Origin of the sequence: Aequorivita sp. CIP111184 (assembly GCF_900489465.1) — a bacterium.
In the GTDB taxonomy this organism is placed as follows: Bacteria; Bacteroidota; Bacteroidia; order Flavobacteriales; family Flavobacteriaceae; genus Aequorivita.
In genome coordinates, this window is the sequence record NZ_UEFQ01000016.1 from 230,686 (window position 1) to 330,434 (window position 99,749).

The window sequence follows — 99,749 nt, forward strand, 5'->3', positions numbered from 1 at the left end:
GTATGTTCTCAATTCTTTTATTGTTTCAACATCGCTGATTCCGCTTTCGGATATTTTTACGAAATCGGCTGGAATTTCTTGAGAGAGCTTTTTACTGGTTTCGATATTCACTTTGAAGTTTTTCAGATTTCGATTGTTTACGCCAATTATATCTACGTTCGGCAACAAAGATTTTTGAAGCTCTTCAAGATTGTGGACTTCCAACAAAACATCCAGTTTTAGCCTTTTTGCCAAATGTGAAAATTGCTTAAGCTCTTCCGCAGAAAGGCAGGCGGCAATCAATAAAATGGCGTCGGCGCCGTATGCTTTTGCCTCGTAAATTTGATAGGGATCAATGATGAATTCTTTCCGAAGAATTGGAATAGAAACCGTTTTCTCCGCCACTAATAAATCGTCCAACGAGCCACCAAAAAAGTTGGAATCCGTTAATACCGAAATTCCTTTGGCGCCAGCAAGTTCATAGCCAGAAACCACTTCGTGCAACAAAACCTTATCGTTTATTACCGATTTGCTGGGCGAACGGCGTTTGTGCTCTGCTATAATTCCCGTGGTTGAAATGCGTAAAGCTTCCGCCAAAGATTTTGTTTCTTTCGCAAACAGCGAAAACTTTTCAAGCAAGCGTACTGGAATCGCTTCTTTTTTTGCCGCAACTTCCTTGATTTTGTAAGCTGTTATGTTATCTAAAATTGTCATTTACTCAGTTTTTGTAATTGTTTTAAAGAATTTAATGCTTTTCCGGATTGCAACGATTCTTGCGCTTTTTCAAAACCTTCTTTTATCGTACAATTTTCAACTACTGAAATTGCCATTCCCGCATTTGCGCAGACTACGTTATTTTGGGCTTCTTTACCTTTTCCGTTTAAAATATCCATAAAAATTTCTGCAGAATCTTTTACCGTTTCGCCACCAAATATTTCAGATTCCTCAATTTTCTTCACACCGAAATTTTCCGCATTTAAAATATTTTCTGAACTTTTAGAAATGACTTTTACGGGACCAGTCAGCGATATTTCGTCATAACCGTCAATTGCGTGCAGGATCGCGTAATTTTTTTCGCTTTTTTGATAGAGATAGCCGTACATTCTGGCTAATTCCAAATCGAAAACCCCAACTAATTGGTTTTTTGGAAATGCTGGATTTACCATCGGCCCAAGCATATTGAAGAAGGTTTTTACGCCTAATTCTTTTCGGATGGGAGCTACATTTTTCATCGCGGGGTGGAAGAGTGGCGCGTGCAAAACGCAGATTCCTGCTTCATCCAAACAGCGTTTTAAAAAATCTTCTTTGTTGCTGAATTTTATGCCCAAAGCTTCCATCACGTTGCTACTTCCGCTAACAGAAGAAACACCGTAGTTACCGTGTTTTGTAACCTGCAAACCTGCGCCAGCCGTAACAAAAGATGCCAAGGTTGAAATATTAAAAGTGTTTTTTCCATCTCCGCCTGTTCCGCATAAATCAATGGTGTTGTATTCATTGAAATCTACCGCTAAACATAGGTCTAGCAAGGCATCGCGAAAACCTTCCAGTTCTTCTAAACTTACGTTTCGCATCATAAAAACCGTCAAAAAAGCGGCAATCTGGTTTTGGTTGTATTTTCCCTCGGAAATATTCACCAAAACAGTTCTTGCTTCTTCTTTTGAAAGTTGCTCGTGATTTATTAATCTGTTTAAAATCTGTTTCATTTAGCTTTCAATCCAATTTTTAATAATCTGTTTTCCCATTGGCGTCAGCACACTTTCGGGGTGAAATTGTACGCCACAAACATCATAAAATTTGTGACGAACGGACATAATTTGTCCGTTTTCATCTACGGAAGTAATTTCTAAAACCTCCGGAAAATCTTCTTTTGAAATCACCCAACTGTGATATCGGCCAATTTCAATTTCTTTCTCAAGTCCTTTAAAAAGCGGTTCTTCCTCTGAGATAATAATTGCTTTTGTAGCAACGCCGTGAAAAACTTTACTCAAGTTTTCCAGTTTTCCACCAAAAACTTCGCCGATTGCCTGTTGCCCCAAGCACACGCCCAAAATAGGTTTTGAAGTTGCGTATTTTTGAATCACTGCTTTTAGCAAACCCGCTTCATCAGGAATTCCTGGACCTGGTGAAAGCAGAATTTTGTCGTAGTTTTCAACTTCTTCCAAATAAAATTTATCGTTTCGTTTTACGGTTACCTCACAATCTAATTCCTCTAAATAGTGAACTAGATTGTACACAAAACTGTCGTAATTATCTATTACCAATATTTTCATATTTATATACTTTCAGCTAATTCCAGCGCTTTAGTGAGTGCGCCCAATTTGTTATAAACTTCCTGTAATTCGTTATCCTCATTGCTTTCAGAAACTACGCCAGCACCTGCTTGATAATGTAATGTATGGTTTTTACTCACAAACGAACGAATGATAATCGCGTGATTAAAATTACCGCTGAAATCCATAAAACCAATGGCGCCACCGTAAAACTCCCGACTTCTATTTTCATATTTTTCGAGTAATTGCAGCGCTTTGTGTTTTGGCGCACCGCTCAAAGTTCCTGCGGGGAAAGTGTCCGCAACTATCTGCATTGTTATAGTTTGTGGATTTTTGGTTGCTGTAACCTTGCTCACCAAATGAATAACGTGCGAGAAAAACTGAACTTCCCGATAGGTTTCCACTTTCACATTCGTTCCGTGGCGACTTAAATCATTTCGAGCCAAATCAACCAGCATAACGTGTTCGCTGTTTTCTTTTCTGTCTTCGGAAAGTTTTTTGGCGAGTTCTGCATCCTGTTCGTCATTTCCGGTGCGTTTAAAAGTTCCGGCTATTGGATGGATTTCGGCGCGATTTCCTTTTACTATCAATTGCGCTTCGGGTGAACTTCCAAAGATTTTAAAATTTCCATAATCAAAATAGAAAAGATAGGGTGAAGGATTCACACTTCGTAAAGCTCTATAAACGTTGAATTCATCTCCTGTGAATTTTTGTGAAAAGCGTTTGCTGGGAACAATTTGAAAAACATCACCACGCTGGCAGTGTTCTTTGCATTTTCGAACCAAAGTTTTAAAATCTTCGTCGTTTAAATTTGTTGTTCGCTCGCCGTTTCTTTTAAAAGAATATTCGGCAAAACTCTTCGATTTTAAGATTTGTTCAATCTGCGGAATGTTGTTTTCAGAATTATAACAGTGCGCAAAAATATAGGCTTCGTTGTTGAAATGGTTTATCGCGATTATATTTTGATAAACTGCATAATACAGATCGGGTATTTCTAAATTCTCTTCTTTTTTGTGAAGTTCAATATCTTCAAAATACCGCACTGCATCAAAAGCCATAAAGCCGAAAAGACCGTTGTTGATGAACTTAAAATTACTTTCTTCCGAAGAAAATGAAGCCGCAAATTCATCTAAAACTTTTGGGACATTTGTGCTTTCAGTAATTCTAGTTTCAAGACTTTTTCCATCCGGGAAACGCTGAAAAATGATGTCGTTTTCAACTTTTATGGAAGCAATTGGGTTGAAACAGATATAGCTGAAACTATTGTCGTTGGCGTGATAGTCGCTACTTTCCAGCAAAAGACTATTTGGAAATTTGTCGCGCAAACGTAAATACACGGAAACGGGCGTTAGCGTATCTGCCAATAGTTTTTTTGAATGTGTTTTTAAGTTGTATTTCATTTTAAAATTTCAATTTATGCAATAAAAAAAGGCTTGTCGTGATTGACAAGCCTTTTCGTATATGTTTAATACCATAGGTGTTCAGTTCACGACGTTTTTCGTAAAGTAGACCACCACCAAGTATTTGTTCTGATTGTTTTCATTGTGGGCTCAAAGATATATTATTTTTACAATAATAATTTTTTTTAAAGAAAATTTTAAGATTTTGGAAAGACTTAAATTCTTTTAGTCTTATTAATGATTCGTTAATTTAAGTTGCAAATAGATGGGATTTCAATATTTTTAGAGGATGAAATTACTTCCAGTTTTTATTTTTTTTATAATACTTCAAAGCTGCTCTGATAAAAAAGGTAAAACTAAAATTAGTGGGATAACTTCTGAAGTTGCGTTGACAGAAAATCTTCAAGTGAAAAAACAAGATTTTAATGCTAAAAAAATTATTTCCATCAATTTTGAAGAATTTGAAAAGAATTATTTTCAGAAAGAAAATGATTCAGTTTATATTATAAATTTTTGGGCTACGTGGTGCAAACCTTGTGTTGAAGAGCTTCCCGCTTTTGAAAAAATAGCTTCAGATTATGCTGGTGAAAAAGTAAAAGTATTATTGGTAAGTCTTGATTTTCCTGATAAAATTAAAGGTCAAGTAATTCCTTTTATCAAAAAAAATAAAATCCAATCTGAAGTTGTTTTACTTGATGATGCCGATGCCAATGGTTGGATTCCAAAAGTTTCTCCTGAATGGAGCGGTGCAATTCCCGCAACGGTTATTTACAAAAAAGACAAACGGAAATTTTACGAACAATCATTTACCTTTGAAAAACTTGAAACCGAATTAAAAACATTTCTTTAAAAATATATTTTATGAAAACAATAAAAATACTCTCCAGTTTAGCGTTTGCGCTTATTGCAATAACGGCATTTAATAGCTGTAAAAATGAACAGAAAAAGAACTTAGAAGAAGTTGCAATCAATGAAAATGATGATGCAAATAATATAAGTCCAGATTCAGAAATTAGTGTGATTGGATATAAAATTGGTGACGAAGCAACAGATTTTAAGTTGAAAGATGTAAATGGAAAAATGGTTTCACTTTCAGATTACCCAGATGCTAAAGGATTTATTGTGATTTTTACTTGTAATACCTGTCCATTTGCTGTTGCAAGTGAAGAAAGGATTGTTGCGTTAGACAAGGAATTTAAATCAAAGGGCTATCCAGTAATTGCCATCAATCCGAATAATCCAGAGGTTCAAGAGGATGACACCTATGAATTGATGCAACAAAAGGCGAAAGAGGCTGGATTTACATTTCCGTACTTGTATGATGAAAGCCAATCGATTTATGCAAAGTACGGTGCCACGAAAACGCCTCATGTTTATTTGTTGCAAAAAGAAGATGGAAGTAATATTGTGAAATACATTGGTGCTATTGATGATAATGTACGTAATGCCTCTGCGGTGAAGGAACAGTTTTTGGCTAATGCTGTAAATGAGCTTTTAGAAGGGAAACAAATATCTGTGAAAGAAACCAAAGCAATTGGATGTTCTGTGAAGCAATAGATTTTTAAACCTTATACATTTAGTACTTTTACAAAAAAAATAATTATGGCAGATTTAACCCAACAGCAATGGAGCGAACAACTAGAAAATGATGACAATGCAGTAATTCTGGACGTACGCACAGATGCGGAGTTTGCGGAGGCCTATATTCCTGGAGCGATTCAAATGGATATCTTTAATGGCGCTGAATTTCTTCAGCGTGCCAAACAATTGGATCCGCAGAAAAATTACTATGTTTATTGCCGCTCCGGAGGAAGAAGTGGCCAAGCCTGTATGTTGCTTAATTCCGTAGGAGTAAAAAATGCATATAATTTAAAAGGCGGGATTATGGAATGGAAAGGGAAATTAAATAATTAAATAATTTGATGATGAAAAAAGCAGCATTCCTTTTTGGATTTACTGTAATACTTTTTTTTACAGCTTGTAAAGACCACAGTATTGCTCAAGATATAAAGATTTTAACACCACAGGAGTTTCACGATTCAATTATTAAAAACAAAGATATTCAACTTGTTGATGCTCGCACCGAGGCAGAGTTTGAAGAAGGACATCTTCAAGATGCTTTAAATATTGATGTTCTAGAAACAAATTTTAATACCGAAGCTGAAAAATTGAATTTGGAGAAACCTGTATATGTTTATTGCCGCAGTGGAAAAAGAAGTGCTAAAGCAGCCCTAATTTTAAAAGATCTCGGTTTTAAGGAAATTTACGATATGCAAGGCGGTTATTTGAATTGGGAAAGCGAAGGATTTCAAGAGAAATAATGATTTTCTTCTTAATTTTTTAACGAATTGAAAACCTCCAAGTTAAACTGACGCTAAATTATAGTTTTAAAAAGTTTTTCATTACAACACTCCGTATATTCCGTATGTAAAACAGGGGATATGGAAAATAGAGAAGAAATAGTATTCGATCAAATAAAAAATCTTATAACCATTAGTTGCAAATTTGACAGATTTCCTGCCAAAGAATTTAGCAATTTTCATAAAATGTTTTTAAAGTTTTTCTTTAACGCAATTGATATTAATATTGATTACGAAGATAAATTGATTTCCATTTGGAATTCCAAACCTTTAACTACAAACCCTGTCAGACTTTTTGATTTAAATGAAGCGATAGCAGATAAAGTATCGTATTCAAATTTGGAAGAAACACTTACAGGATGTGTTGAAGAAGGAAAACTTCAACACAGTTTTTATAAAAAGATGCTTTTTGAGTTTGGAGATTATCCCCAAAAAGATGGAGATGTTTTAAGTGCTTAGCCTAAATTAATTTCCTATTAATTTAAACCCTATCGAAATTAGACTGTAGTTCAACCCACTGTCGCGCTTGTAATAATCGTACTTTAAGTCTACACTTTTCAGTCCAAATTTTAATACTCTCAGCTTCGTGAAAATATCTGTATAGCCAATTCCAAAACCATATTGATTTGCTGAAAATTCAGATAAGTCGTAATCTGAAGTGTAAAATTCATCTGTTGATAGCGCTGCTTCATACGGATAAAAATAATCTGCCGCGGTCTGATTGTAATATCGGTAACTTGGATAAAGAGTAAATTTATCAGTAATTTTTATAGGAACTTCAATACTCGCAGTGTTTGACGTTATTCCCCAATCATCAAAATAGTAGCGATAATAGGTTCTTACTACAAACATTTCATTAATAAAATAATTCAATCTTCCGCCAATTGCCGTTTTAAAACGCGTGTCAGGCAGCCTTTCTATGTCATCCGCCAACTGGAAATTTTCGCGAAAACGGTCTGCAAGATCGCTAAAATATACCCTTTGGAAAGGAGTGGATAGTAAGCCTTGTTGCTGCACTAAGTCTAAAGAAAGAGAACCTTGAAGGCTTTTTGATAGTATCTGTGAAAACCCAAAACCTACAGAGTATGAATTTCTATTTTTCTTGTCTAAACCATTAAAAGAAGTTTGTCGTAATTCAATTGGATATAATAATTTCCAAGTATCTAAATAAACGTTTGCGTGCACACTTAATTCTGTGTTCTTTTCATTGAAAAGCTTGGTGTAGCTTCCTCCAAAACCGAATGAAAAATAATCGAATTCTGAAGAAACGGAAACTTTAGCGCTTATAATATCATTTCTGTCATCGCTGCTGTGCGAATAGGTTACATTTCCACCAGCCCAAAGATCGCTTGCCGAAGCTCCCGAAGAAGCCACATAAGGATCGGCAGGTTCACTACCATCAAAAGGGTCAATATTACTCGATGAAGCCGAAGTGTAAGCAGAAACGCCGGCGTCAATTGTTAAAACATCGTCGTCATTTAAAGGAACGGCAACTACGATTGTTGGAGTAAAATCCGTAAGTTTTTCTGAGCCTATACCACCACTTACTGCGGCATTATCGCCATCTTGGGTGTAATAACTTGCAAGAAAATCTACTTCGGTGGCTTCAAGTACACGTTTTTTATATGTTGAAGTAGAGTCTTGGGCAAAAACTGTTGCTGAAAACAGAATGATAAATAAACTAATTATGTGTTTCATCTGTAAAATATATTTGAGTAATAGGAAAATGGAATGGCTAAAGTGAGTTTTGGTAATTGATATTGTATTAATTACAGCCGCAACCGCCGCCTGTTTTACCTCCATTGGCGCCCGAAGCAGCTTCGCGATAGGCTTGCGCATTGATCCCAAACCTATCCACAGGTTTGTCACCCAAAACCATATCAGGGTCATTGATTTTTACTTTTTCATATTCCTTAACAACAGTGCAGGAACTAAAAGTTCCCAATGTTATGATAGCTGATAGCAGTAGTAACTTTTTCATGTTTTTTGAAGACTTCTTATTTTTTTAAAGTTTCTATTTCAATATTTTTTGAGGTGAAAATCTCACCTTTTTCATCTATAACGATGCATTCTATTTTTGGCAATTGATTTACAAAATCAATCCCAACATCCTTTCCCATCACAAAAATTGAGGTGGCTAATGCATCGGCAATTTCGGCTTTTGGAGCAAATACTGTGGCGCTGATAATTCCTGTGGCAGGATAGCCCGTACGCGGATCAATTATATGCGTGTAACGCACGCCATTAAAAGTAACATATTTTTCATAATTTCCAGAGGTAACCACGGCATTATCTTTTAAAGGCAGTAGTGCAAAAGCTTTATTTTTGTCCATAGGGTTGGTGATAGCAACTTTCCAAAATTCACCGTCGGGTTGTCTTCCCCAGGTGTTCATATCACCCGAAGCATTTATTATTCCTGCGCTAACACCTTTTTCCATCAAAAGTTTTTTTGCTTTATCAGCAGCATATCCTTTGCCTATAGCTCCAAAGCCTATTTTCATTCCCTCCAATTTCAAAAAAACAGTAAAATTTTCAGGATCAAGAATAATATTTTTATACCCAACTTTTGCTACGGATTCTTTTATTGCTTCCTTAGAAGGCATTACAGTCATACTACCATCAAATTTCCAAATTTTATCCATGGAAGCAAAACTGACGTCGAAAGCGCCCTCGGTCAATTTCGAAATCTCAATGGCGCGCCCAATTAAATTGTAGAGTTCTTCATCAACTTTTATGGGTTTAATGCTGGCATTTCTATTTATTTCTGAAGTTTGCGAAGCTGGATCCCATGAAGAAATGAGTTTTTCAATACGGGTTATTTCACCTACCGCCATATCTATATAATTATTAGCTTCGGTTGAATCATTTGCAACCACTGTAATTTCAAAACGGCTGCCCATTAATTTTAGGGTACGTTTAAAAATTTCCTGTGAAAAAATAGTATTAGCACAAAGAAGTGCGACACATATTAGGACTGTTCTTTTCAAATTATTTTACAAAAGATTCAAGTTTATCAATGTATGCTGTAGGCGTGGTTTTTTCATAACCTGCCTCTCCTAAAACGTGGCCATCTTTATCAAGAACCACTACAAATGGGAAATAACCTTGTGTGTTGTATTTTTCAGCAAGTTGATTGTTTTTTTCTTGTTGCTCATCACTGAGTGCGTTAGCTTTTCTGCGTGGAAAATCTGCCTGTAGCATTACGAAATGTTCTTTAGCGTAAGATTTAAATTCATCTGAACTCCATATTTCCCGATCTAATTTTATACAGGGTGCACACCAATCGCTTCCCTGAAAAACAAGGATTATGGGGCGGTTTTCTTCTGAAGCTAATTTTTCTGCAGTTTTAAAATCAGTTTGCCATTCTTGAGCGTTGACAAAAGAAAATGAAAATAGCAGTATCGATACTATAAAAAAAGTTTTTTTCATTGGATATTAATATTTTTAATAACGTAGCAGTTTCAAAATTAGTGCCGAGATGCTAATTAACTTCCCAATTTTCAAAATATATTTTTAGATTGCAATAATTCATCCTTTTGTTTCATCTGCAGATGGACCGTAACTTCCCGGAACCGGAATATCCAATAATCTATAATAAATGCCTAATTGCGCTCTGTGGTGCGTAATTTGGTTAAGCCCATGGCGAATGGCGCCATACTTGCTCCATTCCATTATTTTTTGACCATTCATTTGTATGCTTCAACTAGGTTTTAAGTCATCTTCTTTTACAGTATTTAAAGCCGTTAATGCTGCTTTATACTGCTTCTCCAATTGGGTTTGCAAACTTTCTTTACCATCCATTTTTTCTGGGATATTACTATCAGCGAAATCTAGCTTTTCGCTACTTAAAATTATATTTGGCCAACCAAAAATATCAACAATATGTGTTGTTAAATCCATCATTTTCATGCTTTTGTCGTGTGGTGCATAATCATTTTGGTCTTATGGAAAATTATTTAAAAATTTTCTAGTAATGTTGAACTCTTCGGTTAGTTTGTCCTTTAAATTTTTTAGTGTATCCATAATTTTTCATATTTGCAATTTATTAAAAGTAGTTGCAATATTTTTCATTGGAAATTTCAATATTTTAGAGCGTATTGAAATATAGTTTCTAAAACTAATTTACTTCTTTAAAAGTATTTTTTCAAGAGTAAATTCCTTTAAATTTACACCTTAAAATTTCTTCAATTGACAAAACAAATCACAGATACAATCGTAATGATTCGCCCCGTAGCGTTTCGAATGAACGAGCAAACGGCAGTAAATAATTTTTTTCAGGAAGACATAGCGCTTAAGAATGCTGAAATTAATAAAAAAGCTCAGTTAGAGTTTGATGCTTTTGTTCAGAAGCTTCGAAAGGTGGGCGTAAATGTAATCGTTGAAGACGATGATTTGCGATTGGATACGCCAGATTCTATTTTCCCGAACAATTGGATCAGTTTTCATGAAAATGGCGATATAGGATTGTACCCAATGTTTGCTGAAAATCGCCGTCGTGAAAGACGTGAGGAAATTTTAATACGTTTAGAAACCGAAGGTTTTATAATCAATAATGTATATGACTATACAACAGCAGAAGATGAAGGGTTGTTTTTAGAAGGAACTGGAAGTCTACTGTTGGACCGTGTAAACAAAAAAGCTTATTGCGCACTTTCGCCTAGAGCAGACGAAGAGTTACTTATTGAATTCTGTGAAGATTTTGAATACTTGCCAGTAATTTTTACAGCAAACCAAACCGTGGATGGCAAACGTTTACCCATCTATCATACCAATGTAATGATGTGCCTTGCGGAAAAATTTTGCGTGATTTGCTTAGACTCTATAGACGATGTGGCTGAAAAGAAAAATGTTACTCAGCATTTAAAAAAAGATGGAAAAGAAATCATTAAAATAACGGAAGCGCAGATGCATCATTTTGCCGGAAATATGCTCCAACTGCAGGGAAAAGATAAAAAATATTTGGTGATGAGCGCCGCAGCTCATAACAGCCTAAATAAAGAACAAATTGCAGCCATCGAAAAACATTGCGAAATCCTGAGCAGCGATCTTACAACAATTGAAACATGTGGTGGCGGAAGTGCACGCTGTATGATGGCTGAAGTTTTTCTTCCGAGAGAATAAATTTTAGGACAAAACTTCTTTTTTGGTAATATTTCGAATCATTCCACCGAAAATAAAATAGTGAAACGGAAGCATTAAATACCAATACAACCTTCCCCATAAACCTTTTGGGCGGAACGTGGCAGTTTGTACTAATTCATTTTTATCGTTAATGCAGAATTCCAGCCAAGCTTCGCCTGGCAATTTCATTTCAGCAAAAAGTAAGAGTCTTTTACTTTCCCTGTCAGCATAAAGTACACGCCAAAAATCCAACACATCGCCCGTGTAAATTTGATCAGGATGGGTTCTGCCGCGACGTAAACCAACCCCACCAAAAATTTTATCTATAAAACCCCGGATTTTCCAAAGTGAATTTCCGTAATACCAACCACGATTTCCGCCAATAGTCCAAATGTTGTTCAAAACCTTTTCAGGATTGTCAATTTTCAACACTTTTCTGTCTTTTAAGCATCCAAATGTTGGTACTTGAATGTATTCTTTCAAATTCGAAATTCGGCCCGCCACTAACGAATCTTTCCAGCTTGAAATAACAAGATTTTGCTCAATCTTAATGAAGGCTAACTTAATGGCTTCTTCATACGAAATGGGTTGAATATTTAAAATTTCCTGCAGTTTGTTGTCTCTTGCAACAACTTCCATTTTCATACTGTCCACAAGGTTTACGGCAAGTTTATAGGAAGTTGAAGTAACAAAATAAAGCCAATAGGAAGATAGTCGAGGCGACATAATAGGCACGGAAATTATCCAAAGTTTTAAGCCGCGAATTTTAGAATACTTCAACAGCATTTCCTTATAAGTCAGAACATCGGGTCCGCCAATATCAAACGATTGATCGAAACATTTTTCATTGTTTAAGACGCCATAAAGAAATGCAATCACATCGCGAATCGCTATGGGCTGAATCTTGGTTTTTAACCATTTTGGAGCGACCATTACAGGTAGTTTTTCACATAAATCCCTGATTATTTCAAATGAAGAGCTACCGCTGCCCACCACAATTCCCGCTCGCAATGCTGTTAAATGATAGTTTCCCTTAAATAAAATATCTTCTACTTTTTTTCGTGAAGCCAAGTGTTTAGAAAGTTGTTCTTCATTTACAATTCCGCTTAAATATATAACCTGCTTCACGGAAGTTACCGCCATATATTTATTGAAATTTTCTGCTGCGCGCGCTTCAATTTCGTCAAAATTATTGTCGGCACCGCTCATGGAATGAATCAAATAATACGCAGCATCAATATCTTTCGGAAAAGATTCGGTGTTCACTTCTTCCGCAAAATCAACCTCAAATACGGTTATTTTTTTTATAGTTTCTGGATTTAGTGGAAGTCGATTTTTATCACGAACCGCACAGATTATTTCATGTCCGTTCTCTAAAAGCTGGGGAAGCAATCGCATTCCTATATATCCGTTGGCACCTGTGAGTAGAATTTTCAATTTTTTTAGTTTTGTTTAAAGATAATTTATAATAATTACACAGTAGTTAAAAACCCGTTAACTTATGGCTTTCATTATTTTTCAAAACGGTATCTTTAAATCTTTAACTAATCAATTCCAAAATCCATGAAAATCTTAAAAATCGTTTTGCTTATTGTTGGAGTAATTCTAATTGTTTTTGGACTTTACAACGCTTTCGTACCCCAACAAATTTTGGATATCGGCCCTTTGGAAGTTAATGCAAAAGAAGGCCTGACTAACCAAACTTTAGGAATGATTGGTATTGGCGTTTTGGCGCTTATTGCTGGCGCACTTCTTAAAAACCGTCGCTAATTTTTAAAGATTTATTGTTTTAAAAATAGAAATAACAGCTGCGCTGATGTATTCTACACCTATGGAAATCACTATAAATCCAACAATGCGCGAAATAGCATTAATGCCGGAAGCACCTAAAAATTTGCTGATGTAATGCGAGCTTCTCAAAATGATAAAAGTTGCCAAACCAACTGCTAATACTGCTAAAACAATCCATAAAATATCATTAGTATTCTGATACTTTTGATTAAAGGTAATTAACAATGAAATAGAGCCTGGACCAGCAAGCATTGGGATTGCAAGTGGGGTCAATGAAAATTTTTCCCGCTTGTCCAAATCTTTCTGTACCCGCTTGTTCTTCATCCCCTTGTGTTTTGAAAAAGTTCCCGTTAACAGCGCAAAACCAGAAGTAACGATGATCATTCCGCCCGCAATGCGCAGCGCATTCAAACTTATTCCGAAAAAGGCCAATAAATAGGTTCCGGCAAAGAAGGAAATGATTAAAATGACAATCACATTTATCGTGGTCAGAAGCGAAGTTTTATTTCGCTCCTGCGGAGTCTCATCGCTTGTTAAACCTACAAATACGGGTACAGTTCCCAAAGGGTTTATCACCGAAAATAGCGCTGCAAAAACATATAAAAAAATGTCCATAGTTTTTTCGGCAAAGGACGTTTGCTTTTTCTACTTCAAGTTTACTTAAGTGTTACCAAAAGATTACAATTGAGTTCTCTAAATATCTTCCAATCTGTCTGGCGTAGCGGCAATTTTTGCTTCCATCAATTTCTTCATAAAGTTGTGAACCGATTTATTCTCAGCGTGCGCTTCAAATTTGAAAAAATAATTGTCTTTATAAATAGAATATTCTTCTGCTTTGCCTTTATAAAGCACCAATTTATAATAAGGAATAATTAGTGCGTAAGAGTTCAATCTGCTTCGGAAACCCACTATAATGCCTTTTGGCCGTAGCTCAATATTGCAAACGTTTCTGTTGTTGTCCAAATTCATCAAATTGCTTATTTGAATGCTGGTCTCATTTAAGATCAGTTTCGGGGAACCAATACCGCCCATTTTAAAACGTTCGTGTATGGTGAATGGTTTGCCAAGTTCGGCGTCTATTTTTCTAGTAATTTCTTTGTCATTATATGAAACTTGAAGTAGCATTTTTTTCCTTTAAAGATAAGATTTTCACAAATACTTCAAATTTAAAAACGTGTATCTTTGTTCCCAAAATCTGGAGCTACGGCAACGGATTTCGTTTACTCTTTAAATATTATATTGATGACATTTCAACAGATACTGGAAACCCAAATTAAAAATGCAGTCGAAAATCTGTACGGCGCAAAACTTGAATCAGTAGAATTACAGCCTACCCGCAAAGATTTTGAGGGTGATATTACTGCCGTTGTTTTTCCGATGCTCCGCGTTGTTAAAGGAAATCCGGTACAGATTGGTGAGGCCATTGGTAATTATTTGGTTGAAAATGTTTCAGAAATTGAAAAATTCAACGTAGTTCAAGGGTTTTTGAATATTGTTTTGAGTGATTCCTATTATTTGAATTTCTTTAATTCAGTAACCGATTTTTCTTCCTTCGGAAAAGGGGATCAAAACGGAAAAGCTGTGATGGTAGAATACTCTTCTCCTAACACAAACAAACCTCTGCATTTGGGTCACGTTCGAAATGTTTTGCTCGGATATTCCGTTGCGGAAATCGAAAAAGCCGCTGGGAAAAAAGTCTATAAAACACAAATCATCAACGACCGTGGAATTCATATTTGTAAAAGTATGCTAGCCTGGGAAAAGTTCGGAAATGGCGAAACACCAGATTCAACTGATTTAAAAGGCGATAAACTCGTTGGGAATTATTATGTAAAATTTGACAAAGAATATAAGAAGCAAATAGAAGCGCTAAAAGCGGAAGGAAAAACAGAAGAAGAAGCTAAGGCACAAGCCCCGCTTTTAAAGGAAGCACAGCAAATGCTTCTTAAATGGGAGGCTGGCGATGAAGAAACTGTTGCGCTTTGGAACAAAATGAACGGCTGGGTTTATAAAGGTTTTGAGGAAACTTATAAGTCTATCGGCGTAGATTTTGACTTTTATTATTATGAAAGTGATACCTATCTTTTAGGAAAGGATATTATTGAAGAAGGCATCAAAAAAGATGTTTTCTTTATGAAAGACGACGGTTCCGTATGGTGCGATTTAACCGAGGACGGTCTTGACGAAAAACTGGTTTTACGTAGTGATGGCACCGCGGTTTATATGACGCAGGATATTGGCACTGCCGTACAACGAGTGAAAGACCATCCAGATGTTGGCGGAATGATTTATACCGTGGGTAATGAGCAGGATTACCATTTTAAAGTGTTGTTTTTAATTCTGAAGAAACTGGGCTACAATTGGGCTGAAAACTTATATCATTTAAGTTATGGAATGGTAGATTTACCTTCCGGAAAAATGAAAAGTCGTGAGGGCACTGTGGTTGATGCAGATGATTTGATTGCGCAAATGACAGATACCGCTCGATCTATTTCTGAGGAGCTTGGAAAGATTGATAATTTTTCAAAAGAAGAAAAAGAAGTGCTTTACAGAATGATCGGTTTGGGCGCTTTGAAATATTATATTTTAAAAGTAGATCCTAAAAAACGAATTCTTTTCAATCCTGAAGAGAGTGTCGATTTTCAAGGAAATACGGGGCCGTTCATTCAATATACCTATGCGCGGATACAATCTATTCTTCGAAAAGCTAATGAAAATGAAAATGTCATGCTGAGCCTGTCGAAGCAGATTACTTCTGATATTATCTTACAGCCTAAAGAAAAAGAACTTATTAAAATAATCCAACAATTCCCCGAAACCATTCAATTGGCTGCAGAAAATTATAGCCCGGCTTTAATTGCTAACTATACTTATGATTTGGTGAAAGAATTTAATAGCTTCTATCAAAACGTGCCAATCTTAGCAACGGATAACGAAGCTGAAAAAATATTTCGTGTAAAAATTTCAAGAGCTGTTGGCGAAGTTATCAAAAGTGCTTTTGCGCTTTTGGGAATCGAAGTTCCGGAGCGTATGTAATTTTTAAAATAAAACCTGAAACGAAAAATTTGGAGTAATACCCAAAGAAACTTCCTCGACTTGGTTTACGGTTATTTCATTGTTTTCGTCTCTTGCAACAGCATAGCGGATGTTAATCGTGTTCTCAGTATTCAAAAGGTTCAAAAGCGCAATGTTTATTTTGGCATCAATAGAAGGGGAGAGTTTCCAAAGATATTCCGCAGAAAGATCTGCGCGAAAATAATCTGGCAATCGCCGGTTATTAGGAGTGTCAAATTGGACAGTTGCTATGCCACCTTCTGTGGTTGTTTCGAAATTTTCCAAAGGAATTGTATAGGGTTTTCCACTGTGCCAATTAAGCCCTAAAGCTATTTTTAAAGCATTCCACGAATAACTACCTGCAAGTGTCGCGGAATGCTGAATATCAAGATTGTTTGGAAACGTTGATGTTTCGAGTCTTTCAAATTCATAATCGTTTTTACTGTACATATAACTTAGCCAAGTGCTGAATGACTTTGTTTTTTTATTCACTACAAATTCAGCACCTTTTACAGTATAACTTCCAATGGCTTTAGAAAATTGAAATTGATTTTGTAGTCCTTGATTTGCACTATTTATATCATCAACTATTTTATAAAATCCTTCCACATTTATAAAAAGTCCCTTCTTACTGTAAACAAAACCCGCAGAAGCTTGTTTACTTTTAATTATAGGTGTGTTTTCTTCGTCAGCCAAAATCCATCTTTTTTTTTCGATACCGAGAAAATCACTTTCAAAGTCAATTCTTTGGGTAGTACTTTGGCTTTTGAATTCTCCCAAAACCTCAACGGCAAAACCATTTCCAAACTTTTGATGTAAACTCAATCGCGGCTCAATCAAAATTTCTTCAAACTTCGAAAAATAATTTCCTCTCACTCCTCCAAAAATGGAGGTTTTTTGATTGGTGGACATATAATTCAATCCCGCAAAAAGCGCGTGTGTTCGCAAAACATTTTTTTCGTAATTGCGAAACCGCGGTAGATTTACATCTTGGGTGTTAGCAATGCCTACTTCAGAAAAATGATAGCCCGACTGAAATTTTAAAGTTTGCGAAAGCCTAATATTCACGTCTAGTTTAACGCCAGTTTCTAAAACCTCGTTTTTTTGTATTTGTTCTTGGGTAGTGAAAATATCTTTATTGGTAGCATCTAGCAGATAATAGGTTCCGTAAAGCAAAGCAGTAGTTTCAATATTTTCACTCCATCTGTGATTCCATGAAACGCCTCCCAACAAACTGCTTTGGTTCAGTTCACTGGTTTTGGATTGGGAATTGGTTTCCAAAGTTTCAGTAAAATCCAGTGAATTGTCAATCGTCAAAAAATTGATGCGTACTTTGTCTTTTTCTGAAATATCCCACAACAATTTGGTGCTGAAATCATAAAAGCTGAAAGTTTCATCGGTAGCGATTGAAACATTATTCTCCGTGTTTTCAATATTCGAAATTTCACTATCCTGAAAAATACGTTTAGTGTAATTTTTATAAATGGGTGATTCCCAAAGATGGTTGATTGATTTTCGTGCAGCAACTTGAATACCGAGTTTTTTTGAAATGGGAAAATCTAAAAATCCATTTCCGTTAATCAAATTGAAACCAATTCCAGCTTCGATTTCCGAGGAAATGGTATTTTTTGAATGCATATCGATTACACCCGAAACTGCTTCGCCAAAACGGGCGTTAGTTCCGTTTTTATAGATAGTTATATTCTTGGTGATGTCTGGGTTTAGGGCCGAAATGAGCCCAAAAAAATGTCCGCTTTGATACATCTTTATATTGTCCCAAAGCAATAGGTTTTCATCGTGAGTTCCGCCACGAATGTTTATGTTTGAAATGGTTTCATCTACACTTTCCACGCCTGGAAGAGCTTGTGCAATTTGCAGTACATCGTTTTCTACTTGTCCGGGAAGCAACCCAAAATGTTCTGTTGAAAGCAAAATGGACCCGTCCAGATTTTTATCGATTCCTTTAGTGAAAATATTTTGAATCATAACAGTTTCCAATTCAGCCACCGATGGAACTAAAAGTAGGGCAGAACATTCATTGGATAATTTGGAAGTGTTTTTTTTAATTGAAGAATAACCAACATACGAAATCGTATAGTTTATATTTTTGGTTTGCTCAGGAATATAAAAAAAACCTTCCGCATTTGAGATGGTGTTGAACGAGTTGTTTTCCGAAATAATTGTCGCACCTTCCAATGGCAGCTGCGTTTCAATATCAATAATTCGTCCACAAAGACTGCCTTTATTTTCTTTGGAAGTAATGGTAATATAGCGTTCGTTGATACGATTGTATAGCAGAGGAGTATTTTCAAGAAGATAGGAAAGAATAATTTCTATGGATTTTTCAGTTTTTGAAAATGGCTTTAATACAATAAGTTCTACTTCTTCCTTTACGAATGAAAATCGAACATTATATTCCTTTTCCAACGATTTTAAATAGGGCAAAAGTGTAGTTTCATCAGTTTCTTGAGCAACGGATTTAGTTCCGAAAGCACAGAAAACTAATAGGAAAAAGAGTATTTTGTAGCTACTTGCTATTTTTGGCATAAATGCTTACAACTCCGTTTTTATTTATATTATAGTTTAACTGAAGGGGCTCACAAATGGCTTTTAAGGCAAGGTCAAGATTTTCGTGGGTAAAACTCCCCGTGAATCTTTTTTCGGAATCAATATCTTCCAAAATGACTTTAATAGGATATTGTCTTTCAACTTCATTCAGCACAATTGGCAAAAGTGTGTTTTCAAAATTACTTTCGTTTGAAAGCCACACAGGCGAAGGGTTTTTGGTAGCTTCGTTAATTGCTAACTTTCCGTTTTTAATTTGTATTTTGCTTCCCGCGGGCACTTTTACAAGTGTATCATTGAAAGCTACACTAACCAAACCTTCGTAACAAGCGACCTCAAAAAATCCATCTCTCGCAAAAACATTGAACTGCGTTCCTAAAACACTTACAATACCTTCAACGGTTTTTACACTAAATTTATTTCCTTTTTTCACTTTGAAGTATGCCTCGCCATCCAAAGAGAGCGCGCGGGAATCAGACCAGTTTTTTTTGTTGTAGATGATTTTTGAACCTGCGTTTAGTACAACTTCTGAATTATCGGGCAATGAAAAAGTCTCGGTTTGCGCGATTTCAGTTTTTACCGAAGTGTCAAAAGTTGTTGTGTAATAATAGCCAGCCAGTAAAAACGCAAACACTGCAGCCACTTTCCAAACAACTGAAAATATGTTCGGCTTATTAAGTTGGTGAACAGGTTTTAGTTGTTTTGAAATAGCTTCAAAGTTTGCTTCGCTGTTCATTTCAGGAACTTCAAAATTAGAACTGGCAGCCGCAATCTGAACATAGGAAGTATATTCTGGATCGGCTTTTAACAGTTCAAATTCTTCGGGAGTGGCTTCGTTGTTGAGCCATTTGTGCAATAAGTAATTTTTCTCCATATTCTTTGTATTCATAAGTGAAACAGCTGAAGTGTTGCTTACCCTACCTTTAAAATTTTAAATATTTCCAATTTCTTTCCGAAGCTTTGCTAAAGCTTGGCTCATACGCTTTTCCACTGCTTTTACAGAAATATTCAACATTTCCGCGATTTCAGCATATTTTTTTCCTTCTATTCTATTTAGAAGAAAAGCGGTACGTTGGGCTTCGGTAAGATTTTCAAGTGAATTTTTAAGCTTGTTGTGAAATTCTGTTTCTTCCATTAAAAATTCTGGAGACTGGAAATTGGTGTGGTCGGTTTGAGTTTTGGCATGTTTTAAAACCACTTTTTTGTGCGCCACTTCATTTAAAAAAGCATTGTTGCAAACGGTGTATAAAAATGATCTTGCTTTTTCTTTCGTTATCTTAGCACAGTTTTGCCACAATTTTATAAAAGCCTCCTGCACCAAATCATCAGCTTGCGCGCCATCGCCACATTTAAAATAAATAAAACGCCAAACCGGCTTTCCATGAGTTTCATAAAGACGGTTGAATGTGTTTTCATTACAAACATTTTCAGGCTCTTTCATAAATGAGTTTGATTGAATTCAAATATATTTAAAACTTTTTCAAGTTGATGGGTAGGGTATATTTTAATTTGTCTGTTATTAATAGAAACCACTCAATATAGATGGTATGAAAAAAATATACTTTATCCATTTTTTCGTTTTGCTTTTAATGAGCATTACTTTTTTTTCCTGCCAAAAAGAGGAAAAAGAATATATAGATGAAATTCCGGCAGATACAATAAAAGCAAGTTCACCATTAACGAGTCTACTTTTACGAACCTCTCAAAATCCAGGCAGTTACGATGATATAATTGATGACAATGGTTGTGCTTCTGTACTTTTGCCAATTACTGTTTTTGCAAACGGACAACAGCTAGCGATAAATACTTCCGAAGATATTCTTTTGATCCAACAAATTTTCAATCAGTTTCCAAATGATACTGACACCTTAGAGATAGCCTTTCCAATCAGCTTACAGTTGTTTGATTTTACACAAGTAATAGTTAACAACCAAAGTGAACTAGATGCACTTGCCGCCACTTGTGGTGTAAATGATATTGAAATTGGATGTTTGGATTTTGTATATCCTATTTCTTTTTTCACCTATAATTCAGATCAGCAACAAACGGGTTCTGTTGTTGTTACTACTGATTTAGAACTTTTTATATTTCTGCAAGGCTTGGGACCTGATGATTTTATTAGTCTAGATTTCCCAATTTCGGTAATTCTCGCCGATGGTTCCACTACGGAAGTGAACAGCAACCAACAATTGCAAAACTTGATTGCAGATTGTGTGGCAAATACAAATAATGACCCGATAGATATTTCACAATTTGAAGAAAATCTGACCACGGGAATTTGGTATGTGGAATACTTTTTTAATGATTATGATGAAACAGATAATTATGCTGGCTTTGAGTTTAGTTTCACTTTAAACGGAACGGCTCAAGCAGTAAATTCTGGAACAAATGTTCCTGGAACTTGGGCACTTGTTGATAATTTTAAATTCAATCTTTTCTTCGGAACAAATTCACCTTTGGATGAGCTTGATGAAGATTGGGAAATACTAGAAGCAACCGCAGATATCATTAAGCTGAAACACATCAGCGGAAGTGATGGTAGCACAGATTATTTAACCTTTGGCCGCAATCCTAATATTGGCGGAAACAATACAGAATTAAATCTTTTTATAGAAAACCTGATAACGGGAAGCTGGTTTGTGAACTTGTTGGAAGAAAATGGAACAGACCACACTGCAAATTTCAATGAATATGAATTTACATTTTTAAGAAATGGTGCTGCAACTGTTATAAGCAACAACAATACAATTAATGGTTTTTGGACTGCGGAAGTTGATAGTGGCAATTTGGATTTCATTCTAAATTTTGAAACAACCACTAACGGTAGTTTTGGCGAACTGAACGACGATTGGGATGTGTTGGAAGCCACGCAAAGTATTATTCGCCTTTCTGACGTAAGTGGAGGCGGTGGCGGAACAGATAATCTTACTTTCGGCCGGGAGCCAAATGGTGGGGGCGGAGGTGGTCCCGATCCACAAGAACTTCGTGATATTCTGCAATCGGGAACTTGGTATGTTGAAAAGTATTTGGACGATGGTGATGATGAGACTTCAGATTATTCCGGCTATGATTTTACATTCTTTAGCAATCAAAATATTTTTGCCACAAATGGGTCGCAAAATGTGAATGGAATTTGGATTGTAACAGTGACAGGGCAAGAATTAAATTTTGAATTGGATATGGACAGTCCCATAAATGGCGCTAATGATGATGAGTACAAAGCATTGCAATATTCATCAACTTCGGTAACCTTCGTTACAAAAAATAGTGACGGTAATATTGAAGACACTTTAATTTTTAAAAAGAACTAATAAAATCAAAACCCTAATAATTTAAACAATCAAATTAATTTTAATAACTATGAAAACTATGAAAACTATGAAAACAAAAATAGCCAGTATGTTTGTAATCATTATGTACATTGTCACTGTTGCGGCTTGTAACAAAGACGACAATAATAATTCGGAACAAAATACAACGTTGCAACAGACCGAAACCACTGCCCAGTCGGGCTCTTGGAAGGTTACTTACTTCTTTGATACAGATCAAGATGAAACGAACCATTTTACGGGTTATACATTTACTTTCAATGAAAACGGCTCCTTAGTAGCTGTAAATGGAAGTACTACAATTACAGGAACTTGGTCAGTAACTGATAGCAATTCTAGTGACGATGATGGTGGTTCGACTAGTCCAGATTTCAATATTTTCTTTGCTTCTCCCCCAGATTTTGAAGACCTATCAGATGATTGGGATATTATTTCAGTGAGCAATTCAAAAATTGAACTGACTGATGTAAGCGGCGGCAACGGAGGTACAGACTTTTTAACTTTTGAAAAAATCTAAAAATTAATTTTCATCTATTATTTAAGACCATCCCACTTAAGGATGGTTTTTTTATTTAAATAATTAAAATTTAAGGTAGGGTTTTATAAGAGTTGCCTGTCTTATTTATATAAAACATAAAAAGAAACAATCATGAATAAATTAACCAACTTCACCTTTTTAGCTTTCTTATTAATTTTTTTGGTAAGCTCTTGTACAAAAGAAGATTCACAACCTTTTGATGATTCAAACACAGATATAGTAGCAGTAAATTCTGAATTGGGAGATTTATTGCTTCGTACTTCAGATAGCAATAGTTCAACTTCAATAGATTGTATAGACCTTGTTTATCCACTTACATTTTTTATCTACAATTCAGATCAGCAACAAACCGGATCACAGACGGTTGGTAACGATGGAGAACTACTCGCCTTATTGCTTTCCTTAAACCCAGGAACTTATATTGCCTTGCAGTTTCCAGTTTCTGTGATATTACAAGATGGTTCTACCGCACAAGTTAATAGCAATGCCGAATTGGTAACATTAATTTCGGGTTGCTCATCCAATGGAGGAGGTTTTCCTTCAGATTTTGAAACTATACTAACCACTGGCTCTTGGTTTGTTACATATTTTTTCGATGACACCGATGAAACAAGTGATTTTGCGGGTTATGAATTTACATTCACAACGGACAATACCGCACAAGCAATAAATACTTCCAATACGGTTGCTGGCACGTGGAGCCTTACAAATAGTAATACACCTGATCTAAATCTTTTCTTCGGAACCAATACTCCTTTTGATGAGCTTGATGAAGATTGGGATATTATTGAAGCAACCCAAGATATAATTAAATTAAAACACATTAGTGGTGGCGACGGTAGTGTTGACTTTTTAACTTACGAACGCACTCCGAACGGCGGTGGAGGCGGTGGAAACACTTCTGAATTTACTGATAATTTGACAAATAGTGTGTGGTATGTAAACCTATTGGAAGACGATGGGAATAATGAAACTTGTGATTATGTTGCTTATGAATTCAAATTCAACGTAAATGAAACAGTTACTGCAACCAGCACGAACAACGCGGTTAACGGTACTTGGGCAGTTACTACTAGCAGTAGTGGAATAGACCTTGTTCTAAATTTTGAAATAGCCGGAAGTAATGATCCTTTTGAAGATTTAAATGATGATTGGGATGTAACCAGTTTTGATGCCCAAAACGTAAAATTAATTGATGTTAGTGGTGGTAATGGCGGTACAGATTACCTAAATTTTGGAAGAAACCCTTACGAAGATTGTAATGGTGGAGGAAACACTACAGAGCTTACCAATATTTTAAAAGATGGGCAATGGTTCGTGCAGAGCTATATAGATGATGGCAATGACGAAACAAACGATTATAATGGTTATAAACTTACCTTTAACACAGATGGAAGTGTGATTGCAGAAAACAGCAACAATACAATTACGGGAACTTGGAGTGTTGTTAACAGTAGCAACAGTCTTGACGTAATATTAGATTTTGGAAGTGCAATTCCTTTTGACGAATTTAATGATGATTGGGATGTTGTTACTTACACTAGTACAAGAGTTGAACTATTTGATATTAGTGGTGGCAACGGTGGTACTGATTACTTGACCTTTCAAAAATTATAATAGCCTTTTTTATCCCTAAAATTAAGTCACGGTTTTCCGTGACTTTTTGTTTTTTTAAAATATTTAATTTCCATATAATGACTTCCCTGCTTCTTCATATTTATCACCAGCTGTCCATGTTGGTGTTTTTGGTTCGTTGGCAATTAACCTTCCAGCTAGAACATAACTTTGAAAAAATTTCAGCAGATAGTCATAATCCAATGTATCCGCTTCATCTCCCGCTTGATGATAATATTTTGTTACATCGCCATCAAACGATCTAAAGCCTAACGAAAAAGTTGGTGCTGGAATTCCTTTTTCAGCAAAATGAAAATTGTCACTTTGATTAAAAAGACCCATTTCTGGATTTGGGTCATCTATTGCATTTAACCCAAAAGCTGTGGCAGCATCTTTTATGTTTTTTTCGGCTGAGGTTCTTCCCAAACCAATAATAGTTGCTATGGATGTATCATTATAACCACCATTATCACTATTAAAACAATAAACCATTTTATTGAGTGGAAGTAAAGGATTTTCTACATAATATTGGCTTCCTAATAAACCTTTTTCTTCGCCGGTAAAAAAAATGAAAAGTGCCGAACGTTTGGTGGGATATTTCGTCATGTTTTCAGCCATGCTCAAGACTGTGGTCGTTCCAACAGCATTGTCGCGTGCACCATTGTAGATTTCATCGCCAGTTGCATCTTGTTTGCCAATACCTATGTGGTCGTAATGGGCTGAATAGATTATGAATTCATTTTTTAATTGTGGATCCGTTCCTTCAACCATTCCAATTACATTCTGGGAAATGACAGTCTCGATTTCTTCACCTTCCATCATCAATTTTGAATTTAATTTATCTTTAGATTCAAGCTTTTTTGCCTGAATGTTATTTTCATCATAAACCCATAGATAGGCTAGCTCTTTTTTTCCCTCTTTTTTTTCTTTATCCGTTGCAATTTCAATACGGGAAGTATTAAAATTATGATCAATAAATCCCCAAGTGGTTTCATTGGTATCCACAAATTCAATTACAGCAACGGCTCCATGTTCTTTTGCTAGTTGTTCCTTTTGTTCAATTAAACCAAATGCAGCTCGGGCATCAGGAATGTTAGGTCCGCCAGATCTTACAATTACAATTTTTTCAGTTACATCTTTTCCTTTATAATCGTTTTCAAGACCGTAACCTAAATAAATAGCTTCGCCTCTAAACTCCATTTTATTTGGTTTTATAACTACTTTTTTCTTAAACTCTTCACCGTCTATTGCTAATAATAAACGTTTTACAGGACTGATTTTATTCAATTTAATTTCTTGAAAATAACTTTCAGTATTAGAACCTTTTAAGACGTTCTGTGTAACAGGTTTTACTCCATACCCTCTAAGAGAATTGGCAAGATAGGAAGCTGCAATTTTGTTTTCAGGCGTTCCAGTTTCTCTTCCTTTTAAAAGGTCATCAGCCAAAAAATATATGTGACCTTCAATCTTATTTTTTGTGATGGTAGCTTCTACTTTCTCTTTATCAGATTGGGAATAGAGGGTAATAGTGCTTAGCAGTAACGAGATAAATAAAAGGATATATTTCATGATAGATTTAAGAAAGATTAATTGATGTATAAAGATAGTTTTTGAACTGATATTGCAAAATTACTTTTCTATAATTATTGTTTAACTTTTAACACAAAAAGATAAACAAAAGTTAAAGTTCTTTTAGTAGGGGGATCCATGCGATAGATTTGCGACTTATAAAACCTTAATAAACAAAACAATAAAACGATGAAAAATTTCTTTAAAATTTCTTTAATCCTTTTCATTACTTTGGGTATAGTCTCTTGTAGTGATGACGACGATTCAAACACAGATCCGCAAACGAACACGATTGCAGATTTTGTAGTTTCCAATGATGATTACTCTTCCTTAAAAGCAGCCTTAGATAAAGCTGGTCTTACAGCAACGCTTGCAGGCCAAGGAGAGTTTACTGTTTTTGCTCCAAATAATGCTGCCTTTGCAACTTTTTTAAGTGCGAATGGCTTTGCCAGTTTAGATGAAGTTCCAACAGCTTTGCTAACCAATGTGCTATTAAACCATGTTGTGAGTGGTAAAGTAATGGCAGCAGATTTGAGTACTGGATATATTAACTCTTTGGCAACCGAAGCTTCTTCAGGTGCTAACTTGAGTATGTATGTAAACACTTCCTCTGGTGTAAAATTAAATGGAATCTCCACTGTAACTGCAGCAGACATTGATGCAGATAATGGAGTGATTCATGCAGTAAACACTGTAATTGCATTACCATCAGTGGTTACATTCGCAACTGCTGATCCAACTTTTTCTACATTGGTGGCTGCTTTAACACGTGGAGATCAACCTGACTTTGTAGGTGTCTTATCTACTCCTGCGGGAACTGCTCCAGCACCTTTTACAGTTTTTGCTCCAACAAATGGTGCTTTTGTAGCACTCTTGGCTGAATTGGGAGCAAGTAGTTTAAACGATATTGATGGTCCTACACTAACTGCCGCTTTAAATACACACGTTATTGCGGGTGCAAATGTACGTGCAGCAGATTTGGTAGACGGAACGGTAACAACACTTGGTGCAGACTTAGTGGTTGACGCCTCAAATGCTACACTTACTGATGTAAACGAAAGAGTAAGTAATATTATAGTTGTGGATGTTCAAGCCGTAAATGGAGTTGTTCATGCTATCGATAAAGTGCTTCTTCCCCAATTATAAAAAGGGTGCTTTATCAGAAAAATGCTGTTTTCTTTTATAGAAAGCAGCATTTTTAATTATAAGAAATTTTAATCTAGGTGATATATCTCCATTATCCCTTTCAGCACTTTGTCAAAATCAATTTTTAAGTCAATCAACTTTCCGGTTTCCATATCCATTACCCAGCCGTGTACTGTTAGGTTTCGGTTTCGATAAGCTATTTGTACATCTGCGGTTTTAATAACGTTAACGCACTGTTCCTGTACGTTAAGTTCTACAAGCCGACGGTATTTTTCTTCTTCGGTTTTTAATTGGTTGAGTTCTTGATTGTGCAACCTATAAACATCGCGAATGTTTCGTAACCAAGGATTTAAAATTCCCAAATCCTGACTTTGCATTGCTGCTTTTACGCCGCCGCAACCGTAATGGCCACAAACAATTATATGGCTTACTTTTAAATGGCTTACCGCATAATTGACTACGCTCATCGCGCTGAGGTCTAAATTGGAAACCATGTTTGCTATATTTCGCATCACGAAAGCTTCTCCTGGTTTAGCACCCATAATTTCTTCGGCAGTAACGCGGCTGTCACTGCACCCAATGTAAAGCACGTCGGGATTTTGGCCTTCGGAAAGATTTTTGAAATAATCAGGATCTGTGCCTAATTTTTCGTTTACCCAGGCTTCATTGTTTTTGAAAATTTGATCGATATTCATGGTTTTTTCTGAAGTTTTTTTCAGAATTTAAAGATAAGTAAAAGCCTTTGCGCCTACACTGTGAAAATTGAAAATTTAAGTTATATTCTTCCTCAGGCAAGCTGGTTAGATTACTTGTCTTGTGTTTTCAATTCCTTCTAAGATCCGTAATCTGCCAGGACCATTTTTTAGGGCAAGTTCATACTGTTTTACAGCATCTTCTTTTCTTTTTTGTGAAAGTAACCAATCTGCATAAAGTTCATGCGTAGGTTTTTGAATGGAAGGAGGGCCATAACTATAGCTTATGCTGTTTTCAATATCGATGGATTTTATAAAATGTTCCTCTGCCAGTTTTACATTATTATTTAGTACAGCACGAAGCGCCATTAATTGGTTTTGCCTGATTTCAGATTCTTTTAAATCCATTTCCGTAGCTTCATCTCGTGTAACTGCAGAACAAAGTTTGGAACTACCTTCCTTTACAACAAAAGATTCCCTTTTTTGGTCTTGGTCAATAATGCTAAGGACACTATCTAATTTTGAAATATTCCCTTCTTTAAAAGCTTTCATCCCTTCCAAGAAATGATATTGGGAACGAATGGAAATATTTAAATCGGTCACGTTTACGGGGATATCTGCTATTGCATCGTCCCATTTATCGGTCTCGGTAAGATAACTTCCTTTTAAAAATACCAAATGTACCCTTGCCTTTTTGGATGGTTTTTCGGTAGCATATTTTTTCATGTCAAGAACCATTTTTTTTGCTTCTTCCTGATTTCCTTTTTGAAGATAGCCATATTCCAACCAATGAAAAGCGTGATATCCACGCGCATCGTTGTCCAATCCTTTATACTCCATTCTATTAATACTTGCTTGGTATGAATCAATATTTGAAGAAATTACATCATCCCACATGCCCATTGCTACATAGATGTGTGAAGGCATATGTAATGCGTGGCTGGCATCTGGCGCTACTTTTGAATAGGCATTGGCGGCACCCAAAGCAAGCGATGCATGGTTTGGATCGTCATAAGAATGTATTAAATAATGCAATGCACCCGGATGGTTTGGATTTTCTTTTAGAATTCCTTGAGCAATTTTTGCGCCTTTCCCGTAAAGAATATCGTCCCTTCCTTCAGGCACAGAACCTAGTAATGACAATGCATAAAACGCTGCTACTTCTTGATTGGCAGGATATTTTTTATATAAACTTTCCATAAACTCGGAGTAGGCAATATCTCGCTCCTTCTTCTCTATTTTTGGTTGGTAAAGTATATGGACTGCTTCAATTAAATCATTTTCAAGTTCCGTTGTTTCTTGCTTAGAGTTAATTTTATCAAGCTGCTCCAAAACAATAACTGCATCTTCATAATCCTGTTCCTGCCATAAACTGTGATTATAGGTCATGGCTTCACCCCAATATGCCATGGCCATTTCTGGGTCTTCGGTTTTTGCCTTTTGAAATGCTTCACGAGCATCTTCATATTCAAAGGAATGCAGAAGCAATAATCCTTTTTCAAAGTGGGGTTGGGCACTTTCCTTTCCTGTGATTGTAATATTTACTACACCCAGATAATTTTTTTTCGTTTCTGGTTGTTTACAGGAAATTATAAAAAGCAATATAAAAAAGGATGTTATGAATCTCATAATTAATAATTTAGATAGGTGCTTAAAGGTAACAATTTCAATTCAATTTTAATTTTAACCTTTTCTTATTTGGCTATTAGCCACTTAAGTTATTTGATTGTGGTTTATTTTTTTACTGCTTTTTTTCCAATTCCACATCCAACGAATATAAAAGTTGTGAGGCCATTTCTTTTAAAAGAGCAACACGCTTTTTGCTGTAATTGGCAAGAATACTTCGGTATTTTATTCGATTTAGGAGTTTTAATTGGTTTTCCGGTTTTGCCAATAGGTTTTCAGCTGTAGTTTTTACCATATCATTTTCGAAAGGTTGAAGACCAAGTTCTGAAACTAAAATTAATAACTCATCTGAATAGGCAGCAGACGAGAAAGCAGTTAGGTTCATAATATCTGGAATCATCAAATTGTCAATAAGGTTGGTGTTATTGTTTTGAATATTATCAGAAGCACGCTCGGTGATTTGATAAAATGCCACGATTTCCTTTTTAAGGTTTGGGTTGCGAAAAATATTGATCTGCCCGGTATTGTTGAGTTCTTGAAAGGTTGTATTATTTATCCGAAGTGTGTATCTAATAGTTAAATCGTTGATTTTAGAATTGATACTGTCCAGGTTTTTGAAACCCCCGTTGGATTTAATGTGTTGTAAAATATCATCAACGTCTCTAATAATAATAGATTCAATTTTTAAGTTGAGGTTAAATGTTATTATTTGTGAAGCAACATCTTCACGCAGGTTTTTTAAATAGGCAATTTCTTTGGTGTTTTGTTTGCGTTGGTCATTCCAATTATTGATGCTCAAAGCAATCAAAATCCCAATCACTACGAGGATTATTTCGCCTATGGCGTATTTGAAATATTTGGTTGTTTTGCCTTCGTTGAGAAGGTTTTGTCTAATATGTCTAAAAAACTTTATCATATAGTTTTCTTTTTTAGAAATTTAATAGCGAAAAATATAAGCGTTAATACACCTAAAACTATTGCTGTTCCAATCATTTCATTTGCCGAAAGACTTGATAAAAAGTAAAGGATTGTTGCAATAGCTATGATAGGGACAGTCCAACCCCCTGGAATTTTAAATCCTCCAGTATATTTTTCCTCAGAATTACGCAACTTAATTACAGATAACGCTACACCTAAATAAAGCATTAACATTGCGCTACTGGCTATAACAGCCAATTGTTCAAAACTGCCAGTAACAGCCAAAATAAAACCGATGGTTGCATATATAATAATGGCGATGTGCGGAGTAGCAAATGATTTGTGAATTTTTGAAAAAGCATTTATTGGGATTACCTTATCTCTGGCAAGCGCATAAACTATTCTTGGACTATTCAGAATAGTACCGCTCATATAGCCAAACATGGAAATAACTGCGCCAACAATTAAAAGCATATATCCAAAAGGACCAAAAACAACTCTGGCAGTTTCAGCAAGTGGAGCCGCCTTAAAACTTGGTAAAGCATCGCCTAAAACACCTTGAGAAACTGTTTGAATTAGTATATAAACAACCACAACGGTAACAATACTTATTAAAATAGCTCTAGGAATATTGCGTTTTGGGTTAATAACTTCACCGCCTACAATGATGCCAGTTTCACAACCTTGAAAGGCAAAAAATAAAATAAGTGAGGTTTCACCTAATGTTTTAACACTTGGAAAATGGTCAAAATATAAATTGCTCATCGAGACATCCTTAAAACCAATAAAGACTAATAAAAGCAATGGTATAAGTTTAACTATGGTATTGAACTTCACTAAACCCATACCTTGTTTTAAGCCAATTACATTGATATAAACCAAACCGGAAAAAAGAATAAATAAAAATAAAAATCGAGGCCATCCATTTTCAAATATGGGATATGCTGAAGCAACAACATTTACTAAAGCATTAGAAACAGCCGCATCTGCAAACAAATTACTGCCAACAGCAAAAATACCAGCAACAAAGCCAGCATAATCACCAAAAGCAGTTTCAATATAGGTGTAGGGGCCGCCGGTATTGGTTACTTTACTGCCAGCCTCTGCAAAACAAAGCATAACCATAGCCATTAACAATCCGCAAAATAAATATGCAATGATGCTGGATGCACCCATATAACTGGCAACAATTGCAGGTAACACGAAAATACCTGAGCCAATAATAATATTAATGATATTAGCTGATAAACCTAGCGCACCAACTCTTCTTTTTAATCCTTCATCTTTTTGTATCATTGGTTGTTAGTTAGTTGATTTCACACCCACCTTATTTGAATTCTCCTATATTCACATCTATAATAAATTTTATCAATCCAGTGAAATAAGTTTGCGGGTCATCATATTGTGAAACGTGTCCTGCACTACAGGTGAGGCTTCTACCGCGTTGCACTTGGGTGCTCATCCATTCCATATATTTTGGATCCATAGTGTCGTATTTTCCACCAATCATTAAGGTTGGAACAGTCAATTCCTTCAATCTATCGGAAACATCCCAGCCTTTTAATGTAGCATTTCCAGTTACACCAAATTCGCTATGGCCCTGCATATAGATATAAATATTTGGGTTAAGGTGCGAAAAGCCGCGATTGATGAACTCTGGCCATTCATCCAAAGGTTTGCGAAGGATGTGTTCTGTGTAATAATTATTCATCACCAACTCGGTATATCGGGGATTTGAGAAATCTTCCTTCGCCTCCAATTCCTTAATTTCTTTATAAATTTCTGGAGGAAGTTGGGCTCCCAATACTTCAGCATATTTTTCGTATTCCGGAATGCTCGCCATCATATTTGAAATAATTAACCCTTTTAAATTGTCCTGATATTTCAGGGCATATTCCATGGCTAAAATTCCACCCCACGATTGACCGAGCAAGTAAAAGTTGTCTTTGTCGAGGTTTAATGCTTTGCGAACCTGCTCCACTTCTTCCACAAAATGTTCTGTGGTCCAAAGGGTGGAGTCGTTGGGTTTGTCGCTGTAATAACTGTCTAGCTGATCGTAATAGATGTATTCAATCTCTTCATTTGGAAGGTAGCCATCAAAATTCTCAAAAAATTCATGAGTACCGCCGGGACCACCGTGAAGTAACAAAACCTTCATTTTTGGGTTGTTGCCTACGCGTTTTGTCCACACGTTGAAAGTACCTTTTGCTGTTGTGATTGGAATCATTTTAATACCGCCCGTATTTTGGTCTTCGCTATTTGAATAGTCGAAATATGTCGATTTACAATCTGTTTCCGTTGTTACGAATTGTTGTTTTTCGGCGCAGCTTAAAAGAAGGCTTGCCGAAATAATTAGAAAGAAAATTGTGTTTTTCATTATTATTTGGTTTTAGTTGAATTTTCACCACAGAGGACAGAGTGTACAGAGATTTCTTGTGTTCTCTGTGCCTCTGTGGTATTATATGAATCTTTTATTCATTCGCTTTTAAAACCCGAAGCAGATTTCCACCGAGGATTTTATCGATATCCTTTTCGCTATAGCCTTTTTCAACCAAAGCTTTTGTAATTAAAGGATAATTGGTAACGTCATCCAATTGTTTTGGCGGCAGAAAAATTCCATCAAAATCGGAGCCTATGCCCACATAATCCACACCCACTAAATTGATGACGTATTCTATATGCTGAATTACCAGTTCAAAAGGTGCGCGAAGCTGTTGGGATTCATCTGCATATTTTATGTAGATACTTTCTTGTGCGAAAAACGGATTCACCCCAGCTTGCATTAGTGAATCTATTTCAGATTTGTGTTTATCGAGGAAAGCACTTTCCCGTTTATCAACAGTCGGGTCTATAAACCCTGAATTAAAGTTTATTTGAATTACCCCATCATTTTTGGCAATGGCTTTTATTTGATCGTCCTTTAAATTCCGCTTGTGCGGACAAAGGGCATAAACTGAACTATGCGAAGCGATAACAGGTTTTGTAGTCGTAGCAATTACATCGTAAAACGTTTGCTCACCAACGTGCGAAATATCTACCAGCATCCCTAAACTGTTCATTTTTTGGACTACTTCTTTCCCAAAAGCGGTAAGCCCTTTTTTTCCTTCGGAATTTTTTGCGCCATCGGGATTGGTTTCATCGGAAGCACTTGTTGCCCAAGGAGTGGAGTTGTTCCAAGTTAAAGTAATGTAGCGAACGCCGCGATTGTAAAGTGCTTTAAGTTTGCCCAAATCGTTCTCAAATTGATGGCCGCCTTCCACGCCAACTAACGCAGCGATTTTACGATTTTTTACTGCTTTTAAAAGCTCTATGGAATTGGCGACTTTCACGATTTTATCAGAATTCCGTTTTATTACAGCATCCAAACTATCTATTTGGCGGTTGGCGAAGGCATACGGATCTATCTGTTCGCCATCGCTCCAAACAGAGAAGAATTGAACATCTACGCCACCTTCTTTCATCCTGTTGAGGTCGCTGTGAGTTTTGCCTTTTAAGTCGGTATCGAAAATAAAATTCTTTTCCATTGTTTGGGTAAGAAAATCGTTGTGGGTGTCCACTAATATGGCTTTATTGTGAATTTTTTGATAATCTTGGGAGAAAATTGCCAAAGAATAAAGTGAAATAATACCTGTCAGGAGAAGTGTTTTCATATTATCGGTTTTCATAAAGTTGTTGGTTGTTAAGATATTAAATGTTTATCAATCTTTTATTTGCAATGCAATCAAAACCCCAATGACCACAAGGATGATTTCGCCGATGGCGTATTTTAGGTATTTTGTGGTTTTGCCTTCATTGAGAAGGTTTTTGCGGGTGTTTCTAAAGAGTTTAATCATTACTTCGTATATAAATGTTTATTAAAGGGAGAAGTGTTTTAATATTTTTCAATCCATCAGTAAGCATTATAACTGTACTTTCTTCATTACCAATATTAACTTTAAGTGATGTTTTAAAATAATCATCATTTTTAAGTTTAACATAGTCTAATGGAATTCCATATGCTTCATACTGCCAATCGGAAAAATGACTGCGGACATAGGGAAGGAATGTGTTTACAAACTCAAATAAATCATCATTTGTGTCTGTTTCAATAAGATTTATTGAAATCTCATAATATTCAATAAGCTTGTTTCGCAAGTTTAAGTCTTCAATTCTTTCTAAACCTATATGTTTTAATAAGCTGTATCCATTTGGGATTAATTTAATTTTTCTGGCAATCATTATTCTTCCCAAGTCTTTATTAATAGTGCTATCCAATGGCCTATCATTATTGAGTAATTGTATCACTCGGTTTTGAATTTCTATATCTTCAAGCTTTAATTTAAGGGTATTGGATATGGCAAGACTATCACCTATTAAATTATTCCTTACTTCTGAAAGTGCTTTTAGTATTTGTTTTTCTTGTTTTCTATTTTCATTCCAATTATTGATGCTCAAAGCAATCAAAATCCCTATAACCACGAGGATTATTTCGCCTATTACGTATTTTAAATACTTGCCTGTTTTTCCTGTTTTCATGAGATTTCTTCGGATATTTCTAAAATTTTTGATCATATTATTCAGGCTTGGTTGCTTTAATTATTTCATCTATCAATTTGTCGGTTTCTTCAAGCCTCACAACAACTTCTTTGTGTAACCATAATGAATTGTCCAATAAATTTTCAAATGCTACGTCTTGGAATAATGGATAATAATTGGGTTTTACTTTAGATTTTCCTCCCCAACGAGGGTTTGCATTTGAATCCATTTCTTTAAATGAAATGTATGGGAGTAAATATGGTAAGAAGAGTTCGTTAACCCACGAATCAAGTTTTTCAAATCTAATTTTACGAATTTTTTCCAAAGAGTTCCATTGATAAAGTAGCGTACTTATGGTGTCGTCCTTAAGAAGATTTGGTCGTCCATTTTGAACAACATTATTAACTGCATTATTGGCAAAAGCTATTTCGTTTGCTGGGAACGATTGAAAGAGTAGGCTATCTAGATTATGCTTTAAAAGTTCTTCTTCAGTGATACCTATTAAATTCATTAATGCTATGCTGGAATTTATAGCTTGCTCTTCAGCTATTCTATTGTTCTCAATTACTTTTTTATTCTCTTTAAATTCTACGTGCAGTTTTGTAATCAACGCTTTTCTTTCTAAGGAATCTAATCTGTTTTGATTCCAATTATTAATTGAAAGCGCAATCAAAATACCAATAACCACGAGGATTATTTCGCCAATGGCGTATTTTAGGTAGCGCGAAGTTTTACCTTCTGCGATTAGGTTTTTGCGGATGTTTCGGAAGAGTTTTGTCATTAATTAGTTCTTTTCATTGAGCACATTTTTATGCTTCTATATTACTATCCAATAATCTTTATTCTTCCCTCGGCAAAAGTTCATCCAACTGTGCAATTTGATACACAAGTGCTGCAATAACAGTGGCATTAACCATCATATCACGCTCCGGAACATATTCTAAAACATCTAAATTGGTGTGGTGCGTTACGCTGCTATAGTTTAACGGATCTTGAATAATTTGAAATCCTGGAATTTTGAAATAATCGAAAACATCATGATCTGTAAAGTTTGTGTTTTCAATGGTTAGATTGTTCACATCTAAATGCTCATAAGGTTTCAACATTTCAGCGAAAATCGGTCTTACAGCTTCGTTGCCTTGCAAGTATATTCCTCGCATTTGCCCAGCACCATTATCCATATTTATGTATGCCGAAATTTTTTCGACTTCTTTTTTGCGAGTCGTTTCCTTTATTTTTCCAAAATGATTTTCTGCATACGCTTTTGAACCTACTAGTCCTTGCTCTTCACCGCCCCAAAGTGCAATTCTAATCGTTCTTTTTGGTTTTAAGCCCGAAGCTTTTATAATGCGCATCACTTCCATCATTACTGCTGAACCTGCGCCATTATCTGTTGCGCCAGATGCTGAATGCCAAGAATCAAAATGGGCACCGATCATCACCACTTCGTCTTTTAATTTAGGGTCAGAACCTGTTATTTCTGCAATAATATTTACATTGTTTTCAGGTGTTAAATACAATTCAGAATCTAAATGGAATCTAATTTTTGGATTGATTTTTTTATTTATTAATCGACTTAACTTTCCGAAATTCTCTGGAGAAATGGCGAAATAGGGGATTGGTTTATCATCATTTTTTTTATAATTATAAGTGCCACCAGGGTGGATAATACCCGGGAAAAAAGGTGTTGTTCCTAAAGTACTTATTGCACCTTCTTCTTTTAAAAATTCAAAAAATGCATCCTCTTTTTGTGCAAATTTTTCAAAAAGAAAATCAAAGTCTTTGACTAAATCTAGATTTCCTGCAGATGACCCTAAAGGTTTCTCTACCACAGGTGTTATAGATTTTTCAGCTTCTTCAATTTGGTCTTTCGTAAATTGTTTTGAAAGTGGATCAAACAACATGTTTTGTTTTGGAGCAGCTCCCATCAAAATTGTTTTCCCTCTTAATTTTCCGCTCCATTGTTTTTTTACTTTTTCCATATCATCATGGCTTTCAATCCAAATCAAATCGCCTGTTTGTAAGCCATTTGAGCTTTCCGTCCATGCATACGGATAGGCTTGAATTTTCATATAAGCAGGTGCAATCATTTCTACATTAAATGATTTTACTTCCCAACCCATACAATCGTCGCAATAGTTTTCAAAATACACTTTGTCAACACCCCAATTTTCCATGGTTTTCTTTGCCCATTCGGCTGCGGTAAAATATTGATCGGTTCCCGTTAATCGCGGGCCATAAACATCTGATAGGTCCCCAATTAAATTCATGACTTCCGATTTTTGAAAACCTTCGGTGTTAATTTTTGAAAGGGCTTGTGGAAGTGTTTGGCTGTTTGCGGTGAATCCTAAAAAAAGGAATGCTGTAATAAGAATTTTAGATATTGTTTTCATAATTTGATTTTAGCTTTGAATTTAATTTCCTTTCCTTTTGTAATTTTAGAATACAAGTGTTTACCTTTTTTGTTTACTATTAAAATGGTTGATAGTTTTTGAAAATATTTAAAGGTTTTCTCAAGCTTCTTGCGAACAAATTTTTCCGCTTCAGAGTTTTCCATAAATACCATCATCGGCATACTTTGCCGCCGTCAATAGCAATTTTGAATATTCTTTTGCTTTGGCAGTATCTCCTTTTTGTTCATACACAATTCGCAACGCGTTATACACATAAGCACTTTTTGGAAATCTTTTTAAAAGTTCCTGATAGGTGTCAACGGCATCATCATATTTTTCGGCTTTTATCTGTGCCGCTGCTATACTCATAGCTACTGGTCTTGCATACAAAGGAGGTTCACCATAACCGAGGTCTAGTTCGTTTTTATGTGCTTTTTTAAGGAGTGTCATTGCCTGCTCATAATTTCCCTGATGGCTCGCGATGCAGCCTTGCAATTCCAAACTTGCCGTATTTACTGTGTTTTGATAGTCTTCATTGAGTGTGCTCTCCTTATCCATTTGTTTGGCATTTCGCCATAACAATGCATCTAAACTATTGGAAGCATTTATTGCTGCTGACACATCTTTTTTATTAAGTGCAGCCATACCTTTTGTAAATAAGGTCAGTGCTTTTTTGAATTCCATGTTTTCATTACTGAATACAGAATCTTTATCTACTATCTGTTCAAACTCTACCGTTGCTTGTTCCCAATTACCAAACGCCATTTCCATCTTTCCGGGAGCCAATAAACCTTGACGGAAAAACCTGCCATCGTAGATATCTTTTCGGTTTTTGGAAATGGGCATTTTTTTGAGTCGTTCTGCGTAGTATAAAGCTTCTTTGTGCCTGCCGTCGTGCACACAATTATTGATGAGGTAATTTATATTGTGTATGTAATTCCAGTTATCGACTTCCTCTATACCTTCATTTTTCATATAGGTAGAATCTACTTTTACTGCCGCTACAAAGGCATCGTGGGCTTTTTTGTAATTGCCTACCCGATTGTAAATGTGGCCGGGCATGTGCACGATGTGGCCAGAATCGGGTGCAAGGGCCGTGAGTGCATCGGCACTGGCGAGTGCTTCTTCGGGGCAGCAATTTTCTTTTAAATGAATCCAATAATGATGAAAGGCGTGGCTATTGGGGGCAGCACGTTGTACATCTTTTAATAGAAACTCACTGTACATTTGACCTTCCATCGGTTTCATATCCGTATCAAAACCATTCATTTTATTGAGGGCTAGAAAAAGTTTCGCTTCTACATCATCCGGAAATTTATGGATAATAAGTTCCCATCTTTTAGAGATTTCGGGATAGGCTTCATATTTCAATGAATCTTTCAATAGCGCAATCTCGCCATATAGTCTTTCGTGTTCATTGGCTTTTGGCAGCAATTTTTTTATTTGCTTTACGGCATCTTCCATATTGGATGTAAAAATGCTGTCTTTGTTGGGTGTAGGCATTTGCAATAATCCCCAATAGGGCATTATCGCAGTAGAATCATTGCGAATGGCTTCTTTAAATGCGCGATAGGCTTCAAAATCCCAAAAATCGTGCAGTAGCGATATGCCTTGATTGAAATAAGCCTGTGTTTTTTCAGATGTGGTTTCAATCTTTAATGTTGAATTACCTATGCCGTTCATAAGCTTTGGCGGTGGAAGATTGTGCACATAAATTATTTCTTTCCGAGACATCATCATGTGAGCCAAGTGATTATGGTTTCCCTCTGAAGAATCGTCAGGTTTATGATGTTCGTGCTGGGCAAAAATTGACAATGGCAATAGGGCTACTGTAATCAGAAAAAGATATTTCATGCTATATTTAGTTTTAGTTAGTTAATTATTCCCCATATACAATTCAAATTTTAAGATTTGAATGATTTTGCTTTATTGGTTTAAAATTTATATTCATAAAAAAATAGTTGCTGAAACTAGTTTAGGAAAAAATCTTTTGACGAATGTTTCGGAAGAGTTTTATCATATTTTACTTTTGCTATATTAAAGTAATAAAAAAGTCAGCTTAAATAGTAAGCTGACTTTTTTGAAGCGTTTTTATTCGTTTTCCGCTTTGGCCAATTTTTTGGTATCTGCATACTGCTGAAATTTCACAATCTTACCTTCCTCCAAAGACCAGAAATGCGCAACTTGAGCATTATAAGCTTTTCCTGTTTCTTTATTTTTAGCATCATACCTTAAAGTTGCTAACACTTTATTATCACTCATATCGTGAAGGGTAATATCTGTTAAACTGAAATATTCATGATTAGCTCCAAGACGTGCAAAAACTCCATTTAAAATAGCTTCTGGGCCTATATACGGATTGCCGTCTGCCAAAGAATTACTTTCGGCTTCATTCCATTCAATTTTGGGGTTCATTGCTCCAAGAACTGTTGGCATATCGCCTGTTGCGAATGCTTTATATAAATTGTCAATGACTTGGATGTTTTGATTTGTGCTCATAATTTTTGATTTTAGTTTATTAATTTGTTTTATGTACTTCTAATTCTATTTCAATCATAAATTCTGGGATTGCCAATTCTTTTACGCCAAGCCACGAACCTGTTGGAAAGTGGTTTTTGTAGATTTCAGATCTGTAGGCAGCAAACTCTAAAAACTTTGGCATATCTGTAGTAAATACATCTTCCTTAACCACATCATCAAAAGTGCAACCGTAGTGTTTTAGAATTTTGTCCAAATCTGAATAGCAATTTTTCATTTGTTGCTCAAAATCCCCCACGGCTGTTGGATTGCCTTCATCGTCCATACTCACGGCACCAGAGATTTTTATACTATTTCCAATCTTTACCGCATGTGAATAACCATAGGCTTTTTCAACTTCGGGACGTAGTAGGAAATAGTCTGGGGTTTCATCGACAACAGTAACTTCAATAGGTTCTGATTTTTCTACAGTTTTTTCTGTTTTGGTTTTTTCGTCGCAACTTGATAGTGACATTACTGCTAGCAAAGCAATTGCTAATGTTGTAATTTTTGTTGTTTTACTCATAGAGTTTTTATTGCTTTTTCTGTATTCGTGATTTTTCTTTGAAGAGTTCATTTTTGATTGTTTAATAGTTATATTCTTTATTTTTAAATACCATATTTAATCTGCTTGTTATATTCTTCAGCATCAAAAGTGCCTTTAGATTCTTTTATTAAACCGTTGTGATCAAACTCCCAAAGTTCAAAACCGCTGATATTTACTTTCTTTCCAGTGCCGTTCGGACCTGTGTTAGTTCCTGTCAACGTCCAATGAAATTCAATACCTTTTGATGTTTTTAATAATTTGTCAAAAGCAACAATCATATCGTCAGGAAAGGCATCCATAAAAGCTTTGGCAGATTGGGCAATGGCTGCCCTGCCAACAGCGGGAGTGCCGTTATTAATATTTAATGAACCATCTTCAGCATAAAACAAAGCCACTTTTTTTGGATTTTGGCTACACCAAGCTTCGGCGTAGTCTTTGGCAAATTCATTGATATCAAACATAGTATCGTTATTTATTTTTGAAGAAATTATTCCTGTAATTGCAGATTCGGCACTTCCATGCGGATCTTCATTTTGTGCCTGCACAGCAACTATGCATATAAAAATGAAGGGCAGTAGTAATGTTATTTTTGATTTCATAGTATTTGATATTTATTAGCTATGAGTTTTATCCTTAGTCTTACGTCTTAAAGCGAACCGGTCTTATATCTTATGTCTTTTTTTAATAAATAATATTGTCCAGAATCCTACCCAGATTACTTTCAGCCATCGGTATCTTCCGGTCTGCGGCAAATATTTTCTGAATTTCATTTTTAAGTTCACAGATTTCCAGTTCTGAATAATGATGCCTTTCCAAAGCATCCTGAATTTTTTCAAGACTTTCATCTTCATCGTCATTTTGAAATTCCCCGTACATTTTATCGAAAATTTCTGTGGAAGTTTTTGTCTTTATAAATGAGATTTCCTCTTCAGCTTCTACTTTATCGGCCTTTGCGCAAAGAATTAGTATATAGGTTTTCAATTCTTCCTTACTCCATTTTGTTTCGTCTGTTTTCATAACTATGTTATTTAGATGAATACTTTAAAATGAAAAATGTACGGCACGGCAATGCCATACCGTACATTCTCTTTTAAAAGTTTACTTTTGTGGAGCTGCTTTTACATCACCACTAATACCGCTCAAATCTGGCCGGAAAACCCAAATTTCGGTTTCGCCACCATTGGTTAAGTCCATCCAGTCTTTTAAAAACTGGGCCCAACTTCCGGCACCGTTCATCTCGTCATATTTTTTTGCTATGCTATTGTCTTGGCCCAACCAAGCAGATTTATCAAAAAATGAAATGACTGCTAGGTCTCTTCCTTCTTTGGTGCTTGCAAATTCGTTAGTATAGATACCCCAAATTTCATTGGGAGATTTTGCGGCGTACACTTTATTGACTTTTTCAACGAGTTTCATGGCATCTTCAAATTTGCCTCTTTTTATGTCCCAATAATCTACTGACATTTTGTTTATTGTAAAGTCCTTTGGAAACCTAGAGATTTCACTTCGTGCACGCCAATAGCTTTCTGTACCACTATTTGCAGTGGTGTAAGGAGCAATATTTTTATCCCAATCAGCATCATGACCTTCCTTTTGGGCAGGTCCGTCGTCTAATGAACTCCAAGGAAATGGTCCCATACTCCAGTGATAGCTTCCGGTATTTGGACCATTCATTATCCAATAGACTCGTACTCCGTAGGGTCCTTCGCCGTGGTACTTTTTGTTGTGCTCCATTAACCCTTTTTCAAATTGGCTTATTTGTCCAGGGTTTGGAATTAAGTTCGCTGTTTCGAATACACCGTATTCGGTACTGTTTTGCGATATTGCCAAAAATGGCAGTAAAAGCATAATAAAAATTAATTTTTTCATAATGTTTAATTTGTGTCTCCGTATTTAAGGGAAACGGGTTAGTGTTAAATCGTTTTGCTTGATTAAACGGGGAGTTATTAAGAGATTTTTAATCCAATAATTTCGCGTTGTAATAAGCTGTTTCGGAAGTGATTTTTCCCTCTTCATTAAAATCTTGTATATAATGAATGGGGAAGACAATTGCTTTTTTGTCAGCTTTGCGAATAAAATTTATATTCCACCAAGACATAACCACGCGGGCATCGCCCATTTCGTAGTGTAAATAGTCTGGATAACCTACCATATCTATACTGGCAACGTCATATTTTTCTAAAATCTGTTTGTCAATGGCTTTTTGTTCTGTTAATGAAATACCTTGGTTATCAGCTGAGCTTGAATCTGTGAACCGTGCATCTTTATCATAAAAACTATACGCTTTTTCCCAATCATTGTTCTCAATGGCATACATCATTTTGCGAACGGAATTTATGTTTTCGTGGTGGTTGTAGATAGTGCCGTTTTTCCTATCGGAATAACTTTGGCGAATTTCTGAACCAACATCGTCGTTGCTATAAGTTATAATGGTTTGTATTTTATTATTTTTATTCACTACAAACAATCGGTGCATAGGTTGATTAATCTTTACCCCAGTTTTTTTGTGGACACCTTTCATATCTTCCCAGGTTTGTACCCACACCATATCTTTAAAATTATCGTCTTTATATTCTAAAGCATCGGGATAGGCGCCTTTTGAACGACTTATGGAAAAATAATCAAGGTTGTCGTGCCAGCTTTTGGCCGAATTAGAGAATGCAGCTTTGTCCTGCCCTTTGTCATTTGGGTTGATGCTCGTGCCGTTATAAGCCATAAAATCATCAGCCAGATAACTGGCTACCTTGTCAGTATCTCCACTAACAAAGGCTTGGGTCATGGCCTCCACGGCGGTAATGGCGGGATGATCACTGTAAATAGTTCCGTTCTTTTTTTGTGCTGTGGCAATGAATGCTATTAGCATCATTACCGATAGAATTGTTGTTTTCATTTTTATATATTTATTTGGTTAATATTCCTTTTGATTTTTACTTTGAATAATTGTTTAAAGTTTCTTGTACGGGTCTAAATTGCATCCCCAATTCTTTTTGCGCCAATCCATTTTTATAAACAATAAATGGGTTGTTTTTTGGTGATTCGTGGTTCAGCATTAAGCTCAAGTCTGAAACCGGATAGCTTTGACTGCTCAACAAATAATTTTTACCGTGCAATCCTGAAGTGGTTGCAGCTTTAAAAATTCCTTCGGCTACATCTTGTACGTCTACAATGGCAAAATTTACATTGATATCATAAAGCATTTGTACAAAAGGGTTTGGGGCGATTTTATTTTTGAATAGGAACTGAAGTCCCGTAGATGTTGAATCTTCTCGAGTAGAAAGTGCTTTCCCCATTACCCCAACTGGTGAAACGGAAGTGATTTCAAAAGAAAGGTTTGGGTTTTCTTTTATGAATTTTTCTACCGTTTGGTTCGCAATAAATTTTGCTTGAGCATACGGATGACTTTCTGCACTGGTAAATTTTAGATCGTTTTCATCGAAAAAATCAGTGTTTTTTTTGGTGCCCGCAGGCATCGGAAAGTTTGTATTATAAGCCGCGACCGAAGCGATTATAACAACCTTTTCAATTAAAGGGGTTTCGCTTGCCGCCGTTAAAAAGTTCTCCGTTCCTTTAATCGTGGGATCGAAAAGTTCTGTTTGCGGATCTTTCACATCAAGCTGAAATGGGGTTCCTCCGTGAATTACAATTTCACAATCACTTATAAAGTCTTTTAAAACCTCTAAATCTTCCACCTTTAATGCGCTGATGTTTAGATTGTCTGAATTCTCGAGATTGAAAAGATGCTTGTATTTTTCACTTTTTTTAATATCAGTAACCGATACTTTCACATTGTATCCTTCTTCTAAAAACTTCTTTGTTATATAGCTTCCTATAAAGCCTGAACCACCTATAATGCCTACTGTTTTCATATTTTTTCTTTTAAGATAAGACCTAACGGGTTGATTACATCCTCACTTGCAATGCCCGTTAGGCCTTGGTAATTACTGTTCTCCCTCTCCGTCAGGGACTGTGCTTCCGTCCATTTCACTTTTTTGTACTTCGTGCATAGATTGAATATCCAGCATTATTTTTGAGAGGTCCCAATAACCAAATTCTTTTACAACTTTTCCATCCACAAATTGTGCGGTAATATGCGTGGGAATGGTGTATGTTTTGTTATTGGCAGCAAGCGTTCCTTTCCATAGACCCCAAAAGTTTACCCATGTTTGACCTTTATCGGTTACTACCATCTCATATTCAGATTCTCCATCCACATAGTCCCAACTTGAAAAAAGTGAGGCGTCGTCTTTATTGCTAGCAACCAATTCTGTTAGTGTTTGCCCTTCAGCTTCAACCACATTATTCATTATTTTTGCGGTATCTGCATAATGACTAACCATTGCTTCCCAATCTTGCTTATCATAAGCTTCAATCACTTTTTTGTAGGTGTCTATTTCTGGCGATTGTTGAGTGTAACGCTTTTCTTGTTGTTGGCAAGCGGTCAATAAAAGGACTGTTGCAAGTCCTAGAAGAAATAGTTTTTTCATAATTTTAAATATTTAAATTGGTTAGTTAATTTAATTTATACAGCTTAAATGAAATTTGGGTGGCGTTACAAATCAGGGCAGATTTTTTGAAATCTTTTCTGAGCGTATTTTTAATTCTTCCAAGTCTGAGGTAATTTTTGACATATTCAAAAGCCCGAGTTCTATAACAATCTTTTGCCTCATTACAAAAGGATCATTTACTAGGTTATATGCTTCAATCTCTCGCGATTGTTGGATATGCCACTTTTCTTGTGTTTGGCAAGCAGAAATTGAAAGGAGTATTACAAGCCCCATAAACAGTTATCTTTTCATGATTTTGAAAGATTTAAATGGTTGTTTAATTGAAAAATGCTGTGGGGGAGATCTAAGTAACTGATAATCAAAGAAAATAGAAAGCGTTTTAGGACGAGCACACTATATTTGTGTCCCAAGAGAGTAATTTGTTTATCGAAGAGTAATTATATGGTTTGCAGCCGTTTCAAAAGTTCAGTGCGCATTGTCTTGCTCATCGGGATGGCTTTTTTTGAAATAACTACGTGCGTGCCCGCAACTTCGTCTATTTGGGAAAGATTGATAATATACGAACGGTGAATTCTGAGAAAATGGTTCTGAGGAAGCTTTTCATCAATATCCTTTAAAGTCATAACCAAAAGATATTCCCGGCCTTGCGAAAAAATACGGCAGTAGTTGCGTTCGGCCTCAATGTAGTAAATGTCTTTAATGTCTATTTTTAACATTTTCTCATTATGGCGAACGAAAATACGGTCGTTCAATATAAAGTCCGTGGCATTTCCGTTAGTTACAACTGCGCTATTTCCATTTTCGGTTTTGCCATTTTCTGAAACGTTTTCTAATAAAATTCTATTCACGGTAAGTTCAATCGCGCGTTGCAAATCCAATTTTTTAAAGGGCTTCGATATAAAAGCGTATGGATGAGTTTCCTTAGCACGGTTAAAATGGAATTCGTCTGAATTAGCCGTTAAATAGATTATCGGAATTTTGTGATATTTTTGAATTTCCTGGGCAGTTTCAATACCGTCCATTTCGCCTTTCAAACTGATGTCCAAAAGCACAATGTCCGGTTTGTCTATTTGTATATGAGCGATGGCTTCTTCGCCACGGGGCAAAATTCCTGTTATTTCATAGCCCAGCTCGCTTAGTTGCAACGAAATATTGGCGGCAATAATCATTTCATCTTCAACGATCAATATTTTTATTGCATTCTCCATTAAGCAATTTTAAAATTTTTAAAGTTGAAAAATACTGCGGTGCCATTTTTATAATCTTCGGAAATCGTGCCGTTTAATTGTTGCGTGAGCAGTTGTATCAACTGTGTGCCAAAACCTGTTCCTTTTGGTTTTGAACCTTCCGTTTTGCCAATACCGTTATCTGAAACTTTTAATAATAGATCGTTATCTTTTTTGGTAAGGCTAATGCTTATTTGTCCTTTTACTCCGTCGGGGAACGCGTATTTTAGGGCATTTGTTAAAAGTTCGTTTACAATAAGCCCAATGGGAACGGCGGTGTCTACGTCCAGATTTAAATCGTCCATGGCGCATTCAATTTTAACCTTTTCTTCAGCATTAAAAGTGTCCAGCACGCCTTCGCTTAAATTCATAAAGTAATCCTTCATTTCAATACTACCCAAGTTTTCACCCTGATACAACTTTTGGTGAATAATGCCCATACTCTGTACTCGGTTTTGGCTGGAGAGCATAGCTTCTTTGCTGGCACCATCTTCAAGTTTAGCGGATTGGAGGGCGATGAGGCTTTTCACCATTTCAAGATTATTTTTTACGCGGTGGTGGATTTCTTTTAGCAGCAATTCATTCTGTTTGTTTTTAGTATCCAATTCAATATTTAAAAGGGAAAGAGCTTTTCGTTTTTTGCGAATATTTTTCAACGTAAAATACATTCCGAAGAGAATAACAGTAAGCAATCCAGCGATGCCTATATAGAGAATTTGTGTTTTTCGTTGTTGTGAGATTTTTGCCTCTTTGTCTAAAATTTCTAAATCTTTTTGAGCGGTTTCATATTTTACTTGCAATTCGCTATCCTTCCGCGCTATGATTGTATTAAGGTATTCAGAATGACCTTGTTCGTATAGCTCGTGATATTTTAAGGCATTTTTATACTCACCTAATTCACTGTAAATATTGGAAACGTGCATATAGTTTTCCCAAAGATTTTTGGTGTTACCAATGCGTTTCATAATTTCTATTGCCTTTAAATTGTAGGGTAATGCTTCGGCATATTTTCCCTGTAAAATATAAACGTGACCAATGTTTGCGGTAGGGGGCATCATATAACGGATAAATCCAATTTTCTCTGCACCTTCATAACAACGGTTATAATCTGCAATTGCTTCGGGGTATTTTTCCATGTATTTATAGATATTCCCTCGACCATTATAGCAAGCCAAAAGCGGTGGCCCGTTTTCACCAATTTTTTTATACAAATCAATTGCTCGATTCATATTAGATAAACTTTCGTTAAGATTGCCTAAAAACAATTGGTTTTCGGAAAGCCGACGGTAGGAGAGTGCCATATCTTCCTCGTAACCATATTTTTCTTGAATCACGATGGCTTTTTTACAATAATCCGCGCCTTCAGCATAACTGTCTGAATAATAAAGAAGGTCGCTAATTTTAGTGTAGCATTGCGCAACACCACGCTGATCGTTTATTTTTTCATAAAGCGCCAAAGCTTTATAAACTGTTTCAGAGCCTTTGTCATATTCCGCAGTGCCGCTGTAATTGGAAACTAATAAAAGGTAAGTGTCTGCCAAAGATTTGGTCATTTCCCGTTTTTTGTAAAGCGAAATGGCCTTCTGCAAATAAACTATGGAAGAATCCAACACGGTATGGTTTTCGTGCCACTTTGCTAAACCGATGTAAGCATTTCCAAGAGCTTCAAAATCCTTGCTTTTTTTGGAAAGTTGAATTGTCTTTTTGAAATTGTTGTATTCCAAAAGCGTGTCTTTCTCTTTTTCAAGTTTTTTTTCTAAATAGGAATTTTTAAGAGTGTCCTCTTGTGTTTGAGAAGAAGCTTTGGGGAGACTACTCCACGAAACGCAAGCTAATACTGCAAAGAGTAATAGTCGTTTCATTGTTGTGATGATTGGTTGTTAGTTGCTTATAAATATAGGCAGATTAATTTTATAATCAAATGCTAAAAATATATAAACTAGGTTTTTACATTTTTTAAATTTTGGTTTTGATTGTTTTTTAAATAAAAATTCCTGTGGAGAAAATTAAACGTACCTTCGCCGCTTATTAAAACCGTCTTCTTAGTTTTAATGGTTTTTAAAAAGACCGAATTCTAAAAGCGCCGCGATATACTATCTCCAAGCGCAGCGGTCTAAAAAAATACAAAGTGAAAAGTTTTCGGATTCTAAAATTAGAAGAATCTAAAAGCGAAGCGCTCCAATAATCTAAATACAATATGTCATTTAAATCCCTTGGGTTGTCCGATGCCCTGCTGAAAGCTATCAGCAAAAAAGGATACGAAACGCCTTCGGCAATTCAACAAAAAGCAATCCCATTAATACTGGAAGGAAAAGATGTGCTGGCCTCGGCCCAAACCGGAAGCGGAAAAACAGCCGGTTTTGCCTTGCCAATGTTACAAATATTAAGCGATCAACCTCCCTTGCGCCAACGTCCCGTTCGCGCTTTAATACTTACTCCAACCCGTGAGCTCGCTGCACAAGTGCAAGATGAGTTTAAGGATTACAGTGAATTTACAGATCTGCGTTCCACCGTTATTTTTGGTGGTGTGGGTGCCAATCCACAAATTAAAGCTTTGCGAAATGGAGTGGATATTTTAGTAGCTACGCCCGGCCGTCTTTTGGATCTGGTCGATCAACGTGCCCTTACACTTTCAAAAGTAGAAATCCTTGTTTTGGATGAAGCCGATAGAATGCTCGATATGGGTTTTCTGCGCGATATTAAAAAGATATTGGCGTTGCTTCCTTCCAAAAGACAGAACTTACTTTTCTCTGCGACCTTTTCAAAAGAAATAAAAAAACTAGCAGGCGATTTTTTACACCATCCAGTATTGGTTGAAGCTACGCCTGAAAATACTACAGTTGAAAAAATTGAACAAACTGTTTACCGGGTCGATAAAGCCCAAAAAACGGATCTGATTATAAAACTTATTTCCGAAGGAAATTGGCAACAGGTTTTGGTTTTTACAAGAACCAAGCACGGTGCCAATCGTTTAAGTGAAAAACTTGAAAAGGCAAAAATTACTTCTGCAGCAATCCACGGAAACAAAAGCCAAGGCGCACGAACAAGAGCGTTGTCTGGTTTTAAGGAAGGAAAAGTACGCGTTTTGGTGGCAACCGATATTGCAGCCCGTGGACTTGATATTCCCTTATTGCCGCACGTTATCAATTTTGAGTTGCCAAATATTTCTGAAGATTACGTTCACCGAATTGGAAGAACAGGTAGGGCTGGAGCTAGTGGCGAAGCACTTTCTTTGGTAAGTTTAGACGAAGTTGGTTATTTAAAGGATATTGAAAAATTGATAGGCGAACGCCTTCAGCCCAAAATCCTTCCAGAATTTCAGCTCACAGAAACCATGGCCGATGTAAAAGCTGCCGAGGAAGAAAAGAAACAACAAAAAGCGCAGCGACACAGTCGGGGGCGGAACGCGGGCACTAAGGTAAATACACACACTAAAACCAAAAGTAACCGAGGAAGGAACAAAAGATAATCCACGGCTGGTGAATTGTATTTATAATTTATCCAAATCTGGTACTCGAAGTTCCTCAATATCCCAATTTGCGCATTTTGCTCCGGCTTGATAAGCACTTTCCAAGAAATCTAAAACAGCCTTTCTTGGGTTGCTTGAACATTTAACTGTTTCATAGCTTAACAACGCCATGGGGCTGCCGTTGCTATCTTGCCATTTTGCGCCTTCAGGTTGTAGGGTTTCGTTATCAATGCCTTTAGGGGAAGGATAAGTGTAGGTGTAGTACATAGGTTCTGGCATATTTTTGTCACCAACCCAGAATCCAAAACTAATCTGTTCATGCGAGTAAGTATCTTTTTCCAAAACTCTGGCAGAAGCGTCCATAGGTGGTAGTTTCTTTCCTGAAAATCTTGTTACTACCAAATCCAGATGATGCCAATAGATATGAACGGGGCAGGATTTTCTATAAAACCTGCCACTAAATTCTTGGAAAATGCTGTTATTCCATTGCATAATTTTCCAGAAATTTTCTATATAATTCCAATCAAAATGATGGTACTCTGTTATGCTGTTGAACGGTTTTTCAATATTAACATCAAAAGGTTTTTCAACAAAATCGATGCTTAGGCCCGTACCCATTAATTTGGAAGTATATTCCTTATAAAAATCTGCAATGGTGGGGTTTTGCGCAAGAGAAATAACAATTTCCGCTCCCGCGCTTTGTGATATTATAACAGCTCTTCTGGGAATATTCAACTCTATTTCAACACCACCCACTCCTTCGTTTACTGGAATATTGAACGTGCTAAATCCTTTTGGTGAAACGTAAAGGGTTATATTCCACCAATGATTTTTCCTTGGACTAGAAGCAAGCCTTGTTTTTCCTATAATTTGAAGAATTATATGAATTGTGATTCGTGTTTCAATCCAACTTTCGAAAGGCAAATTAGGTATTTTTTCAGATTTCATGAGAGCTATTTTAATTGGATTAATTGTCAGCTATTTCAAAGATACTCAAAAAAAATATTGGCTTTTAAGTGAAACAGGTCAAGTATAAGAAGTTAAATTTCAGCGTATTAATATTTAATAAATATAAAGTAGCAACATATTTATTTCTATTATTCATCACAATTAAAACTGTTACTATCTTTATAACCATTCAAATTCTTTTATGCCCAAAAATATTCCTCAGCGTTTCTCTTTCTATCCATCGGTAGATGAAATCCCACATTTACTTTGGAACGATTTGGTTAGCGAGCAGCATGTTTTTTTAACTTTCCCTTATTTAAAGGCTTTGGAAGAAACCTTAAAAGGCGCTCTAAAACCAATTTATATTCTGGCTTACAATGCAGACGAAAAACCGATCTTAGCAGGTGTATTTCAAATAGCCACTTTTATCTATAAAAAAGCTACACAACAAAATGTGTTCATCAAACTTTTTCAAGATTGCAGAAATGTGGATGATAGTTTTTCAATAAGAGGATTGGTGTGCGGAAATATTTTTGCTACGGGGGAACATGGGTTTGCGTATTCAGAAAAAATTTCAAAACAAAAAGCACTCGAGCTACTTGCCAAAGCCGCAAAACAAATTCAAAAAGATCCGCGATGGGAAGATTTGTTTAAAGTGATTCTCTTTAAGGAGTTTTGGCCAGCTTCATTAAAAAACGCTAGTGTTTTGGAAAACTATAAATACCGTTCTTTTCAGGCCGATGTAAATATGGTATTGAAGCTTCACCCTTCTTGGAAAACATTTGCCCACTATCTGCAAAGTATGAAAGCGAAGTATCGTACCAAAGCAAATAGTGCCTATAAAAAATCAGATAGCCTTTCCGTTCGTTCTCTAACTTCCGAAGAAATAATACTATATGAGAGTCAGCTTTACCAATTATTTTCCAATGTTCTCAATAAGTCTGAATATCGTTATGGTGAAAATTATCCTGCTTCCTTTTCAGTTTTAAAAGAAAATTTGGGCAATCTGTTTATTTGCAAAGGAGTGTTTTTGGATGATAATTTAATAGCATTTAGCACCGCTTTTATAAATGGCAATACTTTGGAAGCCAATTATGTGGGAATTGATTATAAGTACAATACGAAGTATGCAGTTTACGAAAGGCTTTTGTACGATTATGTAGAAGAGGCAATCGCTTTAAAAGTATCGCAATTACACTTGGGTCGCACGAGCGAACTTATTAAAAGTGCTTTGGGTGCCGTGCCGGTTGAAATGACTTTATATGCGCGCCACACTTCAAAACTTAAAAATGTACTATTGAAACCTGTTTTAGAAAATATTGAACCCAATACCTTTGAGTTGCGGAGACCTTTTGGGGAGAAGTTTTTAAATAATTAGTTGATTTTTTATTAAGTTCTTCCAAAATTCAGAACTATACAGCCCAAAACCCACCACCTCAGCCATTCACAAACCCACAGATTCACAAACTCAAAGATTCGCCAAAAAAATGTCTACGGACTAAAGCTTACAGCCTACAGCTCATAAACTTTATCATTAACTTTGTCCGCAATTTAAAATATGAAAAACGGTATCACCAAATTTATTGACGCCTTCTATTTTTTGTTTCGGCGCTGGTTTCCTTTAAAAACATACCGTTACGCGGTTTGTGGAGGAAGTAATCTAGTGTTTGATATCTGCCTGTATTTTATTTTTTATAATTTTATTTTCGACAAACAGAATCTCGATCTTTATTTTGTGGTACTGAGTCCGCATATCGCTTCTCTCTTTTTTGTGTTTCCCATTACTTTTACTACTGGATTTCTACTTCAAAAGTTTATCACATTTGAAGCTTCAAATTTGCCGTGGAAGGTTCAGTTTTTTAGATATTTTATTGTTGGAATGGGCGCATTGTTGCTTAGTTATATTTGTATGAAAATATTGGTGGACCTGCTAGAATTTTACCCCACGCCTTCCAGGTTTTTAACAGTAATTATAACGGTTGCCTATAGCTATTTGCTTCAGAATAAATTCAGTTTTAAGGTTGCTTAAGTAACAAATGCTGAAAGAGATCCGTACTATTATAAAAACCTTCACAGTAGTTACGATTCATTTTAATTAATTTTATAAAAAAAGATAAAAATGGAAAAAAGAAAACTCGGAAAATCAGGATTGATAGTAGCGCCTTTAACTTTTGGTGGCAATGTATTTGGATGGACGGTTGATAAAAAACAGTCTTTTAAACTTTTGGACGCTTTTGTGGATGCGGACTTTAACTTTATTGACACTGCAGACACTTATTCTTGGTGGGCAGATGGCAATAAGGGAGGAGAGAGCGAGGCGATCATTGGCGATTGGTTTACCGAAAGGAAAAATCGCGACAAAATTATTCTTTCAACCAAAGTAGGTTCCAAAAACAATGAACATCCCGTAAACGTAAGTAAAAAGTTTATTCTTAAAAGTGTGGAAGATTCCCTTCGGCGTTTAAAAACAGATTATATAGATCTTTACCAAACCCATTTTGATGACGAAAGTACGCCAGTTGAAGAAACCCTCTCCGCCTATCAGCAATTAATAAAGGAGGGAAAAGTGCGCGTTATCGGCACTAGCAACATGTCTCCCGAACGAATTCGGGAATCGTTAAAAGCTTCAGAAAAAGAAGGCTTGCCAAAATACCAAACTTTGCAGCCACTATACAATTTGATGGAGCGCGAAAAATATGAAACGGATTTGCGCGGTATTGTTGAAGAAAATAATATGGGCGTTTTGAGTTATTTCTCTTTGGCCTCTGGCTTTCTTACAGGAAAATATCGAAGCAAAGACGATCTCGATAAAAGTCAGCGAGGTGATGGTGTTGATAAATATCTTAATAAAAAAGGATTTAAAGTTTTGGAAAGCTTAGATAAAATCTCGGAAAAGTACAATACCGCGCAAGCTGCAATTTCATTAGCTTGGCTGATTGCCCGGCCAACTATAACTGCTCCCATTGTAAGTGCTACGAATTTGAAACAAATGGAGTCTATCATTAAAGCACCGCAGTTAAAACTAGATGAAGACGATATGGAACTTTTGAATAATGCGAGTGCTTAAATGAATTCATTTTAGATTGCTTTAATATTTAACTGCGGAACAAAACTTGAAATAGTTTAGATTATTCTATAAAGCAAAACTCTATCGAAATGATTCTATTTATATATGAATTATTTGGGGTAAAAGCTAATTCTTAATAATCCCTTCTTAGAAATTGAAGTGACACTATACGCTAAAAGCTTATATCGCAAACACTTTCCCAATCCTCCCTACACTAGCCACAACTAGATATTTTTAGCTTCTTTTCATTCAACTTTAAATAAAGGTTAAGTCTACTTGATGATATCGGTTTGCTCTGTTCTTGCCTTAAAAACATAAGTATATTCGCAAAAAAATTAATCTTTTTAAATGATTTACAAGAAATGAAACAACTCAACTATTTAATTATTTTTTTAGTTCTATCTACTTTTTCCAATTTGCTAATTGCACAAAATGTGATTGGATTTGAGGATTTTGATGGAAATGAAATCAATTTAACCAATACAGCTAACGTTTCCGATTACGGCATGGCTGGAGGTACTGGTGGCGATGTTTTTGGTCGCGTAAACGGTCAAGCTGGCGGAGTGGGAATGCCCTTTGATGTTGCCGATGATACTGCTTTCGATGTTAGTGGTGCTGGTGCAGGAACAAGTTTTCCGGCTGATCAGCTTGGTATAGCCGGTCAAAACACAACAGCCTTTTTTGCCCTAAATGATATGGATGCCATAGGCGTAAACAATGCCGTTTGGACCTTTTCGGGATGGGGTTCAGCAGTTGTAAGTGATATAACTATCGATATTGCAGCTATGGGTAATTTTGAATCTGCTTCCAGTGATGGGTTCATTATTGAAGCAGCAATCGAGGGAGGTGCTTTTCAGGAAATATTTAGAGCTGCAACCAATGAAGCTGCTACAAAAACATATCGTCCTTTTGATGGTGGTTTTGTATTTTCGGATGACGATCCCTTGGAATTATTTATTGATGGAAACACAACCGCTGTTGGTTTCTTAGATAAATCTGATGCAACAACAGGTAATTTTGATACTTATACCTCTCAACTTCTAAACGGCCAAGTAGCTACTGAAATTCAAGTTAGAATTCGCTGGGAAGGCACTCCAAGTGGCTCCGAACCTATGGGGATTGATAATATTACTGTTAACGGTACCATCAGTGGAGGTACTCCACAATTAGTGATTTCAGAAATTATGTACAATCCATCAAGCGCTGAAGATGATTGGGAATGGATAGAAGTTTACAATGCAGGAGCGGTTGCTGTTGATTTTACAGGTTTTGTAATTGATGATAATAACGGTGTTGCCCATACAGTAGCAAATATTGCTGGTGGTACAATCGCTGCTGGTGCTTCAGCGGTTTTATACAATGCGGATGATATTTCTGCCGCTGATTTTACAGATGCTTGGGGCAATGTTGTTCTTATTCCAGTTACCGATTGGACTGCGATGGCATTAAACAATGGAGGTGATACTATTGGAATTTGGGAAAACTTTGCTGATTATTCAGGAGATCATCAAGCCCAATTGAATACTATTGAACAAGTAATTTATGACGATGCCAGCGGGTGGCCCAGTGATGATGGGAACGGTTCCATATTTTTGAATGACCTTAATGCAGACAATAATGATGGAACAAATTGGACTTTGAGTACCGATGGAGCTACAACCCCTTTGTTTACTGCTTATATTAGTAATGTCTTGGGAGGTAATTCAGGAGCTGATATAGGTTCGCCAGGGTTAATAACAGGTGGAGTTCAGCCTTTGCTTATCAGTGAAGTTGTAGTAACACCAACTGCGGGTGAATTTATTGAAATATATAATCCAAATACAACCGCCATAGATTTAAGCAATGTATATATCACAGATGCAACCTTTGCCGGGGGAGGTACGTATTACTATAATATTGTAACTGGCACCAATGCGGGTGGAGGAAGCTTTGGCGATTTCTTGGCACGTTTTCCTGATGGAGCAACTATTGCTCCTGGGGTATATCAAACCATCGCGCTTGCGGGCTCAGATAATTTTTTCGCAACCTATGCAATCAATCCAGATTATGAACTTTTTGAGGACAATGCAACTGCAGATGGTATTCCAGATATGCGCGAAGGTCTTCCAGGTGCAATAAACAACCAAGGTGGTTTGACCAATGGAGGCGAAGTGGCTATACTTTTTTATTGGGATGGAACAACAGATTTGGTTACCGATCTTGATTATGTTATCTGGGGCGATACAGCCGAAGCTGTAGATAAATCAGGAATCACTATTGATGGCCCCGATGCCGATAATGTTGGTTCTACATATAATAACGATACCCCTATTGCAACACAGCAATTGGTAAGTGCTTCTGCTCATGCTAGTGGGCAATCTTTCCAAAGACAAGATCTTTTTGAGGGAATGGAAATAACTACTGGAGGAAACGGTGCTAATGGCCACGATGAAACTTCGGAAGACTTAATGAATACTTGGTGTACTTCTGCTACCACTGCTGGAACTGAAAGCTCTTGTGGTATGGTTCCTGTTGCCGAATATAAAATACACGAAGTGCAGGGTGCTTCCTTAAGTTCGCCTTTAGCGGGACAGATGGTGAAAGTTTCTGCTATTGTTACCGCAAATTACCAAGCTACAGATCAGTTGAGCGGTTTTTTCATTCAGGAAGAAGACGTAGACATGGATGCGGATAATAATACTTCAGAAGGTGTGTTTGTGTATTGCAACACTTGTGCAGACGCAGTTAATATAGGTGATTTGGTAGAAGTTACTGGTCTTGCTGAAGAATTTTTCGGAATGACACAAATTGATGTTACGGAACCAGGAAGCATGGTTACTGTTATCAGTAACGCCAATATACTTCCAACGGAAACTGCTATCACTCTACCTGCAGTGTCAAGCACAGAAGCTGAAAGCACTTTTGAAAATGTGGAAGGAATGATTATTAATGTTACTACAAACCTAGTGGTAAGTGAGTATTTTGAGTTAGCTCGCTATGGAACATTGGTACTTTCTGCAAATGAAAGGGTACATCAGTTTACACATTCTAACGACCCAGATCCTGCTGCATATGCTCTTTTTCTAGATGATTTAAACAAAAATAGAATTCTTCTAGATGACGACAATAATATTCAAAATGATGCTACTGTGGGTAGTTCGGATGAACCTTATTTTTGGCCCCGTAATGGTTTAAGCAATACAAACTTAATACGCGGTGGAGACCAAATTAGCAATCTTAAGGGAATTATGCACTGGTCTTTTTCTGGACAAAGTGGTACCGATGCTTGGCGCATACGACCAGTTGTGGATGTCTTTAATTACGATTTCACGTCTGATAATCCAAGACAAATTGCTCCGCCTGTAGTTGGTGGCACCTTTAAAGTAGCTAGTTTCAACGTTCTTAATTATTTCACCACTATTAATTCCCGCGGAGCAGATTCTTCTGCAGAATTGGATCGTCAACGTGAAAAAATAGCTTCTGCTATTTGTGCATTGAATGCAGATATTGTTGGACTGATAGAAATTGAAAACAACGGAACTTTGGCGATAAACGATCTTTTAAACGGTCCCGGTGGAGTCAACGAAACTTGCTCAGCAAGCTATGCAGCTGTTGACACAGGTGTTGTTGGTACAGATGAAATTGCCGTAGCGTTTATTTACAATACTGCAACAGTTTCTTTGGAAGGTGCGCACGCTATTTTGGATAGTTCTATTGATCCTCGTTTTCTCGACAATAAAAACCGCCCAGCTTTGGCGCAAACGTTTAAGGAAACTGCATCTGGAGCTAAAATAACGGTAGTAGTAAACCACTTTAAATCGAAAGGTTCTTCGTGTAATGATGTGGGTGACCCAGATTTAAATGATGGCTCTGGAAATTGCAACATCACGCGTACCGATGCTGCTGCTGCCTTGGTAGATTGGTTGGCAACAGATCCAACAAATAGTGGCGATCCAGATTTCCTGATTATTGGTGATTTAAATTCATACAAAAGCGAAACTCCTATTGATGCTATTAAAGCCGGCTCTGATGATACTGAAGGTACTTCTGATGATTTCACGGATCTTTTGGAGAACTTCGTTGGTCTAGATGCCTATAGCTATGTTTTTGATGGTCAGTTGGGTTATTTGGATTACGGTTTGGCAAGTACTAACTTATTATCACAAGTAACTGGTGCTACTGCTTGGAATATAAACGCCGATGAGGTAAGTGTGTTCGATTATAACGATGATATTCAAGATGCAGGCGAATCGTCTTTTGAGCGTGAATCAAATGCGCTTCCTATTTATGAAGCCAATATGTTTAGGGCATCAGATCACGATCCTATTTTAGTGGGAATGAATCTAGACCCTGCTAATAATGCTCCTGTTGTTCTTTGCCCAACAAATATTACCAAAACTGTAGATGCGGGTGTTTGCGGCGCAGTTGTTACTTTCCCAGATGCAACGGCTACAGATGTAGATGGCGATTTGGATACGGTTGTGCAGACTGACGGTTTGAGCTCGGGAAGTGAATTCCCGGTGGGAACTTCAACAATTGAGTTTACAGCGACCGACGGAAATGGAAATGCTACTGTTTGTTCATTTACAATTACTGTAGAAGACAATATTGCTCCGGAGCTAGTTTGTATGGATATTACGGTTGAATTGGGTGCAGATGGAACGGCTACTATTTTGCCGGAAGACGTAATTGCAAGCAGTTTTGATGCTTGTGGTATAGCTACTTTAGCAATAGATGTTAATGAAGTTAGCTGTGCAGATATAGGAACTCCTGTTTCTGTAATTGTTTTTACAGAAGATGTAAATGGAAATTTAGCACAGTGTGCTGCAACAGTTATTGTAGTAGATACCTTAGCTCCTGAAGTAAGCTGCCCTAACAATTTAACGGTAGATTCAGGTGCTGGAAACTTGTTTTATGAAGTTCCTGATTATTTTGCAACAGGAGATGCTACTGCTCTAGATAATTGTACAGATCCAGTAACTATTTATACTCAAGATCCTGCTGAAGGCGAATTGCTTGCAGATGGTGTGTATCAAGTTACGTTAACTGCTGAAGACGAATACGGAAACACAGGCGAATGTACATTTGAATTGACCGTGGAATCTGTTTTGGGAGTTCAGGATAATACACTTGAAAATTCTGTAAGTATCTTCCCAAATCCAGCTACTACTAAAGTAATCATTGCAAAGCGTAAAGCAATTTCACTGAATGCTGTGCTTATATATGATATTACTGGAAGGCTAATAAACACTGTTGATCTGAAAAACATGGGTCAAAAAGAAACGATTGACATAGCCCATTTACAATCGGGAATATATCTTTTGCAGATTAATGGTGAAAAAACTACTATCACAAAACAGTTGATTAAAGAATAGATATTTATTTAATGTTAATTATAACCGTCCACATGTTGTGGGCGGTTTTTTATTAAAAACAAACCCCCAACAATTTCTTTTACAAGAAATAGTGGGGGTTTTACAAAGGAACAATTTAATCAAAATTACTTAACCAAAAATGCTATCCTTTTCAATCTAAACTAACTATTAACCTAACTTCTAATTTAATTCTGTAAGGAACTCTTCTCTCGGGGTGCGTACCTTTTTCATATTTACCAGCCAGTCTCCCGCCTCATCGCGATACCCTAAGGTCAATATTAAAACACTTTTTAAACCTTGTTCTCCCAATCCCAATAATTCATCAACCGCTTCAGGGGTAAATCCTTCCATTGGGGTTGCATCTATCTTCTGTTCGGCTGCGGCTGCGATTGCCATAGCAAAAGAAATATAAGCCTGCTTTGCTGCGTGGTCTGCTTGCCAATCTTGACTTAATGGTTCATACATTCCCCAAAGTTTTTCTTTATAGGCATCCATGGTTTCATGTGGTAATCCACGTTCATCCATGGTATAGTTGAAAACAGATTCTATTCTGTCTAAAGTGTATCCATCCCAAGCTGCAAAAACTAATACGTGTGAAGCATCTACAATCTGACTTTGATCCCAAGCCACAGGTTTTATTTTCTGCAACAGGTCTTTATTTGTGATTACAAAAATTTTATAAGGCTGAAGCCCAGAGGAGGAAGGAGCCAATCGTGCCGCTTCTAAGATATAATCCAGTTTTTCCTGCGGAATGGTTTTACCATTCATCTTTTTAGCTGCGTAACGCCACTTTAAATCTTCTAATAAATTCATATGTGAATTTTTTATTGTTGATGGTTTAATTTTTCCAATAATTTTTCGGCAACTAGTTCTGAAGATGCTGGATTTTGACCTGTAATTAAAAGACCATCTTCAACAGCATACACAGCCCAATCATCACCTTTGGAATATTCACCTCCATTTTTCTTCAACATATCTTCTACCAAAAACGGAACAACATCAGTAAGTTGTACGGCCTCTTCTTCACTATTTGTGAAACCAGTAACTTTTTTACCTTTTACTAAAGGTGAACCATCAGCTGATTTTGTATTTTTAAAAATTGCAGGGGCGTGACAAACGGCCGCTACTGGCTTGTTATTGTTATAGAAAGATTCTATAAGTGCAACGGAGTTTTTGTCTTCAGCTAAATCCCATAATGGCCCGTGGCCTCCTGGATAGAAAACAGCATCATATCCTGCTTGGTCAACTGTTTCTAGTTTCACAGTATTTGCAAGGATTGCTTGTGTTTCTTTATCGTCGTTAAATCTAACAGTTGCTGGCGTTTGGGCGTCTGGAGTTGCGCTTTTTGGGTCTATAGGTGGTTGTCCGCCTTTTGGGGATGCAATAGTAATCTCAACTCCTTTATCCTTTAATAAATAATAAGGGGCAGCAAATTCCTCAATCCAAAATCCTGTTTTCTCGCCAGTGTTTCCTAATTCAGAATGGCTTGTCAATACAAATAATACCTTTTTCATCTTTTCGTTTTTTAATGTTGTTTGTTCTTCATTTCTTGATTTATCTTCTTGCTTATTTTCGCAGGAAGTAAACAAAGCAGTGATTATCACCGCTAGAAGTATCATTTTTTGTTTCATAATAACTATTGAAGTGCTGAAATCAGTATGACATATAGACTATAATTGCAGCTACTTTTGTTGAATACAAAGTTAGGTGCCATAACTGACAAAAAAATTGACCTATGGTAATTAAGCTATCCTTGCACCAATTCCTTACGGATACGGCTCAGGCTTTGGGTTGTGACACCCAAATATGAAGCAATGTGGTAGTTTTTAACGTTTTGTTCTATGTTTGGGTAGGTGTTGATAAAATTTAAATAACGCTCCGTAGCCGATTGTGATAGGTTAGCAATAATCCTTTTTTGAAAGGAAGCAAAAGCGCGTTCCATCTTCTTTCGGAAGTAAGATTCAATTCTCGGCATGGCCTTATATAGTAATTCCATATCAACTTTGGATATTTTAAAGAGCGTGGCATCCTGTATGCATTCAATATGCATTGAGGCTGTGCTGCTATTGAAGAAAGCAGTATAATCGCTTATCCACCAATCTTGTATCGCAAATTGTACAGTGTGTTCCTTGCCGTCAGGAGCTATATAATATGTGCGTAAGCATCCCTCGGCCACATAATATTGGTCATATACATGTTGGCCTGCTTCCAACAGCAAGCTGTGTTTGGGAAGGTGTAATTTTTCAAAACTGCGCACCAATAGTTGACTTTCTTCTTGGGTGAAAGAAAGGTCTTTAAAAATGGTAGTTATTATTTCCAAATCTCTCGTCATTGGCAAATGTTACTTTGATGCCATAAAAATACAGTAATCAATAGAGATATAAGGATAACTAGATTAATTACATCCAGAAATATTAATTTTTCAACTGACTTTGTTTTCAGAAATTCGCTGCTTTCTAACCTGCACAATAAGGGCAACGGTGTACATAATAGCGGCAAAAAACCATAAATATTTAATCTTTTCTTTCCCCATAAAATAGTAATCAAAAGCAACACTGGCCGCCACAAGAATATTGAGAATAAGTATAATGTAGTTTAGTGTTATGCGTTTTTTTGGCGAAAACTTTTTCAGCAACATAAAAAGATTGAAAAGCGCAGTAATAAACTGGAGAATGGCAAGCGCATTTTTACCTTCTTCTAAAAGGCTTAATCCGCCTAACAAAAAAATAAAAGCATTTATCAGAAAGCTGAATATGAATAGTTTGGCTTTTAGTTTTGGTTTCATTCTACCAAAATAAAACATTTTTTTCATCCAAATCCAAAAAGGAGATTTGGAGTATTATTAAAATGTTTGCTTCCTGAAATACTTCTTCCGCAACCAAAATGATACCCTTACCAATAAAATCAAAGCAGGAACTTCAACCAAAGGACCAATAACCCCAGTAAAAGCTTGCCCTGAATTCAACCCAAAAACTGCTATGGCTACGGCAATTGCCAATTCAAAATTATTTCCAGCCGCAGTAAATGCTATGGAGGCAGTTTTGTCATAAGGCGTACCCATTGCTTTTGAAAAGAAGAACCCAATAAGGAACATTAGGGTGAAATAAATTAACAACGGTACTGCAATGAGCAACACATCCATTGGGATTTCTACGATCAATTCTCCTTTCAATGAAAACATCACAACAATGGTAAATAGCAAAGCTATAAGCGTAATGGGTGAAATGGCAGGAATGAATTTAGTTGTGTACCATTCTTCACCTTTCCACGGCACTAAAATGAACCTACTTAAAATGCCGAGGACAAAAGGAATACCTAAATAAATTGCCACACTTTCGGCTATGGTTGCTATGGAAATATCTACAATAGCGCCTTCAAACCCAAAATAGGGAGGTAATACGGTAATAAAAAGCCAAGCGTAAAAACTATAGGCAAACACCTGAAAAATACTGTTGAGCGCAACCAACCCTGCGCCATATTCGCTACTTCCTTCGGCAAGATCGTTCCATACCAAAACCATCGCTATGCAACGGGCAAGTCCAATTAAAATAAGACCTACCATATATTCTGGATAATCCCTAAGGAAGGTTATTGCTAGTACAAACATGAGTACTGGTCCAATAATCCAATTTAAAATTAAGGAGATGGAAAGTACTTTTACATCCTTAAACACTTTTGGCAATAGCGCATAATTTACTTTGGCGAGAGGCGGATACATCATTAAAATCAGCCCAATTGCAATGGGAATATTTGTAGTGCCACTACTGAATGAATTTATAATGTCTGGAAATGAAGGAACAAAATAACCGATTCCAACACCCAAAAACATTGCAATGAAAATCCAAAGGGTTAGGTAACTATCTAAAAAACTTAATTTTTTGGGAGCTGCCATTTTATAAATTTATTTTTGAGAATACATACTTCATTTCGGTCGCAATCTGCTCGCTGCGTTCCTTATAAACGTTCTCTTTTTGCGGAGTTCCATCTGAAATTTTTGGGTCTTTATACATTATGGAAATTCGTTTTTCCGATCCAGCAACAAATGGGCAACCAGCATCAGCCTGAGAGCAGGTCATTACTGCAGCAAAGCCACTTTTGGGGTTGGAATCGTCGTCATATTTTTTTGAAAAACCCAATATAGGTTCTTTGTCAATAGAATATTTAATGAGATAAACTGGGTTTTCTGCTGAGGTTTCTTTGGAAATTTGAAAGCCGGCATTTTTCAAAGTTTTCACTACCATTGGATAAACGGCTGTGGCTTCAGTACCACCAGAAAAGCAATTAATGTTTGGCACATCAAAATAATCCGCCATAGTCTGTGCCCAGATCTGTGCTAAATGACTTCGCCGCGAATTGTGCGTACAGATAAAGTTGAGAAAAATCGGTTGATTTTGCGTTGATTTACTTTTTATATAATCAATCAAAGGCTTAAGCAACCCTTTTCGTTCTTCAGACAGGGTTGCCGTGTCCAGCTTTTCGATATAATTTTTTAGTTCTTTGAACATTTCTGATTTATTATTTCCTAGCAGCAGCCTGACTTTGGAGAACAACAAGACTCTTCATTCTGCAAATCAGCCATTTTTAATTTTGCTTTTTCCTCTTTATTTCCCGCCTTTTCGGCATAAACAGTGATGCTGAAAATTCCTGTTGCAGCTTTGTTGAAAGTTTTCACTTCTTCCGAAGAAAGATATTTTTCAAGAATATCATCTGGAATTACAATAGGCTTCTCCTTTTGGATTTGTATATTTTGAAAACCTGAATCTTTTATAAATTGTAAGTATTCTGTTTTTTGAACAGCACCTGCAACACAACCTGCATACATTTCGGCATCTTCTTTTAAAGCATCGGGAAGATTTCCAACCAAAACAATATCGGATATACTAAAATGTCCGCCAGGTTTTAAAACTCGATATATTTCAGCGATTACTTTCTGCTTATTGGGAACGAGATTTAACACACAATTACTTACTATTACATCAGCAACGTCATTACTAACCGGCATTGCGTCAATATCCCCTTCACGGAATTCTACATTGTTATAGCCTAACTTTTCTGCATTTGCACGGGCTTTTTGCACCATTATTGGTGTAAAATCTACACCTATTACCTTTCCTTCACTTCCTGTCTCGTGGCGAGCTACAAAGCAATCATTACCAGCGCCAGACCCCAAATCGATCACGGTATCGCCTTTTTTTATTTTTGCAAATTGTGTTGGCAAGCCACAGCCCAATCCCAGATCTGCATCTTCTACATAACCGCCAGTTTCGGAATAGTCATCCATCATGATGTTATAAACTTTATTGGAAGGTGTTGTTGCACCACAACAGGAGGAAGCATTCTCTGCTTTGCCTTGTTCGGCAATTTTAGCGTATCTCTCTTTTACGATTTCTTTTAATTCTTGTTCGTTTTTCATTTTGAATGTTTTTTTACAATTAATATAAAATGTTTTAACAACAATTTTCTTTTGAAATATCTTGGTCCAAAAACTGTAACATTACAGCTTTCATTTTCGTCCAATTCTCAGTGTGGATGCAATAACAGATGCTGGTGCCTTCAATATTCCCCTTTATCAAACCAAGTGTTTTAAGTTCTTTTAAATGTTGGCTTATGGTAGGTTGGGCTAAGCCAATCTCTTCTACCAAATCTCCGCAGATGCAAGCATTTATCTTAAATAAATGTTGAAGAATAGCCACTCGGGCAGGATGCCCAAACGCCTTAGCAAAGGTCGATACTTGATTCTGTTGATCCGTAAATATTTCTGTTTTGGTAATTCCCATTATCGTTATATATATTTATTGCAATATTACGATTAAAGAATGAGTTGAATAGAAGAAATCTAAAAAAAATGTATAAAAAATTTTATTGATTGTCTTTTGGTTCTTCTTTCTTATAAAACCATTCAATTATAAAGCAGATGCAGATTATTCCCACTGAAATGGCTGCGCCCAAAAAGTTTGAGGAGGTTTGTTGTACAATTAAAACAATAAAGGCAATGGCTGACAGTAAAGCGCCGATCAAGCTAATAGTTTTAATGGCATTTATGGCTTCCGCTTTGCGGAAACTCACATAATTTACTACTGCGAAAATTAATAGAAAGCCAGCACTTCCCGATGTTGAAATACTTACGAGGTTCAGAAAATTTGCCATCAGTAATGTAAGTATTACCGTAATTAGTAATCCTATAGGTTTGTTCCAAAATTGGTCTGTAAAGGAATGGGGCAGTTCATCGTCTTCTGCAAGTTCATAACTTACCCTACTGCCGCCGTAAAGTGTAGCATTTATAGCCGAAAAAGTTGAAATAAGCGCAGCAACCGTCATAATGGTAAAGCCAATTTGCCCGATCATAGGCTTGGCGGCGGCGGCCAAAACGTAATCTTTTGCGGTGGCAATTTTATTAAAGCTTAAGGAACCCACCGTTACTAAGGCTATAATTATATAGAGCAAAACCACAAAGCCAACAGAAATAAAATACGCTCGGGGTACATTTTTCTTTTGGTTTTCCATATCGGGAACGGCATTGGCGATAAGTTCAAAACCTTCGTAGGCTACAAATATTACCATCCCACCTGTAAGAAGTTGCAACGGACTCTCCCAGTTTGCTGGATTCAGCTGACTGATGTTTGCATTTCCAAACAAGCCATAAACTCCAATCCCTGCAAAAGCCAATAAAATAAAAAGTTTTATGAAAACGGCAAGGCTTTCAATTTTACCAACAACTTTTAAGCTGTAATAATTTATAAGGGTTGCCAATAAAATAACACTGCTCACAAAAATATGAGTGTCTATAGACTTGGTGCCAGTAATAGAAATTAAATTGGGAGCATACGAACCAAACGCACTGGCATAAAGAGAGAGCATAATTATGTAGCTTATCCACAAGACGTTGTTGATGCCACCACTAAAAATACCTTTGCCAAATCCTTCATTTACAAACCGCACGGTTCCGCCTCTGTCTGGAAATGATAAAGATAGTTTGGAATAGCTATAAGCTGTAAACAAGGCTATAATTCCCGCAAACAGAAAGGCTACTGGAGTTCCTCCTTTTGCAAGTGAAACGGCCAAACCCAAAACCGCAAAAATTCCACCTCCTACCATTCCGCCAATACCTATAGCTATTGCGTCTTTTAGTTTTATAGTGTCTTTGGATTTTTTCAAATTGACTTTTATTTTCTTAAAAGCTTTTCAAAACAAACACTTTTTTCCACCCCAGCGTATTGGCCATAGTTATCCATAAATTTATAACCACTTTTTTTATAAAGCGAAATTGCTTCGGGCTGTTTTATGCCTGTTTCCAAAATACATTTTTTGTTGTCCAATTCCATCGCCCAAGTTTCAAGTTCTTGAAGAATTTTCAATGCAATTCCTTTCCCGCGTTGGTCTAGGGGAACAAACATGCGTTTCACTTCCATAACATTTAGTTCAAATTGTTTGATGGCGCCGCAACCAACTGCGCAGTTGCTTTCGTTATATGCAACAACTGTATATTTAATGGAATCTAATTTGTTGAATTGGTCGTAAAAAGGATGGTCTTCCCCATCGCGAATAGCGAGGTCTGCGTCGAGATGTTTTACCAACTCAATAAAATCCTTGTTTGTTGAATCTGTTCGTTTTAATTGAATCATTTACCGTAATTGTGAATTGGTTGGTTTGGTCTATTTAAATAAACGCTACTTAGAATCTAAAGATAATAAAGGTTTTTTATCTTAGCCAATTCCTAAAATATTTAAAATTTAATATTATTGTTTCCTTCCAAAATTTTTTTATGAAATACTACATAGCCTTTCTTCTTTCCTTTTTATTTTTCCTAAATGTTAATGCACAGCAAAAGGAACTGACCCTCAAAGATGCCGTGATGGAACAATACGGAAAGTTTTATCCTCAAAATATTAAAGGTTTTCAGTGGATTCCTGGGACAACTTCATATACTTTTCTTGAAAATAGAACTACACTTAAAAAAGGATATGCAGATAATAAAAACGAAACTGAAGATCTTTCAATCGCTGAAGTAAATAAAGCCCTAAGTTCTGATTTGAAAAATTTCTCTGAGTTGAGTTGGAAAAATAGCGATGCTTTCTATTTGACGGATAACAATTCCTATTACTTGTATGATTACTCACAAAAGAAAGGGCAACTAATTTCAAAAATTGACGCTTCCGCAGAAAACAGTACACTTCAAAAAGAAACTGGAAACATAGCATATACAGTCGATAACAACTTATATATTCAGAAAACTGATGGTTCGACTGTAACTGTCACCAAAAATTCGGATACAAATATTGTTTCGGGCCAAGCTATTGCTCGCAGCGAATTTGGGATTACAAATGGTATTTTCTGGTCACCTAAAGGAAATTTTTTAGCCTTTTACCAAAAAGATGAAACCGAGGTTTCAGATTATCCACTGGTAAACATCAATCCAACTCCGGGAGAATTAAATTCAATTAAGTATCCAATGGCTGGGCAGAAAAGTGAGCGTCCGAAAGTTGGTATTTATAATTTAGCGACACAACAAACAGTTTTTATCTCTCCTACTGGAAATGTTGACGATTACCTTACAAATCTATCTTGGGCGCCCGATGAAAAAAATTTGCTAATTGCCGAGCTGAATCGCGATCAAAACCATATGAAACTCCAGCTTTTCGATGCCACAACGGGAAAGTTGGTCCGCACAATTCTTGAAGAGAGGAATGATAGGTGGGTAGAGCCAGAACATCCGGCCTATTTTTATTCCAATTCTTCCGAAGACTTTATTTGGATGAGTGAAAAAGATGGTTTTATGAACCTATATCTGTGCAATACCACAAAAGGTTTCGTGAAACAGCTTACCAAAAATAAATGGGTAGCCGAAGAAATAGTGGGAAACAACAGCAAGGGAACTGAGGTTTATTTCTCTGGAACGGGCGAATCTCCTTTAGATACTAAAATGTATTCCGTGAGCATTTCTAACGGAAAACAAGCCTGTTTAACCCAAACTAGCGGCACTCACAATGCCAGTATGTCTACAGATGGAAAATATATTTTTGATCAATACTCAAATCATGAAACACCAAGCGTTGCGCAGGTATTGGATAACAGAGGAAAAACAATCCAAACTTTTGTAAAAGCAGAAAGCCCAATGGCAGAATATAAAATTGGAATAACCGAGATTGGAAAATTAAAGTCGCATGATGGTTTTGATCTTTATACGCGTTTAATAAAACCGTCCAATTTCGACCCAACGAAAAAATATCCAGTTTTAGTTTATGTTTACGGAGGCACGCATGCACAATTGATCACAAACGCTTGGAACGACGGCGCATCGCTCTGGATGAAATGGATGGCAGAACAAGGCTATCTCGTTTTCACTTTAGATGGAAGAGGTTCGGCAAACAGAGGTTTTGCTTTTGAAAGCGTAATCCACAGACAATTGGGCACTGAGGAATTGAAAGACCAATTAGTAGGTGTGGAATATTTAAAATCACTTCCCTATGTTGATTCAGATCGCTTGGCAATGCATGGCTGGAGTTTTGGAGGGTTTATGACAGTATCGATGATGTTGCGTAATCCTGGAGTTTTCACTACTGGTGTTGCTGGGGGACCAGTAACCGATTGGAAATATTACGAAGTAATGTACGGTGAGCGCTATATGGATACACCGCAGCAAAATCCAAAAGGCTACGAAATTGCAAGCTTACTGAACAAAACCCAAAACTTAACAGGGAAATTATTGACAATCCATGGATCGATAGACCCCGTTGTAGTCATGCAGCACGATTTATCTCTGATCAAATCTTTTGTCGAGAATGAAAAGCAAATGGACTTCTTCGTATATCCAATGCACGAACACAATGTACGCGGCAAGGATCGGGTACATTTAATGACAAAAGTACTTAACTACGTGATTGAGAATAATAAATAATAAGCAGAACACATGGACGCTGTTTAAACATTTTGAATTTTAATAGACCCAAAGAAGCAATTATTATCATTCCTTTTTTTCCAGAGGAGAATGGTCAAACTTTCCCTTTACGGTATTAAAACGAAGAATCCCAAAACCAATAATAGCTGAAATAAAGGAGCCGATCAAAATCCCAATCTTGGCAGAATCTATATATTCTGGACTGCTGTTAAAAGCGAGGCTGGCTATAAATATGGCCATTGTGAAGCCAATTCCCGCCAAAAATGAAACCCCTATTATTTGTTTGTTGCTAATATCTTCTGGCACATCGATGATCTTAAATTTTCTCGCCAAAAAGATAACTGTTGAAATACCGATACTTTTCCCCAAAATCAAACAGACCATAATATTCACTATTAAAGCAGTTTCCAATCCGCCATCACTATTTATAGCGACTCCGGCATTTGCAAGTGCAAAAATTGGTATTATTAAGTAAGCTACCCAATTGTGAAGTTTATGTTCCAAATGCTGTAAGGGTGATCTATATTTATCGGCCCAACCATCTAAATCATCTATGAGTTCCAATTGTTTAGGTGAAAGCACAGGTTTTTGAAGAATGGTACTCTCTTTTATTTTACCCACTATACTTTCCAATTGATTGGTAAACTCGTGGGTGCTTATTTTTTGTCTAACGGGAATGGCAAATGCCATCAAGATTCCAGCCAGGGTAGGATGTAGTCCCGCTTTTAAAAACAACAACCAAACTATAAATCCGGAAACTATGGTTAAAAATTCGAAATATAAACCCCTATAACTTAAGAAATAGATAATAGCCAATAATCCAAAGGCGGAACCTAATAAAACTAAATCCAAACTGCTACTATAAAAAATTGCAATTACCAATACCGCACCCAAATCGTCAACAATGGCGAAGGCCGTGAGAAATATTTTTAGACTTAAAGGCACCCGATTTCCAAGAACTTTTAAAATTGCCAACGAAAAAGCAATGTCTGTTGCCATTGGAATTCCCCAGCCTTTGAGTGTGTCTGGATTTTGATTCAGAATAACATATATAAGAACCGGAAGTACAATTCCGCCGATGGCCCCAAACAAGGGAAACATAATTTTTTTGGTCGAATTGAGCTCTCCAATTAAAAACTCTCTTTTGATCTCCAATCCAATCAAAAAGAAGAAAATAGCCATCAGCCCATCATTTACCCAAAGGATCAACGGTTTTTTAAGTTCAAAACTATCTGAGATAAACCCAATTTCATATTGCCAAAATGATTGATAACTTTCCGAAAAAGCTGAATTGGCCCATACCAAAGCAATGATTGTTGTTGCCAATAACAGAATTCCACTGGAACTTTGAAGGTTGACGAATTTTTGAAAAGGGGAGAGTAGTTTTTCTTTTATCATATATTTTTTTCGAACTGACAATATACGAAACCTTCAAACATTTTTTTTTAGTTAAACATTTTTAAATCATATTTAGAAACAAGAAACGTATCATACCACTGTGGAATACTGAGCGCTGATAACAGAATACTGCCTACTTTTTTTTATCTTTGCCCCTCGTAAAAAGAAAGCAAGAATATGTTCGATAATTTAAGCGATAAGCTGGACAAAGCACTGCACGTACTGAAAGGTCACGGCAGCATTACAGAAGTAAACGTAGCCGAAACTCTAAAAGAAGTGCGTCGCGCTCTTTTGGATGCCGATGTTAACTTCAAAACTGCCAAGGAATTTACCAATACTGTAAAGGAAAAGGCACTGGGCCAAAACGTACTTACTACGTTGCAACCAGGCCAATTAATGGTGAAATTGGTGAAAGATGAACTTACCGAATTGATGGGTGGGGAAACTGCCGGAATCAATTTAAGCGGCACGCCAACGGTAATATTAATGTCTGGTCTTCAGGGTAGTGGTAAAACCACTTTCTCTGGAAAACTTGCCAATTATTTAAAAACGAAAAAAGCAAAAAAACCGCTTCTTGTTGCTTGTGATATTTACCGTCCTGCGGCAATAAATCAATTACACGTAGTGGGAGACCAAATTGGTGTTGAGGTTTACAGTGAACCCGAAAATAAAAACCCAGTTCAAATTGCCCAAAACGCAATAACCCACGCTAAGCAAAACGGCTTTAATGTTGTGATTGTAGATACTGCTGGTCGTCTCGCCATAGATGAAGCGATGATGGCTGAAATTGCAAATGTTCACAAAGCAATCAATCCACAGGAAACACTATTTGTGGTTGATGCAATGACGGGACAGGATGCTGTAAATACTGCAAAAACTTTTAATGAAAGGTTGAATTTTGACGGTGTTGTACTTACAAAATTAGATGGTGATACTCGTGGGGGTGCCGCAATTTCCATTAAAAGTGTTGTTGATAAGCCTATTAAATTCATTGGTACCGGTGAAAAGATGGATGCCATTGACGTGTTTCACCCAGCCCGTATGGCCGACCGTATTTTGGGGATGGGAGACGTTGTTTCGCTTGTTGAAAGAGCACAAGAACAATTTGATGAAGAGGAAGCCAGAAAACTTCAGAAAAAAATTGCGAAAAACCAATTCGGGTTTGATGATTTCCTTAACCAAATTCAGCAGGTTAAGAAAATGGGAAGCATGAAAGATCTGGTGGGAATGATTCCTGGCGCCGGAAAAGCACTAAAAGATGTTGATATTGATGATGACGCCTTCAAAGGAATTGAAGCAATAATCCATTCAATGACACCAACTGAAAGAACACAACCATCAGTAATAAACGGTAGTCGCAAAAAACGAATTGCTTCAGGTAGTGGAACGAGTGTTCAGCAAGTAAATCAATTGCTAAAACAATTCGATCAAATGAGCAAAATGATGAAGATGATGCAAGGCGGCGGCGGAAGAAAGATGATGCAGGCAATGGGGAAGATGAGGTAAGTTTTTAAGATGTCATTTCGAGCACAATCGAGAGTTTTTAATATTTAATTGTAGGAAGTATGACCATTTTAGATGGAAAAAAAATAAGTAACGACATAAAAAACGAAATTGCTGCCGAAGTCGATAAGATGAAAGCCAATGGCGAAAAAGTACCACATCTTGCAGCGATCATTGTGGGAAATGATGGCGCTAGCCTTACATACGTTGGAAGCAAGGTTAAGGCCTGCGAACGGGTTGGTTTCGAATCAACATTGGTTAAAATGCCAGATACTACCAGCGAATTAGAATTATTAAAAAAGATTAAAGAACTTAACGAAGACGACAATATTGACGGTTTCATCGTTCAGCTTCCATTACCTCCACAAATTGATACACAAAAAGTTTTGCTTACGGTAGACCCTTCAAAAGATGTGGATGGTTTCCATCCTGAAAACTTTGGAAAAATGGCTTTAGATATGAGTACTTTCATTCCAGCTACACCTTTTGGTATTCTGGAATTATTGCAAAGATATAATGTAGATACTAAGGGAAAACACACCGTAGTTATTGGAAGAAGCCATATTGTTGGTCGCCCCATGAGTATTTTAATGAGCCGAAAAGGATGGCCTGGAAATAGTACCGTAACTTTAACACACAGCAATACAAAAAACATTGCTCAAATAACTACGCAAGCAGATATCATTATTTCAGCATTGGGAGTTCCAAACTTTTTAAAAGCTGAAATGGTAAAGGATGATGTAGTTATTATTGACGTAGGGATTACTAGAGTAGAAGATCCAACCCATCCAAAAGGATATGTTATTACAGGAGATGTTGATTTTGAAAACGTTAGTAAAAAGGCTTCCTATATAACTCCCGTCCCTGGTGGAGTAGGACCGATGACCATTGCAATGCTTCTGAAAAATACACTCTTGGCAAGGGAACAACGAAAAGTTTAAGCTTTTTCAGTATTTCCCAATCTCCAATCCAAATATTTATGGAGGTCAGTTTCTATCCAGCCCATACTGATGGAGAGAACAGCCAAGTCATCAATATACCCAATTCCTGGAATGAAATCTGGAACTAAATCAAAAGGGTTAAATACGTATAGTAAAGCAACAACAATTGAAGCAATAGTAAACCACGGAACGCTTGTGTAATTACCCTTCTTAACATCTTTCAACATTGCAAACATAATTTTTCCGAGTTCGGCATATTTGCGCAAAGGACTCGCATTGCTCAGTTTTTCTGAAATAGCTTCTTCATTGTCCATCACTATTTCAACATCTTCATCCTTAATTTTAGTCACTTTTTCCTCAACGTAATTTTGGTTGACTTTGGAGTCCATCATCGCGATGTTTGAAGAGTCTTTATTTTTCTTTTTTCCGAAAATCATAATCTTTATTTTTATTTAAAAGTAATGAATGGAAATTCGAATACATTTAAAATTATGTTATAAATACTGATGAAGCTACAAATAAATTATTGGGGAAATAAATTCACACTGCTTGTTCATCGTTGGTTATATCTTCTTTCCCGTATTCTTTCCTGTAGTTACGAACAATCACCATAAAAAGACTTATAAGCAATGGGCCAAAGATTAACCCTAAAAAACCAAATAGCGGTACTCCTACAATCACCCCAACAAGTGTAATAAGTGGGTGAACATTATCAAGCTTTTTAAGTACGTAAAGGCGAATTATATTATCCGTTGAGCCCACAACTACAAAACCATAAATAAGAATTCCCCAGGCCTGAAAACTATGGCCTGTTGAAAGCGTGAGCACAAAAACAGGTAGTATTCCAATCAATGTCCCAACAAAGGGAATCATGCTACCAATGGTTACAATAACGAACCAAAAGAAAGGGTCTTCAATTCCGAAAATAAGAAAACCAATAAGAGCCACAACCCCTTGGGCTAATGCCACCAAAGGAATTCCCAGCGCATTGGAACGAACCATTGTCTGCACTTCAGAACCTATTTCTTTTAAATTTTCACGATTCATAGGGATGTACTCCTTCAAAGACTCTCTTAAATCGGTACGATTTATAAACATATAATAGAGCATAAAATACATCAAACCAATTGCAATAAAAGCATTAAAAGTACCACCAGCTAAATTTTGGAGATTTTCAGAAAGCCACCCTGTTATTGCTCCAGGATCAATTTGTGAATTGAGATCATATCCTATCTTATCTTCCATTTTGCCCAACTGTTCCTTTAGCGCATTAACTACTTCTTCAGAGTTCTGAACGGCTTTTCCAATTTTGTTAGTGAGCATTAAAATTATTCCGGCAATAGGTATAAGAATTAAAAAAAAGGAGATTACCATTAAAACCGTTGCTGCCAAGGACGGGTTCCATTTTTTCTTATTAACCAATGTTGCCATCCATTTACGCATAAGAACATAGATGGTTACAGCACCCAAAACTCCAGTGAGATATGGAAGGAGTTCTCTAAAAATGAGACTGCCCATTAATAAAATGAGCAAGATTACAAATATTTGACGTATTAACTGAGCGGGTATATGTTTGATCATTTAGCGAATAATTGAGTTAGATCTTCAAATGCTTTAAATTCTAATGCATTTCCTGCCGGATCTTTAAAAAACATTGTGGCCTGTTCGCCTACCTGTCCTTCAAAGCGGATATATGGGGCTATGATGAAGGTAATGTTTTTTTGAATTAGTTTTTCCGAAAAATCCCTAAAGGTTTTCATATCTAACACTACTCCGAAATGTGGTATCGGCACTTCTTTGCCGTCAACAGGATTTATAATTTCTTTTAATTTGGGGTTTTCTTCTTTCAAGTGAATAACAAGCTGGTGCCCAAAAAAGTCAAAATCTACCCAATGGTCACTACTTCTCCCTTCAGGAAGTTCAAGGACATCTCTATAAAATTTTCTGTTATCTTCCAAATTGTCCACTGGAATTGCTAGGTGGAACGGTCTCAATTGATTGCTCATTAATTGTTTCTTAAAGGTAGGATTAGTTCTTTCTTTTTCATTTTTGAACGACCCTCAATGCCAACGTTTTTTGCTTGTTCGTATAGCTCTTTTTTGGTCCATTTGTTATAAGGCTTAGCTTCACCGTCTTTTATTTCCAGAATTGGGAGCGTTTGCAATGAGAGCAGACTATTTTTTGCTATATCTTTTATCCCGCAATGCCTCCTACTGGTCTTCATTTATGATTCTTTGATTTGGCATAGTAATAATAATTTTTAAACATGAAACCCTCTAAAAAAACAGAGGGTTTAAAATTAATATTTATGTTTGATCTGTATCTTTTCTATTTTTAAGAAGGCCAATACCTGCAAAGAAGAATACTATACCCAATATAATCAACGCCCAAGGGCTCATCCCAACGTTGAAACTTCCAAATGCGCCAAGAACGCCCATTACTAAACCAATACCTCCTGCAATGGTTAAAATGAAACCTAAAATCTTAATCATAATTCAATTATTTTGATGGTTAATTGGATTAAAATTAAAGGAAAGCATTCATATGATAATGAATGTTAACAAAACCTTTGCAGGCGAAAATTATTTAGCTGAAGGTTCCCAACCTATCATAAAATATTTAAATGGAGCGTTATCAGGAATTTGGCTTGCTTCAACTTTTAAATCCATGTTGTAGCGAAGCTCTTCCGGAAGACTTTTTTTGTCAATAGTTAAATATACATCTGTTTCTTTCAAAAATATTACAACAGCATTAATAGTAGTTTCAATATTGTCTATGGTGTAATTTGCCTTAACATCCTTCCAAGTACTTGCAGGGTTTAGACCTTTTTCAGTTTTATATCTGGAATCAAAAACTTGTATGTTTTTTATAGTTGAATTAGGGTCTGTTTCATCTTCTGGACCTAATAACAATAGTTTTGTTCCACCTTTCCCTTTTTCATATATTTCAACTTCGCCCTGTGTTTCCAAAGCATTGGGAGAAGAGTTTATTTTTACAATAGAATCTGATGCAAAGATGGAATCGATTTGCTTGATTTTTATTTCATTGTTCAATTTTCCAATTGAGCCATTTTTAATTAAAAAAGGATCGCTGTCCTTTCCGCATTGTACAAAAGCAAGTGAAACTATTCCAATTATTAAAAGTGTCTTTTTCATTTATATTATTTAGTTATTGAATTATTAAATTTTTTTTTAAAAAATCACCGCATCATTTTTCCTAAAATTCCCAATACACTACGAATTACAGTCGGGCTGGAAAGTGTTTTTATCCAAGGATTTGAAGTGCTCCTGCGCCTTGATGAACTGCGGCTAGAAGTAGTTTTTCTTGCAGCCTCTTTTTCGTTTTGAGCTTTTTCTTTTGCTTCTTCTTTGTTGGCTATCTCTATTTTTTCAGTCAACATTTCATAAGCACTTTCGCGGTCAGTTACTTCGTTGTATTTAGGGATAAGTTTTGAAGTTATCAATAAATCTTTTAATTCTCCATCGGTCAAAATATCCATGCGGCTCATGGGGGCACGTAACATTGTTCGTGCTAAGGGAGTAGGGATTCCTTTCTCATTCAAAGCACTTACCAAAGCTTCCCCAATTCCCAAAGCTGTTAATACTTCGTCTGTTTTATAATAGTCTGAAAGCGGATAGTTTTCCGCTGTCAATTTGATGGCTTTTCGGTCTTTTGCCGTAAATGCTCTTAGTGCATGTTGAATTTTCAACCCCAACTGACTTAAAACAGCATCAGGAACATCTGTGGGATCTTGGGTTACAAAATAAAGCCCGACCCCTTTGGAGCGTATTAATTTTACAATGCTTTCTATTTGGTTGAGCAGTGCGCTGCTGGCTTCGTTGAAAATTAAATGAGCTTCATCAATAAAGATCACTAATTCCGGTCTGCCGCTATCTCCTTGCTCTGGAAAGGTTGCGTAAATTTCGGCCAAAAGGCTCAACATAAATGTAGAAAAAAGCTTCGGGCGGTCCTGAATATCTGTCAAACGAAGGATGTTGATATAACCCATCCCGTTTTCGTCTACTCGAAGCAAATCGTCTGTATCAAATGATTTTTCACCGAAAAAGAGATCGGCGCCTTGTTGTTCCAATTCTACCACTTTCCGAAGAATGGCACCTGTTGACGAAGAAGAAATGCGTCCATAAGCATCAGCAAACTCCTTTTTACCCTCATCGGTGGTGTATTGCAATATTTTTTTGAAATCTTTTAAATCGAGAAGGGGCATTTTGTTGTCGTCGCAATACTTAAAAATTACAGAAACAATACCCGATTGTGCGTCACTCAAATCAAGTATTCGCGAGAGCAAAACTGGTCCAAATTCACTCACGGTAGCGCGAAGACGAACGCCTTCTTGGTCTGAAAGTGAAAGTATTTCGCATGGAAATTTTTTAGCTTCATACGGAAAGCCGATGGCTGCGTGACGTTCTTCAATTTTCGCATTGTTGGCTCCCGGTTCGGCAATTCCACTCAAATCACCTTTTATATCCATCAAAAGTACTGGAATCCCTTTTTCAGAAAGGTTTTCGGCAATTATCTGTAGCGTTTTTGTTTTCCCAGTTCCAGTTGCACCGGCAATCAGTCCGTGGCGGTTTAGAGTTTTTAGGGGAATTTTTACGTAGGCATCTTTTACAGTTTCGCCATCAAGCATCGCGGCACCAAGGTTTATGAAATCCCCTTTTGTGGTATAGCCGCCGTTTATATAATCGAAAAAAGCTTGCTTGTCTGCCATCTTTTAAATTTTATTCAAAAGTAGCAATTGTAAAGAAGTCAGCGAAATATCCTAAAGAATTTATGAAAAGTATTATTGTACCAACACCACCCCAATATTCATAAAATCTGCCTTTAGGTTAGCAGCACCGCTGTTGTCTAAATAATATTGCACATCTATAATATCGTTTGCGCTAAATGCTGCCTGAAATACGCCGGAAGTGCCCCAATACTCACTGGCACTGGGTATGTAGGCAAATCCTCTTGAAAAATAACCGTATCTAAGGGTGGTGTTTCTGAAGATGGCAATTATAAATTTTCTAGCGCTACCAGATGTTCCGCCATCAAAATTTTGAACGCTTAATCCTGCGGAAAATTGATAAACACCATCTACTTTAACTTTAATCTTACCATCTCCCATTACCTCAAAAACATCCGTATCTATACTTTTAATCTCGCTAGCTGCTGCCCCAATTATAAAATTATTAAAGGTGCTATTCCCTTTAATTGTTTCTGACCCCGAGAAATCACGGTAGAGTGTCAATGATGAAAGGGTGGCGCGTAATTGATTTTTCCACGTTGTGCCGTTGAAAACGAAAATTGTATTGGTTGTAATATTAAAAATTGTAGCTCCTTTTAATGGTGTTGGTATGGCTAGCATTTGTGCGTTGTTCATTCTTGGAGGAACAAAGGCTGCCGTAGTACTTTCAATTTCAAAAGCAGAGCCGTCATCGGGGCTTGTTGTTCCTATACCCACTTGGGCGTGTGCTTTAATAACGAAACTAAAAATTAAAATAAAAAATAATAATCTTTGAACAAATTGAGGAGGGGATATCATCTTTGGGGAGAACTTTAAGGGAATTTGGTTTTTAAAATAAAATGGAAAAATATAATTATCAAATAAATAAAAGAAAGACGTGTTCTCTTTTCATTCAAGTTTTCGACTATTATACATTTAAATCAGATTATCTGTATATGGAGGCTAAACGACTCAGTAATTTTAAGGTATTTAATTAAAACTTTGGCGAGTATATAAACTTCTCTTTTTCTACCTTTGCAGCCTATGAAAGAGGAAACTAAAATGTTAGTTGAAAAGGGAGAAATGCTTCCATTAATGGAAGAATTCTATACCATTCAAGGAGAAGGATTTCATAAAGGTACGGCCGCTTATTTTATAAGAGTTGGCGGTTGTGATGTGGGTTGCCATTGGTGCGATGTTAAGGAAAGTTGGAATGCAAAATTGCATCCGCCAACAGCAATTGGAGAAATTGTTGAAAATGCTGCAAAACATTCAAAAACTATTGTGATTACGGGGGGAGAACCACTTACTTGGGATATGAAACCTCTGACCGAAATGCTCAAAAAACAGGGAATGCAGACGCACGTAGAAACTTCTGGCGCCTATAAACTAACCGGAATTTGGGATTGGATTTGCCTATCACCAAAAAAAATGAAGTTGCCTACAGAAGAAGTTTATAAAGCCGCGAATGAATTGAAGGTAATTGTTTTCAATAAGGATGATTTCCGATTTGCGGAAGAACAGGCCTCAAAAGTAAACAAAGATTGTATCTTATACTTACAGCCCGAATGGAGTAAACGCGAAAAAATGAGCCCACTGATTGTAGATTATGTAATGCAAAACCCCCAATGGAAAGTTTCATTACAAACACATAAATATCTTAATATTCCTTAAATATATTTAAGGTTTTTTAAAGGGAATTTCTACGTAATGGTCGTCCCAACCTATCATCAAGATTGTTCCTTTGCTGTCTGTTTTAAAAATCATTGACAGCGATTCAATTGGTGCGGCCGCTTGTTCACATGGAACAGTAATTCTAGCAACATCTTTTTCTTTTTTATAGCTGAAAGCGCCCCAAACATTAGTGTCGCTATTTACAATAATGGTCCAATTTTCTTCATCCGGAATTGTGTAAAGTGTATATGTTCCGGGTTTTAAAAGTGTATTTCCAAATTTTAAAGGGGTATAAATAGTTAATTCCGTAGCTTCATTAGCGCCAGTGCGCCATACTTCGCCATAAGGTACTAATCCTCCAAAAATATCACGACCTTTTTTCTGTGGGCGACTATAAATAACTCTAGCCAAGGGTAAACTTTTTTTATCAACACGTGCCATAGAAAGATCCATTGGGGAGGAATCCATATCTGGAAAACTCTGTGCTTGTAAATTTTGAAAAGCCAAAGAAGAAAAAGCAATAAAAACTATTAAGATTATTTTTTTCATAAATAGAGGATTTTAAAAAAGCTAATTACCGATTCTAAAATAGAACGAATAGTTAAGCGAAAAGTTTAAATTAAATTAAAATTCAATAAATTTTATATTGTAAAACGTTTAATAGGTCGAAAATAGTGCGCAACTATTACGCCAAGTTCTGAATCTGTTTATTTAGGCTTGAAATTTGGCGTTTTTCCACAGTAACTTGTTAATAACTTACGGCTTATAAATTGCCGAAACCCTTAATTTTATTGGGGATTTGGTTATATTTGTTCGTTACGAAAAAAATCGAAAATCATTCAAAATAAAATATGAGCGAAGAACAGAAAAAAGGCGCTTACGGAGCCGACCAGATTCAGGCTTTGGAGGGAATGGAGCACGTGCGTATGCGACCATCCATGTACATTGGAGATGTTGGAGTACGTGGTTTGCACCATTTGGTTTATGAAGTAGTTGATAACTCCATTGATGAAGCAATGGGTGGTTATTGCGACACTATTGAAATTTGGATCAACGAAGATAACTCAATAACTGTAAAAGATAACGGTCGTGGAATACCGGTGGATCTTCACAAAAAGGAAGGTGTTTCCGCATTGCAGGTTGTAATGACCAAAATTGGGGCCGGGGGAAAATTTGATAAAGATTCCTATAAAGTTTCTGGAGGTTTGCACGGGGTTGGAGTTTCTGTAGTAAATGCTCTTTCCGAGCACCTAACAGCAACAGTACATCGCGATGGTAAAGTTTGGCAACAGGAATATGAGCGCGGAAAAGCAATCTATCCTGTAAAATCCATTGGAGAAACAGATGAGCGTGGAACTATTGTTACGTTTAAACCAGATTCTCAAATATTTCAACAATCTTTAGAATATAACTATGATACTCTTGCAAGCAGAATGCGCGAGCTTTCTTATTTGAACAAGGGAATTACAATCTATTTTACCGATAAAAGGGAAAAAGATGAAAATGGCGAATTTACAACCGAAAAATTTCACAGTGAGGAAGGTTTAAAGGAATTTATCCGCTTTTTGGATGGAAATCGTGAACCAATAATCACGGATGTAATTTCAATGGAAGGTGAGAAAAATGATATTCCAGTTGAAGTTGCGATGGTTTATAACACTTCATTTAGTGAAAATCTCCATTCCTATGTAAACAATATAAATACCCATGAAGGTGGAACGCACCTTGCTGGTTTCCGTGCAGGTCTTACCCGTACGTTAAAGAAATATGCCGACGCTTCCGGCATGCTCGATAAATTGAAATTCGAGATTGCGGGTGATGATTTCCGTGAGGGTTTAACAGCAATTATTTCTGTAAAGGTGCAGGAACCTCAATTCGAAGGGCAGACAAAAACTAAATTGGGTAACCGTGAAGTTACTTCAGCGGTAAGTCAAGCAGTTTCAGAAATGCTCGAAAATTATTTGGAAGAACATCCAAACGATGCGAAAATAATAGTTCAAAAAGTAATTCTTGCAGCTCAAGCACGTCATGCAGCGCGAAAAGCCAGAGAAATGGTTCAGCGTAAGACTGTAATGAGCGGTGGGGGATTGCCCGGTAAACTTTCAGATTGTTCCGAACAGGATCCTACAAAATGTGAAGTATTCCTTGTAGAGGGTGATTCTGCAGGTGGAACTGCAAAACAAGGGCGTGATCGTAATTTCCAAGCTATTCTTCCCCTTCGAGGAAAGATTTTAAATGTGGAAAAAGCAATGCAGCACAAAGTTTTCGAAAACGAAGAGATTCGAAATATTTATACTGCTCTTGGTGTAACCATTGGTACGGAAGAGGACAGCAAGGCATTGAACTTAGATAAATTGCGCTACCACAAAGTAGTTATTATGTGTGATGCGGATGTGGATGGTAGCCACATTGCAACGCTGATTTTAACTTTTTTCTTCCGCTATATGAAGGAATTGGTTGAGGCTGGTTGTGTTTACATTGCGACCCCACCATTATATTTAGTGAAAAAAGGAGCTAAAAAGGAATACGCCTGGAGTGATAAAGAGCGCGATAAATTAAACTTAGAAATGGGAGGTAGTGCATCTATTCAACGTTACAAAGGTCTAGGTGAAATGAATGCTGAGCAATTGTGGGACACTACAATGAATCCTGATTTTAGAATTCTTCGTCAAGTGGTGATTGATAATGGTATAGAGGCTGATAGAATTTTTTCTATGCTTATGGGCGATGAAGTTCCTCCAAGACGTGAATTTATTGAGAAGAATGCAGTTTATGCAAATATTGATGCGTAAGTTTCTCTAAATTATATTTAAATTAAAGACTCTCTCCGCGGGAGTCTTTTTTTATTTTAATTTTAATGAAAACCATTACTATGAAATTAATCTTAACTCTTAAATATGCCTTTCTTCTTTTAATCGGACTATTTATTTCAGCCTGCCATTCAAAAGTAGAGAAGGTAAATATCCCAACGCATTCCTATACCGTTTTTGAAAAAGATTCAATTGTTGAAAATGTGATGCATTCGTTGCGGAATTACGGGCTCAATTCACAAAAAAGAAGAAACTTATTGGATACAGCTATTGCGAAGTATCCCACAATTGCAGAATTCTACCAACAACGTGCAATGCCTTTATATAAACAGGATAAAGATGAATTGGGTTTTCCTTTTTTAAATAAAGCAGCCGAATTAAACCCTCAGAAATATTTGGATTATAAAGGCTTTATGGAATGTGTTTTTTCGAAAAATTACAAAGTGACAATCGCCGATTTTGAGAAATATATAAAACTGTTTGGCGAAGGATATGTAATGGATCACACATATTATTTTTATATCGGGATAAGTTATTTGCAGCTAAACGAATTTGAAAAAGCAAAAATTTATTTGAAAAAAAGCGTTGGCCAAATTGAGGAGAAAAGTGGTCGAGATTGGGTCCATCATTTAGATTTAATGTACTTGGGAATTGCAAATATGGAGTTGGATGATAATGAAAACGCTATAAAAGACTTTGATGAAGCCTTGTCTAAATATCCAAACTTCGGCGATGTAAAATATTACAAAGCGGGCTGTCTTTATAGATTGGGAAAAAAGGAAGAAGCAATGAAATTGTTTAATGAAGCAAAAGAAGATATTTTAAAAGGCAATACAATCAATGAAGACAATGTAATTTATGAACACTATCCCTACCAAGTTCGGAAAGAATGGTTCGGGGATCATTAATTTGTTCAAAATGATTATTTAGGTTTTTAACCCTTTATTATCATTATTTTAAGTAGATATTGGTACTTTTGTAGAACTTTTCAAGGGTTCTTGAAAGCTGATTAAAAACAATTCCGATTTTCGTCGGAAAAACTATAAACCATAAACATTTAATATGAAAGTAACAGTTGTAGGAGCAGGTGCTGTGGGCGCAAGTTGCGCAGAGTACATTGCCATCAAGAATTTTGCAAGCGAAGTAGTTTTGTTGGACATTAAAGAAGGTTATGCCGAAGGAAAGGCAATGGACCTAATGCAGACCGCTTCATTAAACGGTTTTGACACCAAAATAACTGGTGTAACCAACGATTATTCCAAAACTGCCGGAAGCGATATCTGTGTGATAACTAGTGGAATTCCCCGTAAACCGGGAATGACCAGAGAGGAATTGATTGGCATAAACGCTGGAATTGTAAAGGACGTTTCTTCAAATCTTGTAAAAAATTCTCCTAATACTATTATAATCGTAGTGAGCAACCCGATGGATACCATGGCATACTTGGTTCATAAAACATCAGGGTTAGATAAAAATAAAATCATCGGAATGGGTGGAGCTTTGGATAGCGCTCGTTTTAAATACCGTTTAGCAGAAGCTTTGGACGCTCCAATAAGCGATGTGGACGGAATGGTAATCGGTGGACACAGCGATACCGGAATGGTGCCGTTGACCCGTTTGGCAACTCGAAATAGTGTTCCCGTATCTGCTTTTATTTCCGAACAAAGATTGGATCAAGTAATGGAAGATACCAAAGTTGGCGGAGCAACCCTTACAAAACTTTTGGGAACTTCGGCTTGGTACGCACCAGGCGCAGCAGTTTCATCCTTGGTTCAGGCAATTGCTTGCGATCAAAAGAAAATGTTCCCTTGCTCCGTAATGCTTGATGGCGAATACGGATTGAAAGATATCTGTATTGGCGCTCCAGTTATTTTGGGCAGAAACGGTATCGAAAAAATTGTGGAACTTGAATTGAACGATGCCGAAAAAGCACATATGAAAGAAAGTGCCGAAGGTGTTCGTAAAACAAATGATTTGCTTGAATTGTAATTTTAAGTGATAATTTATAGTAAATAAAAAAGCCGGCAAATAGCCGGCTTTTTTATTTAATAGATTATGTGAGTGAGAGGGCTGATTATAAAACTATCCGCACTTCGAAGACCCACAATCCTTGCAAGTCAAGCAACCCTCTTGATAAATAAGCGAAGTGCTCTTGCAGTTTTCACATTTCTGTTTTCTGGCCTCAGTACCATCTGCGACGTAACGCTTCAACGCACGAGCAACACCGTTTTTCCAAGTATTTATATTTTCACTGTCCAGCTGTAAACTATTAATTAGGTCTACCGCTTTTTCAATGGGCATTCCGTGGCGAAGCGTGCTTGAAATCAATTTTGCATAGTTCCAAAATTCTGGGTTAAATTTATGTGAAAGTCCTTCAATAGTGGTTTTGTAACCCCTTTTGTTTTTGTACTGAAAGTCATAGCGTGAAGTTCCGTCTTCGTTTCGATTTTTGATAATCACCCCGTCATTCACCCAGCGCGGAATCATAATCCCATCTTCGTCATCAGCAAAACCAGTAAAAATTTCATAAGGTTTTCCATCAATCAAACCGATGAAGGCAATCCATTTATCTTTACTATTTTGAAAACGAACTACGTCTGCCTTTAAAATTTCCGGGCGTTTTGTTGGGAAAGCGGTCAGTGTTTCATTGTCTTCCTCTTTCTTTTCTTCATTTGAAATTAAAACTCCGGAACGTGAGCCATCTCGGTAAACAGTAACTCCTTTACAGCCTGCTTGCCAAGCTTCCAAATACAATTTCCCTACTAATTCCTCTGTAGCATCGTTTGGTAAATTAATGGTTACTGAGATTGAATGATCCACCCATTTTTGTACTGCTCCCTGCATTCTAACTTTGCTTAGCCAATCAACATCATTAGAGGTTGCTTTGTAATAAGGCGATTTCTTTATAATCTTATTCAGCTCTTCCTGGCTGTAATTTTTATTGGTATCAATGCCATTCACTTCCATCCATTGCTTGAAACGGTGATGAAAAACTACATATTCTTCCCAACTGTCGCCCAATTCATCAACAAAATCAATGCGCGCGTTTTTATCGTTTGGGTTCACTTTTCTTCTTCTTTTGTAAACTGGCATAAAAACAGGCTCAATACCAGAAGATGTTTGTGTCATTAAACTGGTAGTGCCTGTTGGGGCAATAGTCAAAAGAGCGATATTTCTTCTGCCGTATTCAAGCATATCGTAATACAGTTTTTCATCGGCATCTTTTAGGCGAAGAATAAACGGATTGCTTTTTTCTCTTTCAGAATCAAAGATTTTAAAAGCCCCTCTTTCCTTTGCGGCATAAACTGAAGCGCGATATGTTTCAATTGCCATTTTTTTATGAATGTCAACTGAAAAATCGTTGCCTTCTTTACTGCCGTATTTTATTCCCAAAGCAGCAAGCATATCGCCTTCCGCGGTGATTCCAATTCCTGTTCTTCGGCCTTCTTCGGCTTTTCTTTGAATATTTTTCCAAAGATTTTTTTCAACAGCTTTTATTTCGTCTCCTTGTGGATCTGCGTCTATTTTAGCAATTATTGCATCTATTTTTTCGAGTTCCAGATCAATTATATCGTCCATTATTTTTTGGGCAATACCAATGTGTTTTTTGAAAAGTTCAAAATTAAACTCGGCTTTATCAGTAAACGGATTTTCTACATAGGAAAACAAATTGATGGCCAACAATCGGCAAGAATCATAGGGGCAAAGTGGAATTTCGCCACATGGATTAGTTGAAACTGTTTTGTAGCCCAAATCTGCATAACAATCTGGCACACTCTCGTTAATGATAGTATCCCAAAAAAGAATTCCAGGTTCGGCAGATTTCCATGCGTTGTGTACAATTTTTTTCCAAAGCTTTCCAGCTTCAATTTCTTTTGTATTCTTTGGGTTTTCGCTGAAAATAGGATATTTCTGTAAATAGTTTGTCCCGTCTTTCACGGCTTGCATAAAAGCATCGTCCATTCTCACTGAAACATTGGCTCCGGTAACTTTACCCTGCTCCATTTTGGCATCTATAAAATCTTCGGAATCGGGGTGGTTTATTGATACCGAAAGCATCAAGGCTCCACGGCGGCCATCTTGCGCCACTTCGCGAGTAGAGTTTGAGTAGCGCTCCATAAATGGAACAATTCCGGTTGAGGTTAACGCTGAGTTTTTTACAGGTGATCCTTTTGGCCGGATGTGTGAGAGATCGTGACCTACTCCACCGCGACGTTTCATTAATTGTACTTGCTCTTGGTCTATTTTCATAATTCCGCCATAGGAATCTGAGTCGCCATCATTACCAATTACGAAACAGTTGGAAAGCGAAGCAATCTGGTATGGGTTACCGATACCTGCCATTGGGCTTCCTTGTGGTACAATGTATTTGAAGCCTTTTATTGCTTCAAAAACTTCCTCTTCAGTCAAAGGATTTTCATAGCGTTGTTCAATTCTCGCTATTTCTTTTGCAATTCGGCGGTGCATATCGTCCGGAGTTTTTTCGTAAATATTGCCTTCAGAATCTTTGAGAGCATACTTATTCACCCAAACGCGGGCAGCAAGATCATCGCCATTAAAGTATTCAACAGAGGAGCTAAAAGCTTCTTCCTGAGTGTAAGTTTTTGGGTTAGAGATGACTGTCTTTACTTGCATATTTTTATAAAATTTTGATTGTTTTAATTTCGTATTTAAAGTAGGTAAATATAACCAATTAGTAACGTCCAATTAATATTATAAATTTAAAGTTGTCAAGAAATAGGTGTTAATATATTAATATTCAATTGTATAAGAATTTATCAACACAGTAAAGTTGACAAATTTTGAAAATATATTCTAATTATTCGAATATTTTAAATTTAGATTAATATATGATGAAAATCATTCTTCTAAGTTCATTATGAATGTATCTTTGCCAGGTGAAAAATGCAATTCTCATTGTCGCTTCCTTAATAATGCTCACAAAACCTATGTGGCCGGTTGTTGATTATGTAATAAATTATGATTATATAGTAAACGTGCTTTGCGTGAACAAAGACAAACCAGAAATGCATTGTAATGGAAAGTGCCATTTAACAAAAGAATTGGCAAAGGAGGCTGGGGCAGAGGATAAAAATCCGTTCAGCAGCAAAACTTCAAAAACCGAGATTCCGCAGTTTATTATTTCAGAAAATATAAATGAATATGTTTTTATTTCCAAAATAGAAATCAATTCTATAGAGAATATTGGGTATAACCCAAATTTGAATTCTTCTCTTTTTACTTCAAAAATTCTGCATCCGCCACGTTTTGTATAATTTATAGTTCAGGTTTATTTTGAAATTTCTACAGGAAATTTTAAGATGACTATTCTTAATAAATTATCAAAACTATTATTAAATGAAAGCATTTATAAGTGTATTTCCTTCAAGCGGAATACTTATGGGCTGTCTTTGGTGCACAATATTTTGCGGAATTTTTACATCGCAAATCTATGCCCAAGAAACACCCGTTGATAGTCTAAAATTAATCCAACTAAATGAGGTTATTGTAATCTCGGCGGGCAAACAATTAGACCATCAAAAACAACGAAAACCGTTATCCACGCTCGACGAATTTTTGGAATCATCGCGCAGTATCAATATGGTGAAACGAGGCGCCTATGCGTGGGAGCCAACGATGAACGATATGGCTTCGGAACGTTTGGCCATCACCATTGATGGGATGCAGATTTTCGGCGCGTGTACCGATAAAATGGATCCAATAACTTCATATGTTGACGTGTCAAATCTTTCGGAAGCACAGATTGGCTCTGGCCAACAAGGTGCTGCCTTTGGAAATACCATTGGCGGGGGCATCAACTTGAAACTGGACAAAAGCAATTTTAAACCCACCGGATGGAACGGATCTTTGGAAAGTGCTTTTGAAAGTAACAATGCAATGCGCGTTTTTGGAGGCGAACTGAATTATTCCGATGAAAAATTCTATTTGAATACCGATGCAATTTATCGTAAGGCTGATAATTACTATGCTGGAGGTGATAAAGAAGTAAATTTTTCGCAATTTGAAAAATATAATTTCTCTGTCAATTCTGGCTATAAATTGACCGCGGACAAATCTATTTCTGCTACCTTAATATATGATGAAGCGAACGATGTGGGTTATCCAGCCTTAACAATGGACGTTTCCTTGGCGCGGGCGGTAATCGGTTCGGTGAGTTTTAATCAGGATACTTTGTTGGGCAATTTTACCAATTGGGAATCCAAAGTGTATTATAATAACATTAAGCATATAATGGATGACACCAAGCGTCCCGATGTATTGATACATATGGATATGCCGGGCTGGAGTGAAACTGCTGGGTTTTATTCGCAACTGAATTTCAACAAAGAAAAGAATCATTTCTTTTTCAAGATGGATGGGTTTTATAATAAGAGTTATGCTGAAATGACAATGTACCCAACCAACAGCAACGAGCCGTTGATGTTTATGTTAACGTGGCCAGATGTGCGCACCAAAGACGTTGGTTTTTATGCCGAAGATCACATTTCATTTGAAAAATCTTCGTTAAAACTTTCAACGCGTTTGGCTTACCATTCAAATACAGTGGCAGATGATTTTGGGTTGAATAGCTTAAAAATTTTCTATCCCGAAATGGATAAGACAAATACCCGTTTTTTGAAAAGCTTTTCGGCACAATATCACAAAATGCTGAATGATTTTCACTTAAACGGTGGTCTTTCGTATGGCGAACGCGCGCCTTCGGTTTCGGAAGGGTATGGATTTTATCTGTTCAATAGTTTTGATAACCATGATTATATTGGCGACCCAGACCTTAACACCGAAAGTTCTGCAGATGCCAACCTTTCGGTAACCTATAAAAAACCAATTTTTGAAATTACTGCTGGGGCAAATTATTTCCATATTTTCAATTATATAATTGGAGTGGTGGATAATTCGCTCAGCACGATGACCATTGGTGCCGATGGAGTAAAAATTTATACCAATCTTGATTATGCGCAGCTTTTTAATGCTTCACTCTCGGGAAGGTATAATATTTCAAATGCTTTTAAATTGATGAGTCAGATTTCGTATCATCGCGGCATTGATGAAGGGGGTGAAAATTTACCGCTTATAAGTCCTCTCTCATATAGAAGTGGGCTCGATTTCTATAAAAACCAATATTCCGCATCGCTTTCTGTTGAAGGTGCTGGGGAGCAAACTAATTACAATCCTGCTTATGGCGAAACAAAAACCGCAGCTTACGCCACGCTTTCGGCAAGTTTCGGCAAGCGTTTCTTTATAAATGAAAATGACCTTTTCGTAAAAGCTGGAATTGAAAATATTCTTGACACTAATTATTCGTCCTATACCGATTGGAACAACATTCCCCGGATGGGCAGAAACTTTTATTTAACCGTTTCTTATTCAGTAAATTAATTTCTAAAAATAACAATATGAAAACACTAAAATATATTTTCGCAATACTAATTCTTTCAATCTCTTTCGTAAGTTGTTCCGAGGACAATGACGAAACCTCAATGGAAACTAATCCTGTGGAAGGTCTGAACAAAATTTATGAATTTCCTTCAGCGGATCATTCTGTAGAAATCTATTCGGAAAAAACTGCATTGGAAGTGGGTTACAATGAAATTTCAATCAGAATAAAAGATATGGCTAGTAGCAAATATGTTACGAATGCCGAAGCAACTTGGATGCCAATGATGCATATGGAAACATTGGAACATTCCGCGCCACACAGTATGTTGAGTAATTCTGAAGAGGGCTCAGTTTATAAAGGATATATCGTTTTTCAGATGCCCGGTAACGCTACAGAATATTGGGACGTTACGCTAAACTATAATTTAAATGGTCAAGCAATGACAGAAACTCACCGTGTTTCTGTAGCCCAACCAGCAGATGGCCTTAATAAAGTACAAGTTTTTATGGGAAGCGACGATAACAGATATGTTATGGCCTATGTAAATCCTAAAGAACCGCAGGTAGCAATCAACGATTTTCAGGCGGTGCTTTACAAAATGGAAAATATGATGACTTTTTCAATTGTAGAAAATTTTAAAATCACTGTCGATCCAAGAATGCCGGGAATGGGCAACCACAGTTCGCCAAATAATCAGGATTTAACCTATAATGCAGCGACCAAAATGTACAATGGTAAGTTGTCTTTAACGATGACCGGTTACTGGAAAATAAATTTAAAACTTTTGAGTGCAAGTGGCGATGTTTTGAAAGGTGAGGATGTAACAGAATTAAATCCAGAGAGTAGCCTTTATTTTGAATTGGAGTTTTAATTTCAGGAGGTTAATGGTATAATGTTTAAAGACTGTAGCAATACAGTCTTTATTTTTTTATATTTGGCGCGTGAACTGGAGATGGTATTTTACCGGAATAATAATTATCCTTGCTTTTTTTGGAATAAGCATGGAGCAATCTACAATGCCTAACCAAGAAATTGTGGTTCAGTTTAATGCATCTTCAATAAGTACTGATGAAGCGGAACAAGCTATTTCAAATATAACAAGCCAATTAAAAGCTGTTGGCATTGAGGTGTTTCAGGTTTCAGAAATACGTGGCGGAAAGCTTAAAGTAACTTATTATAGCAAAGTTGATGTCGCTATAATAAAAGATTTGTTTGATAATCAGAACAAGCTCGGCCTTGGGTATAGCACTTTTGATGAACAGAGAGATTCTTCTAAAATTCCTTTTGGTGATGAACATAATACCTATAGATTAGCTGTTAGCAAAATCCAAAAAGATTCTGGTTCTGATTTGGGGCTTCACGGTTTGCCTGTAGAAGTAAAGTCTGCAAAAGACCAGTATTTAAACCCGATAGTTTCTTTGGGTACTTCTGAAACTAACTTTTGTTTCAAACATAGTATTGAAAGGGTATTGTATAAAAACTACCGTGATGCTTCACTTTTATTTGATAATACTACACATAAAATTCCAGAGGTAAGGGCAGGGCCTTTATCCTAAAAGAAATTCTTCTCAAAAATGACTTCTTTTTTTAAAATTACGAAGTCACAAAAATTAATTTTATATAACCACGATAATTGTCAGATCTAACAGCAAATCATATATTTGCCCGTTTTTAAAATCTGACCAAAAAATATAAACATGCAAAACAAAGGACTAATTACCGTATTTGCCATCCTCTTTGGATTGGTGAGTATTTATCAGCTCTCTTTTACATTTGTCGCGAACAAAGTGGAAGACAGCGCTAAAGAGTTTGCCAATAGCAAATTTTCTGAAGAGCAACCACACGAAAGAGACAATGCAGAAGCCCGCTATTTGGACTCTGTAGCTAACAATACCGTATTTTTAGGAATTGACTACAAAACAGCTAAAGAAAAAGAGCTGAACAAAGGTCTTGACCTTAAGGGTGGTATTAACGTGATTCTAGAGGTTTCTGTAAAAGATATCTTGAAAGGTCTTGCTAACAAAACCAAAGATCCTGCATTCAACCAAGCGTTGGAAAATGCCACTGTTCTTCAAAAGGATAGCCAAGATACATACTTAGAGTCTTTTTTCAAGGCTTTTGAAGCACTTCCGGGCGAAAACAACCTGGCATCACCAGATATTTTCTTCAACAAAAATTTAGAAGATGTTATTAACATTGGGATGACTAATGCACAGGTAAAACCAGTTATAGAAAAGAAAATTGATGAGTCAATTACTTCTGCATTTGAGGTATTGAGAAAACGTATTGATAAATTTGGGGTAACCCAACCAAACATCCAGCGTTTAGGAAAATCTGCACGAATTCTTGTAGAACTTCCTGGCGCGAAAGATGTGGACAGGGTGAGGAAACTTCTTCAAAGTACTGCTCAGCTTGAGTTTTGGTACGTTTATAAATTTGAAGACATGGCAGGCTTCCTTCAAGCCGCTGATACCAAAGCAGGTGAACTGGCTATTGCGAAAAATGCTACTGAAACAACAAAATCTTTAGAGACAACAGAAACTGCTGGTGATACTACCAAAACGGAAGAAGATGATGTTAGCAAATTGTTGGGTGGTCAAGATGTAAAAGATTCTCTTACCGATGATAACAAAACTAACCCAATACTTTCAAAAATGGTTTCATTGGGAAGCCAAGGAGGTCCGGTAATTGCTACCTTTAAATTAAAAGATACTTCAGATATCAATAGTTATTTGCGTAACCCGCAAATAAAATCATTATTGCCTAACGAATTACGTTTCGCAAAATTTATGTGGGGATTGCCAGAAGCAAGCCCACAGCTTAATGGAGAAGAAGTTACAGCACTATATGCCATAAAAAGCGAAAAGGATGGTCTTCCTCCACTTGGCGGAAGTGTTGTTGTAGATGCAAGACAAGAGTTTGACAATTTGAGCCGTGTAGTTGTTTCTATGCAAATGAATGGTCAAGGAGCTAAAGTTTGGGAACAAATGACAGGCAATGCATACCAAGATCAAAGCCAGATTGCTATTGTGCTTGATAATATTGTTTATTCTGCACCAGGCGTAACTTCAGGTCCAATTGCCGGAGGACGTAGCCAGATTTCAGGAAATTTTACCGTACCACAAGGTCAGGATTTGGCCAATGTATTGCGCGCAGGTAAATTGCCTGCCTCTGCTGAGATTATTCAAGGCGAAGTTGTTGGACCAACACTTGGTCACGAAGCAATAAGCAGTGGTGTAATGTCTTTCTTGATTGCACTTGTAATCGTTCTTTTATGGATGATTGGTTACTATGGAAAAGCAGGTATTTTTGCCGATATCGCTTTGTTGGTAAACATTCTCTTCATCTTTGGAATATTAGCAGGTCTTGGCGCGGTACTTACCTTGCCAGGTATTGCAGGTATCGTATTGACCATAGGTATGTCTGTAGATGCGAACGTACTTATCTTTGAAAGGATTAAGGAAGAACTCGCAAAAGGGAAGGCCCAAAAAGACGCCATTAAAGATGGTTTCAATAATGCATTATCTTCTATTCTTGATGCAAACATAACCACAGGTTTAACTGGTTTGATTCTTTTGGTATTCGGAACGGGGCCAATTCAAGGTTTTGCAACTACTTTATTAATAGGTATTGCTACTTCCTTGTTTACTGCAATTTTCATTACAAGATTATTTATTGACAGTTATACAAAAAATGGAAAATCATTACCTTGTTCAACTTCTTTTACAAAAGATCTGTTCAAAAATGTAAGTATTGAATTCCTGAAAAAACGTAAGGTTGCTTATGTTATTTCTGGAGTTATGATATTGATAAGTCTTGGTTCTTTATTTACCCTTGGACTTAACCAAGGTGTAGACTTTGTGGGTGGACGTACTTACACGGTTCGTTTTGCAAAAGATGTAAATTCACAGGAAATTCAGGACAATCTGATTAAAACCTTTGGAAGTGCCGAGGCAAAAACTTACGGTGGTGATAACCAGTTGAAGGTTACAACCAAATATAAGGTTGATGAAACGGGAACCGATATAGATGAGGAAATAGAGCATATGCTTTTTGAAACTGTTAAAAAGGATATGCCGGCAGATATGACCTACGAGGATTTCGTTGGAGACCGCGAAGGAAAAACCATTGGTAGAATGGAATATTACAAAGTGAGCCCTACCATTGCAGATGATATTAAGAAAGACTCTTTCTGGGCAGTATTTGGCTCTCTGGTTGTAGTTTTCCTTTACATATTATTGCGTTTTAGAAGATGGCAGTTCAGTTTGGGTGCGGTTGCAGCTGTATTCCACGATGTGCTTATTGTTCTTGGAGTTTTCTCTTTAACCTATAGATTTATGCCATTCAGCATGGAGATTGACCAAGCATTTATTGCGGCTATCCTTACCGTAATTGGTTACTCGCTTAATGATACTGTAATTGTATTTGACCGTATTCGTGAATACTTTGGTGAACACCCAACTTGGAAAATGAACCGTATTATCGATGTAGCTTTAAGCAGCACGTTAGGAAGAACCTTGAACACCTCTTTCACCACGCTTATCGTGTTGTTATGTATGTTCTTCTTCGGGGCAGAATCTATTAGAGGGTTGTTGTTTGCGATTATCGTAGGTATCGTAGTCGGTACTTATTCATCATTGTTTATTGCAACGCCAATTATGTATGATACAGTGAAGCGTAAAAAAGTCGAAGATTTAATCGATAAAAAAGAAGAAGAGGCTGCTCCTGCATTGGATGCATAAGTCGTTTCTTTAATAAATAAAAAAAGACCTTTCCAATTTGGAAAGGTCTTTTTATTTTTGAATTAATTTGATTCTGAAATTTTAAAAAATTAAAGCTTTATTTAATTTTTCGTGAACTGAATTTTATCTCCTTTTTCAAGCTTCCATTTGTCGGAAAGCCCCGCATTTACTTCCAAAACATATTGTGAAGCTGCATCTGAAGGAAGCGAAGTTTCATCAAATGGTTTTGCATTTTTTTGGATGCTTATAATTTCCTTTTCGGAATTAAAATATAATATATCCAGCGGAATTTCGGTATTTTTCATATAGAACGAGCGCTGTCTTGAATCGTTAAAAACAAAAAGCATTCCTTGATTTTCGGCCATAGAATGGCGATACATTAGTCCCGTTTGGGTTGAGTACTCGTCATCAGCAATTTCAATATCTAATTTTGTGATGATGGAATCACTTTCGGCTTTTAATAAATAAAGTTCCCCTTCATTGGTGAACTTTATTTCTTTTGTAAGGCTTTTGCTCTCTGAATTTGTGTTGTCTTTACAATTGTAAAAGGTAAGAATGGAGCCAGCGATTGCGGCGGAAACAAGTATTTTTTTCATTTAAAGAAATATTAAAGACCACAAATACAAGAATATTTTTTAAAAAAATAATTTGTGTATTCGCGGTTGTTTTTTTATTCAGTAATTGGTTTTTTTGAAGCTTTCCACATAATATAGATTCCCGCTATTATGAAAGGGATACTGAGCCATTGTCCCGTGGAAAGTAGGCCAAGTGCAGACTCAAACCCACCTTGGCTTGCTTTTACGTATTCAACCAAGAAACGGACCATAAAAAGAAGGATCAAAAACACTCCGAAGATGTAACCAATCTGTTTTCTGCGCTCTGTTTTCCAGTATAAATACCAGCACACCAAAAACACAATTACGTAACCGGCTGCTTCATAAAGCTGTGCCGGATGCCGAAAAGGAACAGCGTTCAGTAATTCTGAAAACTGCGGATTATGCACAATGGCATCGTAAGCTTTGCTTGGTTCTTTAATTCCAGTTGCATTTACGGCATCCTGTTTCCGAATGCCTTCGTGTACAAAACGAACCCCAAGCGGAAAGTCTCCCGAAGGTTTTCCGATGATTTCAGAATTCATGAAATTCCCAATTCTCACAAAAATACCACCAGCAGCCACAGCAATAACAATGCGGTCCATAATCCATAGGAAAGGTTTTTTAATAACGTTTTTCGTGTAAAAATACATCGCAATTAAAATAGCAATTGCTGCCCCGTGGCTAGCCAAACCTTGAAAGCCAGTAAATTCAAATTCGGGAACTGTTTGTATTGGTAAAAACACGGAAAGTGGGTCTTGTACAAAAAGCTCAGGTTGATAAAAGATAACGTGACCCAAACGCGCACCCGCAAGAGTAGCAACAACCATGTAGATAAACAGACTGTCTAGTTTTTCTTGCGAAAGACCTTCCCTTTCATAAATCTTTTTGGTCAAGATCCAGCCTAGTGTGAACGCGACAACGAACATTAAACTGTAATAACGGATCATAAAAAAACCAAGGTCAATTCCTTCGGAAGGGTTCCAAGTAAAACTTAAATAGTGCATAATAGGGATTTTATTGAGCAGGGTAAAGATAGCAAAACCGAAAAAGTATTGTGACTCAAATAGTTCATTTATCTATAATTTCTTTTTTTGGTGGAACGGGGTCGTAGCCAGAGCCACCCCAAGGATTGCAGCTTGCAATTCTTTTTGCTGCAAGCCAGCCGCCTTTTAATATACCGTGTGTTTGTAACGCCTCAACTGCATAATGAGAACACGTTGGCGTATAGCGACAACTGGAAGGCAATACTGGCGAAATAAAATATTGATATCCTTTTATCAACAAAACAAAAGGATATGTGATTATCTTTTTCAAACAAGAATTAATTTATTGAAAAAGTGGTCCCGTCTTTTCCGTCTTTCAGTTGGATTCCTTTCGATGAAAGTTCATCGCGAATTTTATCGCTCATCGCGAAATCTTTATTGGCGCGAGCTTGGTTTCTTAATTGAATAAGAAGTTCAACCGCAGCAGAAAGTTTTTCGCCGTCCAGTGAATTTTCCGAAACACTATCTTCCAATCCCATAACATCAAAAAGGAAATCGTTCATCGTTTGCTTTAGCAATTTCAAGTCGTTTGCTGAAATAGTTTCTTTTTCTTCCTTTAATGAATTTATAAATTTCACTGCTTCAAAAAGCTGTGCAATTAAAATTGGACTGTTGAAATCATCATTCATCGCGTCATAACAAGCTTTTCGCCAATTTTGAATGTCAACGCTACTTTTTTCTGAAGAAGTGATTGAGCCTAACATTCTATGGGCATCCATCAATCTGTTGAAGCCTTTTTCAGAAGCTTCCAAAGCGTCACTGCTGAAATCTAAAATGCTCCGGTAATGAGCCTGATACATAAAAAATTTAGTAACCGTAGGTGAGAATGGCTTGCTTAAAACATCATTTTCACCAGTAAACATTTCATTCGGAAGAATAAAGTTTCCAGTAGATTTTGACATTTTTTTACCGTTAAGCGTAAGCATATTGGCGTGCATCCAATAATTTACTGGAGAAGTGTGATTGCAAGCTTCTGCTTGTGCGATCTCACATTCATGATGTGGGAATTTCAAGTCCATTCCACCCCCGTGGATATCGAAGTTGTTTCCTAAATATTTTGTACTCATTGCAGTACATTCCAAATGCCAGCCGGGAAAACCTTCGCTCCAGGGCGATGGCCAGCGCATAATGTGCTGCGGTTCGGCTTTTTTCCAAAGCGCAAAATCCTGCGGGTTTTTCTTATCGGTCTGTGCAGAAAGCTCGCGCGTGTTGGCAATCATATCTTCCAAGTGTCTTCCGCTCAGTTTTCCGTAGTTGTTGGTTTCATTGAATTTTAGCACGTCAAAATAGACAGAGCCATTTTTTTCATATGCAAAACCTTCTTTAATTATTTTTTCAACTATATGAATTTGTTCATAAATATGGCCGGTAGCTGTAGGTTCAATGCTTGGTGGCAAGGCGTTAAATTTCGCCATGGTAGTGTGAAAATCCACAGTGTATTTTTGTACAACTTCCATTGGCTCCAATTGCTCGATTCGCGCCTTTTTAAGAATTGGGTCGTCACCACTTTCGCCGTCGTTTTCTAAATGGCCAGCATCAGTAATATTTCGCACATAGCGGACTTTATAGCCCAAGTGTTTTAAATAGCGAAAAACCAAATCAAAAGATAGAAAAGTTCGGCAGTTGCCTAAATGCACATTACTATAAACCGTAGGTCCACAGACGTACATGCCTACTGCGCCTTCGTGAATGGGAGTGAATTTTTCTTTGTTTTTTGAAAGGGAATTGTAAATGTAAAGTTCTTGCTGTTGATAAAGGCCCATTAATTTTCTTTTAAAAATACTATTGAAATTGGGTGTCTAATTTTATATAGTCCAAAAATTCTCTTCGTGTTTCAGAATTTTTGAAAGCACCGCCAAACTCACTAGTTACGGTACTGCTATCAATATCCCGAATTCCGCGAGAATTTACGCAAAGGTGTTTAGCGTCAATTACACAGGCTACGTCCTCGGTATTCAAAACCTCTTGCAATTCTTTTACAATTTGCATGGTTAGGCGTTCTTGAACCTGAGGTCTTTTTGCATAATAATCAACAATTCTGTTCATCTTTGAAAGTCCAACGACAGATCCGTTAGAAATATAGGCAATATGTGCTTTCCCTACAATAGGGAGCAAATGGTGCTCGCAGGTAGAATAGAGGGTAATATTCTTCTCTACTAGCATTTCTTGATACTTGTACTTATTTTCAAAAGTTGATGCTTTTGGCTTTCTATCTGGATGAAGCCCACCGAAAATTTCCTGCACAAACATTTTTGCAACACGGGTTGGTGTTCCTTTTAGACTATCGTCATTAAGATCAAGTCCTAAAGTGTGCATGATATTTTGGACATCTTTTTTGATACTTGCAATCTTTTCAATATCGCTCATCTCAAAGGCATCTGTTCGCATGGGTGTTTCTGAAGAACTCCCAATATGGTCATTCCCCATTGCTTCAATCTCTTTAAGTTGTTTTTCTAAATCCATTTATTATCTCCTTATATAGGCTTGCAAAGATACGCATTACCATTTAGGTATTGAAACTGTAAATTTTTATTTTAAGACTTATAAACCTTACGTTTTCATAAAATTTTCTTAATTTTCCCCCAATTTATTTCCAAAAAATATGAATAAAGTTTACTCCCCACGTGATTTTTATATCTTAATACTCTTATTAACAGTTCCGTTAATTAGTTTCTCACAAGGCCCCGGGTCATTATTTGTTGACGCCGGTCCAAATATTGTAGTTGATTGTAGTGTTGGTTGCACAGATTTAACAGCAGATTTTCTACAGACTTTCGATACTTCTGGAAGTACATATACTATAACTTCTATACCGTATTTACCTCCATTTCCATTTAATGGGCTTGCCAACCCTCTGAATCCAAATATAGACGATGCTTGGTCTCCAGTAGATAATTTACCTTTTGACTTTTGTTTTTTTGGAAATACTGAAACTCAATTTCAAATAGGATCAAACGGTGTAGTTCGCTTTGATGTAGACCCAGGAGACACGGGTGCGGCTTCCAATGCTTGGGAATTTAATAGTGATCTCCCAAATAATTTTGAAGATGCACTAGGGGAAGCAAATATCTTATTGCCGGTACATGATATGGATCCCACTCAATCCTCTTCGGAAGAGATAGGCTATGAAGTAATTGGTGTATACCCTAATAGAGTTTTAGTGGTTTCTTATTACCAAGTGCCCATGTTTTCAGTCGCTTGCAATGGCTTATTGGCAACTCAAATGGCCGTTTTTTATGAGTTTTCGAATGTAATTGAAATGTATATTTTGAATAAGCCCTCCTGCCCAGGATGGAATGATGGAAATGCGGCATTAGGAATTCAAAACGATGCTGGAACTATAGCCTACGTTCCTCCTGGTAGAAATACTTCAGACTCACCTTGGGCAACAACAAACGAGGCTTGGCAGTTTTCACCAGATGGAGTTCAAACCTATGTCTTTGAATGGTTGGACGCCCTAGGAAATGTTGTGGGTACAACTCCCACAATAAATGTTTGCCCCTCTGGAACAGAAACATATACAGCAAGAGTTACTTATACCAACTCTTGTAATGGCGATGTTGTGATTTTAACAGATGATGTTGAAGTTTCTCTTCAAGCTACGTTTTCTGTAGACTTGGGCCCTGATATTGAAACATGTAATCCAGCACCAATTACATTAGATGCTGAAACAGGTGTCCCCACTGTAACTTATCAATGGTTTCTTAATGGATTTCCTATTGCAGGGGCAACTAACGCTACTTATACTGTTAATCCTCCAAACTCCGGAACATACTCTGTTGAAGCTTCTGATAATGGTTGTACAATCTCTGATAGTATTGATATAGATTTTCTTCCTCAACCTGTTATAGCAAGTCGTCCTCAAAATATTAATATTTGCAATGATGGCACTAATCCAGGTATTTTTGATTTAACAGAAAATGATGACGATGTTCGGGGAGGTCAGAATCCTTTGTTTGTTATAACATATCACCATAGTCAATTGGAAGCTTCCACTGGTGCAAATCCTATTGTTCCTGCAAATGCATATCCAATAGTTGGTTCTTCTGAAATTATTTGGGTTCGAATTGAAGAGCCTACAGGTTCATGTTATGCTATTGACTTTTTTGAAATTACCTATGCTGCAGCTACGGCAACAGCTCCTGCGAGCCCATATTATGTTTGCGATTTAGGAGGGAATGGGCAAGAGCCAATTAATTTAAACACCACATTTGACGCTATTATTCTAAATGGTCAAAACCCTTTACAGTTTACCGTTACTTACCACAGTAATCCCGCAGATGCAATTTCAGGGAACAATCCATTGCCACAGCCTTACTTGGTTACGGGTTCAGGGTTTATTTTTGCTCGTGTAGAAAACAATACTGTTCCAGGTTGTTTTGCTACTACTCAGTTTAATCTTATATTGGCACCCCAGCCCATTGCCAACCCTGCTGTTGATTTGTACCAGTGCGACGATGGCACGACCTCTGGGGTTTTCAACCTTACGGACAATGATGCCAACATATT

Annotated in this window: 94 protein-coding genes and 2 pseudogenes (1 of these 96 running past the window's edge); 30 read left to right on the forward strand and 66 right to left on the reverse strand. The window is 36.7% G+C overall.

The features are described from left to right. The 4 genes in view from trpC to AEQU1_RS06940 are tightly spaced (at most 2 nt apart) and all read right to left on the reverse strand, a layout consistent with a single transcriptional unit that may run on beyond the window. On the reverse strand, positions 1-693 hold the 5' portion of the coding sequence (trpC, locus tag AEQU1_RS06925; RefSeq protein ID WP_111879873.1) for an indole-3-glycerol phosphate synthase TrpC. It extends 90 nt beyond the left edge of the window; 693 of the gene's 783 nt are visible here — the first part of the coding sequence; it begins with the start codon at positions 691-693; its stop codon lies off the left edge, out of view. Beyond that, the gene (gene trpD / locus AEQU1_RS06930; protein WP_111879875.1) at positions 690-1,682 is read right to left on the reverse strand and encodes an anthranilate phosphoribosyltransferase; all 993 of its coding nucleotides are present in this window, start codon (positions 1,680-1,682) and stop codon (positions 690-692) included. The genes trpC and trpD overlap by 4 nt, the downstream gene beginning before the upstream one ends. Then, positions 1,683-2,249, reverse strand: a complete 567-nt coding sequence (locus AEQU1_RS06935) for an aminodeoxychorismate/anthranilate synthase component II (protein ID WP_111879876.1) — start codon at positions 2,247-2,249, stop codon at positions 1,683-1,685. Positions 2,250-2,251: 2 nt separating this feature from the next. After that, positions 2,252-3,649, reverse strand: a complete 1,398-nt coding sequence (locus tag AEQU1_RS06940) for an anthranilate synthase component I family protein (protein WP_111879878.1) — start codon at positions 3,647-3,649, stop codon at positions 2,252-2,254. Between the two features lie 289 nt (positions 3,650-3,938). On the opposite strand from AEQU1_RS06940, the gene AEQU1_RS06945 reads away from it, so the two are divergent. The 5 genes from AEQU1_RS06945 to AEQU1_RS06965 all read left to right on the forward strand — a co-directional run bounded on the left by AEQU1_RS06945 (position 3,939) and on the right by AEQU1_RS06965 (position 6,468). Next, entirely contained in the window at positions 3,939-4,499 is a 561-nt protein-coding gene (locus AEQU1_RS06945) for a redoxin domain-containing protein (protein ID WP_111879880.1), read from the forward strand. 11 nt (positions 4,500-4,510) lie between these two features. Then, positions 4,511-5,206 carry a thioredoxin family protein gene (locus tag AEQU1_RS06950; protein ID WP_111879881.1) on the forward strand — a complete coding sequence of 232 codons (696 nt, stop codon included), beginning with the start codon at positions 4,511-4,513 and terminating at the stop codon, positions 5,204-5,206. Between the two features lie 45 nt (positions 5,207-5,251). Next, positions 5,252-5,563, forward strand: a complete 312-nt coding sequence (locus AEQU1_RS06955; RefSeq protein WP_111879883.1) for a rhodanese-like domain-containing protein — start codon at positions 5,252-5,254, stop codon at positions 5,561-5,563. Positions 5,564-5,571: 8 nt separating this feature from the next. After that, on the forward strand, positions 5,572-5,970 hold the full coding sequence (locus AEQU1_RS06960) for a rhodanese-like domain-containing protein (protein ID WP_258455186.1): 399 nt from the start codon (positions 5,572-5,574) through the stop codon (positions 5,968-5,970). Between the two features lie 120 nt (positions 5,971-6,090). Then, the gene (locus AEQU1_RS06965) at positions 6,091-6,468 is read left to right on the forward strand and encodes a hypothetical protein (RefSeq protein WP_111879886.1); all 378 of its coding nucleotides are present in this window, start codon (positions 6,091-6,093) and stop codon (positions 6,466-6,468) included. Positions 6,469-6,474: 6 nt separating this feature from the next. Here the strand turns inward: AEQU1_RS06965 and AEQU1_RS06970 are convergent, their stop codons facing one another. From AEQU1_RS06970 to AEQU1_RS16310, 6 genes and pseudogenes are all read right to left on the reverse strand, one after another. After that, on the reverse strand, positions 6,475-7,707 hold the full coding sequence (locus AEQU1_RS06970; RefSeq protein WP_111879888.1) for a DUF3570 domain-containing protein: 1,233 nt from the start codon (positions 7,705-7,707) through the stop codon (positions 6,475-6,477). Positions 7,708-7,774: 67 nt separating this feature from the next. After that, a complete protein-coding gene (locus tag AEQU1_RS06975; protein WP_111879889.1) occupies positions 7,775-7,990 on the reverse strand; it encodes a DUF4266 domain-containing protein in 216 nt (71 codons plus the stop codon). Positions 7,991-8,006: 16 nt separating this feature from the next. Continuing rightward, positions 8,007-8,996, reverse strand: coding sequence for an FAD:protein FMN transferase (locus AEQU1_RS06980; protein WP_111879891.1), 990 nt, complete (start codon positions 8,994-8,996; stop codon positions 8,007-8,009). 1 nt (position 8,997) lies between these two features. Then, positions 8,998-9,438 (reverse strand): thioredoxin family protein, encoded by a 441-nt coding sequence (locus AEQU1_RS06985; RefSeq protein ID WP_111879893.1) that lies wholly within the window; start codon positions 9,436-9,438, stop codon positions 8,998-9,000. A gap of 99 nt (positions 9,439-9,537) precedes the next feature. Next, positions 9,538-9,636: pseudogene (locus AEQU1_RS16435) on the reverse strand (damage-inducible protein DinB); the annotation flags it as partial. A 72-nt stretch (positions 9,637-9,708) separates the two neighbouring features. After that, positions 9,709-9,912, reverse strand: coding sequence for a hypothetical protein (locus AEQU1_RS16310; protein ID WP_258455189.1), 204 nt, complete (start codon positions 9,910-9,912; stop codon positions 9,709-9,711). Between the two features lie 315 nt (positions 9,913-10,227). Between AEQU1_RS16310 and ctlX the strand changes: the two genes are divergently transcribed. Beyond that, positions 10,228-11,130 (forward strand): citrulline utilization hydrolase CtlX, encoded by a 903-nt coding sequence (ctlX, locus tag AEQU1_RS06995; RefSeq protein WP_111880036.1) that lies wholly within the window; start codon positions 10,228-10,230, stop codon positions 11,128-11,130. Between the two features lie 3 nt (positions 11,131-11,133). On the opposite strand, the gene AEQU1_RS07000 is transcribed toward ctlX, so the two are convergent. Continuing rightward, positions 11,134-12,567 carry an SDR family oxidoreductase gene (locus AEQU1_RS07000; protein WP_111879894.1) on the reverse strand — a complete coding sequence of 478 codons (1,434 nt, stop codon included), beginning with the start codon at positions 12,565-12,567 and terminating at the stop codon, positions 11,134-11,136. A gap of 126 nt (positions 12,568-12,693) precedes the next feature. Here AEQU1_RS07000 and AEQU1_RS07005 point away from each other — a divergent pair, with 126 nt between their 5' ends. Next, positions 12,694-12,900, forward strand: coding sequence for a hypothetical protein (locus AEQU1_RS07005; protein ID WP_111879895.1), 207 nt, complete (start codon positions 12,694-12,696; stop codon positions 12,898-12,900). A gap of 3 nt (positions 12,901-12,903) precedes the next feature. Here AEQU1_RS07005 and AEQU1_RS07010 read toward each other — a convergent pair whose 3' ends face one another. Together AEQU1_RS07010 and AEQU1_RS07015 are read right to left on the reverse strand one after the other, a co-directional pair. Then, complete coding sequence (locus tag AEQU1_RS07010) at positions 12,904-13,536, reverse strand: MarC family NAAT transporter (protein WP_111879897.1); 633 nt, start codon at positions 13,534-13,536, stop codon at positions 12,904-12,906. A gap of 78 nt (positions 13,537-13,614) precedes the next feature. After that, positions 13,615-14,046, reverse strand: a complete 432-nt coding sequence (locus tag AEQU1_RS07015; RefSeq protein ID WP_111879899.1) for a hypothetical protein — start codon at positions 14,044-14,046, stop codon at positions 13,615-13,617. A gap of 117 nt (positions 14,047-14,163) precedes the next feature. Here AEQU1_RS07015 and argS point away from each other — a divergent pair, with 117 nt between their 5' ends. Further along, a complete protein-coding gene (argS, locus tag AEQU1_RS07020) occupies positions 14,164-15,957 on the forward strand; it encodes an arginine--tRNA ligase (RefSeq protein WP_111880038.1) in 1,794 nt (597 codons plus the stop codon). 3 nt (positions 15,958-15,960) lie between these two features. On the opposite strand, the gene AEQU1_RS07025 is transcribed toward argS, so the two are convergent. Genes AEQU1_RS07025 through AEQU1_RS07035 form a run of 3 tightly spaced genes read right to left on the reverse strand, consistent with a single transcriptional unit; the run spans position 15,961 to position 19,981 of the window. Continuing rightward, the gene (locus tag AEQU1_RS07025) at positions 15,961-18,522 is read right to left on the reverse strand and encodes a TonB-dependent receptor domain-containing protein (RefSeq protein WP_111879900.1); all 2,562 of its coding nucleotides are present in this window, start codon (positions 18,520-18,522) and stop codon (positions 15,961-15,963) included. Beyond that, positions 18,503-19,414 carry a FecR family protein gene (locus AEQU1_RS07030; protein WP_220092312.1) on the reverse strand — a complete coding sequence of 304 codons (912 nt, stop codon included), beginning with the start codon at positions 19,412-19,414 and terminating at the stop codon, positions 18,503-18,505. Before AEQU1_RS07030 ends, AEQU1_RS07025 begins: the two co-directional genes overlap by 20 nt. A gap of 57 nt (positions 19,415-19,471) precedes the next feature. Continuing rightward, entirely contained in the window at positions 19,472-19,981 is a 510-nt protein-coding gene (locus AEQU1_RS07035; protein ID WP_111879904.1) for an RNA polymerase sigma factor, read from the reverse strand. Between the two features lie 106 nt (positions 19,982-20,087). Between AEQU1_RS07035 and AEQU1_RS07040 the strand changes: the two genes are divergently transcribed. The 3 genes from AEQU1_RS07040 to AEQU1_RS07050 all read left to right on the forward strand — a co-directional run bounded on the left by AEQU1_RS07040 (position 20,088) and on the right by AEQU1_RS07050 (position 24,024). After that, positions 20,088-21,851: a hypothetical protein gene (locus AEQU1_RS07040; protein WP_146743727.1), complete on the forward strand. Its 1,764-nt coding sequence runs from the start codon at positions 20,088-20,090 to the stop codon at positions 21,849-21,851. 67 nt (positions 21,852-21,918) lie between these two features. After that, positions 21,919-22,386 carry a hypothetical protein gene (locus AEQU1_RS07045; RefSeq protein ID WP_258455190.1) on the forward strand — a complete coding sequence of 156 codons (468 nt, stop codon included), beginning with the start codon at positions 21,919-21,921 and terminating at the stop codon, positions 22,384-22,386. A 132-nt stretch (positions 22,387-22,518) separates the two neighbouring features. Further along, on the forward strand, positions 22,519-24,024 hold the full coding sequence (locus AEQU1_RS07050; RefSeq protein ID WP_111879907.1) for a hypothetical protein: 1,506 nt from the start codon (positions 22,519-22,521) through the stop codon (positions 24,022-24,024). Positions 24,025-24,087: 63 nt separating this feature from the next. On the opposite strand, the gene AEQU1_RS07055 is transcribed toward AEQU1_RS07050, so the two are convergent. Beyond that, positions 24,088-25,590: a M28 family peptidase gene (locus AEQU1_RS07055; protein WP_111879909.1), complete on the reverse strand. Its 1,503-nt coding sequence runs from the start codon at positions 25,588-25,590 to the stop codon at positions 24,088-24,090. A gap of 189 nt (positions 25,591-25,779) precedes the next feature. Between AEQU1_RS07055 and AEQU1_RS07060 the strand changes: the two genes are divergently transcribed. After that, the gene (locus AEQU1_RS07060; RefSeq protein WP_111879910.1) at positions 25,780-26,736 is read left to right on the forward strand and encodes a fasciclin domain-containing protein; all 957 of its coding nucleotides are present in this window, start codon (positions 25,780-25,782) and stop codon (positions 26,734-26,736) included. 68 nt (positions 26,737-26,804) lie between these two features. Here AEQU1_RS07060 and AEQU1_RS07065 read toward each other — a convergent pair whose 3' ends face one another. From AEQU1_RS07065 to AEQU1_RS07165, 22 genes are all read right to left on the reverse strand, one after another. Continuing rightward, a complete protein-coding gene (locus AEQU1_RS07065) occupies positions 26,805-27,431 on the reverse strand; it encodes a carbonic anhydrase (protein WP_111879912.1) in 627 nt (208 codons plus the stop codon). 105 nt (positions 27,432-27,536) lie between these two features. Continuing rightward, the gene (locus AEQU1_RS07070; protein WP_146743728.1) at positions 27,537-29,057 is read right to left on the reverse strand and encodes a lipopolysaccharide assembly protein LapB; all 1,521 of its coding nucleotides are present in this window, start codon (positions 29,055-29,057) and stop codon (positions 27,537-27,539) included. Positions 29,058-29,169: 112 nt separating this feature from the next. Beyond that, entirely contained in the window at positions 29,170-29,970 is an 801-nt protein-coding gene (locus tag AEQU1_RS07075) for a DUF6090 family protein (protein WP_111879915.1), read from the reverse strand. After that, the gene (locus tag AEQU1_RS07080) at positions 29,967-31,268 is read right to left on the reverse strand and encodes an APC family permease (RefSeq protein ID WP_111879917.1); all 1,302 of its coding nucleotides are present in this window, start codon (positions 31,266-31,268) and stop codon (positions 29,967-29,969) included. The genes AEQU1_RS07075 and AEQU1_RS07080 overlap by 4 nt, the downstream gene beginning before the upstream one ends. A 31-nt stretch (positions 31,269-31,299) precedes the next feature. Next, on the reverse strand, positions 31,300-32,349 hold the full coding sequence (locus AEQU1_RS07085; RefSeq protein ID WP_111879918.1) for a proline iminopeptidase-family hydrolase: 1,050 nt from the start codon (positions 32,347-32,349) through the stop codon (positions 31,300-31,302). Between the two features lie 94 nt (positions 32,350-32,443). Further along, positions 32,444-33,622, reverse strand: coding sequence for a dipeptidase (locus tag AEQU1_RS07090; protein ID WP_111880041.1), 1,179 nt, complete (start codon positions 33,620-33,622; stop codon positions 32,444-32,446). Between the two features lie 48 nt (positions 33,623-33,670). Next, positions 33,671-33,805 (reverse strand): hypothetical protein, encoded by a 135-nt coding sequence (locus AEQU1_RS16315; RefSeq protein WP_258455193.1) that lies wholly within the window; start codon positions 33,803-33,805, stop codon positions 33,671-33,673. Then, positions 33,798-34,487: a DUF6090 family protein gene (locus tag AEQU1_RS07095; RefSeq protein WP_181566728.1), complete on the reverse strand. Its 690-nt coding sequence runs from the start codon at positions 34,485-34,487 to the stop codon at positions 33,798-33,800. The genes AEQU1_RS16315 and AEQU1_RS07095 overlap by 8 nt, the downstream gene beginning before the upstream one ends. A 37-nt stretch (positions 34,488-34,524) precedes the next feature. After that, on the reverse strand, positions 34,525-35,268 hold the full coding sequence (locus tag AEQU1_RS07100; protein WP_111879920.1) for a DUF6090 family protein: 744 nt from the start codon (positions 35,266-35,268) through the stop codon (positions 34,525-34,527). A 58-nt stretch (positions 35,269-35,326) separates the two neighbouring features. Next, positions 35,327-36,880 carry a M20/M25/M40 family metallo-hydrolase gene (locus AEQU1_RS07105; protein WP_111879921.1) on the reverse strand — a complete coding sequence of 518 codons (1,554 nt, stop codon included), beginning with the start codon at positions 36,878-36,880 and terminating at the stop codon, positions 35,327-35,329. Positions 36,881-37,030: 150 nt separating this feature from the next. Continuing rightward, positions 37,031-38,734 carry a lipopolysaccharide assembly protein LapB gene (locus AEQU1_RS07110; RefSeq protein ID WP_111879925.1) on the reverse strand — a complete coding sequence of 568 codons (1,704 nt, stop codon included), beginning with the start codon at positions 38,732-38,734 and terminating at the stop codon, positions 37,031-37,033. A 237-nt stretch (positions 38,735-38,971) separates the two neighbouring features. Beyond that, complete coding sequence (locus AEQU1_RS07115) at positions 38,972-39,379, reverse strand: nuclear transport factor 2 family protein (protein WP_111879927.1); 408 nt, start codon at positions 39,377-39,379, stop codon at positions 38,972-38,974. A 19-nt stretch (positions 39,380-39,398) separates the two neighbouring features. Then, complete coding sequence (locus AEQU1_RS07120) at positions 39,399-39,974, reverse strand: RidA family protein (protein WP_258455196.1); 576 nt, start codon at positions 39,972-39,974, stop codon at positions 39,399-39,401. Between the two features lie 32 nt (positions 39,975-40,006). Continuing rightward, entirely contained in the window at positions 40,007-40,543 is a 537-nt protein-coding gene (locus AEQU1_RS07125; RefSeq protein ID WP_258455197.1) for an ester cyclase, read from the reverse strand. 82 nt (positions 40,544-40,625) lie between these two features. Then, entirely contained in the window at positions 40,626-40,961 is a 336-nt protein-coding gene (locus AEQU1_RS07130; RefSeq protein WP_111879928.1) for a hypothetical protein, read from the reverse strand. An 81-nt stretch (positions 40,962-41,042) separates the two neighbouring features. Next, on the reverse strand, positions 41,043-41,813 hold the full coding sequence (locus AEQU1_RS07135; RefSeq protein ID WP_258455199.1) for a hypothetical protein: 771 nt from the start codon (positions 41,811-41,813) through the stop codon (positions 41,043-41,045). 88 nt (positions 41,814-41,901) lie between these two features. Continuing rightward, on the reverse strand, positions 41,902-42,834 hold the full coding sequence (locus tag AEQU1_RS07140; RefSeq protein ID WP_111879930.1) for a nuclear transport factor 2 family protein: 933 nt from the start codon (positions 42,832-42,834) through the stop codon (positions 41,902-41,904). A 37-nt stretch (positions 42,835-42,871) separates the two neighbouring features. Then, entirely contained in the window at positions 42,872-43,810 is a 939-nt protein-coding gene (locus AEQU1_RS07145; RefSeq protein WP_111879932.1) for an NAD-dependent epimerase/dehydratase family protein, read from the reverse strand. A 72-nt stretch (positions 43,811-43,882) separates the two neighbouring features. Then, the gene (locus AEQU1_RS07150; RefSeq protein ID WP_111879933.1) at positions 43,883-44,428 is read right to left on the reverse strand and encodes a nuclear transport factor 2 family protein; all 546 of its coding nucleotides are present in this window, start codon (positions 44,426-44,428) and stop codon (positions 43,883-43,885) included. A 72-nt stretch (positions 44,429-44,500) separates the two neighbouring features. Next, positions 44,501-44,722 carry a hypothetical protein gene (locus AEQU1_RS07155; protein ID WP_111879935.1) on the reverse strand — a complete coding sequence of 74 codons (222 nt, stop codon included), beginning with the start codon at positions 44,720-44,722 and terminating at the stop codon, positions 44,501-44,503. 164 nt (positions 44,723-44,886) lie between these two features. Continuing rightward, the gene (locus tag AEQU1_RS07160; RefSeq protein ID WP_111879936.1) at positions 44,887-45,657 is read right to left on the reverse strand and encodes a LytTR family DNA-binding domain-containing protein; all 771 of its coding nucleotides are present in this window, start codon (positions 45,655-45,657) and stop codon (positions 44,887-44,889) included. Then, positions 45,657-47,537, reverse strand: coding sequence for a tetratricopeptide repeat protein (locus AEQU1_RS07165; RefSeq protein ID WP_111879938.1), 1,881 nt, complete (start codon positions 47,535-47,537; stop codon positions 45,657-45,659). Before AEQU1_RS07165 ends, AEQU1_RS07160 begins: the two co-directional genes overlap by 1 nt. 335 nt (positions 47,538-47,872) lie before the next feature. Between AEQU1_RS07165 and AEQU1_RS07170 the strand changes: the two genes are divergently transcribed. After that, positions 47,873-49,144 carry a DEAD/DEAH box helicase gene (locus AEQU1_RS07170; protein WP_111879940.1) on the forward strand — a complete coding sequence of 424 codons (1,272 nt, stop codon included), beginning with the start codon at positions 47,873-47,875 and terminating at the stop codon, positions 49,142-49,144. Between the two features lie 21 nt (positions 49,145-49,165). Here the strand turns inward: AEQU1_RS07170 and AEQU1_RS07175 are convergent, their stop codons facing one another. Beyond that, a complete protein-coding gene (locus AEQU1_RS07175) occupies positions 49,166-50,092 on the reverse strand; it encodes a DUF5996 family protein (protein ID WP_258455202.1) in 927 nt (308 codons plus the stop codon). A gap of 202 nt (positions 50,093-50,294) precedes the next feature. Here AEQU1_RS07175 and AEQU1_RS07180 point away from each other — a divergent pair, with 202 nt between their 5' ends. The 4 genes from AEQU1_RS07180 (at position 50,295) to AEQU1_RS07195 (ending at position 58,513) form a co-directional block, all read left to right on the forward strand. Further along, positions 50,295-51,470 (forward strand): GNAT family N-acetyltransferase, encoded by a 1,176-nt coding sequence (locus tag AEQU1_RS07180; protein WP_111879943.1) that lies wholly within the window; start codon positions 50,295-50,297, stop codon positions 51,468-51,470. A gap of 180 nt (positions 51,471-51,650) precedes the next feature. Further along, on the forward strand, positions 51,651-52,121 hold the full coding sequence (locus AEQU1_RS07185) for a GtrA family protein (RefSeq protein ID WP_111879944.1): 471 nt from the start codon (positions 51,651-51,653) through the stop codon (positions 52,119-52,121). Positions 52,122-52,211: 90 nt separating this feature from the next. After that, positions 52,212-53,159 carry an aldo/keto reductase gene (locus tag AEQU1_RS07190; protein ID WP_111879946.1) on the forward strand — a complete coding sequence of 316 codons (948 nt, stop codon included), beginning with the start codon at positions 52,212-52,214 and terminating at the stop codon, positions 53,157-53,159. A 362-nt stretch (positions 53,160-53,521) separates the two neighbouring features. Next, complete coding sequence (locus AEQU1_RS07195) at positions 53,522-58,513, forward strand: ExeM/NucH family extracellular endonuclease (RefSeq protein WP_181566729.1); 4,992 nt, start codon at positions 53,522-53,524, stop codon at positions 58,511-58,513. A gap of 180 nt (positions 58,514-58,693) precedes the next feature. On the opposite strand, the gene AEQU1_RS07200 is transcribed toward AEQU1_RS07195, so the two are convergent. From AEQU1_RS07200 to AEQU1_RS07245, 10 genes are all read right to left on the reverse strand, one after another. Further along, positions 58,694-59,326, reverse strand: a complete 633-nt coding sequence (locus AEQU1_RS07200) for an NAD(P)H-dependent oxidoreductase (RefSeq protein ID WP_111879948.1) — start codon at positions 59,324-59,326, stop codon at positions 58,694-58,696. A gap of 11 nt (positions 59,327-59,337) precedes the next feature. Continuing rightward, positions 59,338-60,132, reverse strand: coding sequence for a type 1 glutamine amidotransferase domain-containing protein (locus AEQU1_RS07205; RefSeq protein WP_258455203.1), 795 nt, complete (start codon positions 60,130-60,132; stop codon positions 59,338-59,340). A 128-nt stretch (positions 60,133-60,260) separates the two neighbouring features. After that, on the reverse strand, positions 60,261-60,845 hold the full coding sequence (locus tag AEQU1_RS07210) for a Crp/Fnr family transcriptional regulator (protein WP_111879949.1): 585 nt from the start codon (positions 60,843-60,845) through the stop codon (positions 60,261-60,263). A gap of 90 nt (positions 60,846-60,935) precedes the next feature. After that, complete coding sequence (locus tag AEQU1_RS07215; RefSeq protein ID WP_146743729.1) at positions 60,936-61,298, reverse strand: hypothetical protein; 363 nt, start codon at positions 61,296-61,298, stop codon at positions 60,936-60,938. Positions 61,299-61,355: 57 nt separating this feature from the next. Next, the gene (arsB, locus tag AEQU1_RS07220; protein WP_111879953.1) at positions 61,356-62,405 is read right to left on the reverse strand and encodes an ACR3 family arsenite efflux transporter; all 1,050 of its coding nucleotides are present in this window, start codon (positions 62,403-62,405) and stop codon (positions 61,356-61,358) included. Between the two features lies 1 nt (position 62,406). Next, a complete protein-coding gene (locus AEQU1_RS07225; protein ID WP_111880051.1) occupies positions 62,407-63,018 on the reverse strand; it encodes a low molecular weight phosphatase family protein in 612 nt (203 codons plus the stop codon). Positions 63,019-63,035: 17 nt separating this feature from the next. Then, a complete protein-coding gene (locus AEQU1_RS07230; protein ID WP_111879954.1) occupies positions 63,036-63,926 on the reverse strand; it encodes an arsenite methyltransferase in 891 nt (296 codons plus the stop codon). 34 nt (positions 63,927-63,960) lie between these two features. After that, on the reverse strand, positions 63,961-64,290 hold the full coding sequence (locus AEQU1_RS07235; protein ID WP_111879956.1) for a helix-turn-helix transcriptional regulator: 330 nt from the start codon (positions 64,288-64,290) through the stop codon (positions 63,961-63,963). 82 nt (positions 64,291-64,372) lie between these two features. Next, entirely contained in the window at positions 64,373-65,668 is a 1,296-nt protein-coding gene (locus AEQU1_RS07240) for an APC family permease (RefSeq protein ID WP_258455205.1), read from the reverse strand. 8 nt (positions 65,669-65,676) lie between these two features. Then, positions 65,677-66,135, reverse strand: a complete 459-nt coding sequence (locus AEQU1_RS07245; protein ID WP_111879959.1) for a GNAT family N-acetyltransferase — start codon at positions 66,133-66,135, stop codon at positions 65,677-65,679. A gap of 140 nt (positions 66,136-66,275) precedes the next feature. Here AEQU1_RS07245 and AEQU1_RS07250 point away from each other — a divergent pair, with 140 nt between their 5' ends. Then, entirely contained in the window at positions 66,276-68,408 is a 2,133-nt protein-coding gene (locus tag AEQU1_RS07250; protein WP_111879961.1) for a DPP IV N-terminal domain-containing protein, read from the forward strand. Positions 68,409-68,474: 66 nt separating this feature from the next. On the opposite strand, the gene nhaA is transcribed toward AEQU1_RS07250, so the two are convergent. After that, positions 68,475-69,806: a Na+/H+ antiporter NhaA gene (gene nhaA, locus AEQU1_RS07255; RefSeq protein ID WP_111879962.1), complete on the reverse strand. Its 1,332-nt coding sequence runs from the start codon at positions 69,804-69,806 to the stop codon at positions 68,475-68,477. Between the two features lie 177 nt (positions 69,807-69,983). On the opposite strand from nhaA, the gene ffh reads away from it, so the two are divergent. Both ffh and AEQU1_RS07265 read left to right on the forward strand, forming a co-directional pair. After that, positions 69,984-71,312, forward strand: a complete 1,329-nt coding sequence (ffh, locus tag AEQU1_RS07260) for a signal recognition particle protein (RefSeq protein WP_111879964.1) — start codon at positions 69,984-69,986, stop codon at positions 71,310-71,312. 59 nt (positions 71,313-71,371) lie between these two features. Beyond that, positions 71,372-72,250, forward strand: a complete 879-nt coding sequence (locus tag AEQU1_RS07265; protein ID WP_111879965.1) for a bifunctional 5,10-methylenetetrahydrofolate dehydrogenase/5,10-methenyltetrahydrofolate cyclohydrolase — start codon at positions 71,372-71,374, stop codon at positions 72,248-72,250. Here AEQU1_RS07265 and AEQU1_RS07270 read toward each other — a convergent pair. From AEQU1_RS07270 to AEQU1_RS07305, 8 genes are all read right to left on the reverse strand, one after another. Beyond that, positions 72,247-72,687, reverse strand: a complete 441-nt coding sequence (locus tag AEQU1_RS07270; RefSeq protein WP_111879967.1) for a YkvA family protein — start codon at positions 72,685-72,687, stop codon at positions 72,247-72,249. The two genes, AEQU1_RS07265 and AEQU1_RS07270, sit on opposite strands and share 4 nt — an antisense overlap. Before the next feature lie 103 nt (positions 72,688-72,790). Then, positions 72,791-73,831 (reverse strand): AI-2E family transporter, encoded by a 1,041-nt coding sequence (locus AEQU1_RS07275; protein ID WP_111879969.1) that lies wholly within the window; start codon positions 73,829-73,831, stop codon positions 72,791-72,793. Beyond that, positions 73,828-74,256, reverse strand: coding sequence for a VOC family protein (locus AEQU1_RS07280; protein WP_111879970.1), 429 nt, complete (start codon positions 74,254-74,256; stop codon positions 73,828-73,830). The genes AEQU1_RS07275 and AEQU1_RS07280 overlap by 4 nt, the downstream gene beginning before the upstream one ends. Continuing rightward, positions 74,256-74,474 (reverse strand): Rho termination factor N-terminal domain-containing protein, encoded by a 219-nt coding sequence (locus tag AEQU1_RS07285; protein ID WP_408730899.1) that lies wholly within the window; start codon positions 74,472-74,474, stop codon positions 74,256-74,258. The genes AEQU1_RS07280 and AEQU1_RS07285 overlap by 1 nt, the downstream gene beginning before the upstream one ends. An 82-nt stretch (positions 74,475-74,556) precedes the next feature. Next, positions 74,557-74,742: a hypothetical protein gene (locus AEQU1_RS07290; RefSeq protein ID WP_111879972.1), complete on the reverse strand. Its 186-nt coding sequence runs from the start codon at positions 74,740-74,742 to the stop codon at positions 74,557-74,559. A gap of 90 nt (positions 74,743-74,832) precedes the next feature. Beyond that, positions 74,833-75,405 (reverse strand): hypothetical protein, encoded by a 573-nt coding sequence (locus AEQU1_RS07295; RefSeq protein WP_111879973.1) that lies wholly within the window; start codon positions 75,403-75,405, stop codon positions 74,833-74,835. Between the two features lie 44 nt (positions 75,406-75,449). Further along, positions 75,450-76,979: a helicase HerA-like domain-containing protein gene (locus AEQU1_RS07300; RefSeq protein ID WP_111879975.1), complete on the reverse strand. Its 1,530-nt coding sequence runs from the start codon at positions 76,977-76,979 to the stop codon at positions 75,450-75,452. Positions 76,980-77,051: 72 nt separating this feature from the next. Continuing rightward, complete coding sequence (locus AEQU1_RS07305; RefSeq protein ID WP_146743730.1) at positions 77,052-77,714, reverse strand: hypothetical protein; 663 nt, start codon at positions 77,712-77,714, stop codon at positions 77,052-77,054. A 306-nt stretch (positions 77,715-78,020) separates the two neighbouring features. Here AEQU1_RS07305 and AEQU1_RS07310 point away from each other — a divergent pair, with 306 nt between their 5' ends. Continuing rightward, positions 78,021-78,650, forward strand: coding sequence for a 7-carboxy-7-deazaguanine synthase QueE (locus AEQU1_RS07310; protein ID WP_111879978.1), 630 nt, complete (start codon positions 78,021-78,023; stop codon positions 78,648-78,650). Between the two features lie 6 nt (positions 78,651-78,656). Here AEQU1_RS07310 and AEQU1_RS07315 read toward each other — a convergent pair whose 3' ends face one another. After that, the gene (locus AEQU1_RS07315) at positions 78,657-79,199 is read right to left on the reverse strand and encodes a DUF2911 domain-containing protein (RefSeq protein ID WP_111879979.1); all 543 of its coding nucleotides are present in this window, start codon (positions 79,197-79,199) and stop codon (positions 78,657-78,659) included. Between the two features lie 302 nt (positions 79,200-79,501). On the opposite strand from AEQU1_RS07315, the gene gyrB reads away from it, so the two are divergent. The 3 genes from gyrB to mdh all read left to right on the forward strand — a co-directional run bounded on the left by gyrB (position 79,502) and on the right by mdh (position 83,449). After that, positions 79,502-81,442, forward strand: a complete 1,941-nt coding sequence (gyrB, locus tag AEQU1_RS07320; protein WP_111879981.1) for a DNA topoisomerase (ATP-hydrolyzing) subunit B — start codon at positions 79,502-79,504, stop codon at positions 81,440-81,442. An 80-nt stretch (positions 81,443-81,522) separates the two neighbouring features. After that, the gene (locus AEQU1_RS07325; RefSeq protein ID WP_258455206.1) at positions 81,523-82,368 is read left to right on the forward strand and encodes a tetratricopeptide repeat protein; all 846 of its coding nucleotides are present in this window, start codon (positions 81,523-81,525) and stop codon (positions 82,366-82,368) included. Between the two features lie 154 nt (positions 82,369-82,522). Next, a complete protein-coding gene (gene mdh / locus AEQU1_RS07330; RefSeq protein ID WP_111879982.1) occupies positions 82,523-83,449 on the forward strand; it encodes a malate dehydrogenase in 927 nt (308 codons plus the stop codon). A 93-nt stretch (positions 83,450-83,542) separates the two neighbouring features. Here mdh and AEQU1_RS07335 read toward each other — a convergent pair whose 3' ends face one another. Next, entirely contained in the window at positions 83,543-86,095 is a 2,553-nt protein-coding gene (locus tag AEQU1_RS07335) for an adenosylcobalamin-dependent ribonucleoside-diphosphate reductase (RefSeq protein ID WP_111879984.1), read from the reverse strand. Positions 86,096-86,343: 248 nt separating this feature from the next. On the opposite strand from AEQU1_RS07335, the gene AEQU1_RS07340 reads away from it, so the two are divergent. From AEQU1_RS07340 to secDF, 5 genes are all read left to right on the forward strand, one after another. After that, the gene (locus AEQU1_RS07340) at positions 86,344-86,736 is read left to right on the forward strand and encodes a hypothetical protein (RefSeq protein ID WP_111879985.1); all 393 of its coding nucleotides are present in this window, start codon (positions 86,344-86,346) and stop codon (positions 86,734-86,736) included. Between the two features lie 82 nt (positions 86,737-86,818). Then, positions 86,819-88,858 (forward strand): TonB-dependent siderophore receptor, encoded by a 2,040-nt coding sequence (locus AEQU1_RS07345; RefSeq protein ID WP_258455208.1) that lies wholly within the window; start codon positions 86,819-86,821, stop codon positions 88,856-88,858. Positions 88,859-88,875: 17 nt separating this feature from the next. Then, entirely contained in the window at positions 88,876-89,730 is an 855-nt protein-coding gene (locus tag AEQU1_RS07350) for a hypothetical protein (protein WP_111879987.1), read from the forward strand. A 130-nt stretch (positions 89,731-89,860) separates the two neighbouring features. Next, positions 89,861-90,415, forward strand: a complete 555-nt coding sequence (locus AEQU1_RS07355) for a hypothetical protein (RefSeq protein WP_181566731.1) — start codon at positions 89,861-89,863, stop codon at positions 90,413-90,415. 141 nt (positions 90,416-90,556) lie between these two features. Further along, positions 90,557-93,601 carry a protein translocase subunit SecDF gene (gene secDF / locus AEQU1_RS07360; RefSeq protein ID WP_111879990.1) on the forward strand — a complete coding sequence of 1,015 codons (3,045 nt, stop codon included), beginning with the start codon at positions 90,557-90,559 and terminating at the stop codon, positions 93,599-93,601. Positions 93,602-93,702: 101 nt separating this feature from the next. Here the strand turns inward: secDF and AEQU1_RS07365 are convergent, their stop codons facing one another. The 5 genes from AEQU1_RS07365 to folE form a co-directional block, all read right to left on the reverse strand. Continuing rightward, entirely contained in the window at positions 93,703-94,197 is a 495-nt protein-coding gene (locus tag AEQU1_RS07365; protein WP_111879992.1) for a DUF192 domain-containing protein, read from the reverse strand. 74 nt (positions 94,198-94,271) lie between these two features. After that, on the reverse strand, positions 94,272-95,201 hold the full coding sequence (gene lgt, locus AEQU1_RS07370) for a prolipoprotein diacylglyceryl transferase (RefSeq protein WP_408730900.1): 930 nt from the start codon (positions 95,199-95,201) through the stop codon (positions 94,272-94,274). A gap of 64 nt (positions 95,202-95,265) precedes the next feature. Further along, entirely contained in the window at positions 95,266-95,511 is a 246-nt protein-coding gene (yidD, locus tag AEQU1_RS07375) for a membrane protein insertion efficiency factor YidD (protein WP_111879996.1), read from the reverse strand. 7 nt (positions 95,512-95,518) lie between these two features. Further along, the gene (cysS, locus tag AEQU1_RS07380; protein ID WP_111879997.1) at positions 95,519-97,003 is read right to left on the reverse strand and encodes a cysteine--tRNA ligase; all 1,485 of its coding nucleotides are present in this window, start codon (positions 97,001-97,003) and stop codon (positions 95,519-95,521) included. 19 nt (positions 97,004-97,022) lie between these two features. Then, positions 97,023-97,703 (reverse strand): GTP cyclohydrolase I FolE, encoded by a 681-nt coding sequence (gene folE / locus AEQU1_RS07385; RefSeq protein ID WP_111879999.1) that lies wholly within the window; start codon positions 97,701-97,703, stop codon positions 97,023-97,025. A gap of 139 nt (positions 97,704-97,842) precedes the next feature. Here folE and AEQU1_RS07390 point away from each other — a divergent pair. Then, positions 97,843-99,749: pseudogene (locus tag AEQU1_RS07390) on the forward strand (hypothetical protein); the annotation flags it as partial.

What these genes read in the sequence shown, in the direction of transcription:
- AEQU1_RS06965 (WP_111879886.1), top strand. Translation starts at nt 6,091, where the DNA reads ATGGAAAATAGAGAAGAAATAGTATTCGATCAAATAAAAAATCTTATA.
- AEQU1_RS07205 (WP_258455203.1), bottom strand. Translation starts at nt 60,132, where the DNA reads ATGATACTTCTAGCGGTGATAATCACTGCTTTGTTTACTTCCTGCGAA.
- AEQU1_RS07325 (WP_258455206.1), top strand. Translation starts at nt 81,523, where the DNA reads ATGAAATTAATCTTAACTCTTAAATATGCCTTTCTTCTTTTAATCGGA.
- gyrB (WP_111879981.1), top strand. Translation starts at nt 79,502, where the DNA reads ATGAGCGAAGAACAGAAAAAAGGCGCTTACGGAGCCGACCAGATTCAG.
- AEQU1_RS07270 (WP_111879967.1), bottom strand. Translation starts at nt 72,687, where the DNA reads ATGATTTTCGGAAAAAAGAAAAATAAAGACTCTTCAAACATCGCGATG.
- AEQU1_RS07155 (WP_111879935.1), bottom strand. Translation starts at nt 44,722, where the DNA reads ATGGGGCTTGTAATACTCCTTTCAATTTCTGCTTGCCAAACACAAGAA.
- AEQU1_RS06935 (WP_111879876.1), bottom strand. Translation starts at nt 2,249, where the DNA reads ATGAAAATATTGGTAATAGATAATTACGACAGTTTTGTGTACAATCTA.
- AEQU1_RS07210 (WP_111879949.1), bottom strand. Translation starts at nt 60,845, where the DNA reads ATGACGAGAGATTTGGAAATAATAACTACCATTTTTAAAGACCTTTCT.
- folE (WP_111879999.1), bottom strand. Translation starts at nt 97,703, where the DNA reads ATGGATTTAGAAAAACAACTTAAAGAGATTGAAGCAATGGGGAATGAC.
- AEQU1_RS07090 (WP_111880041.1), bottom strand. Translation starts at nt 33,622, where the DNA reads ATGAAAACACTTCTCCTGACAGGTATTATTTCACTTTATTCTTTGGCA.
- AEQU1_RS07010 (WP_111879897.1), bottom strand. Translation starts at nt 13,536, where the DNA reads ATGGACATTTTTTTATATGTTTTTGCAGCGCTATTTTCGGTGATAAAC.
- AEQU1_RS07190 (WP_111879946.1), top strand. Translation starts at nt 52,212, where the DNA reads ATGGAAAAAAGAAAACTCGGAAAATCAGGATTGATAGTAGCGCCTTTA.
- AEQU1_RS07265 (WP_111879965.1), top strand. Translation starts at nt 71,372, where the DNA reads ATGACCATTTTAGATGGAAAAAAAATAAGTAACGACATAAAAAACGAA.
- AEQU1_RS07095 (WP_181566728.1), bottom strand. Translation starts at nt 34,487, where the DNA reads ATGAAAACAGGAAAAACAGGCAAGTATTTAAAATACGTAATAGGCGAA.
- AEQU1_RS07180 (WP_111879943.1), top strand. Translation starts at nt 50,295, where the DNA reads ATGCCCAAAAATATTCCTCAGCGTTTCTCTTTCTATCCATCGGTAGAT.
- AEQU1_RS07080 (WP_111879917.1), bottom strand. Translation starts at nt 31,268, where the DNA reads ATGATACAAAAAGATGAAGGATTAAAAAGAAGAGTTGGTGCGCTAGGT.
- AEQU1_RS07110 (WP_111879925.1), bottom strand. Translation starts at nt 38,734, where the DNA reads ATGAAATATCTTTTTCTGATTACAGTAGCCCTATTGCCATTGTCAATT.
- AEQU1_RS07315 (WP_111879979.1), bottom strand. Translation starts at nt 79,199, where the DNA reads ATGAAAAAAATAATCTTAATAGTTTTTATTGCTTTTTCTTCTTTGGCT.
- AEQU1_RS07285 (WP_408730899.1), bottom strand. Translation starts at nt 74,474, where the DNA reads ATGAAGACCAGTAGGAGGCATTGCGGGATAAAAGATATAGCAAAAAAT.
- lgt (WP_408730900.1), bottom strand. Translation starts at nt 95,201, where the DNA reads ATGCACTATTTAAGTTTTACTTGGAACCCTTCCGAAGGAATTGACCTT.
- trpD (WP_111879875.1), bottom strand. Translation starts at nt 1,682, where the DNA reads ATGAAACAGATTTTAAACAGATTAATAAATCACGAGCAACTTTCAAAA.
- ffh (WP_111879964.1), top strand. Translation starts at nt 69,984, where the DNA reads ATGTTCGATAATTTAAGCGATAAGCTGGACAAAGCACTGCACGTACTG.
- mdh (WP_111879982.1), top strand. Translation starts at nt 82,523, where the DNA reads ATGAAAGTAACAGTTGTAGGAGCAGGTGCTGTGGGCGCAAGTTGCGCA.
- AEQU1_RS07160 (WP_111879936.1), bottom strand. Translation starts at nt 45,657, where the DNA reads ATGGAGAATGCAATAAAAATATTGATCGTTGAAGATGAAATGATTATT.
- AEQU1_RS07225 (WP_111880051.1), bottom strand. Translation starts at nt 63,018, where the DNA reads ATGTTCAAAGAACTAAAAAATTATATCGAAAAGCTGGACACGGCAACC.
- AEQU1_RS07050 (WP_111879907.1), top strand. Translation starts at nt 22,519, where the DNA reads ATGAATAAATTAACCAACTTCACCTTTTTAGCTTTCTTATTAATTTTT.
- AEQU1_RS06940 (WP_111879878.1), bottom strand. Translation starts at nt 3,649, where the DNA reads ATGAAATACAACTTAAAAACACATTCAAAAAAACTATTGGCAGATACG.
- AEQU1_RS07030 (WP_220092312.1), bottom strand. Translation starts at nt 19,414, where the DNA reads ATGGAGAAAAATTACTTATTGCACAAATGGCTCAACAACGAAGCCACT.
- AEQU1_RS07075 (WP_111879915.1), bottom strand. Translation starts at nt 29,970, where the DNA reads ATGATAAAGTTTTTTAGACATATTAGACAAAACCTTCTCAACGAAGGC.
- AEQU1_RS07250 (WP_111879961.1), top strand. Translation starts at nt 66,276, where the DNA reads ATGAAATACTACATAGCCTTTCTTCTTTCCTTTTTATTTTTCCTAAAT.
- AEQU1_RS07140 (WP_111879930.1), bottom strand. Translation starts at nt 42,834, where the DNA reads ATGAAAACAACAATTCTATCGGTAATGATGCTAATAGCATTCATTGCC.
- AEQU1_RS07230 (WP_111879954.1), bottom strand. Translation starts at nt 63,926, where the DNA reads ATGAAAAACGAACAAGAATTAAAAGAAATCGTAAAAGAGAGATACGCT.
- AEQU1_RS07300 (WP_111879975.1), bottom strand. Translation starts at nt 76,979, where the DNA reads ATGGCAGACAAGCAAGCTTTTTTCGATTATATAAACGGCGGCTATACC.
- AEQU1_RS06985 (WP_111879893.1), bottom strand. Translation starts at nt 9,438, where the DNA reads ATGAAAAAAACTTTTTTTATAGTATCGATACTGCTATTTTCATTTTCT.
- secDF (WP_111879990.1), top strand. Translation starts at nt 90,557, where the DNA reads ATGCAAAACAAAGGACTAATTACCGTATTTGCCATCCTCTTTGGATTG.
- AEQU1_RS07310 (WP_111879978.1), top strand. Translation starts at nt 78,021, where the DNA reads ATGAAAGAGGAAACTAAAATGTTAGTTGAAAAGGGAGAAATGCTTCCA.
- AEQU1_RS07070 (WP_146743728.1), bottom strand. Translation starts at nt 29,057, where the DNA reads ATGAGATTCATAACATCCTTTTTTATATTGCTTTTTATAATTTCCTGT.
- AEQU1_RS07035 (WP_111879904.1), bottom strand. Translation starts at nt 19,981, where the DNA reads ATGAAAGAGCCTGAAAATGTTTGTAATGAAAACACATTCAACCGTCTT.
- AEQU1_RS07150 (WP_111879933.1), bottom strand. Translation starts at nt 44,428, where the DNA reads ATGAAAAAACTATTTCTTCTAGGACTTGCAACAGTCCTTTTATTGACC.
- AEQU1_RS16315 (WP_258455193.1), bottom strand. Translation starts at nt 33,805, where the DNA reads ATGATTAAACTCTTTAGAAACACCCGCAAAAACCTTCTCAATGAAGGC.
- AEQU1_RS06950 (WP_111879881.1), top strand. Translation starts at nt 4,511, where the DNA reads ATGAAAACAATAAAAATACTCTCCAGTTTAGCGTTTGCGCTTATTGCA.
- ctlX (WP_111880036.1), top strand. Translation starts at nt 10,228, where the DNA reads ATGATTCGCCCCGTAGCGTTTCGAATGAACGAGCAAACGGCAGTAAAT.
- AEQU1_RS07015 (WP_111879899.1), bottom strand. Translation starts at nt 14,046, where the DNA reads ATGCTACTTCAAGTTTCATATAATGACAAAGAAATTACTAGAAAAATA.
- AEQU1_RS07170 (WP_111879940.1), top strand. Translation starts at nt 47,873, where the DNA reads ATGTCATTTAAATCCCTTGGGTTGTCCGATGCCCTGCTGAAAGCTATC.
- AEQU1_RS07345 (WP_258455208.1), top strand. Translation starts at nt 86,819, where the DNA reads ATGAAAGCATTTATAAGTGTATTTCCTTCAAGCGGAATACTTATGGGC.
- nhaA (WP_111879962.1), bottom strand. Translation starts at nt 69,806, where the DNA reads ATGATAAAAGAAAAACTACTCTCCCCTTTTCAAAAATTCGTCAACCTT.
- AEQU1_RS07185 (WP_111879944.1), top strand. Translation starts at nt 51,651, where the DNA reads ATGAAAAACGGTATCACCAAATTTATTGACGCCTTCTATTTTTTGTTT.
- AEQU1_RS07295 (WP_111879973.1), bottom strand. Translation starts at nt 75,405, where the DNA reads ATGAAAAAGACACTTTTAATAATTGGAATAGTTTCACTTGCTTTTGTA.
- AEQU1_RS06970 (WP_111879888.1), bottom strand. Translation starts at nt 7,707, where the DNA reads ATGAAACACATAATTAGTTTATTTATCATTCTGTTTTCAGCAACAGTT.
- AEQU1_RS07355 (WP_181566731.1), top strand. Translation starts at nt 89,861, where the DNA reads ATGGAGCAATCTACAATGCCTAACCAAGAAATTGTGGTTCAGTTTAAT.
- argS (WP_111880038.1), top strand. Translation starts at nt 14,164, where the DNA reads ATGACATTTCAACAGATACTGGAAACCCAAATTAAAAATGCAGTCGAA.
- AEQU1_RS07215 (WP_146743729.1), bottom strand. Translation starts at nt 61,298, where the DNA reads ATGAAACCAAAACTAAAAGCCAAACTATTCATATTCAGCTTTCTGATA.
- AEQU1_RS16310 (WP_258455189.1), bottom strand. Translation starts at nt 9,912, where the DNA reads ATGATGGATTTAACAACACATATTGTTGATATTTTTGGTTGGCCAAAT.
- AEQU1_RS07055 (WP_111879909.1), bottom strand. Translation starts at nt 25,590, where the DNA reads ATGAAATATATCCTTTTATTTATCTCGTTACTGCTAAGCACTATTACC.
- AEQU1_RS07125 (WP_258455197.1), bottom strand. Translation starts at nt 40,543, where the DNA reads ATGAAATCAAAAATAACATTACTACTGCCCTTCATTTTTATATGCATA.
- AEQU1_RS07280 (WP_111879970.1), bottom strand. Translation starts at nt 74,256, where the DNA reads ATGAGCAATCAATTGAGACCGTTCCACCTAGCAATTCCAGTGGACAAT.
- AEQU1_RS06945 (WP_111879880.1), top strand. Translation starts at nt 3,939, where the DNA reads ATGAAATTACTTCCAGTTTTTATTTTTTTTATAATACTTCAAAGCTGC.
- AEQU1_RS07340 (WP_111879985.1), top strand. Translation starts at nt 86,344, where the DNA reads ATGTATCTTTGCCAGGTGAAAAATGCAATTCTCATTGTCGCTTCCTTA.
- AEQU1_RS07165 (WP_111879938.1), bottom strand. Translation starts at nt 47,537, where the DNA reads ATGAAACGACTATTACTCTTTGCAGTATTAGCTTGCGTTTCGTGGAGT.
- cysS (WP_111879997.1), bottom strand. Translation starts at nt 97,003, where the DNA reads ATGGGCCTTTATCAACAGCAAGAACTTTACATTTACAATTCCCTTTCA.
- AEQU1_RS07100 (WP_111879920.1), bottom strand. Translation starts at nt 35,268, where the DNA reads ATGACAAAACTCTTCCGAAACATCCGCAAAAACCTAATCGCAGAAGGT.
- AEQU1_RS06955 (WP_111879883.1), top strand. Translation starts at nt 5,252, where the DNA reads ATGGCAGATTTAACCCAACAGCAATGGAGCGAACAACTAGAAAATGAT.
- AEQU1_RS07350 (WP_111879987.1), top strand. Translation starts at nt 88,876, where the DNA reads ATGAAAACACTAAAATATATTTTCGCAATACTAATTCTTTCAATCTCT.
- AEQU1_RS07005 (WP_111879895.1), top strand. Translation starts at nt 12,694, where the DNA reads ATGAAAATCTTAAAAATCGTTTTGCTTATTGTTGGAGTAATTCTAATT.
- AEQU1_RS07235 (WP_111879956.1), bottom strand. Translation starts at nt 64,290, where the DNA reads ATGGGAATTACCAAAACAGAAATATTTACGGATCAACAGAATCAAGTA.
- AEQU1_RS07025 (WP_111879900.1), bottom strand. Translation starts at nt 18,522, where the DNA reads ATGCCAAAAATAGCAAGTAGCTACAAAATACTCTTTTTCCTATTAGTT.
- AEQU1_RS07115 (WP_111879927.1), bottom strand. Translation starts at nt 39,379, where the DNA reads ATGAGCACAAATCAAAACATCCAAGTCATTGACAATTTATATAAAGCA.
- arsB (WP_111879953.1), bottom strand. Translation starts at nt 62,405, where the DNA reads ATGGCAGCTCCCAAAAAATTAAGTTTTTTAGATAGTTACCTAACCCTT.
- AEQU1_RS07065 (WP_111879912.1), bottom strand. Translation starts at nt 27,431, where the DNA reads ATGAATATCGATCAAATTTTCAAAAACAATGAAGCCTGGGTAAACGAA.
- AEQU1_RS07105 (WP_111879921.1), bottom strand. Translation starts at nt 36,880, where the DNA reads ATGAAAACAATATCTAAAATTCTTATTACAGCATTCCTTTTTTTAGGA.
- AEQU1_RS07195 (WP_181566729.1), top strand. Translation starts at nt 53,522, where the DNA reads ATGAAACAACTCAACTATTTAATTATTTTTTTAGTTCTATCTACTTTT.
- AEQU1_RS07275 (WP_111879969.1), bottom strand. Translation starts at nt 73,831, where the DNA reads ATGATCAAACATATACCCGCTCAGTTAATACGTCAAATATTTGTAATC.
- AEQU1_RS07085 (WP_111879918.1), bottom strand. Translation starts at nt 32,349, where the DNA reads ATGAAAAACACAATTTTCTTTCTAATTATTTCGGCAAGCCTTCTTTTA.
- AEQU1_RS07290 (WP_111879972.1), bottom strand. Translation starts at nt 74,742, where the DNA reads ATGATTAAGATTTTAGGTTTCATTTTAACCATTGCAGGAGGTATTGGT.
- AEQU1_RS07135 (WP_258455199.1), bottom strand. Translation starts at nt 41,813, where the DNA reads ATGAAAAAATTAATTTTTATTATGCTTTTACTGCCATTTTTGGCAATA.
- AEQU1_RS07045 (WP_258455190.1), top strand. Translation starts at nt 21,919, where the DNA reads ATGAAAACAAAAATAGCCAGTATGTTTGTAATCATTATGTACATTGTC.
- AEQU1_RS07120 (WP_258455196.1), bottom strand. Translation starts at nt 39,974, where the DNA reads ATGAACTCTTCAAAGAAAAATCACGAATACAGAAAAAGCAATAAAAAC.
- AEQU1_RS07145 (WP_111879932.1), bottom strand. Translation starts at nt 43,810, where the DNA reads ATGAAAACAGTAGGCATTATAGGTGGTTCAGGCTTTATAGGAAGCTAT.
- AEQU1_RS06975 (WP_111879889.1), bottom strand. Translation starts at nt 7,990, where the DNA reads ATGAAAAAGTTACTACTGCTATCAGCTATCATAACATTGGGAACTTTT.
- AEQU1_RS07040 (WP_146743727.1), top strand. Translation starts at nt 20,088, where the DNA reads ATGAAAAAAATATACTTTATCCATTTTTTCGTTTTGCTTTTAATGAGC.
- AEQU1_RS07175 (WP_258455202.1), bottom strand. Translation starts at nt 50,092, where the DNA reads ATGAAATCTGAAAAAATACCTAATTTGCCTTTCGAAAGTTGGATTGAA.
- AEQU1_RS07365 (WP_111879992.1), bottom strand. Translation starts at nt 94,197, where the DNA reads ATGAAAAAAATACTTGTTTCCGCCGCAATCGCTGGCTCCATTCTTACC.
- AEQU1_RS07060 (WP_111879910.1), top strand. Translation starts at nt 25,780, where the DNA reads ATGAAAAATTTCTTTAAAATTTCTTTAATCCTTTTCATTACTTTGGGT.
- AEQU1_RS07245 (WP_111879959.1), bottom strand. Translation starts at nt 66,135, where the DNA reads ATGATTCAATTAAAACGAACAGATTCAACAAACAAGGATTTTATTGAG.
- AEQU1_RS07130 (WP_111879928.1), bottom strand. Translation starts at nt 40,961, where the DNA reads ATGAAAACAGACGAAACAAAATGGAGTAAGGAAGAATTGAAAACCTAT.
- AEQU1_RS07335 (WP_111879984.1), bottom strand. Translation starts at nt 86,095, where the DNA reads ATGCAAGTAAAGACAGTCATCTCTAACCCAAAAACTTACACTCAGGAA.
- AEQU1_RS07200 (WP_111879948.1), bottom strand. Translation starts at nt 59,326, where the DNA reads ATGAATTTATTAGAAGATTTAAAGTGGCGTTACGCAGCTAAAAAGATG.
- AEQU1_RS06960 (WP_258455186.1), top strand. Translation starts at nt 5,572, where the DNA reads ATGATGAAAAAAGCAGCATTCCTTTTTGGATTTACTGTAATACTTTTT.